Below are 112,645 nucleotides of genomic sequence, written 5' to 3' on the forward strand. Positions count from 1 at the left end.
GTCTCGCACACGGGTCCGACAGTCCGCTGTGACGTTCAGAACGCGACGGTCGGGACGTAGGTGCCCCAGACCTCGCGCAGGGCGTCGCAGACCTCGCCGACCGTGGCCCGCGCCCTGAGCGCCTCCTTCATGGGGTGGAGGACGTTGTCGGTGCCCGCCGCAGCCTCCTTCAGCGCGGCGAGCGCCGCCTCCACCGCCGTCCCGTCCCGTTCGGCGCGCAGCGCGGCGAGCCTGCGGGCCTGCTGGGCCTCGATGGCCGGGTCGACACGCAGCGGCTCGTACGGCTCCTCGACGTCGACCGTGAAGCGGTTGACGCCCACGACGACCCGCTCGCCGCTGTCCGTCTCCCGGGCGACGCGGTAGGCGGAGCGCTCGATCTCGTTCTTCTGGAAGCCGCGCTCGATGGCGCTGACCGCGCCGCCCATCTCCTCCACCCTGGCCATCAGCTCCAGGGCGGCGGCCTCGACGTCGTCCGTCATCCTCTCGACGACGTACGACCCGGCGAACGGGTCGACGGTGGCGGTGACGTCCGTCTCGTACGCGAGGACCTGCTGGGTCCGCAGGGCGAGGCGGGCGGACTTGTCCGTCGGCAGGGCGATGGCCTCGTCGAAGGAGTTGGTGTGCAGCGACTGCGTCCCGCCGAGGACGGCCGCGAGGCCCTGGACGGCGACGCGGACGAGGTTGACCTCGGGCTGCTGGGCGGTGAGCTGCACGCCCGCGGTCTGGGTGTGGAAGCGGAGCATCAGCGACTTGGGGTTGCGGGCGCCGAACTCCTCCCGCATCACCCGGGCCCAGATCCGGCGGGCGGCGCGGAACTTGGCGACCTCCTCCAGGAGCGTCGTACGCGCCACGAAGAAGAAGGAGAGGCGGGGCGCGAAGTCGTCGACGTCCATGCCGGCGGCGACGGCGGTGCGGACGTACTCGATGCCGTCGGCGAGGGTGAACGCGATCTCCTGCGCGGGCGAGGCCCCGGCCTCGGCCATGTGGTAGCCGGAGATCGAGATGGTGTTCCACTTCGGGATCTCGGCGCGGCAGTACTGGAAGATGTCGGCGATCAGCCGCAGGGAGGGCTTCGGCGGGAAGATGTACGTGCCGCGGGCGATGTACTCCTTCAGCACGTCGTTCTGGATCGTGCCGGTCAGCCGGTCGGCGGGGACGCCCTGCTCCTCGCCGACGAGCTGGTAGAGGAGCAGCAGGAGGGCGGCCGGGGCGTTGATGGTCATCGACGTCGAGACCTCGTCCAGCGGGATCCCGTCGAACAGCACCCGCATGTCGTCGAGCGAGTCGATCGCGACGCCGACCTTGCCGACCTCGCCGTGCGCGAGCGGGGCGTCGGAGTCGTGGCCCATCTGTGTCGGCAGGTCGAAGGCGACGGAGAGGCCGGTGGTGCCGTTGGCGATGAGCTGTTTGTAGCGGGCGTTGGACTCGACGGCGGTGCCGAACCCGGCGTACTGGCGCATCGTCCACGGGCGGCCCGTGTACATCGACGGGTACACCCCCCGCGTGAACGGGTACGCGCCGGGCTCGCCCAGCTTCTCCGCGGGGTCCCAGCCGTCGAGGGCGTCCGGTCCGTAGACCGGCTCGATGGGCAGTCCCGACTCCGACTCGCGCGTCATGTGGTGTGCCTTCCGATCGACCTGCGTCCGGCGGAAGCCGCCGCGTTCCAGCATGCCCGTCTCGTTTCGGTCACGTGCGCAACCGCGCGGGCGCGGGCGGCATCCCTTCGTACACACGTCGTTACTCGGGGGGCTCCACATGCAGCACCGTTCGTCCGTCATACGCAGAGTGGCCCTGGCCACGTCGGCCGTGGTCCTCGCCGCGGGCTGTACGGCCCAGGCGGCCGGTTCGGGTGCCGGGGGCGGCACCGGACCGGCGACGCAGGCGCCCACGGCCGCGCCGACGTCCTCGGCACCGTCGACCTCGCCGTCTTCCTCCGCGCCGTCGTCCTCCGCGCCGTCCGACGGCGCGCCCTCGTCCTCCGCCGACCCGACCGGCGCGACGCCCGGGGCGAAGCCCCTCATGGGCGACGGCGACGAGAGCGAGCAGGTGCGCGAACTGCAGGCGCGGCTGCGGCAGCTGGACCACTTCGACCGGGCGCCCACGGGCTTCTACGGCACGATCACGGGGCGCGCGGTCTCGGCCTTCCAGAAGGCGCGCGGGCTGCCCGGGACGGGCTCGGTGGACGAGGCGACCTGGCAGCGGCTGCTCGGTCTGACGAAGGAGCCGACCGCCGACGAGCTGAAGCCGTCGACCACCAACAAGCTGGACACCCCGGACGCGCGCTGCATGACCGGCCGCGTGCTGTGCATCAGCAAGGAGAGCAGGACGCTGGCCTGGATGATCGACGGCCGGGTCGTCTCGTCCATGGACGTCCGCTTCGGTTCGGAGAACACCCCGACCCGCGAGGGCACGTTCAGCGTGGGCTGGAAGGCCCGCACGTGGACCTCGACGATCTACCACACCCCCATGCCGTACGCGATGTTCTTCAGCGGCGGCCAGGCGGTGCACTACTCGGCGGACTTCGCGGCCCGCGGCTACAACGGGGCCTCGCACGGCTGCGTGAACGTCCGGGACCGGGAGAAGCTCGCCGCCCTCTTCGACCAGGTGAAGGTCGGCGACAAGGTCGTCGTCCACTGGTGACGCCGTAGGAACGGGCGCGGAGAGACCGCGGGAGGACCGCGGGAAGAAGAGGGGCGCGGGTGGGACCGGGGGAACGTGTCCCACCCGCGCCGATGCGCGGAGCCGTAGGTACGGGGGGAACCCCGGCTCGCTGCGCCGCCGATGACCAGTCGGCTCATTGAGTACTGCGCCGGGGGCGCCGAAAGTGTTACACCCGCGCCGGAGCGGGTTCAGCGGCGGTTCGCGTCCGTGCCGTTTCCGGCGTCCTCGGAGTCCCTGCCGGTGGTGCCTCCGGAGCCGTCGCGGCCGCCCGGGTGCCTGTCGTCGCCACGGCCGGGGTCGTCCTCCTTGGCGTCGTCGTCCTTGGAGCCGCCGCCCTTGGAGTCGCCGCCCTCGGAGTCGCCGGGGCCGGTGGAACCGCCGGGCGCGCCCGTCTCGGAGGAGAGGATCCGGTCGCAGTAGCGGCGCAGGGTCTCGCCGGCGGGCAGGCTGTCGGTCAGCTGGCGGCGTCCGGCGTCGTCCAGGCGCCCTGCGCGGTAGTCGAGGCAGCGGGCGCGGGCCTTGTCCGGGGTGAGCGTGGTGCCGGGGCCTCCGGTGCCGTCGCTCTTGTCCTTGCCGTCGTCGGTCCCGCCGGTGGAGGCGGGGTCGCCGGCGTCCGTGCCGGGGGTGCCCGAGGGGTCGGTGGCGGTGCCGCCCGACGGGGGTGCCGGGGTGCCGGCGGTGGGGGTGCCGGGGGTCCCGGAGGGGCGGCCGTCCGGGTCGGGGTGCGCCGGGGGGGTGTCGGGGTCCTTGCGTATGCCGGGCGAGTCGGTGATCACCGGCTCGGGGCTCTCCACCGCCGTGACGGAGGCGGCGGGTTCGGGCCCGCCGATCGGCAGGACGCCCGTGCCCGCCGCGACGGCGACCCCGCCGACGGTGACGGCGGCGACCGCCGCGGCCAGCCCGTACCGTACGGAACGGCCCCAGCGGCGGGCGGGCGCGGCGAGCGGGGCGATGCGTATCCGGCCCAGGTCGGCGCGGGCGCCCGCGGGAGCGTCGGGGGTCCCCGCGTCCGCGGCCGCCGCGGTGAGGGCGGCGGTCTCCGCGGCGAGCGCCGCGCGCTCCGCCGTGACCTTGCGGAAGGCGGCGAGGGCCGCCGCCTCTCCGGGCAGCTCGGCCGTCGGGTCGGCCGCGAGGGCCGGGGTGCGGGCCGTGTCGAGGGCCTCGGCGAGGCGCCGCGCCCGGGACCGCGTACGGTCGTCGACGGCGTCGACCGGCTCGCCGCGGAGCAGCCGCTCCGCGGCCTCCTGGTCGAGCCACTGGTACCGCTCGTCGGCCATCACATGTCCTTCTGCGTACGCGGGCGTGATTGCGTCACACCGCCGGGGGCCATGGTCCCCGGTCCTCGTCCGCGTTGCGGAGGGACCCCGTCCAGGGCCACGACGTCCTCGTCGCCCGATCCGCCGCTCCCGCCGCCCGTCGCGCTCTCGGCTCCGTCGAGGCCCTCGCCTTCCACGCCGAGGAGCTCGGCGAGCTTCTTCAGGCCGCGGTGGGCCGCGGTGCGGACGGCGCCGGGGCGCTTGCCCAGGGTCTCCGCGGCGCTCTTGGCGTCGAGACCGACGACGACGCGCAGGACGACGGCCTCGGCCTGGTCCTGCGGCAGCCGGGCGATCAGCTGCATGGTGTCGCCGGTGGCGAGGGCCTCCAGGGCCTCGCCCGCCGTGTCGGAGTCGGCCGGCTTGTCCGCGAGCTCGGTCTCGTCGCCGCCGACGGCGGGGCGCCTGCCGCGCATCCGTACGTGGTCGAGGGCGCGGTTGCGGGCGATCCTGGCGGCCCAGCCCCGGAACCGGTCCGCGTCGCCGCTGAACCGGTCGAGGTCGCGGGCTATCTGGAGCCAGGACTCCGAGGCGATGTCCTCGGCGTCGGCGTCGCCGACCAGTGTGCGTATGTAGCCGAGCAGCCGGGGATGCACGGCGCGATACACAGTACGGAAGGCGTTCTCGTCCCCGGACTGCGCGGCGAGCACCGCGGTCGTCAGCTCCGCGTCGTCCCCCAGCACTCCCCAAACCCTGTTCGTCGGTCGCGTCGGTCGCGTCATCGCGGCTGGTCACCACCGCCACGCTGGCTCGCGCGGCTTCACGCTACGTGGTGCCGTGGTGTCTCGTCCACGCGGTCCGGGGTCTTTGTGCAACTTGCAACCTCAGCGTGTTGACGGGGCGCGGGAGCGGCGGCGCGGAGGGTGCCGCGGCGGGTGCCGCGGACGGTGTGACAGAAAGCGCAGTCCCGGCGCTGTATGGAGTACGGAGCCGTGCTGCGGCTCCGTGGATGACGACCGGGGCCTCTCCTGTGGGGGGTGGCGGCCCCGGTCGTCTCCCATGTCCGCCCTCTCTCGCGTGACGCTTCCGCGGCTTTTCGGCGGCTTTCTCCCGGCCCCTCCCCCGGCCGTTCTCCCGTCTCTCATTCGCCTGGGCGGATGACACCGCATGACGCCCCATGACGCGCCGGGGACATGGCACCCCCGTGGACATGCCCCCCTGGACTGTCAACCCGTCGTTGACACCCTGCCGAGTGTCAACCTAAGGTTGCCTTATGACGAATCCAGTCGGCCCCTCCATCCCCATTCGCCTCGACGAACTCATCGAAGCGATCAAGAAGGTCCACGGGAACGCCCTGGACCAGCTGTCCGGCGCGGTCATGGCCGCGGACCACCTCGGCGACGTCGCCGACCACCTCATCGGCCACTTCGTCGACCAGGCCAGGCGCTCCGGCGCCTCCTGGACCGACATCGGCCGCAGCATGGGCGTCACCCGGCAGGCCGCCCAGAAGCGCTTCGTCCCCAAGGAGCCGGACGCGGAGAAGATGGACCCGAACGCCGGGTTCAGCCGCTTCACCCCCCGGGCGCGGAACGTCGTCATGGCCTCCCAGAACGAGGCCACGGCCGCCCGCAACGCCGAGATCGTCCCCGGTCACCTCGCCCTCGGCCTGCTCGCCGAGCCCGAGGGGATCGCCGTGCACTGGATCACCACGCAGGGCGTGTCACCCGAGCGCATCCGCGAGGCCGTCGCGGCGACCCTGCCGCCGGCCGTCGAGGAGCCGCCGACGCTCGTCCCGTACGACGCGGCGGCGAAGAAGGTCCTGGAGCTGACGTTCCGCGAGGCCCTGCGCCTCGGGCACAACTACGTCGGCACCGAGCACATCCTGCTGGCGCTCCTGGAGCACGAGGACGGGGCGGGCGTGCTGAGCGGGCTCGGCCTGGACAAGGCGACGGCGGAGCGGGACATCGCCGAGCTGATCGCCTCGGTGGTGATCCAGGAGCCGGCCGAGGACCCGTCCGCGGAGAAGTCCGCGGCGGACTCCGCGGAGAAGCCCGCGACGACGGACTGAGGCTCGGGGGCCGGCCCCCGGCCTCAGGCGGTGCGGGCCCTGCGGGAGACGACCGCGCGCAGCACCCGGCCGCCCTCGACGGAGAGCTCACGCGCCCGGCGCAGGCCGGTCGGGCCGTGGGCGACCGCTTCGAGGACGGCCTGCTGGCGGCGGAGTTCCCCGGCGAGCAGCGGGCCCGCGCCGTCGGCGTCCCCGGTCCGGCAGCGGTCCACGAGGCCGTCCGGCACCCCGGCGGCGTCGTGGTGCCCGTGCACGACGAGGGCGGCGACGGAGCACGCGTGGGCCCAGGCGCGCAGGGCCCCGGGGCTCCAGTCGGCGGGGGCGCCCGCGAGCATGGCGCTCACCTCCCGGCCCGTACCGCCGCCCGCGTCCGTACCGTCGAGTTCGACGCGGGCCTTGGAGACGGCCTCGCCCCAGGCGTTCCCGTCGCCGCGGGCGACGGCGGCCCAGACCGGCCGGAGGGCGTCACCGCGGTCGGCGGCGAGCAGCGGCAGACAGCGGTCGAGGCAGGCGAGCCCGGCCGCGGCCATGCCCCGCTCGTCGGCCCCGTCGATCAGTTCCAGCAGGCTCCGGCCGTTTCCCGACGTCATGGACGCCTCCTCGCCACCCGATGCGGACGCAGTTCTTCCACTACTGCGCCGGGCGGCGCGATTTCGTCACTGCGCGGCCGGAATCATGCCAGTGGCCTTCACGTGCTGCATAGAGGTGAGACGGCGCACGAAGAGGATCGCCAGGACGGCGGCGGTGATGTTCAGGGCGTCGCTCAGGAAGAACCAGTTCGCGGCGGAGACGTACTCCTCGGACGTCTCCGCCCGCTCGTACACCCGGCCTGCGGTGCGCGCCACCAGCGTGTCGATCACGAACGTGATCCACCAGGCGTTGAGCAGCAGCAGCTCACCGGGGCGGTCGGCCGCCGAGGGCTCGGCGCGGCTGCCCCGCCAGATGTCGGCGGCGACGCTCCGCGGGATCCAGAGGTTGGCGATCGGGACGAACCAGCCGCCGATGGCCCAGCCGGGCTTCCGGCCCTGCAGGTCCCCGGCCCACACCTCCGCGTTCAGGCGCACGCGGTGGAACCAGATGAGGAAGAGCGTCGCGGTCGCGATCAGCGCGAGCAGCTGGAGCGACCCCGTCACCGTGACGAGCGCGAGCGCGAGGTCGAGCGCGGACACGTCGTCCTCGGGAAAGTCCGTGACCGCCGTCTGCAGTTCGAAGGTGGCGAAGACGCTGAAGAGGTCGACGAGGACGGTGACGCCGAGCAGCGACACGACGGCGAACGACAGGCCGTTGGGATTGCGGAGCACGAGTGCGGTTCCCCCCAGGAACGGACGGCGCCCCTCCCCGGGGCGCCGGGGCGGCCGCGCGGCCGCCGCCGGGGGAACGTACGCGATGCGGACGGCGCGCGTCCACGGGCTTCTCAGCGCACCCGGGCCGCGAGGTCCTTGAAGGCGTTCCAGGTCAGGGACGGGGCGGCCGGGTCCCAGACCTTCTGGGCGAGGGCCGTCAGCGGCAGCCGGATGCCGTCGGCGACCTGGGCCTGCGTCTGGGCGCCCGCGAGGTCGCACCAGACGGCGAAGCGGGCGCCGAGGATCTGGGAGTCGTAGCGCGCGGGCACGGCGGCGGTGCCGCGGACGACGCGCGGGGTCCACTGCTCGTAGATGCGGCGGCCGGTGGGGTACGTGAAGTCGTTGGGCTGGCCGAGGACGTAGTAGAGGTACTCGTCGTTGAGGTTGACCAGCTTGCGGCCGGCCTGGAGGTACGGCAGCGGCGGCCGGGCGCCGATCTCCTTGCCCGTCCAGTACTCGACCTCGATGTCCTTCGCCGCGCTGACGACCCCGCCGGGGAAGAAGCCGTCGTTCCACGCCTTGAGGGTCTTGCCGGTGGGGCGGACGACGGCGGCGCGGTCGTTGAGCCAGCCCGTGGCGAGGTCCTGGACCCGGGCGGAGGGGCCGTACCGCTCCCGCGCGGCGCGGGCGAGGTCCGGGTAGCTCGCCTCGGGGTTCTTGGACATGAGCGCCACGTACTCGTCGGCGCCGAGGTGCCAGTACGCACCGGGGAAGAGGGCGGTGTACTCGCGCAGCAGGTCGTCGACGATCCGTGCGGCGTCCGGGTCGGCGATGTCGACGGCGCCGCGCGGGGCGCGGCCGCTCGCGCTGCGGAGCTGGAGGTCCGGGTGGGCGGCGATGACGGCGCCGAGGTGTCCCGGCGAGTCGATCTCCGGGATGACGGTGATGTGGCGACTGGCGGCCAGGGCGAGGATCCGGCGGACCTCGGCCTTGGTGAGGTGCTGGACGGAGACGACCTCGGGGTGGCTGTCGGACGCGATGCGGAAGCCCTGGTCGTCGGAGAAGTGCAGCCCGAGCTGGTTGAGCTTCAGGTCGCCCATCTCGCGGATGCGGTCCTCGATCCAGGCGGCGGTGAAGTGCTTGCGGGCGATGTCGACCATCAGCCCGCGCTGCGGCTTGGCCGGGCGGTCGGTGACGGTCCCCTCGGGCACGGCGCCGGTGGACCTGACGGACTGCTTGAGGGTGCGGGTGCCGTAGAAGACCCCGGCCTCGTCGGGCCCGCTGATGCGCACGCGGTTGTCGCGGACGACGAGCGTGTACGACTCGGGGGCGCCGCCCGTGCCGCCGAGGGCGAGCTCGACGTCCCCGGGCCCGGCGGCGACGGCGCCCCGGTAGGGGATGCCGAGCTCTTCGGCGAGGAGCCTGCCCTCGTCGGCGAGGCCCGCGCTGTTCGCGGCGACGACGACTCCGGCGGGGGCGGCGGGCTTCCAGCCGGGACCGCGGGCCGGCTCGTGGTCGCGCACGGAGGGGATGGTGCGCGGCTCGGTGGAGAGCGGGTAGGTCCGGGTCGGCGTGGGGCTCGGGGGCGGCGCCGCGCTCGTCGGGGCGGCGGCCGACGAGGTGCCGGGGACGGCGGAGGGGGACCCCGGGGCCGATCCGGTCGGGGAGCCGCCGGAGCAGGCGGTCACGGTGGCCAGCGCCACCGCGGCCGCCAGGAGCGCGGGGCCCCGCCGGGGCCCTCGTATGGAGTACCGCATCACACCGAATCCTTCCGCACGGACCGCGGTCCGGCCAATCGGGGGATCCTGGACGGAACCGCGGGCGGCCGGATCGCGTTCGTCCATCACGGGTTCCGAAACTCTCCCTTCCGGGTGACATTCGCGCATCCGTCGGACACTTCCCTCGTCCCGTCGATAACGTTGCGTCACGCCCACCCCATCCGTCCCGCCGTCCCGGAGCCCACGCTGACCAGCGACACCCACGCCCCCTGCCGGACCCCGGGCCCCACGGACACGCCTGCGATACCCGCCCAGAAGCCGACGGGCCTCCACCTCGGCCTGGCGCACGTCAACACGGCCTCCCCCGCCGAGGTCCGCGAGCTGCTGCTCTCCTGCTGCCACAGCCGCCGCTGGGCCGAACGGGTGGTGGCCCACCGGCCCTACCCGACGGTCGACGCCCTGCTCGCCGCCGCCGACGAGGCCGGGTACGACCTGGCCGGCGCCGACCTCGACGAGGCGCTGGCCGCCGAGTCGTCCGTCCTGCCGCACCCCGACGCCCCGCCGGCGGCCCTGACCGCGCTGCGGGCGGCCCACGCCGCGTACGAGAGCGGCTTCGGGCACGCCTTCGTGATCAGCCTCGACGGGGTGCGGCCCGGGGAGCGGCTCGACCAGGTCCTGGCCGGAATCCGGTCACGTCTCGGCAACGAACCGGAGGAGGAGCGGGCGATCGCCGCCGACGAACTGCGCCGGCTGGCCCGCGCCCGGCTGGCCTTCCGGCTCGCCCAGGGCGCCCCGACGCTCACCCCGCACCCGCCCGGGGCGTGATTTCGCCCGGAAGGCGGCGATTCCACGCCGAGATGTAGCCCGTCCGTGCCTGTTTGATCACACCTATGGACCCCGCGCGAGCGAACCGACGAGTCGTCGCTACGATGACCGGGGCCGGTGGACCGTACCCGGCCGGGCCTGACCGACAGAGAAGCCGGCCGGCCCCGATCCCCGCTCCCGGAGGGTTTTTCCGTGCCGGCTGGAACGCTGTACCGCGGCCGGGAAGGAATGTGGTCCTGGGTGGCTCACCGAGTCACCGGCGTCCTCATCTTCTTCTTCCTGTTCGTACACGTGCTGGACACCGCTCTCGTCCGCGTCTCACCCGAGGCGTACGACGAGGTCGTCGCGACCTACAAGACGCCGATCGTCGCTCTCCTCGAATACGGCCTCGTCGCTGCCATCCTCTTCCACGCGCTGAACGGCCTCAGGGTCATCGCCGTGGACTTCTGGTCCAAGGGCCCGCGCTACCAGAAGCAGATGCTCTGGACCGTCGTGGGCATCTGGGTCGTGCTGATGGCGGGCTCGATCTACCCCGTCCTCGGCCACGCCGCACGTGAACTGTTCGGGAGCTGACGCCAGACATGTCGACTGACACCTCCGCGATCGGTCCCGTCGAGGGCAGCGCCCACTACGACGTGGACAACCCCGCCCCGTACATCGAGGCCCCCCGCAAGCGCACCGGCAGGACCCCGCGGGCGACCCGCGGCAACTTCGAGATGGCCGCGTGGCTCTTCATGCGCCTCTCGGGCGTGGTCCTCGTCGTCCTGGTCCTCGGCCACCTGCTGATCCAGCTCTTCCTGGACGGCGGCGTCTCCAAGATCGGCTTCGCCTTCGTGGCCGGCCGCTGGGCGTCCCCGTTCTGGCAGGTCTGGGACCTGCTGATGCTGTGGCTGGCCATGCTCCACGGCGCCAACGGCCTCCGCACGGTCATCAACGACTACGCGGAGCGCGCCAACACGCGCCTGTGGCTCAAGGGCCTGCTGTACACCGCCACGGTGTTCACCATCCTTCTGGGCACGCTGGTGATCTTCACCTTCGACCCGAACATCCGCTAGGCACGGGGCTGAGGTAACCGCCATGAAGATCCACAAGTACGACACCGTCATCGTCGGCGCCGGTGGCGCCGGCATGCGCGCCGCCATCGAGGCGACGAAGCGCAGCCGCACCGCCGTCCTGACCAAGCTCTACCCCACCCGCTCCCACACGGGCGCCGCGCAGGGCGGCATGGCCGCCGCGCTCGCCAACGTGGAGGAGGACAACTGGGAGTGGCACACCTTCGACACGGTCAAGGGCGGTGACTACCTGGTCGACCAGGACGCCGCCGAGATCCTGGCGAAGGAGGCCATCGACGCCGTCCTCGACCTGGAGAAGATGGGCCTGCCGTTCAACCGGACCCCGGACGGCACCATCGACCAGCGCCGCTTCGGCGGCCACTCCCGCAACCACGGCGAGGCCCCGGTCCGCCGGTCCTGCTACGCCGCGGACCGCACCGGCCACATGATCCTCCAGACGCTGTACCAGAACTGCGTCAAGGAGGGCGTGGAGTTCTTCAACGAGTTCTACGTCCTGGACCAGCTGATCACCGAGGTCGACGGGGTCAAGCACTCCGCCGGTGTGGTCGCGTACGAGCTGGCCACCGGCGAGATCCACATCTTCCAGGCGAAGGCGGTCATCTACGCCTCCGGCGGCACCGGCAAGTTCTTCAAGGTGACGTCGAACGCCCACACCCTGACCGGTGACGGCCAGGCCGCCTGCTACCGCCGCGGCCTGCCCCTGGAGGACATGGAGTTCTTCCAGTTCCACCCGACGGGCATCTGGCGCATGGGCATCCTGCTGACGGAGGGCGCCCGCGGTGAGGGCGGCATCCTCCGCAACAAGGACGGCGAGCGCTTCATGGAGAAGTACGCGCCGGTCATGAAGGACCTCGCGTCCCGTGACGTCGTCTCCCGCTCCATCTACACGGAGATCCGCGAGGGCCGCGGCTGCGGTCCCGAGGGCGACCACGTCTACCTGGACCTGACGCACCTCCCGCCGGAGCAGCTCGACGCCAAGCTCCCGGACATCACCGAGTTCGCCCGTACGTACCTCGGCATCGAGCCGTACACGGACCCGATCCCGATCCAGCCCACCGCGCACTACGCCATGGGCGGCATCCCGACCAACGTCGAGGGTGAGGTCCTCGCGGACAACACCACCGTCGTCCCGGGTCTGTACGCGGCCGGCGAGGTCGCGTGCGTGTCGGTGCACGGCGCCAACCGCCTCGGCACCAACTCGCTCCTCGACATCAACGTCTTCGGGCGCCGGTCCGGCATCGCCGCGGCCGAGTACTCCGCCAAGGCCGACTTCGTCGAGCTGCCGGAGAACCCCGAGTCCCTGGTGGTCGAGCAGATCGAGCGGCTCCGCAACTCCACGGGCAACGAGCGGGTCGCCGACCTGCGCCGTGAGCTCCAGGAGACGATGGACGCCAACGTGATGGTGTTCCGTACGGAGCAGACCATCAAGACGGCCGTCGAGAAGATCGCCGAGCTGCGCGAGCGCTACAAGAACGTGTCCATCCAGGACAAGGGCAAGCGCTTCAACACCGACCTCCTGGAGGCCATCGAGCTGGGCAACCTGCTCGAACTGGCCGAGGTCATGGCCGTGTCGGCCCTGGCGCGCAAGGAGTCCCGCGGCGGTCACTACCGCGAGGACTACCCCAACCGCGACGACGTCAACTTCATGCGCCACACGATGGCGTACCGCGAGGTCGGCGAGGACGGCTCCGAGACCGTGCGTCTCGACTACAAGCCGGTCGTCCAGACCCGCTACCAGCCGATGGAGCGTAAGTACTGATGGCTACCCCCGTTCTGGACAAGGTGGAGAAGGACTCCGCGGCGTCCCCGTACATCACGGTCACCTTCCGGATCCGCCGCTTCAACCCCGAGATCTCGGACGCGGCGGTCTGGGAGGACTTCCCGATCGAGATCGACCCGAAGGAGCGCGTGCTCGACGGTCTCCACAAGATCAAGTGGGACGTCGACGGCACGCTGACCTTCCGCCGGTCGTGCGCGCACGGCATCTGCGGCTCGGACGCGATGCGGATCAACGGCAAGAACAGGCTCGCCTGCAAGACGCTGATCAAGGACATCAACCCCGAGAAGCCGATCACCGTCGAGCCCATCAAGGGCCTCACGGTGCTGAAGGACCTCGTGGTCGACATGGAGCCGTTCTTCCAGGCGTACCGGGACGTCATGCCGTTCCTGGTCACCAAGGGCAACGAGCCGACGCGCGAGCGCCGGCAGTCCGCCGAGGACCGCGAGCGCTTCGACGACACCACCAAGTGCATCCTGTGCGCCGCGTGCACGTCGTCCTGCCCGGTCTTCTGGAACGACGGCCAGTACTTCGGTCCGGCCGCGATCGTCAACGCGCACCGCTTCATCTTCGACTCGCGTGACGAGGCGGGCGAGCAGCGCCTGGAGATCCTGAACGACAAGGACGGCGTGTGGCGCTGCCGCACGACGTTCAACTGCACGGACGCCTGCCCGCGTGGCATCGAGATCACGAAGGCGATCCAGGAAGTGAAGCGCGCGCTGATCACGCGTCGTTTCTGACGCCTTCTCGGCTGCCGAAAGCCCGCTTCTGTACGCTGCGACGTGCAGAGGCGGGCTTTTTCGTGTGTGGAGGACGGGGACTGATGAGCGAGCCGAACCCTTACAAGGCGGGCGACTCCGGGAACTACGAGTGGGGCCCCGGCACTCCCGGCTACGGCTATCCGCAGGACGTCCCGCAGGCCGCCTCCCCGGGCGCCGGGTACCAGCCGACGCTGCCCGGCGGGGTGGTCGTGCCTCCGCAGTACGCGGCGACGGGCGGGGCGCCCGCGTTCGCGATCGGCGACATCAGCGTCGTCGGCGACCAGATCCTCACGCCGGCCGGGCCGATGCCGCTGAAGGGCGCGGTGTGGAACGCGGTCGACCTCTCCCGTACCGAGGAGAAGATCTCGACGGCCGGGATCGTGCTGGCCTGCCTCTTCGTCGCGGCCTGCGGTCTCGGCCTGCTGTTCCTGCTGATGAAGGAGCAGTCGACGACGGGCTTCGTGCAGGTCACGGTGAACAGCGGGGGCAGGCACCACTCGACGATGATCCCGGCGACCCGGCCGGACACCATCCACTGGGTGATGAGCCAGATCGGGTACGCCCGGACGCTCAGCTTCTGAGCGTCGGCGTCCCGGCGACGCCGACGAACAGGTCGACGTCCCGCAGGACTTCGGAGAGCACCAGCTCCGGCACCCGCTCCAGCGGTACCGGCTCGGACCGGGTGGTGTAGCCGCCGCCGCTCGCGTGCGCCTTATTGTGCTCGGCGTCCATCGGGTGGAAGCGGACCTGGTCGGTGGTGACGCGGGTGTAGGCGTACGAGGAGGTCAGGTCGCCGTCCCCGTCGCCGCCCGCGCCCTCGACCCAGAACTCGGCGCGCAGCCCCCACGCGGGCAGCTCGCGGTGGAGCGGCGGGTAGGAGTCGTCGACGCAGAGCCGCAGTTTCGCCGTCCAGCCGCGCCGGGCGGCGAGCGTGTTGAGCTGGTGCTGGCGCAGGACGTGCCCGGCGAAGCGGTGCGAGTGGTCGGCGGTGGCGCGCTCGGCGTCGGTGAGCGGGTACGTCTCGCGGTGGGCCTGCTTGAACGGCTGGGTGACGCCCAGCTCGTCGAGGCGCTCGCGCCAGGCGGCGACCTCCTCCTCGGGGCGGCCGAGGGGGTGCCAGAGGGTGATGCGCGCGTCGGGCCGGACGCACACCGGGTCGCCGTCGAGGGTGCGGCCGTCGAGCATCGGGGTCTCCGACTCGACCAGCCAGATCAGCCGGCGGGCGAGCGTGCCGACGAGCGGGTGGTCGTGGAGCCGGGTGCGCCAGGTGGCGTACGTCCAGGTGCGGCGGCCGAGGAACTGGCGGTCGAGGCGGTCGCTCTGGGCACTGAGCGCCTTCTCGATGTCCTTGGCGGAGGCCTTGATCTCCTTGAGGGCCTCGGCGTGGTCGCGGCGGACCTCCGCGGGAGCGGTGGCGACCTGCCGTCCCTCGGCGTTGGTCCAGACGATCCGGACCTTGGTGCCGTGGACCTCCAGGAGGCCGTGGGCGTCGCCGAGGCGGAGGTCGCGGCGGCCGACCGAGGTGAGGCCGTGGGCGGGGACGGCGAGTTCCTCGATCTCCTCGCGGCCGAGGCCGCGCGCGGCGGCCCGCGCGTCGAGGGCGGCGAGGAGCTGCTTCAGGGTGCCCTTGTGGGTGACCTTGGCGGAGAGCCGGGCGAGTTCGCCGAGGGCGGCCTCGTGGTCGGTGCGGGCGAGGGCGAGGACGGCCGCGTTGGCCACCTTCGGGCTGTGCGGGCCGATCCCGGGGACCTTGCGCAGGGAGGTCTCCACCAGGGCGCCCAGGGCCCGGACGGCGGCGGGGTCGGGCGGGAGGAGGGAGAGCAGCCAGGCGAGCCCCTTGAGGGCGTCGGCGTTGTGGACGTCGTACGTGCGGTTGTGGTCGTGCTCGCCCGCGTGCAGGTGCAGCGGGTGGGTGCGGGGCGCGCCGACGAGTCCGAGCCAGCGGACGGCCGCGTCCCGGACGTCCTCCGGCCTCCCGCCGCAGAGCGCGAGGGCGCCGGCGTCCCAGGCGGTGGTGGGGCGGGCGGAGGTGGCGGTGACGAGGTGGGCGAGGAGGCCTGCGGGCGCCTCCCCCATGGCCCGGTCGGCCCATGCCTCGCCGGGGCTGAGGACGGGGTCGGTGACGCGGTCCAGGAGCCTGACGAGGGCCTTGTCGGTGAGGTAGGCGGTGCGGGCGCTGCGGCGCATCAGGGCGACGAAGGTGCCGGGGAGGGTCCCGCCGCCGTCGAGTTCCTCGCGGGCGAGCCGGACCAGTTCGCGGGTGTCGTAGTACGCGTACTCGGCGCCGAGTTCGGTCATGCGCGCCTGGCGTGCGCAGGCGTCGCGCGCTCCCGGGGCCGTCTCGTCGACGGAGGTGACGTGTCCCATGCCGTGCAGCGTAGGGGCGGGGTACGACAACGGCCGGTGGGAGGGCCCGGGGAGGGGCGGAGGTCCAGGGGGCCTCAGACGTCCCAGTGGCGGGTGGTCCCGACCTCGGCCTCGATCATGACGCGGCGGAGCAGGTCGTTGAGGACGGTGCGCTCCTCGGGGGTGAGGACGCCGAGGAGGCGGGACTCCTCGTCGCCGAGGACGTCCATGGCGCCGAGCCAGGTGCGGTGGCCGGCGTCGGTGAGTTCGACGACGACGCGGCGGCGGTCGGTGGTGGAGGGCGTGCGGCGGACGAGGCCGCGCTTCTCCAGGGCGTCGAGGCGGCCGGTGACCGAGGCGGGGGCGAGGTCGAGGTCCTGGGCCAGTTCGGAGGGTGCTGCGCTGCCGCCGCGGCCGGCGAGTTTGTGGAGGGTGTCGAACTCGTGGCGTTCGAGGTCGAAGTCGACGAGGGACTGCTCGCGGACCCGGCGGAAGTGGACGGAGAGCTTCTTCATGCGGGTGACGGCGCCCTCGACGACGGGGTCGAGGCCGGGCAGGACGGGCTGCCAGCGGGCGACGTGCTCGTCGGTCCAGTCGCGCGGTTCGCGGGGTCCTCGCGGTTCCTCGGGGTGCGCCATGGAGCGATCGTACGTCGGCGGGGGCGCCTTCCCCCGGATCACCGACCCGGCGATCACCGCGCGGACACGCCGGGGGACCTGAGCCCGGAGGCGCGCGCCGGGGCCGCGGAGCCGGCGTCCGCGGAGCCGGCGTCCGCGGCCTCCGCGAGGAAGGCGGTGAGGAGGCGCGCGGTCTCCTCGGGACGCTCCAGGGCGGGGAGGTGACCGGCCCAGTCCAGGCGGAGGTGCCGGGCGCCGGGCAGGAGGCGGGCGAGGTCCTCGGCGAGGGCGCGGAAGTCGGGGACGTCGTGGGCTCCGGAGACGACGAGTGCCGGGGCCGTGATCCGCACGAGGTCCTCGGCCGTGACGCCCGCGTCGAGGGGGCCGTACTCCTCCGGTACGGCGAGCTGGACGTCGAAGGCGCGCCGCTGCATGGTCCGGACGCGGGCGCGCGCCTCGGGTCCGGCGTCGGGGCCGAGCCAGGTGCTGACGTTGAGCTCGACGGCGGCGTCGAGGTCGCCGGCGTCGAGGAGGGCCTCCTCGCGCGCGCCCCAGGCCCGCAGTTCCGGCCCGGGTTGGTGACCGGGGGCGCCGGAGCAGAGCAGCGCGAGCGCGGAGACGCGCTGCGGGTGGCGGGCGGCGAACTCCAGGGCCACCTCGCCGCCGAAGGAGGAACCCACGAGCGCGGCGCGGTCGGCGCCGAGGTGGTCGAGGAGGCCGCGGACGTCGTCGGCGTGGGTGTGCGGGGCGTCGACGGGGGTGTCGCCGAAGCCGCGCAGGTCGCAGCGGACGACGCGGTGCCCGGCGTCGGCCAGGGCGTGGAACTGTCCGTCCCACATCCGGCGGTCGCAGACCCCGGAGTGCAGCAGGACGACGGTCGAAGGGCCCGATCCGGCCAGGTCATGAAGAAGCGTCACCCGCCCGACCCTAGGCATCCACAGGGAGGGCCGCCATCCCTTTCCGGTGGCACGACTCTCGGACTTGAACACGTTCAAGAGGAGGTCTACAGTCATCACCGCCAGCATTTGAACGCGTTCAAGGGAGCGTGGGGCATGGACCTCACTGTCGTCGCGTACATCGTCTACCTGCTGATCGGCGTGGCCCTCACCATCTGGGTCGCGCGCACCCTCAGCCGCAACGGAAGGATCTTCCTCTCCGACGTGCTGCACGGGAACGAGAAGCTCGCGGACGCCGTCAACCACCTCCTCGTGGTCGGCTTCTACCTCGTCAACTTCGGCTTCGTCGCCCTCTACCTGAGCCAGGACGAAGCGGTCGTCGACGCCCGGGCCCTCTTCGAGGCCCTCTCCGTCAAGCTCGGCGTCGTCCTGCTCGTCCTCGGCGTCATGCACCTCGGCAACGTCTACGTCCTCAACAAGATCCGCCGCCGGGGCGTCATGGAGCGCGAACAGGTCCCGCCCGTCGGCCCGCAGGGCTGGACCACCACCCCCAAGGGCGGCCCCTGGGCCCCGCCCGCCCCGCAGGCCTGAGAGCGGGGGCCCGCCATGACGGCCACCCCCGTCGCCCGGACGGGCACCCCGGTGGGACGGCTGACCGTCCTGTACGACGCCGACTGCCCGCTCTGCGTGCACCTGCGGCACTGGCTGCTGCGCCAGCGGCAGCTCGTCCCGCTCGACCTCGTGCCGGCCGGTTCGCAGCAGGCCCGGCGCCTCTTCCCGGACCTCGACCACGCCGCCACCCTGCGGGAGATCACGGTGGTCGGGGACCGGGGCCAGGTCTACCGGGAGACCGCCGCCTGGATCGTCTGCCTCTGGGCCCTGGCCGAGCACCGGCCGAAGGCCCACTGGCTGGCCACCCCCGCCGGACAGCCCTTCGCCCGGATGACGGTCCTGGCCGCCGCACGGTGGCGCGAGGCCCTCAAGGGCCCGGAGTGCGGGGACGGGCGCTGCGAAGCACCCGGACCGCCCGACTAGGCTCGGTCCCGTGAAGGAAGAGAAGGAAGAGAAGAAGGCCCCCAAGAGCGAGCAGACCCGCACGCTCATCCTCGAAACCGCGCTCCGGCTGTTCAAGGAGCGCGGTTACGACAAGACGACGATGCGGGCCATCGCCCAGGAGGCCGGGGTCTCCGTCGGCAACGCCTACTACTACTTCTCCTCCAAGGAGCACCTCGTCCAGGGCTTCTACGACCGGATCGCCGAGGAGCACCAGGCGGCCGTCGAGCCCATCCTGACGGGCGGCGAGAAGGACCTCACGGCACGGATCCGCGGCGTCTACCTCGGCTGGCTGGACATCGCGGAGCCGTACCACGAGTTCGCCGCCCAGTTCTTCAAGAACGCCGCCGACCCCGACAGCCCGCTGAGCCCGTTCTCACCCGAGTCGGAGGGACCGCGCGAGGCGGCGATCGACGTCCACCGACGGGTCATCTCCGGCGCCTCGGTGAAGGTCGACCCGGAACTCGCCGAGGCGCTGCCGCAGTTGCTCTGGCTCCAGCAGATGGGCCTGGTGCTCTTCTGGGTGTACGACCGGTCGGAGGGCGCGGCCAACAGCCGGCGGCTCGTGGAACGGCTCGCGCCGGTGACCGCCCGGGCGATCTCGCTCTCCCGCTTCCGCATCCTGCGGCCGCTGGTGAAGGAGACGCACGAGCTGCTCGCGGACTTCATGCCGACGGCGGCCGGCATGGCCGCCTCGGGCAAGCCGCGCGCCCGGCAAGATCCGAAAGAGACGGCCTAGATCCAGTTGAGTTCCCAGAGGCGCCAGATGCCGGTGCCGTCGGAGAGGAGCTGGGAGCCGCCGACCGCCTCCGTGGAGAGGACGTAGTCCTTCTTCTGCCAGAGCGGGACCAGCGGGACCTCGGCCGCGACGACCCGCTGGATCTCCTTGAAGTCGGCGGTGGCCCGCGAGCGGTCGCCGAACTGCTGCGTCGAGGCGATCAGCGCGTCGATCCGCTTGTTCGAGAAGCCGTTGTGCAGGGTGTTCCCGGTGCCGACGAGCGGCGCGGTGAAGCTGTCGGAGTCGGGGAAGTCGGGCAGCCACCCGACGGTGTACATGTCGTAGGCACCGCGGGCGTACGCCTTCTGGAAGGTCTGCCAGTCGGCCTGGACGAGCTTCACCCTGAACAGGCCCGTCTCCTCCAGCTGCCGCTTGATCTCGGCGGTCTCCGCGGCGTACGTGTCGCCCTCGCGGTAGCCGAAGGTGAAGCTCACCGGCGTGTCGACGCCGGCGTCGCGCAGCAGCCGCCTCGCCTTCGCGGCGTCCGGCGCCGGGTCGGCGTCGAAGAACGCGGTGCTGTGGCCGAGGAAGCCCTGCGGGATGAGCGAGTAGAGCGGCTCGACCGTGCCCTGGTAGGCGTCGGTGGTGATGGCCGGGCGGTCGATGACGGCGGCGACGGCCTGCCGTACGGCCTTCGTGGCCATCGGCCTGCCGGGCCGTACGTTGAAGTTGATGTTGCGGATCTCGGCGCTCTCCGCCTCGGTGAGCCGCGTGCCGTCCTTGGTCTCCAGGGTGGAGAGGAACTCCGGCGGCAGCTGCCGGTGGGTCACCTGGACCTGCCTCGACTTCCACGCGTCGGCGAGCTGCTGGGACTGCTTGTAGTAGTGCACCCGGACCGTGGAGCCGGTCTTCGTGAGGGCGCCGCGGTACGCGGGGTTGGCCTCCAGGAGGGCGGACGACCCCCGCTTGTACTCCTTGAGGAGGTACGGGCCGGAGCCGTCGACCCCGTTGTCCTTGCGCAGCGCGTCGGCCGGGTACCGCTCGCGGTCGACGATCGACCCGGCGCCGGTCGCCAGCTTCAGCGGGAAGGTGGCGTCCCGCCCGCTCAGGTTGAACGTGACCGTACGGCCGTCGGCGACGACGTTCCTCAGGGTCGGGAAGAGCGGCCACGGACCGACGTCCGCCTTGATGCGCAGCATCCGCTCGAAGGAGTACCGGACGTCCTCCGCCGTCACCTTGCGGCCGCTGGAGAAGGTGAGGTCGTCACGGAGCACGCACTGGTACGTGGTGAGCTTCGCGCCGACGAACTTGCAGCTCTCGGCGGCGTCCGGGACGGGCGTCGGCAGGCCGGGCTTGAAGGTGAGCAGCGACTGGAAGACGTTGCTGTACATCGCCCAGGAGCCGGCGTCGTAGGCACCCGCCGGGTCGAGGGACGTGACCTCGTCGGTCGTGCCGACGCCGATCGGATCGGTCCGGGCCTCGTCGGACGGGAGGAGTTGCCAGCCCCCGACTCCGGCGACGACGAGTACTCCACAAGTGATGAGGATCCGCAGACGGACCGTCGACCGCATTGCCGTGCTTCCTTTTTTCGAACCACCCCAGGCACGACGGCCCCCGGAATCGTCGCGATGGCGTCACCCAATCACACGGCCTTCACGAGGGGAAGGGAAAAGCTTCACACGACGGACAGATGTCCGGGAAAAGCGAATTTAAGCCGATGAGCAGCCCGTATCGACGGGGGCGCGGGGAGTGACTGATCCCGTTCCGGCCCGTTTGTTCGACCCGTCGGCCGCCCCTCTGCTCCTGCGCCCCGCGGGTCAGGCCTGCTTCGAGGCGAGTTCGACGACGGTGATGTCGGACGGTGCCCCGACCCGGACCGGCGGTCCCCACGCGCCCGCGCCCCGCGACACGTACAGCTGGGTGTCGCCGTAGCGCTCCAGGCCCGCCACGGTCGGATTGGCCAGCTCGGCCAGGAAGTTGCCGGGCCACAGCTGTCCGCCGTGGGTGTGGCCGGAGAGCTGGAGGTCGACCCCGTGGCGTACGGCGTCGTGGACGACGATCGGCTGGTGCGCGAGGAGGACGGCGGCGCGCGCCCGGTCGCGGTCGCCGAGGGCGCGGCCGAAGTCCGGGCCCCGGCCCTCGCTCTCGCCGGCCACGTCGTCGACCCCGGCGAGGTCGAAGCCCGCGGCGATCTCCAGGCGCTCGTTGCGCAGCGGGCGCAGGCCGAGTTCGCGGACGTGGTCGACCCAGGCGTCGGCGCCGGAGAAGTACTCGTGGTTGCCGGTGACGAAGAAGGAGCCGTGCCGGGCGCGGAGGCGGGCGAGCGGCTCGGCGGCGGGGCCGAGGTTCTCGACCGTCCCGTCGACGAGGTCGCCGACGACCGCGATCAGGTCGGGCTGGGTGGCGTTGATCGCGTCGACGATCCGCTGCGTGTGGGCGCGGCCGAGGATCGGACCCAGGTGGATGTCGGAGACGACGGCGATCCGGTAACCGTGCGCGGCGCGCGGCAGCTTGGCGAGCGGGACGGTGACCCGCTTCACGCGGGGGCCGCGCAGCACGCCGTACGTGCCGTACGCGACGGTGCCCGCGGCGACGGCGGCCGCGGCGCCGCCGACGACGCGCGAGACGAAGAGCCGCCGGGAGACCTCCCGGTCGGGGGCGGAGGGGGTCCCGGGGACCTCGGACGGGGCTTCGGGGGGCGAGGGGGCCGCGGGCGGCTCCGTGGCCGGGGCGGGGGCAGGGGCCGGGGCCGGGGCCGAGGGGACGACGGTGAGGGGCGCCGTCTCGGCGGCGGTGACGGCGGGCTGGGCCGCGGCGCGGTCCCTGCGGGCCGGCCAGGCGCGCAGGACGGGCCGGACCGCCTCGCCGACCACCAGGGCCAGGACGACGTACAGGAGCAGCGCGAGCCAGAGGAAGCCGGGCCAGGCGACCGTCTGCTGGAACCAGAAGGGGGCGCCCGCCCGGGCGGAGACCAGGGCGGCCAGTGAGAGCAGCGGCAGCGCGACGACGGCCGCCGTCCCCAGGCGGCGCGCGACCCCGCCGGGCGCCGTGACGTCGCGCACGAGGCGGCGCCAGACGTACCAGTGGACCCCGCCGAGCAAGGCGAGGACCACGACCAGGACCAGCACGAAGACGACCACGCCCCGAACCCCCTCTTCTTCTCTCCCGCTCCGCCGCTATCGCGCGGAGTTCTCGCCCGCGGCACCGGCCCCGGTGTCGTCGGCGCGGTGCGCGGCACGCAGCCCACGCAACCCGATCACTCCGATCACCGTCCCCAAGACAAAGGACGTGACGGCGAGCAGCAGATGAACCCAGAAGTAGGCCGTCGGGTCGCCCGCGTCGTCGAAGGCGAGCCCGCTCCCGTCGTTCCAGAGGTTCTTGACGAAGGTGACCCAGATGAACCAGGACCACACCCCGAACGCGAGCAGGAACCAGGAGACGCGGCGGCTGAGCTTCATGAACCCAGTATCACCGTCCGCCCCTCGCGCCCCGCGTCCGGGTGGACGGGCGCGGACGAACCGCCCGGCGGTGTTCGGTTCCTTGTTCCCTACCGGTACGTTCTCGACCGTGTCTGCATCGAAGAAGACTGCCTGGGCGATCACTGCTGCCCTGTTGCTGCCGCTGGTCGCCGCCGTTCCCGCCCACGCGGACGGGAAGGACCCCAAGGACAAGCAGCCCAAGCCGCCCGCCCAGATGTCGAAGGTCGGCGGTGACCGGCTCGGCAGGCCCGGCACCCAGGTGACGCTGCTCCCCGGTGCCCCGGTGCTCCCGAAGGAGCTGTCCGCCCGGTCCTGGATCGTCGCGGACGCGGAGAGCGGCGCGGTCCTCGCCGCGCACAACGCGCACTGGCCGCTGGCGCCCGCCTCCACGCTCAAGATGCTCTTCGCGGACGCCCTGCTGCCGAAGTTCGCGAACAAGACGCAGAACCACCTGGTGCGGGCCGAGGACCTGGCCGGGATCGGCTCCGGTTCCAGTCTCGTCGGCCTCAAGGAGAAGCAGACCTACAGCGTCCGCGACCTGTGGCTCGGCGTCTTCCTGCGCTCCGGGAACGACGCCGTGCACGTCCTGTCGCGGATGAACAACGGCATCCCGCAGACCGTGAAGGACATGAACGACCGCGCGCTCGAACTGCAGGCGCTCGACACCCGCGTGGTCACCCCGGACGGTTACGACGCGCCGGGCCAGGTCTCCTCCGCCTACGACCTCACGCTCATCGCCCGCAGCGGCATGCAGAATCCGGACTTCCGGGAGTACGCGGCCACCCCGCGCGCCGCCTTCCCCGGCGAGGCGAAGCCCGGCAAGAAGCGCGGGACCTTCGAGATCCAGAACACCAACCGGCTGCTCACCGGAGACTTCGGCGTCGCCCCGTACCAGGGCATCGCCGGGGTCAAGAACGGCAACACCACGCACGCCGGGGCGACCTTCACGGGTGTCGCCGAGCGCAACGGCAAGGTGCTCCTCGTCACCGTGATGAACCCGTCCTCGAAGGAGCAGCACGCGGTCTACCGTGAGGCGGCCCGGCTGCTCGACTGGGGCTTCGCGGCGGCCGGGAAGGTCACCCCGGTGGGCGAGCTGGTGCCGCCGCGGTCCGTCCGCACGGGCGGCGGGGCCGACGGCGACGCCCCCGCGGCCGGCAACGCCCACGCGACGGTGCCGCCCGCCGGTGACGGTGCGGGCACCGGTGGCGGGGCCGTCGCCGCGGCCGAGGAGCGGTCCGGCGGGGTCGGCATCGCGCTCGCCGTGGCGGGCGCGGTGCTGATGGCGCTCGCCGCCGCGGTCTTCCTCGTCAACCGGCGCTGGCCGCTGGCCGTTCAGGGGCCCGGTCGCCGTCGGCCGTCGGACGACGGTCCGGATCCCGACGTGAACCCGTAGCGGTCCAGGCGGCGCAGAGGAGCAGCAGCTTCGCGGTGAGGTTGATCCACAGGAGCAGGGCGACCGGCACGCCGAACGCCCCGTACATCGACTTCGCCGCGACCCCCTTCATGTAGCCGCCGAGCAGCAGCTTCAGGAGCTCGAAGCCGACGGCGCCGATGAGCGCGGCGACGACGAGGTCGCGGCGGCGCGGCTCGACGCCCGGCAGCAGCGTCAGCACGTACAGCAGGATCAGGAAGTCGGCGACGACGGCGACGCAGACGGCGGCGGTCTGGAGCAGGATCCCGCCCGCGCCGCCGTCCGGGATGCCGAGCCGGTCGGCGCTCCAGCCGACGGCGGAGGAGCCGAGCCAGGAGGCGGCGAGCGAGGCGAGGGCGACCCCGCCGAGACCGACGAGGACGAGCGCGTCCTTGCCCTTGAGCAGGATCGGGTTGCCCTCGATGTCGTCGAGCCCCCAGACGGCGCGCAGGCACTCCCGCATCGAGCCGATCCAGCTGATGCCGGTGGCGAGGAGGAGCGCTCCGGCGACGAGCCCGACGGTGCCGGCGTTGGCGACGAGCGCGCCGATGTCGAGCTGGTCCGAGATGCCGGGCACCTGGTCGCCGATCTGCTCCTCGATCCGGCGGAGCTGTGCGTCGCTGAGCAGGGCGGCGCCGACGGCCGCGGTGACGGTGATCAGCGGGAAGAGGGCGAGGAAGGAGAGGAAGGTGATCGCCGCGGCGAGCCGGGTCCAGTGGACCTCGTCGAGCGTCTCGTACGAGCGCCAGAGGTGCGTCCGCATGAGGCGGACGACCCAGGGGCCGATGACGGGCAGCTTCGTCAGCCAGTCCATGTGGTGCGCGTCCCCTCGTTCCTGACGACCGTCCGACGCCCGACGACGCCCGCCGGTCTCTGCCGGGCCGTGGTCCGGGTCCGTCCCCGCCCCCGGTCTCCACCGTGTGCCCCGGATTCGGTCGCGTGCCCCCGTTCCGGCACGCCCTCGTACGAGAATCTCCCGGCGCGGACCGGGGAGTGGTGACCGACATCCCGTGTCGACGGCACGGAATACCGACATAAGCGACAGACCCGGCGCTACGGTCACCCTCATGGCTGTCGAGACCCTCCTCCTGGACGACGACCGCGTGCCGATCACCGCCCGGGGCCGCACCTCCCCCACCCTCGCGCGCTCCGCGCCCTGCGCGCCGCCCTCGACCCGGGCGCCCTGTTCCGCTCGGACCCCTCCCGTCGTCCCGCCCTTTAGGAGCTTGCCGTGAAGGACGCCTTCGGTGCCCCGCAGTCCCTGCTGATCCTCGGCGGCACCTCGGTGATCGGGCTCGCCACCGCGCGCCGTCTGATCGCCCGCCGCACCCGGACGGTCTGGCTGGCCGGCCGCCCCTCCCCCGGCCTCGCCGCCGCCGCGGACTCGTTGCGGGCGCTCGGCGCGCGCGTGCACACCGTCCCCTTCGACGCGCTCGACCCCGAGTCCCACGAGGAGCGGCTCGGGAAGGTCTTCGCGGAGGGCGACGTCGACATGGTGCTGCTGGCGTTCGGCGTCCCCGGTGACCAGGCCCGGGACGAGGTCGACCCGATGGCGGCGGTCCGCGTGGTGCGCACCAACTACACGGGGGCCGTCTCGGCCGGTCTGGTCTGCGCGGGCGCGCTCCAGGCGCAGGGGCACGGCTCGCTGGTGGTGCTGTCGTCGGTGGCGGGCGAGCGGGCCCGCCGCGCCGACTTCATCTACGGCTCGTCGAAGGCCGGGCTCGACGCCTTCGCGCAGGGGCTCGGGGACGCGCTGCACGGGACCGGGGTGCACGTGATGGTGGTGCGGCCCGGGGCCGTGCGCACGGGCGCGGCGCGGGGGCGGCGGCCGGAGCCGTACGAGACGACGCCGGAGGCGGTGGCGGCCGCCGTGGAGCTCGGGCTGCGGCGCCGCTCGGAGACCGTGTGGGTGCCGGGGACGCTACGGCCGGTGATGGCGGCGCTGCGGCACGTGCCGAGGCCGCTCTTCCGCCGTCTGCCCGTGTGACCGCCCGTGTGAGGTGTTACGACCAGGTGGGGGCGGTGGGCGCGGGCTCGACCGGGCTGCCCTGGGCCGGGACGGCGGGGATCGGGCGGCCGCTGCCGAACTCGTAGTCGTACAGCTTCCGCCAGACGCCGTCCGTGCCCTGCTCGTACAGGGCGAAGGAGCGGCACGTCCAGGCGGCCTCGTACCCGGCGAGCTCCTCGTACGCCCGGTCCATCGCCTCCTCGGAGATGCCGTGGGCGACGGTGACGTGCGGGTGGTACGGGAACTGGAGCTCGCGCACCAGCGGGCCGGCCTCGTCCCGGATCAGGTGCTGGAGACGGGTGCAGGGCGAGACGCCCTCCGTCACCTTCACGAAGACGACCGGGGAGAGCGGGCGGAAGGTGCCCGTGCCCTTCAGCCGGACCGGGAAGGGCTGGTGGGCGGCGGCGACGTCGGCGAGGTGCGCCTGGATCTCCGGCAGCCGCTCCACCTCGACCTCGGTCGGCGGGACGAGGGTGACGTGGGTGGGGATGCCGTGCGCGGCCGGGTCCCCGAAGCCGGCGCGCCGCTCCTGGAGCAGGCTGCCGTACGGCTCCGGGACCGCGATCGAAACGCCGAGCGTTACGGTCCCCACGTCGTTCTCCTCCGTCGTCCGTCGAGTGGTGGTGCGAGGGTGGTGCAGCGCCAGTGTGCGGCCTGCACCACCCTCGTGGCCAGGGTCCTTGGACTCAGTGCTTGGCGGGCAGGAAACCGAGCCGGTCGTAGGCCTGCGCGAGCGTCTCCGCGGCGACCGCGCGCGCCTTCTCCGCGCCCTTGGCCAGGACAGAGTCCAGCGTCTCCGGGTCGTCCAGGTATTCCTGCGTGCGGGCCCGGAACGGCGTGACGAAGTCCACCATGACCTCGGCCAGGTCCGTCTTCAGCGCCCCGTACATCTTGCCCTCGTAGCTCTTCTCCAGGTCCGCGACGGACGTGTCGGTGAGCGTCGACATGATCGTGAGGAGGTTGGAGACGCCGGCCTTGTTCTCCGGGTCGAAGCGGATCACCGTGTCGGTGTCGGTGACGGCGCTCTTGACCTTCTTGGCGGTGACCTTCGGGTCGTCCAGGAGGTTGATCAGGCCCTTCGGCGTGGACGCCGACTTGCTCATCTTGATCGTCGGGTCCTGGAGGTCGTAGATCTTCCCGGTCTCCTTGACGATGTACGGCGCCGGGATCGCGAAGGTGTCGCCGAAGCGGCCGTTGAAGCGCTCCGCGAGGTCGCGGGTGAGCTCGATGTGCTGGCGCTGGTCCTCGCCGACCGGGACGTGGTCCGCCTGGTAGAGCAGGATGTCCGCGACCTGGAGGATCGGGTACGTGAAGAGGCCGACGGTGGCGCGGTCGGCGCCCTGCTTGGCGGACTTGTCCTTGAACTGCGTCATGCGGGAGGCCTCGCCGAAGCCGGTGAGGCAGTTCATGACCCAGCCGAGCTGCGCGTGCTCGGGGACGTGGCTCTGGATGAACAGCGTGCAGCGGTCCGGGTCGAGGCCGGAGGCGAGCAGCTGGGCGGCGGCGAGCCGGGTGTTGGCACGGAGCTCGGCCGGGTCCTGGGGGACCGTGATGGCGTGCAGGTCGACGACCATGTAGAAGGCGTCGTGGGTCTCCTGCAGCGCGACGTACTGCCTGATCGCACCGAGGTAGTTGCCGAGGTGGAACGAGCCCGCGGTGGGCTGGATCCCGGAGAGCGCACGGGGACTGTCAGAGGCCATGCACATCATTCTCTCAGGTGTGGGAACCGATCCCCGACTGCCGGTGTATCAAGTGTGTGGGGACACGGGAGGGGGGCTCGACCGTCGTCGACGAGGGGGCCGTGATCGCTCGGGTGCGCGCCGGAGAGCCGGAGGCGTACGCGGAGCTGGTCCGCGCCCACACGGCGGTGGCGTTGCGGGCGGCGGTGGCGCTGGGCGCGGGGGCGGACGCGGAGGACGTCGTGCAGCAGGCGTTCTTCAAGGCGTACCGCTCGCTCGGCCGGTTCCGGGAGGGCGCGTCGTTCCGGCCGTGGCTGCTGAGCATCGTGGCCAATGAGACGAGGAACACAGTGCGCTCGGCGGGCCGGCAGCGGGCGGTCGCGGGGCGGGAGGCCGAGCTGCTGGCGGGCGAGCCGCTGATACCGGAGGGCGCGGACCCGGCGGTGGCGGCGGTCGAGCGGGAGCGGCGGCGGCTGCTCGCGGCGGCCCTGGAGGGGCTGCCGGAGGACCAACGGCGGGTGGTGGTCCACCGCTATCTCCTCGAGCTCGACGAGGCGGAGACGGCGGAGGCGCTGGGCTGGCCGCGCGGGACGGTGAAGTCCCGGCTGAGCAGGGCCCTGAAGAGGCTCGGACCGGTGCTGGAGGGAGGTGACGGGCGTGGCGGAGGCGGATGACCGGCTTCCGGAGGAGTTGCGGGAGCTGGGCCGGAGCCTGCGGGTGCCGGACGTGGACGGCGAGACGATGGCCGAGCGCGTGCTCGCGCAGCTCCTGGCGGAGCGGGAGGCGGGGGCGGGGCCCGTGGCTGGGCCCGTGCCGGGGGCCGGGGCTGGGACCGGGACCGGGGTGCCGCGTCGGCGTCCGGCGGGGCTCCGGCGGTGCTTCGAGCGGCTGCGGCGGCGCTGGAGGGCGCTGCTCGCCGCGGTCTCCGGGGTCCTGGTGATCGCGGTCCTCACCCCGCCCGTGCGGGCGACGGTCGGCGACTGGCTGGGCTTCGGCGGGGTGTCCGTGCGGCACGACGCGGGGGCGTCGGCCGGGGCGGGTGCGCCCGGTGCGTCGGTGCCGGGGTGTCCGGAGCCGGTGCCGTTGGCGGAGGCGGCGCGCAGGGCGGGCTTCCAGCCGCTGATACCGAGCGCGCTCGGGGCCCCGGACGCGGTGTCGGTCACGGGGTCGGCCGAGCGCGGCCGGGCGGTGATCAGTCTCTGCTGGACGGGCGGGACGGGCGGGGGCGGTCACGCCGGCCCGGTCGGCCGCCCGGACGGCCCGGTGCGCCTGGACGAGTTCCCGGCGCGCCTGGACCTCGGTTTCGTCAAGCAGGTGGCGGTCCAGCCGGAGTGGACGGCGCTTCCGGACGGCGCGCAGGCGCTGTGGTTCGCCGAGGCGCACACGCTGACGTTCCCGCTGGAGGACGGTGCGGGGGCGGTGTGGACGCACTCGGTCCGGCCGGCGGGCCCCACGCTCCTCTGGAGGAGGAACGGGGGCGCCCTGACCCTCCGCCTGGAGGGCATACCGAACCGGGCGGAGGCCCTGCGGGTGGCCGGCTCGACGGAGTGAGGCCCCGGCCCGGGTCCCGCCCCGTCCGAGCCGGGGCCCGGTCGGGGCGGGGTGGGCCCGGCCGGGGGGGGTCGGACGCGGAGGGGTCGGACGCGGAGGGGTCAGACGGGGAGGGGTCAGACGGGGAGGCCCGGGGCGGGGTGGGCGGTGAGGAGGTCGGCGACCTCCGCGCGGATCTTCCGGAGGGCGTCCTCGTCGCCCTGCCCGGCGGCGGTGACCCCGCGGTCGATCCACTCGGCCACCAGGGGCATGTGGGCGACGGTCAGGCCGCGCGAGGTGAGGGAGGGGGTGCCGATGCGGATGCCGGAGGGGTCGAAGGGCTTCCGGGGGTCGTAGGGGACGGTGTTGTAGTTGACGACGATCCCCGCCCGGTCGAGGGCCTTGGCGGCGACCTTGCCGGGGACCTCCTTGGGGGTGAGGTCCATCAGGATCAGGTGGTTGTCGGTGCCGCCGGAGACCAGGTCGAAGCCGCGGGCGAGGAGTGCCTCGGCGAGGGCCTTGGCGTTGGCGACGACCGCGTGGGCGTACGCGCGGAAGGAGGGCTGGGAGGCCTCGCGGAGGGCGACGGCGATGGCGGCGGTGGTCTGGTTGTGCGGGCCGCCCTGGAGGCCGGGGAAGACGGCCTTGTCGAGCGCCTTGGCGTGCTCCTCACGGGACATCAGCATGGCGCCGCGCGGGCCGCGCAGGGTCTTGTGGGTGGTCGTGGAGATCACGTCCACGTGCGGGACCGGTGAGGGGTGGGCGCCGCCCGCGACGAGGCCGGCGATGTGGGCGACGTCGGCGACGAGGACGGCGCCGGCCTCCCGGGCGATCTCGCCGAAGGCGGCGAAGTCGATCGTGCGGGGCAGGGCGGTGCCGCCGCAGAAGATCACCTTCGGGCGCTCGGCGAGGGCGAGTTCGCGGACCTGGTCGTAGTCGATGAGGCCGGTGTCGCGGCGGACGCCGTACTGGACGCCCCGGAACCAGCTGCCGGTGGCGGAGACGCCCCAGCCGTGGGTGAGGTGGCCGCCCATCGGCAGGGCCATGCCCATGACGGTGTCGCCGGGCTGCGCGAAGGCGAGGTAGACGGCGAGGTTGGCCGGGGAGCCGGAGTACGGCTGGACGTTGGCGTGGTCGACGCCGAAGAGGGCCTTGGCGCGCTCGACGGCGAGGGTCTCGACCCGGTCGATGTTCTGCTGGCCCTCGTAGTAGCGGCGGCCCGGGTAGCCCTCGCTGTACTTGTTCTGGAGGACGGTGCCGGAGGCTTCGAGGACGGCGGCGGAGACGTAGTTCTCGCTCGGGATGAGGCGCAGGGTCTCGCCCTGGAGCTGCTCCTCGGCCCCGACGAGGGCGGCGAGCTCGGGGTCGGCGGCGGCGAGTGCGGGGTGACGGGTGGACACGGTGATTCCTCCGGGCGTTCGGCGGATCGTCGACGGCCCGGCCCCGGTGCGAAGGTGCGCACGGAACCGGATGGGTCCCGTGATGCCCAGGCGAGCGGCACCTCGTGTGGTGGAGCGCGCGCGGCTCCCCCGGGGTCGATTCCCCGTGCGCCAGTCGCCGTGCGTGGGATCAGCCTAGCGGGCGCGCCGACGCGCGAGGTTTCTTCGTCCGGCATCCGAGCGACGATAGGAAAGGGGCGCCACACCAGCCCCTGGCCGCAGGACGAACGGAGATCCCGTGTCGAGGACGCAAGACGCGATCGCTTCCGCGGAGGCGCACAGCGCCCACAACTACCACCCCCTTCCGGTCGTCGTCGCCACGGCGGACGGTGCCTGGATGACCGACGTCGAGGGCCGCCGCTACCTCGACCTGCTCGCCGGCTACTCGGCGCTCAACTTCGGGCACGGCAACCGCCGCCTGACCGAGGCGGCGCGGGCGCAGCTGGAGCGGGTGACGCTCACGTCGCGGGCCTTCCAGCACGACCGGTTCGCCGAGTTCTGCGCGCGGCTGGCGGAGCTGTGCGGGAAGGAGGCCGTGCTGCCGATGAACACCGGCGCGGAGGCGGTGGAGACCGCCGTGAAGACGGCCCGGAAGTGGGGGTACGAGGTGAAGGGCGTGCCGGACGGGCACGCCAAGATCGTGGTCACGGCCAACAACTTCCACGGCCGGACGACGACGATCGTCAGCTTCTCGACGGACCACGAGGCCCGGGACCACTTCGGTCCGTACACGCCGGGGTTCGAGATCGTGCCGTACGGGGACCTGACGGCGATGGAGGCCGCGGTCACCGAGAACACGGTGGCGGTGCTGCTCGAACCGATCCAGGGCGAGGCGGGCGTCCTGGTCCCGCCGGCCGGCTATCTGCGCGGGGTGCGGGAGCTGACGGCCCGGCGGAACGTGCTGTTCATGGCCGACGAGATCCAGTCGGGCCTGGGCCGGACGGGCCGGACCTTCGCGTGCGAGCACGAGGACGTGGTGCCCGACGTGTACATCCTGGGGAAGGCGCTGGGCGGCGGTGTCGTGCCGGTGTCGGCGGTGGTCGCCGACCGGGCGGTCCTCGGGGTCTTCCGGCCGGGCGAGCACGGCTCGACCTTCGGCGGGAACCCGCTGGCGTGCGCGGTGGCCCTGGAGGTGATCGCGATGCTGCGCACGGGCGAGTACCAGGAGCGGGCGACGGTGCTGGGCGAGCACCTCCACGCGGAGCTGGGGCTGCTCGTGGGCGGCGGCGCGGTGAAGGCGGTGCGCGGCCGCGGGCTGTGGGCCGGGGTGGACATCGACCCGGCCCGGGGCACGGGCCGGGAGATCTCGGAGCGGCTGATGGAGCGGGGGGTCCTGGTGAAGGACACCCACGGTTCGACGATCCGGATCGCGCCGCCGCTGGTCATCTCGAAGGAGGACCTGGACTGGGGTCTGGAGCAGCTGAGGACGGTGCTGACGGACTGACGGACTGACGTCTCCGCTCGGAGCGAGCGGCGGGGAGCGCCGGGACGAGCGGCGGGACGAGCGGCGGCGGTCAGAGGATGACGTGCGGGAGGAAGCGGGCGTACTCGTCGGTGACGAGGCCCGCCGACTCCCGGATGCCGAGCCCCGCCGCCTCGTCCTCGACGACCCACGCGCCGAGCACCACGCGGTTGCCGTCGAAGTCGGGCAGCGGGGCCAACTCCTGGTAGCAGCAGGGCTCGTCGCGTACGACGGGCTCGCTGCCCGCCTCGTGCAGGGTGACGCCCGCGCCCTCCCGGCCGAGGAGCGGCTTGGCGACCCAGCCGGTGGTCGTCGCCAGCTCGCGCGGCCCGTCGAGGTAGGCGGGCAGCAGGTGGGGGTGGCCCGGATTGAGCTCCCACAGGATCGCGAGCAGCGCCTTGTTGGAGAGCAGCATCTTCCAGGCGGGCTCGATCCAGCAGGTGGTGCCGGTGCCGCCGCCGTTGTCGAGGGTGTCGAGGACGTACCGGCCGAAGCGGTCGGTGGTGAGCCACTCCCACGGGTAGAGCTTGAAGCAGCTGCGGATGAACCGGAGCCGGTCGTCCACGAAGCGGCGGGAGAGCCGGTCCCAGCCGATCCGCTCGACCGACAGCGCCTCCGTGGCGAGCCCGGCCTGCTGGGCGGTCTCGCGCAGGTACGCGACCGTCATCAGGTCCTCGCCGAGCTCGTCGCCGTCGGAGTGGGCGAAGTGCACGGGGCCGGGCGGCAGCAGGTGCGCCTGCCGCTTCCAGGCGTCGACGAGCCGCTCGTGGAGGGAGTTCCACTGGTCGGCGCCGGGGAACCGTTCCTCCATCCAGAACCACTGCGGGCTCGCGGCCTCGACGAGCGAGGTCGGGGTGTCGGCGTTGTACTCCAGCATCTTGGCCGGGCCCGTGCCGTCGTAGCGCAGGTCGAACCGGCCGTACAGGGAGGGGAGTTCGGCGCGGCGCCGCCAGGACTCGGCGACCCGGGCCGCGACGCGGGGGTCGGTGATGCCCAGATCGGCGAAACGGTCCTGCTCGACGATGTGCGCGGCCGCCGCCAGGGACAGCGCGTGCAGTTCCTCGACGACCTCCTCCATCGCCTCGACCTCGGGCAGCGAGAAGGAGTAGTACGCGCTCTCGTCCCAGTACGGACGCAGGGAACCGTCCGGGTACCGGGTCAGGGGGTAGACGACCCCCTGCTCCTCCACGATCCGCTGCCAGTCCGGCCGGGGGTCGATGGTGTGCCGTTCCATGTGCCTGCCCGGCCTTCCTCAGCCGCCGCCGGAGCCCGAGCAGCCGAAGCCGCCCGTGTCGACCGCCGCCTTGTTGAAACTGCCGCCGCTCACGGTGCGGTCCCGCACGGAGCCGCCGTAGTAGTACGAACCGCGGTGGGTGCTGTCGTCGTCGTCACCGCCGCCGCCGTCGCACTCGTACATCGGCAGCTCCTCCCGGGTCAGCGGGTCGACACACCGCCGGTCCGGCTCCGAGCCGCACGCGGTGATCGTCGCCGCGAGCACACCCATTCCGCCGAGCACCACCGTGCTCGACCTCAGCCTCCGCATGTCCGTCGCCCTCCCCTTCGCGTGGTCGCGAGCGTCGCGACCGCACAGTGTAGGCCGGTGAATTCCGGCCCCACGCCCTAGAGTCATTTCGTGCTACTCGGGATGATTTGCGCCCTCGGATCGGCGCTCTGCTTCGGTACGGCCTCGGTGTTCCAGGCGATGGCGGCCCGTGCCGCCACCCCGGGAACGGGCAGCGGTGTCGACGTCGCCCTCCTGTGGCGGGCCCTGCGCCAGTGGCGTTATCTCGCCGGTCTCGCCCTGGACTCGCTGGGGTTCATCCTCCAGATCGTGGCGCTGCGGACCCTGCCCATCTACGCCGTGGGCGCGGCGCTCGCCGCGAGCCTCGCGGTCACGGCCGTCGTCGCCTCCCGGCTCCTGGGCGTCCGGCTGAGCCGGGTGGAGTGGGGCGCGGTCGGCGTGGTGTGCGCGGGGCTCGCGATGCTGGCCCTCGCCTCGGGCAGGGAGGGCCACCGGGAGGTCGCCGACGCGCTGCGGTGGGTGCTGCTCGCGATCTCGTGCGGCGTCCTGCTGCTCGGAGTCGTCGGCGGCCGCCTGCCGGACCGGCCGCGCGCGCTCGTCCTGGGACTCGGGGCGGGCTTCGGCTTCGGGGTGGTGGAGGTGGCGGTCCGGCTGGTCGACGGCGTCGACTTCGCGGACCCCGCCTGGTACGCGCTGCTCGTGGGCGGCGGGGCGGCGTTCCTGCTGCTGACCTCCGCGTTCCAGCGGGGGTCGGTGACGACGGCGACGGCGGGGATGGTGCTGGGCGAGACGATCGGGCCCGCGCTGGTGGGGGTGGTGTGGCTCGGGGACCGGACGCGGGAGGGGCTGGGGTGGCTGGCGTTCGTCGGCTTCGCGGTGGCGGTGGCGGGCTCCCTCACCCTCGCCCGCTTCGGCGAACCCCCGACCACCCCGGCCCCGGTGCCCCCGGCGCCGGTGCCGGGGGCGTCGGGGCCCTGAGCGGGGCGGCGCCGGGGGCGTCGGGGCCGGGGTGGGGCGGCGCCGCACCCGCGCCGGGAACGGTTCAGCGGGGGAAGCGCGTGGCGAGGAAGGCGTCGAAGGGGAGCGTCCCCACGGCACGGTCCGGCGCCAGGTGGCCACCCGCCCGGAACCCCCGGTACGCCTTCCCGGCCAACGGGACCTCCACCACCGGGCGCCGTCGACCACGCGCCCGCAGGTACGCGCGGGCCAGCTCCGGCAGCGTACGGACCTCGGGACCGCCCATGTCCGGCACCCGTCCCGCCGGCGCCGCCCCGGCGAGCCGCGCGAGCCGTTCGGCGACCTCGGCCACGTCGACGGGCTGGTCGCACACGCCCGCCGGGAGGAACACGACGGGCAGGCGCGCCGCTCCTTCCAGGACCCGCAGGACCAGGTCGTGGAACTGGGTGGCGCGCAGCACCGTCCAGCCGAGGCCGGACTCCTCGACGAGACGCTCCACGACGTGCTTGCTGCGGTAGTAGCCGAGCGGCACGCGGTCGACGCCGACGATCGAGATGTGGACGAGGTGCCGCACTCCGGCGCGGCGCGCGGCGGCGATCAGGTGGCGCGCCGCGTCCTCGTCGCCACCGCGCGGGCTGCTCGCGCAGTGCACGACGGTGTCGACCCCCGCCAGGGCCGTGTCGAGCCCCGGCCCTCCTTCGCGCAGGTCGACGGCGTACGGCCGGGAGCGCCGGCTCAGGACCCGCACCTCCTCGTGTCCGTCGGCCCGCAGTCGCTCGGTGACGAGCCGGCCGAGGGTGCCGGTGCCGCCGGTCACCAGGATCGTGGTCATCGCGGTCGCCTTCCTTCGGGTGCGGGCGGTCCCCGCCGGAGCGCCCGTCACCGTCTGGAACCGGCGGGAGCCCGCCGATGTGACAGCCTCAGGCCCCGGGGGTCGCCGGGGCGGCGAACTGGCGGGCCGCGTAGTCGAGCTTGTCGGGGTTGAGGACGATCCAGACCTCCGCGATGACGCCGTCCCGCAGGCCGAAGGTCGCCACGCCGTAGAGACGCCCGCCCACGTGTGCCACGAGCGCCGGTGCGCCGTTGGCCTCGGCGACGCCGAGTTCGGAGCCCGGAGGGAGCCGGTCGCCGATGCCGGCGAGGAAGCGCAGCACCTTGTCCCTGCCGAGGAGCGGGCGGAGGGCGGAGGTGACCTTGCCGCCGCCGTCGCTCCACCACACGACGTCCTCGGCGAGGAGCTGTTCAAGGCCGGCGAGGTCGCCCTCGCGGGCCGCGGTCACGAACGACTCGACGAGCGCCTCCCGTCGCTCCTCGGACGCCTCGAAGCGCGGTTCGGGCGCGGCGACCCGCCGCGCGGCCCTCCCGTACAGCTGGCGGCAGTTGGCCTCGCTGAGGTCGAGCACTCCGGCGATGTCCCGGTGCGCGTAGCCGAACGCCTCGCGCAGGACGTAGACGGCGCGCTCCGCCGGGGTGAGCCGTTCGAGCAGCAGGAGCAGGGCGGTGGAGACGGCGTCGCGCCGCTCGGCGGACTCCAGCGGGCCGAGCGCGCCGTCGTGGGTGAGGACGGGCTCCGGCAGCCAGGGGCCGGTGTACCGCTCGCGGCTGACACGGGCGGAGGTGAGGCGGTTGAGGCAGAGGTTGGTGACGACTTTCGCCAGCCAGGCGGCGGGGTGCTCGATGGCTCGCCGGTCGGCGCCGCTCCAGCGGAGGTACGCGTCCTGGACGGCGTCCTCGGCCTCCTCGGCCGAGCCGAGCAGGCGGTAGGCGAGACCGAACATGCGCGGGCGGTGCGCGGTGAACTCCTCGGCGGAGCCGCGGACCGAGGCGCGGGCAGCGCCGGCGGCGGAGGCGCGGGCAGCGCCGGCGGCGGAGGCGGCCGAGGCGGAGGAGCCGGAGCCGTCGACCGAGCCGGAGGCGGAGGCAGAGGAGGCGGAGCCGTCGACCGCCGGGTCGCCGTCGTGCGGGTCGATCTCCCCGGAGGACCGGGCACCTTGGGGCGTCGTCACGCGTCCAGCGTGCCAGAGTCCGTCTCGTCCGCCGGCGGCAGCACCCGGCACAGGGCGCGGAGCGCGCCCTGCCAGCCGCTGTCGGGCGGGGTGGCGTAGCCGACGACCAGGCCGTTCAGGGCCGGCGGCACCGAGGGGCGGCGGAAGGCGTTCAGGCCCTGGACGGCCAGCCCGTGCCAGGCGGCGGCCCGCAGGACCTCCTGTTCGGTGCCGGGCGGCAGGGAGAGGACGGCGTGGAGGCCGGCCGCGATGCCGTCGACGCGGGTCTGCGGGGAGTGCGCGGCCACGGCCCGCACGAGCTGGTCGCGGCGGCGCCGGTAGCGCAGCCGCATGGCCCGTACGTGCCGGTCGTACGCCCCCGACGCCAGGAACTCCGCGAACGCCAGCTGGTCGGGCGCGGGCGACACCCACTCCACCGCCCCCTTGGCCGCCACCACCTCGTCGACGAGGCCCTCCGGCAGCACCATCCACGCCAGGCGCAGGGCGGGAGCCAGCGACTTGCTGGCGGTGCCGAGGTGAACCACCCGCTCGGGGTCGAGGCCCTGGAGCGCGCCGACCGGCTGCCGGTCGTAGCGGAACTCTCCGTCGTAGTCGTCCTCCAGGACGAGACCGCCGGTGGTGCGCGCCCAGTCGACGACGGCGGCGCGCCGGTCCGGGGGCAGGGCGCCGCCGAGGGGGAACTGGTGGGCTGCCGTCATCAGGACCGCGCCCGTGCCGGCGTACGCCGGGTCGTGCGCCAGCTCCTCGACGCGCGTGCCGCGCGCGTCGAACGGCAGGGCCGGGGTGCCGAGTCCGGCGCGCGCGAGCAGGTCGGCGTGGAGCCCGAGGCCGTACGACTCGACGGCCGCGTCCCGGACCCCGCGGGCCCGCAGCACCTGGCCGATCAGGCTCAGCCCGTGGACGAACCCGGCGCAGACGACGATCCGTTCGGGCCGGGCGTGCACGCCGCGGGCGCGGGCGAGGTACTCGGCGAGCACGGTGCGCAGCTCGACGCGGCCGCGCGGATCTCCGTACCCGAACGCCTCGTTGGGGGCGGCGGTCAGGGCACGGCGGTAGGCCTTGAGCCATGCGGCGCGGGGGAAGGAGGCGAGGTCGGGGGTGCCGGCCTTGAGGTCGTGCACCGGGGCGGCGGGCGGCCGCCCCCGCCGCACCGTGACACCGGGAGGCGCGGCCGGCGGCGAAGGGGAAGGGCGGGGTGCGGCGCGGCGGGCCACGCGCGTGCCCGAGCCCTGGCGGGCGGTCAGCCACCCCTCGGCGACGAGTTCGGCGTACGCGTCGGCGACGGTGTTCCGGGCCATGCCGAGATCGGCGGCGAGGGACCGCGAGGACGGCAGCCGGGTACCCGCCTCCAGCCTGCCGCTGCGCACCGCTTCCCTGAGCGCGTCCATGAGTCCGGCGCGCAGTCGCGGTCCGCGCAGTTCCAGGTGGAGGTCGGCCCCGAAAGTGGCCCACTCGTTCGCCATGGGAATGGACCATACTCCTGAGCCACCCCGCTCGTACGGTGGTCGGCATGACGACGGACACCACGACCACGACCGCGAGCACGGCCACGAACACGAACACGAACACGGCCACGACCGCGACGCCCCGCGCCCACGAGCACGCCCCGCGCCTCCCCCTCGCCGAGCGGGTGCCCGAGTTCTACCGGGCGATGGTCCGCCTGGAGAGCGCGGCGGCGAAGGACGTCGACCCGACCCTGTACCACCTCGTCAAGATCCGGGCCTCGCAGGTCAACCACTGCGCGTTCTGCCTCGACATGCACACGAAGGACGCGCTCGCGGAGGGCGAGGCGGTCGAGCGGATCGTGCAGCTGTCGGCGTGGGAGGAGTCCCGCCACTTCTACACCGAGCGGGAGCTCGCGGCGCTCGCCCTCACCGAGGCCGTCACCGTCCTCACCGACGGTTTCGTCCCGGACGCGGTGTACGCCGAGGCCGCCCGGCACTTCGACGAGACGGAGCTGGCCCGGCTCATCGCCGCGATCGTCACCATCAACGCCTGGAACCGGATCGGTGTCACCACCCGCATGGTCCCCGGCCACTACACCCCCCGCTCCTCGTGAACGACCAGGACCCGGCGAGGCGGCTGCGCGACCTCCACCGGGACCGGCCGGCGGACGATCCGCTGGTCCTGCCGGGGCCCTGGGACGCGGCGAGCGCCCGCGCGTTCGAGGCGGCCGGCTTCCCCGCGCTCGCCACGCCGAGCGCCGGGATCGCCGCCTCCCTCGGGTACGAGGACGGGCGGACCCCGCCGGCGGAGATGTTCGCCGCCGTGGCGCGGATCGCGCGGTCCGTCTCCGTTCCCGTCACGGCGGACCTGGAGGGCGGGTACGGGCTGCCGCCCGCCGAGCTGGTGGAGCGCGTACGGGAGACGGGCGCCGTCGGCGTGAACCTGGAGGACACGGGGGCGGACGGCACCCTCAGGGACGCGCGGGCGCACGCGGAGTGGCTGGCGGAGGTGCGGGCCGAGGCCGGGCCCGCGCTCTTCGTCAACGCGCGCGTGGACGCGTACGTCCGCCGGGCGCCCGACCCGCTGGGCGCGGCGGTCGCCCGGGCCCGGCTCTACGTGGAGGCCGGCGCGGACTGCGTCTACCCGATCGCGGCCCCGGCGGCCGACCTGCCCGCGCTGCGCGCCGCCGTCGGGACGCTGCCGCTCAACGCCCTGGCGGTGCCGGGCGGCCCGGACCTCGCCGCGCTGGGCCGCCTGGGCGCCACCCGGATCACCTTCGGCGACGGCCTGCTGCTCCGGGCGCTGACCGCCGTGACGGCCCTCGCCGCCGGCCTCCGCCCGGGCCGCCCGCCCGCCTCCTGACGCGGGCGGCCCGGACCGGGGCGTTCACGGTGGTCGGCATGCACCTGGGCGGGTCGGGCCGGTCAGTACGCGCCGGGGCGGAAGAACTCCAGGGCGACGCGCAGGTTCTCGCGCTGGCGCGGCCAGTCGCTCTCCGGCCCGGCCGCGAGGACCGCGTAGTGGGTGCCGTCCGGGGCCGTGAAGGCCCGGTCGACGACCTTGCGGCGGTCGCCGGCGCGGTCGTACGCGTAGACCAGTTCGGCGGTGTCGGACGGGGCGCCCGGCTCGTCCGTGATCCGTTCCAGGCTGATCTCCTCGTACCCGGGCTTGTTGGCCCGGCCGTCGGCGGAGGCGCCGCGCAGCGCCTCGTACGGCGTGAGGCCTGCCTCCTGGACGACGAAGACCTGGATCAGGCTGCGGCCGTCCGGCGCGTTGTAGAAGACGCCCTGGTCGGACTCGGTGCGGTCCCAGCCCTCGGGGACCGCGATCGTGAAGCCCTTGAGGTCCTCTACGGCGCGGTAACCGGGCGGCGGCAGGTCGTCCGAGGGCGCGGCCGACGTCCCGGACGGGTCCGTGGAGGACGGACCCGAGGAGGAACCGGACGACGGGCCGCCGGACGGGCCGCCGGACGGGCCGGAGCTCGGGTCGGAGCTCGGGTCGGAGGAGGGGGTCTGCGTCGCCTCCGAGACGGAGGCGGGCGGCCCGGCGGCCGCCGGGCCGCTCCCGTCACCGTCCCCGCCCCAGAGCAGCCACCCGCCCAGGGTCCCCGCCGCCAGCACGGCGACGGCGGCCCCGATCACCACGGCGCTCCGCCCCCGCGGGGCGGCGGCCGACGGCGCCGCCGGGTACTGCCACTGACCCGTCTCCGGTACGTACACGGGCGCCGGACCGGGCGGAACGGCCGGAACAGCCGGTGCAGCCGGAACAGGCGGAACAGCCGGTGCAACCGGAACAGGCGGCGGTACGACGGGGCCCGCCTCCGGGCCCGGGACCACCGGGCCGTCCGGCACCGGCTCGTCCGGCCCAGGGATCACCGGCGGCGGGCCCTCCGTCGTCTCCCAGCGCTGCGTGACGTCGTTCCAGCGAGCGGCCACGTCAGCCCCCGAGCAGGGCCGCGACCAGCTGGCCGACCGTCACGCCCGAGGCGAGGATGCCCGCCACGGCGCCGGAGTCGGCCAGGGCACGGCGGACCCGGGCGAGCCGGCCCGGGGACGCCGCGCCCGTGGCCTCGATCTCGTCCTCGGCCTCCTCCAGTTCGGCGTCGAGCGCGGTCGTCTGCTCGGACTCGACGACGCCGCCGAGGTCCGTGCGGAACCGGCGGATGGCCTGGAGCAGCTCCTCCTGCCGCGGGTCGCGCACGGTCTGCGGGCCGTTCACCGTGTTCGTGACGGTGTTGTCGTTGCCGATGGTGACGTTGCCGCCGGTGTTGGTGACGTGGATGCCGCCGCGGTCACGGGAGTTGTCGGTGTCAGCCACGGTCGCCTCCGGTCGTGTGGGTGGTGAAGGTCTTGCTGGTGACGGTGTTGCGGTCACCGATGGACACGGTGCCCTTGGTGTTCTCGATGAACGTGCCGCCCTCGGCGACGTGCACGATCCGCTGCTCGAACTCGTCGGTCTCGTACCCGGCTTCGCGCAGGGCGGCGGTCACTCCGCTCGCCACCCGGTCCTGGATGCTCTTGAGGTAGCGGCTGACGTCCATCTCCTGGAAGAGGGACGCCTCGTCGTCCGAGCCGAGCTCGCGCACCGAGGTCAGCGGCCCCTCGGGCAGGGCGTGCGCGTGGCCCGCCGTGACCAGGCGCCACAGGTGGCCGAGGGCGCGCCACAGGGTGACGAGCGACTGGCCGGCCGAGCGCGGGGTCCGGGCGAGCGCCCAGACCGCCTTGCCGAAGCGGTGGTTGTAGCGGTAGCGGTGGGCGATCCGGTCGGCGTCGCGGAAGAGCTGCCGCACCGGGCGGAGCACGTGCGGGGCGACCTCCAGCATGAGCATGCCGCCCTGCGTGTGGACGCGGACGAAGACGGTGGTGACGATCTCCTCGCCCCAGCCGCCGACCCGGATGCGGAGGAAGTGCCGCCGGGTCTCGCCGCCCTCCTCGATGGAGCCCGAGCGGTGCGCCTCGAAGCCCTCGGGGGTGTACGGGGCGGCGGCGCGGGACGGCAGCCCGTCGGCGGGCAGGAAGACGACCTCGTCGATCTCCAGCTCCCGCAGCCGGTCCCTCACGGCCTCCCGGATCTGCGGCGAGCCGTGGGCCGAGGGCACGCGCAGCGCCTCCACCAGCGGGACGACGTGCCGCATGATGGCGCTGTTGTCGAGGGGTTCGGGCGCCTTGCCGTCGAGGTTCTTGCGGGGCCGCAGCTCGATGGAGAGCGACCAGGGCTCGTAGGGCTCGCCGGCTCCGCAGAACGGGTTCTCGGCGGCGTACAGGACGAGCCGGGCGTGCTGCTCGGTGCGGATGCGGTCGCGCAGGCGGCGGAAGCGGGCGCCCTCGGCCTGTTCGGCCGGGTCGGAGCGCAGGTCGGGGAAGCGTTCCCGGGACAGCTCCTCGGTGAGGGCGCGGGCGAACTGGCCGTGCTGGGTGGCCACCGCCCAGGCCACGAGCAGCGGCACGGCGATGGTGATCCACACCTCCAGCTTCCCGATGTCCCCCATGTCCTCCGCGGCCATGGCGAAGACGAGGCCCACGTAGCCGCCGTACTCGCCGACCTCGCCGACCTCGCCGACCTCGCCGAAGAAGTCCCACCGCGTCTCCTCGTCGGCGAGGGCCAGGACGAGGAGGACGAGCGCGGACTGGGCGAACATCAGCCGCCCGTACCAGCGCAGGACGAGGGCGGGGGCGGTACGCAGGAGGGGCGGGGCTGCCGCGCGGCCGCGGACCAGGCGGGCGATGCCGAGGACCAGGTAGGGCAGGACCAGGAGCAGGACGAGGCCCTTGGTGAGCGGGAAGGCGACGATCCAGAGGGCGAGGATCGCGGCGGCCCAGGCGAGTTCGACGCGGCGGGCGCGGAGCGCGTGGGCGAGGACGCGGCTCGCGTCGTGGCCGAGGGAGGGCGCGGCGAACCGCTCCTCGTGGACGTACAGCTGATCGACGACCGCGTCCCGGAAGCCGTCGTCGAGGTAGGTGCCGGCGCAGAGCAGCCGGGTCGCCTCGCTGGCGGACGGCAGGCGGCGCGGATCGACGGCGGCGCCGTACGGCCCCGGGGCGGACGCCGGGACGGCTCCCCCGGCGGCGCCCCCTAAGGGTCCCGCGGCCGGTCCCGCACCGGGTGCTCCGGCCGGTCCCCCTCCGGGGCCCGCGGATGGCGGCCCGCCGGGCGGGCCGGGTGGCTGGTTGGGCACGAAAGCCTGTGCCAAGACTCCCCCGTATGTCTCGAACTGTTGCCGTCCCGGACGGTGTTGGCCCGGAACCGGAGGCACAGCATAAGGGAGCCCGGCGTTCCGTGTCGGCGCGAAAAAACACCCCCGGCCGCGCGGGCCGGGGGTGTTCCGAGCAGGTGTCTCGGCTCAGGTGGGGGCTCAGATGAGGCCGAGCTCGCGGACCGCGTCGCGCTCCTCGGAGAGCTCCTTGACCGAGGCGTCGATGCGGCTGCGGGAGAAGTCGTTGATCTCCAGGCCCTGGACGATCTCGTACGTGCCGTCCTTGCAGGTGACGGGGAAGGAGGAGATGAGGCCCTCGGGGACGCCGTAGGAGCCGTCCGAGGGGATGCCCATGGAGGTCCAGTCGCCCTCGCGGGTGCCGTTGACCCAGGTGTGGACGTGGTCGATGGCGGCGTTGGCGGCCGAGGCGGCGGAGGACGCGCCACGGGCGTCGATGATCGCGGCGCCGCGCTTGGCGACGGTCGGGATGAAGGTGTCGGCCAGCCACGCCTCGTCGTTGACGACCTCGGCGGCGTTCTTGCCGGCGATCTCCGCGTGGAAGATGTCCGGGTACTGGGTGGCGGAGTGGTTGCCCCAGATGGTGAGGCGCTTGATGTCCTCGACGGAGGCGCCGGTCTTCTGGGCCAGCTGCGTCAGGGCGCGGTTGTGGTCCAGGCGCGTCATCGCGGTGAAGCGCTCGGCCGGGACGTCCGGGGCGGACTGCTGCGCGATGAGGGCGTTGGTGTTGGCCGGGTTGCCGACGACGAGGACCTTGATGTCGTCCGCCGCGTGGGCGTTGATGGCCTGGCCCTGCGGCTTGAAGATGCCGCCGTTGGCGGCGAGCAGGTCACCGCGCTCCATGCCCGCGGTGCGCGGACGGGCGCCGACGAGCAGCGCGACGTTGGCACCCTCGAAGCCCTTGTTCGGGTCGTCGAAGATGTCGATGCCCTTGAGCAGCGGGAACGCGCAGTCGTCGAGCTCCATGGCGGTGCCCTCGGCGGCCTTGACGCCCTGCGGGATCTCGAGAAGGCGCAGCTTGACCGGCACGTCCGCGCCGAGCAGGTGGCCGGAGGCGATGCGGAAGAGCAGCGCGTAGCCGATCTGGCCGGCCGCGCCGGTGACGGTGACATTCACGGGAGTGCGGGTCATGGCGATCTCCGTAAGACAGCTGGCGGTGGGGGTCCCTGCCCCTGATGCTGGATACCCCTCCTTGATCGATCGATGTCTCGACGTGAAGAGATATCCGGCGGTCAGGCTATCGGACCCGGGCCCCTCCCGACCCCCTGCCCCTTGTGGTTCGGCTCACTGCCACCCGTCCGGGCCGGGGCGGACGGATTCTGTCCGTTCGTCAGTTCGCGGTGCACTCCTCGCCTCCGTCGGTGCGGGTGATGCAGGCGCGGGCGTCGGTCGCCTCCTCGACCGCCACCATCGCCGTGTACGCGTCGGTGTCGGCGCCCGGGTCGGGCGTCGCGGTCCGGGTCGCGCCGGCCGCCTCGACGCTGACGGTGTCGCCGGGCGCGGCGCCGGTGATCCGGGCCCAGGCGGCCCGGCAGGTGGCGCTGTGCCGGACCTCGACCTGGACGGTGCCGAGGTGGGCGCTGGCGACGGTGGCGGCGAGGGGGCCGCCGCACCCCATGGCCTCCGGGTCCTTGCCCGCGCAGCCGGTTCCCGCGCACCGCACGCCGGGCGGCAGGCCGGTGGGCGTCGCGGGGGTCGTCACCGTGGTGGTGGGCGGCGCGGCGCGGCCGTCGTCGGCTCCCCCGCCGCCGAGGTCGACGAGCAGCAGCGCGGCGACGACGACGAGCGCGGCCCCGCCGATTCCGGCGGCGTAGAGCAGCGCCGTCTTCGACCGCGAGGCGGCGGGGGCGCGGGCGCCGGCACCGACGGACGGCCCCGACATCCCGGCAGGCGTCCCGGACCTCCCGACGGACGGCCCGGACATCCCGGCAGGCGTCCCGCCAGGCGTCCCCCCGGGAATTCCGCCGACAGGAGTTCCGCCGGGAGTACGGATCGGGGCGCGCTCCGCGTCCACGCGCCGGAACTGCATGGTCCGCTCGTCGCCCCCGTCACCGGGACCGACAGGCCCCGCCGCCGTGCCGCGCTGCCGCTTCCACGCCCGGTCCGCGTGCTCCCACTCCGCGGCGAGGCCCGCCACGTCGGTACCCGTGACCTCGGCGAGCGCCACGGCCGCGCCGCGCGGGACGGGGCGCTCGCCCCTCAAGTACGCGTCCCAGGTGGCCCGGTCGTGACCCGTGCGTTCGGCGACGGCGACGACGCCGAGTCCGCTGCGGTCGATCAGGCGGCGGAGCCGTTCCGTGAACGCCCGTACATCCGGATCGAGTTCGTCCGGCAGCGCCTTCCAGGCAGCCATGTGCGGTCCCCCTTGTTCCCTGCTTCCCCGAAGGATGGCAGGTCCGGGGCCGGGGCGCGCCCCCGGTGCGGGGAAGTGGCGGCGAGTCGGCGGAAGATAGCGGAATGGTCACTTCCGTGCCACAGCGCCCCGACGGGCCTTGAAGCCGCCTTGGCGAGTACATGACCCTTGATCGCGGCGGTGCCCGCCCTCCCACGGGGGAGAGGGCGGGCACCGTCACCGTGACCGGGTCGTCGTCACGTCACCGTCAGGTGGAGGACGTCCTCCAGGAACGGGATCCGCAGCCAGGGCTCCGGCTGCACCATGAGCGCGAGCAGCACGATCAGGCCGCCCATGACCCCGTACGTGAACATGTCGGTGAAGCGCGACCGCACGGCCAGCATCCCCACCGACGGGAGCACCCGGCGCAGCACGGCGCCGAGGAGCAGCGCGGCGCCGATCAGGACCGCCCCGATCCGGAAGGACTGCGGGAAGGGGTCGGTGCCCACGATCAGCAGGCCGAGGGCGGTGAGGCCGAGGACCGTGAGCAGCGGCCACTGGCGGGCGGGCGCCGGGGCGTCACCCGGCGCCGCCCGGCCGCCGCCCTCGGGCCGCGCGGTCCCGGCGGTGACGACGGTCGGCTTCGGCCGCGTGAACCCGCGCGCCGGAGCGCCGGCGGACCCGCCCGCGTCCCCCGGCCTGCCGGACCCGCCGACCGCGTGCGCGTCCCTCGCCTCGCCCATGGTCCCGTCCGGGTCCCCCGGGGTCCCGGAGGTCACGTCAGAGGGCCTCGGCCGCGCGCTCGGCGGCCTCGACGACGTTGACGAGCAGCTGCGCGCGGGTCATCGGGCCCACGCCGCCGGGGTTCGGGGAGATCCAGCCGGCCACCTCGGCGACGTCCGGGTGCACGTCGCCGAGGATCTTGCCCTCGGCGTTGCGGGAGACGCCGACGTCGAGGACGGCCGCGCCCGGCTTCACGTCCTCGGGCTTGATGAGGTGCGGGACGCCGGCGGCCGCGACGATGATGTCGGCGTTCCGCAGGTGCGCCGACAGGTCCCGGGTGCCGGTGTGGCACTGGGTCACGGTGGCGTTCTCGGAGCGGCGGGTGAGGATCAGCGGCATCGGGCGCCCGATGGTGACGCCGCGGCCGACGACCACGACCTCGGCGCCGTTGATCTCCACGCCGTGCGCGCGCAGCAGCGTGATGACGCCGTTCGGCGTGCAGGGCAGCGGCGCGGGCTCGTTGAGCACGAGCCGGCCGAGGTTGGTCGGGTGCAGGCCGTCCGCGTCCTTGGCCGGGTCCATCAGCTCCAGGATGCGGTTCTCGTCGATGCCCTTGGGCAGCGGGAGCTGGACGATGTAACCCGTGCAGGCCGGGTCCTCGTTGAGTTCGCGTACGACCGACTCGATCTCGTCCTGGGTGGCGGTGGCGGGCAGTTCGCGCTGGATGGAGGCGATGCCGACCTGCGCGCAGTCACGGTGCTTTCCGGCCACGTACTTCTGGCTCGCCGGGTCGTCACCGACCAGGACGGTGCCGAGACCGGGCGTGACGCCCTTCTCCCTGAGGGCCGCCACACGGACGGTCAGATCGGACTTGATCGCGGCTGCGGTGGCCTTGCCATCGAGAATCTGGGCGCTCATGGGGACATCCTCCCGGATGACCCCCGCCATGTTCCAATCCGTGACGCCCCCGGCCGCCCGAGGTGACCGGGGGGCCGGACGGGAGGTTGCGCTTGCGTTGCACTCGCACAACTCCGGTGCGTATCGACTGGACAAAAAGTCGACGGTAAGACGACGATGATCCGCGCAGTACCGCGGAAAGTGCCGGGGGGAGATCCGCTCATTTCACTGTGAAGGTCCTCCGCGCGGGCCGCGTTTCGTCCCCGCAAGAAAGAGTCACGGAGGAATTTCGCGATGAGCTTCGGCGATCCGAACAACCCCTACGGCCAGCAGCAGGGCCAGCAGCCCGGCTACGGCTACCCGCAGCAGGCCCCGCAGGGCGTCCCGCCGCAGCAGGGCTACGGCTACCCGGCCGCCCCGGCGTACGGCGGCGGCTACCCGGGCGCGGCCATGGTCATGCCCGGCGGCGTCAAGGCCGGCCGCGTCATGCTGTGGATCCTCGGCGTCCTCCAGGTCGTCTCCGGCATCGTCCTGGCCGTGGCCGGCGGCTGGGTCGCCGACCAGATCGCCGACTCCTCGACCGAGCTGAGCAACACGGACGGCGCCGCGGCCGCGGTGACCGGCGTGTTCATCTTCTTCGGCGTGGTCGCGCTCGCCTTCGGCATCTGGGCGATCATGATGGGCGCCAAGAGCGCCACCGGCGGCAACGGCATCCGCATCTCCGCCATCGTGTACGGCTCCCTCGTGACCCTGATGAGCCTCATCAGCCTGGCGGGCGCGAACGTCTTCGCGATCCTCAGCCTGGTCCTCGGCATCCTGATCATCGTCTTCTACGCGAAGTCGGACGCCGCTGCCTGGTTCAACCGGAACAAGCAGCAGTACTGATCACGGGTGATCACGAGCCACCGGGTGATCACGAGCAACACGCAGGGGCCGGATTCCGCGCGGAATCCGGCCCCCGGTGTTTTCCCGGCCGTCACCGCCGCTTCAGCACCGCGAACTCCTGCGTGCTGAACGTGACCTCGTACGTCACTCCCGGGTGCGATTGCGAAGCCCGCTGGACCGCGTCCGAGGCCTGTCCCGCCCACCCCCGGAGGTCGTACGCGAGGTAGTCCGGCGTCGCCCCCTGGGAGGTGCCCACCCAGTAGACCCGGTGGTCCGCCGTGAGGTGGGCGAGGAGCGGGACGTCCGCCTCGACGCTGACGCCCTCCGGCACCGCCGCGACGGCCGCGCGCGCCTGTTCGGCCCGGGCGTCGGTGCGGTACGTCTCGGAGCGCAGCAGCTCCCGGAGCGGCAGGTTCGCGGCGAGGACGAGCGCGACCGCCGTCGCGACCGGGACGACGACCTTCCCGTACGAGACGAGCCAGGCGCGCGGCGAGGTGCGGACGGCGCGGACGGCGTCCACCAGGGCCAGGAAGACGATCGGCATGAGGATGGCGCTGTAGTGCCAGTGCATGCCCCAGTGGTTGGCGTCCTGGGAGACGAAGCGCCAGCCGAGCGTCGGCAGGACGAGCAGGACCAGCGGGGAGCGCAGGGCGAGGAACCCGGTCAGGGCGAGCAGGAAGATCACCATCTCCCAGCGCTCGCCGGGCGCGAGGGCGTCGACGAGGACCTGCCCGAAGGAGGTCTGCTGCCCCTCGCTCGTCTTCTCGATCTTGGCCCAGTAGTCGTACTGGCCGACGCGGCTGGCCGCCGGGATGAGCACGAGCACGGTCAGCGCGAAGGCCGCCGTGCCGAAGGCGGCGACGGCGGCGCCCAGCTTCCTGCGGCCCTTCACGAAGAGGACCACGCCGACCATGGCGACGGTGAGCCCCATGTCCTCCTTGACGAGGACGAGGGGCAGGGACCAGGCGACGGCCGCCGTCCAGCGCCCGAGGATCAGGGCGCGGCAGGCCAGGGCGAGCATCGGGACGGCGAAGGCGATCTCGTGGAAGTCGGACTTGACCGCCTCCTGGAGCCCCCAGGAGAGCCCGTAGGCGACGGTCAGGCCGACGCCGGCGGCCCGGCTGCCGAGGACCTGCTGGGTGGTGCGGCCGACGACGACCGCGGAGGCGGCGAAGAGCGCGGCCTGGGCGAAGAGCAGGGAGACGGGCGAGGGCCAGATCCAGTAGAGCGGCGCGAGGAGCGCCGTGACGGGGCTGAAGTGGTCGCCGAGGATCAGGAAGTCGTGGCCCTTGATGTCGACGACGGGCGCGCGGAACTCGGCGTAGGCGCGGACGGACTGCCCGAAGATCCCGAGGTCCCAGGAGGGGGTGCGGAAGTGCGTGTACTGCACCCAGGAGTAGAGGAAGTACAGGCCGCAGAGGACGGCCGCGATGATCAGGTACGGGCGGAGGGGGGCCGGTGACAGGCCCTCGTCGCCGGGTCGCCCGGCGTCCGTGTCCGCCGCCGGCCTGTTCAGTACGTCCAACACCACGTCCCCCAGTACTGGCGGCCGACAAAAGAGCAACCCATTAGACCAGAGTCCACCCGGACGGCCGAGCCGCCCACCGGAGGGCCCGGAGGCGCGCCGCGGGGCTCCCGGGGCGGCGGGCGGGCAGGCCGCGGGGCCTCCCCCGGGAGGGAGGCCCCGCGGTCACCGCACGCTCACCGTCAGTGGAAGAAGTGGCGCGTGCCGGTGAAGTACATCGTCACGCCGGCCGCCTTCGCGGCCTCGACGACCTGCTCGTCGCGGACCGAGCCGCCGGGCTGCACGACCGCCTTCACGCCGGCCGCGGTGAGGATCTCCAGGCCGTCCGGGAAGGGGAAGAAGGCGTCGGAGGCGGCGTACGCGCCGCGCGCCCGCTCCTCGCCGGCCCGCTCGACGGCGAGCTTGGCGGAGTCGACGCGGTTGACCTGGCCCATGCCGACGCCGACGGAGGCGCCGTCCTTGGCGAGCAGGATCGCGTTGGACTTCACCGCGCGGCAGGCCTTCCAGGCGAAGGCGAGCTCGGCCAGTTCCTCGGCGGAGAGGGCCTCGCCGGTCGCGAGGGTCCAGTTCGCGGGGTCGTCGCCGTCCGCCTGGAGGCGGTCGGTGACCTGGAGGAGCGCGCCGCCGTCGATCGGCTTGACCTCGACCGGGTTGCTCGGGGCGCCCTCGGCGCGCAGCACGCGGATGTTCTTCTTCTTGGCGAGGACCTCGACGGCGCCGTCCTCGTACGCCGGGGCGACGATGACCTCGGTGAAGATCTCGGCGACCTGCTCGGCCATCGCGACGGAGACCGGGCGGTTGACGGCGATGACGCCGCCGAACGCGGAGAGCGGGTCGCAGGCGTGGGCCTTGCGGTGGGCCTCGGCGATGTCGGCGCCGATCGCGATGCCGCACGGGTTGGCGTGCTTGATGATCGCGACGCAGGGCTCGGTGTGGTCGTACGCGGCCCGGCGCGCGGCATCGGTGTCCGTGAAGTTGTTGTACGACATCTCCTTGCCGTGCAGCTGCTCGGCCTCGGCGAGGCCGCCCGTGCCGTCGACGTAGAGCGCGGCGCCCTGGTGCGGGTTCTCGCCGTAGCGCAGGACGTTCTTCCGCCCGTACGTGGCGCCCAGGAAGTCGGGGAAGCCGGAGTCGTCGGCGGCCGCGTAGTCGTCGGCGAACCAGGAGGCCACGGCCACGTCGTACGCGGCGGTGTGCTGGAAGGCCTCGGCGGCGAGCCGCTTGCGGGCGGTCAGGTCGAAGCCGCCGGCCTGGACGGCGGCGAGCACGTCGGCGTACCGCTCCGGGCTGGTGACGATCGCGACCGACGGGTGGTTCTTGGCCGCGGCGCGGACCATCGACGGGCCGCCGATGTCGATCTGCTCGACGCACTCGTCCGGGGTGGCGCCGGAGGCGACCGTCTCGCGGAACGGGTAGAGGTTCACGACGACCAGGTCGAAGGGCTCCACGCCCAGCTCGGCGAGCTGCTCGCGGTGCGACTCCAGGCGCAGGTCGGCGAGGATGCCGGCGTGCACGCGCGGGTGCAGGGTCTTGACGCGGCCGTCCAGGCACTCGGGGAAGCCGGTGAGCTCCTCGACCTTGGTGACCGGGACCCCGGCGGCGGCGATCTTCCCGGCGGTGGAGCCGGTGGAGACGAGCTCGACACCGGCCTCGTGCAGACCGCGGGCCAGCTCCTCGAGCCCCGTCTTGTCGTAGACGCTGACGAGCGCGCGGCGGATGGGCTTAACGGTGTCCGTGTTCACCGACATGAACCTTTCGTCCCTCAATGCGATAGCCGTTGCGGGCGAGCCGCCCGACGACGTCGACGAGCAGCGAGCGCTCGACTTCCTTGATGCGCTCGTGCAGAGCGGCTTCATCGTCCGTCTCCCGCACCTCGACCACGCCCTGGGCGATGATCGGGCCGGTGTCGACACCGTCGTCGACGAAGTGGACGGTGCACCCGGTGACCTTCGCGCCGTACGCGAGGGCGTCACGCACCCCGTGGGCACCGGGAAAACTGGGGAGGAGCGCCGGGTGGGTGTTGACGACCCGGCCGCCGAAGCGGGCGAGGAACTCCTTGCCGACGATCTTCATGAAGCCGGCCGAGACGACGAGGTCCGGCTCGTACGCGGCGGTGGCCTCGGTCAGGGCGCGGTCCCACTCCTCGCGGGTGGCGTGGTCCTTCACCCGGCACACGAAGGTGGGCAGCCCGGCCCGCTCGGCCCGCTCCAGACCGACGACGGAGTCGCGGTCCGCGCCGACGGCGACGATCTCCGCGCCGTACCCCTCGGGGTCGGCGGCGATGGCGTCGAGGAGGGCCTGCAGATTGGTACCGGACCCGGAGACCAGGACGACGAGACGGGCGGCAGCCACAGGGGTCACTCTTTCCGTGGTGTTTGTGCGGTCGTACGAACGAATCGTGCCCCTCGATACGGGGAACCCTACGAATGGCTCGACCGTCAGCAACGATACCGGCACACGGGACGGCCCCCACGGGACGGGGGCGGAGCAGGGCGGTAGCGTCAGGGCCGACGCCAGCAGGGGCCGCGGGTGCCGCCGGAGTCACGACGACGGTCACGACGACAGAGGGAAGACGTCCAGCACATGCCGGAACGCCACTCCACGAACGACAACAACCCGTTCGCGCCGCCGCCCGAGGGCCGGCCGGACCAGCCGTGGCAGCCACGGCGGCCGGAGGGCTCGGGCGGCGACGCGTCCGGCCCCTCGGACCCGTCCGATCCCTCGTCGGGCTCCTCGGGCTCGTCGGATTCCTCGGGCACTTCGGGGGCCTCGGGCTCGTCGGGGGCTTCCGACGGGCGCTGGAGCCCCCGGCAGCCGGGCCGTTCGACGGACGGCTTCGGGCGCGACCCCGAGCGCCAGGGCGGCGGCCCGGGTGGCCAGGGCGGTCCCGGCGGCTCCGGTCAGGAGCCCGGCAGGCCCGCGCTGCGCTGGGACCCGAGGGACCCGGCCCAGCGGCGGGCGCGGTACGCGGTGCTCTCCGGCATGTGGGCCTTCTTCTTCGCGATCTTCGAAATCCCGGAGCTGGCGCTGCTGCTCGGCGCGCTCGGCGTGTACTGGGGCGTCAGCGCGCTGCGGACGAAGCCGGGAGCGGAGCCGGCGGTGTCGCCGACATCACAGTCCGCGTCCCAGCCCTCGGAACGGACGCCCGCCGCCGCTCCGGCGGACCGCCCCGCGCCGCCCCTGCGCTCCCTGCGCACCGCCGCGATCAGCGGCCTGGTCGCCTCGGGCGTGGCCCTGATGATCGTCGCCGCCGGCTTCACCCTCCAGCTGGTCTACCGCGACTTCTACGAGTGCCGTGACGACGCCCTGACCCACGCGGGCCAGCTCGCCTGCAACGACCTCCTCCCGAAGCCGCTGCGCGACGGCTTCGGCGTCCGGGAGTAGCGGGACCGCCGGATCACGAGGGCCCGGGGCTACACCCGGGCCTTCTTCATGAGTTCCACGACGCTGGAGAAGCTGTCGGCGGCGTGGCCGGCGTCCATCCCGCGCCGGAACATCTCGACGAGCACGGCCGGGAGCGTCGTGTCGACGCCCGCGTCCGCGTTCGTGTGCAGGACGTGGTCGGCGCTGGCCGCTCCCATGGCGAGGCGGTCCACGTCCCCGTCGTGCCGGCCGGCGTCGATGCGCTCGGCGTAGAAGGCGTAGAACCCCGGCAGCGAGTTCGCGGTCTCCACGGCGTGCGGCAGGATGTCGGCCGCCGTGAGGCCGTGCGCGTGGGCGAGGGCGACGGCCTGCCAGTAGCTGAGCATGGCGGGCCAGAACATGACCATGCCGATCTGGTACATGAGCGCGGCCAGGCCGGGGTCCTCGCCACGGTAGTCGGTCCGTCCGGTGACGACCTCGAGCGCGGGCCGGTGCACCTCGAAGGCCTCGCGGGAACCGCTGTAGAAGGTCGAGGACTCCGCCTGCCCGATCCCGGAGGGCGGGACGGTGACGCCGCCGGTCAGGTGGACGGCGCCCCGCTCGGCCGCCCACCGGGCCGCGGCGCGCGCCTTCTCCGGCGTGTCCGAACTGAGGTTGACGAGGACCCGGCCGGCCAGCGCGGACTCGGCGGGCCCGAGCGTGGCGTACACGGCGTCGTAGTCCGTGAGGCTGAGGATCACCAGCTCGTGGGCGGTGAGGGCCTCCTTGACGCTCGGCGCGAGCACCGCGCCGCGCGCGACCAGGTCGTCGGCGCGCGAGGCGGTGCGGTTCCAGAGGGTGACCTCGTACCCGCGGTCGAGGAACGCGCCCGCCATGGCCCGGCCCATGGGACCGAGGCCGATGACGGTGACCGCCTGCTTGTACGACTGCTTGTACGACTGCTGCTCCGACTGCTTGTCCGACTGCGCGGTGCTCATGGTGAGGTCCTCTCGACGTCACTAAAACGAACGCTCTATTTAGAGCGTGGGGGAAACGTAGCACAGCTCTGGAGCGAGCGCTCTAACCAATGGACGTTACTGTGGCCGCATGCAGACCAGCAGCACACGGGACCGGATCGTCGTCGCCGCCTCACGACTCCTGCAGCGGCAGGGCTACGTCGGTACGGGCATCAAGCAGATCGCCCAGGAGGCGCAGGCCACCCTCGGCTCCGTCTACCACTTCTTCCCGGGCGGCAAGGAAGCCGTCGCCGTCGCCGCGATCCACCACGGCAGCGAGGAGTTCGCGACGCTCCTGCGGGAGGCGCTGGACAGCGAGGCGGACGCGGCGGAGGCCGTCACGGCCTGCTCCCGGCAGCTCGCGGAGGCGCTGCGCGCCTCGGGCTGGACCGACGGCTGCCCGGTGACCGCGGCGGCCCTGGAGACCCTGGGCACCGACTCCGAGATCCAGCGGGCGTGCGCCGACGCGATGCGCGGCTGGGAGCAGCTGGTCTGCGACAAGCTGCTGCGCAGCGGCTTCCCCGTCGAGAGCGCGCGGGAACTGGCGAGCATGGTCATCTCCGCCCTGGAGGGCGCCGAGGTCACCGCCCAGGTCAACCGCAGCGAGGAACCCCTCCACGTGGCCGGCCGCCAACTCGCCCGCCTCGTGCGCGCCCACGCGTCCTGACGGGAGCCCGCCGCTAGGACGGTGGCGGGGGCAGGGGCGGGGGCGGTGGCGGTGCGGGGTTCGAGGGGTTTCCGGCGGGCGGCTCGGGGCGCCCGGCGGGGTTCGGGGCGGGGGGCGCGGGGCTCGCGGCGGGAGGTTCCCAGGCCGCCGGCAGGAAGTCGTACGGTACGTAACCGGAGTCGTCGTCCCCGTCGAGCCGGTCGAGGTCGTCGAGGTCGTCCAGCCCGGCGCGGCCGCGCCGGGGCGCGGGCGCCTGTGCGGGCTCGGACACCCCGGCCGCCACGGGGACCCCGGGCGAGGGAGCCGGTGCGGGCACCGGCGCCGGGGCGTGCGAGCGGCGCGGCCAGCGCGGAGCGTGCGGCCGGCGCAGCCCGCGCGGGGCGTCCGCCCGGCGGAGCCCGCGGCGCCCCAGGGCCCGCACGCCCAGCGCCACCGGCACCCCGACGGCCGACGCCCACAGCACCGCGGCCCCGCCCGCCTGCCACCCCACCGGGCCGAAGTCGGCGAGCCGCCCGGAACCGAGCGGGCCGCCCGCCGCGCCCGCGAGGACGGCGACGGCCACGCCGTACCCCCACGCGGCCGCCACCACGGTCAGGGCCGTCTCCGGGGCCGTGCGCCCCCGGACCGACCGGGCTCCCACGGACCTGCCGATCACGACGGCGGCGAGCAGCGGAACGGCCGCGGCGGCCGCGTGCGCCCAGGTGCCGCGCGGGTCGGTCGGCAGGGCCGCGAGCAGCGGGAACGGCGGCAGGACCGGGTCCCCGACGAGGCCCAGGGGGGTCGCCGCCGCACCCGTACCGAGCGCGAGGCCGGGCCCGAGACCGTACGCCGCTCCCCACACCGCCGCGTTCGGCAGCAGCGCGAGGACGAGCAGCACCACCGTCACCCGTCCGGACCACTCGCTGGTGAGTCCCGCGAAGGCGGCCTGCGCCGCGCCCGCGTGCACGACCAGCGAGGCCGCGGCGAGGACCGCCCCGCCGCCGAGGAGCGTGCCCAGGCCGAGGCCAGCGGCCCGCAGCGCGGGGCGGGCGTCGACCCCGCCGGGCAGGGGCAGGCCGGGGAGCGGGCGGCCGAGCGCCGTCCAGACCCCCGAACCGGCCGCGGCGGCGACCAGGGCGGGCATCCACAACCCGGCCGTGATCAGGTCGGCGGGCAGCGGGCCGCTCGCGCTGTAGACGACGGCCACCGCCCCGACCAGCAGGTATCCGCCGCCGACGGCGACGATCACGCCTCCCGTGGAGGCCGCGCCCGGTCGCCCCGCGCCGCCCCCGTCCCCGTCCCCGTCGGGGTCGGCGCCGTCGGCCTCCGTGTCGACGGTGTCGCGCGCGGCCCGGTGGATCAGCCACAGGGGCAGCGCGGTGAGGAGCAGTGGCGCCAGGCCGAGGGGGGCGGGCAGGCCCGAGAGCGTGTCCGTGCGGACCAGGTCGACGCCGTGGGCGAGGAGCCAGAGGCCGGTGGCGACGTGCAGGGCGCCAACGGGTCCGCTGTCGGGGAACGGTGAGCTGATCCAGGCCGCGATCACCAGGACGGCGAGGGCGCCGAGGCCGAGCCCGGCGGCCATCGCGCCGCGGACGCAGGCGGTGGCGAGCGCGGTGGATCGGCCGCCCTGGACCAGGGGGTGCTCGGTCACGTGGGTCACGGGGCCATGCTCCCAACGACACGCGCTTTCGCGGCGTAACAGGCAAACATCCGTTGTGTCGCTCAATATACGTTTATGTACTTTTCCGCCCGGAGCTGCTCTGCGGGAGGTCGACGCCGATGAGCCGGAGCACCACCGAACCCGCATCCTCCGCGACCTTGCCGACCCCCAAGGAGCGGCGCAGGTTGCGCGAGGCCCTCGCGCTGAGCGAGGACCAGGTCGCCGAGGCCGTGGGCGTCACGAGGGCCACGGTCAAGGCATGGGAGACGGGCCGGTCCTCACCACGGGGCCGCAAGCGGGAGGCGTACGCGAGGCTGCTCGGCACCGCGCGCGAGACGGCCGGGAGCGCGGGCGAGGCCACCGCGTACGGCGACGCCGGAAGCCGGGGCGCCGCGTACGGCGACGCCGGAACCCGGGGCGCCGGGGCCGGGGATGCCGGAACCCGGGGCGCCGGGGCCGGGGATGCCGGGGCCCGGGGCGCCGCCCCTGCACCGGCCCCGCCGACCGCCACCGGCTCAGGCGCCGAGAGCGGCGACCGCGATGCCGGCGATGCCGGCTCCACGGGGGGCGGTGCACCCTCCGTACGTCGGGCCGCCCCGGAACGGTCGGCGGAGAACGCCGACCTGCACTCCGTCACGACGACGACGCGAACCGACGGGCAGAAGGGCGCACCGAGCGCCCCGGCCACGGGAAACGTCCGGCCGAGGGCCGCGGCCAAGCGCGCCGCGAAGCCTCCGAAGGCGCCCTCGCCCTCCTCGTCGGCGCTCGCCCAGGGCCCCGGCCGCAGGCCCCCCGCGCAGCCGCGGGAGCGCCTGAAACCGGAACCGTCGCCCCCGACGCCGGACGCCGAGGCCCCCGTGCCCGCCGAGGCCGCGGAGGCCACGGAGGCCACGGAGGCCACGGAGGCCACGGAGGCCACCGAGCCCGTCACGGCCGACGTCGCCGAGGCCGCCGATGCCGCCGGGTCGGGGCTGACCCCCGAGGAGGCCTTCGACGCCCTCTACGCGTACGCCGCGCCCGGCCTCGTCCACCAGACCTATCTGCTCACCGGCCGCCGCAGCCTCTCCCGCGAGTCGGTGGAGCACGCCTTCCACCACGCCTGGCAGCGCTGGCCCGAGGTGGCCGTCGACGCCGACCCGATCGGGTGGGTGCGGGCGGCGGCGTACGAGTACGCGCTCTCGCCCTGGCACCGGCTGCGCCGCCGTCACCGTCACCCGGACGCCCCGCCGACCGAGGCCAAGCGGCGGGCGCTGCTGACGGCTCTGCTCGAACTCCCCCCGCCGTACCGGCGCACGGTCCTGCTCTACGACGGGCTCGGCCTCGACCTGCCGGAGACGGCCGCCGAGACGGAGGCGAGCACGCCCGCCGCCGCGAACCGACTGCTGCACGCCCGTGCCGTGATCGGGCGGCACGTGCCCGACCTCGCCGAGCCCGAGGACCTGCAACGCCGGCTCGCCGAGCTGGTCGCGGAGGCGCCGACGGCGACCCTTCCGGCTGCCCGCGCCGTCCGGACGGGCAGCGAGCGGCGGGCCAGGCGCTGGACGCGGGCGGTGGTCGGGGTGACCGGGGTCCTGGCCGCGGTGACGGCCTTCACGGCGGCCACCGCGCCGACCCAGTACATCCCGGTCAACGCCCCCGGCCAGTCGGTCGAAGGCGTTCCGGTGCGCGGCGGCCCGCAGAAGCTGGCCCCCGAGGACATCGAGCTCCGCGACCGGCTGCGCGGCCAGCCGAACCCGGGCCCGGAGCGCCTGGTCCCGTCCACGCAGTAGCGGCCGGGGCGCCGGGCCGCGCACCTCAAGGCGCTCCGCCGCCCGCCGGACCCCGGTCGTGCGAGAGGCCCCGCCCCCACCCGGTCTCCCGGGGGGGGCGGGGCCCTCCGCCGTGCCTGTCCGCCTGTGTGCCGTGCTGCGTCAGCCCGCGAGGATCGCGCGCGCCAGCTTGGCCGTCTCGGTCGGGGTCTTGCCGACCTGGACGCCCGCGGCCTCCAGGGCCTCCTTCTTCGCCTGGGCGGTGCCGGAGGAGCCGGAGACGATGGCGCCGGCGTGGCCCATGGTCTTGCCCTCGGGCGCGGTGAAGCCCGCGACGTAGCCGACGACCGGCTTGGTGACGTTGGCCTTGATGAAGTCGGCCGCACGCTCCTCGGCGTCGCCGCCGATCTCACCGATCATGACGATCAGGTCGGTGTCCGGGTCGGCCTCGAAGGCCGCCAGGGCGTCGATGTGCGTGGTGCCGATGACCGGGTCGCCACCGATGCCGACGGCGGACGAGAAGCCGATGTCACGGAGCTCGTACATCATCTGGTACGTCAGCGTGCCGGACTTCGAGACCAGGCCGATGCGGCCCGGCTTCGTGATGTCGCCCGGGATGATGCCGGCGTTGGACTGGCCCGGGGTGATGAGACCGGGGCAGTTCGGGCCGATGAGGCGGGTCTTGTTGCCCTTCTCCACGGCGTACGCGTAGAACGCGGCGGAGTCGTGGACGGCGATGCCCTCGGTGATGACGACCGCGAGCGGGATCTCGGCGTCGATCGCCTCGACGACGGCGGCCTTCGCGAAGGCCGGCGGCACGAAGAGGACCGAGACGTTGGCGCCGGTCTCCTTCATGGCCTCGGCGACGGTGCCGAAGACCGGGATCTCGGTGCCGTCGAAGTCGACCTTGGTGCCGGCCTTGCGCGGGTTCACGCCACCGACGATGTTGGTGCCGTCACCCAGCATGAGCTTGGTGTGCTTCATGCCCGTGGCACCGGTCATGCCCTGGACGATGACCTTGCTGTCCTTGTTGAGGAAGATAGCCATGGCTGTGGTTTCCCCTGTCCCTTACTTCGCAGCCGCGAGCTCGGCGGCCTTGTCGGCCGCGCCGTCCATGGTGTCCACGCGCTGCACGAGCGGGTGGTTGGCGTCCGACAGGATCTTGCGACCCAGCTCCGCGTTGTTGCCGTCGAGGCGCACGACCAGCGGCTTGGTGACCTCGTCGCCACGGGAGGCGAGGAGCTCCAGGGCCTGGACGATGCCGTTGGCGACCTCGTCACAGGCGGTGATGCCACCGAAGACGTTGACGAACACGGACTTGACGTCCGGGTCGCCCAGGATGATCTCCAGGCCGTTCGCCATGACCTCGGCGGAGGCGCCGCCACCGATGTCGAGGAAGTTGGCCGGCTTCACGCCGCCGTGGTTCTCACCGGCGTACGCGACGACGTCCAGGGTCGACATGACCAGGCCGGCGCCGTTGCCGATGATGCCGACCTCGCCGTCGAGCTTGACGTAGTTGAGGCCCTTGGCCTTGGCGGCAGCCTCGAGCGGGTTGGCTGCGGCCTTGTCCTCGAGCGCCTCGTGCTCCGGCTGGCGGAAGTCGGCGTTGGCGTCCAGGGACACCTTGCCGTCGAGGGCGATGATGTCGCCGGAGGCGACCTTGGCCAGCGGGTTGACCTCGACGAGGAGCGCGTCCTCGGCGACGAAGGTCTTCCACAGGGTCACGAGGACCTCGGCGACCTTCTCGGCGACCTCGGCCGGGAACTTGGCCTGGGCGACGATCTCGCGGGCCTTCTCGATGTCGACGCCGTTGTTGGCGTCCACCGGGACCTTGGCGAGCTTCTCGGGGGTCGTCGCGGCGACCTCCTCGATGTCCATGCCACCGGCGACGGAGGCCATGGCCAGGAAGGTGCGGTTGGTGCGGTCGAGGAGGTACGAGACGTAGTACTCCTCGAGGATCTCCGGAGCGGTCTCCGCGATCATCACCTTGTGGACCGTGTGGCCCTTGATGTCCATCCCGAGGATGTCCGTCGCGCGGGCGACGGCCTCGTCCGGGGTGGCGGCCAGCTTGACGCCGCCGGCCTTGCCGCGGCCACCGACCTTCACCTGCGCCTTGACGACCGACTTGCCGCCAAGACGCTCGGTGGCCTCGCGCGCCGCCTCAGGCGTGTCGATGACTTCACCGGCCAGCACCGGTACACCGTGCTTGGCGAAGAGGTCCCTCGCCTGGTACTCGAACAGGTCCACGCGCGTCCGTCCCTTTTCTGATGATCGCGGTTCGTTGTCTGCGTGGGCGTGCCGCGGAGGGCAACGTGACTGCGCTGTCACAAGGGAGGCGTGCACGGAGTCCGTGGACGCGGCATGTCCGTCTCGCAGGTTATCCCCGTGGGCCGTGGGTCCCTAAATCGCAGGTCACAACCGAGCGGTGATACGGGTCACAGATCGTAGGGGGTGGAGGGCTGTCCGTAGGGGTGGCCGCGCCGGGCCCGGAACCCCTCGCGGCAGGCGGGGACTGGGCTCCCGGCCCCTCACGACGCGCCGGTCCCCGGGGTGAGGGGCGGGCGGCGGCGATTGTGATATGGGCCTCAGTCGGTGCGCGGGCGCCCGAGCGGGTGGTCGCGCACCGACGGATTCCGTCGCGGCGGGCCGGCCTGTCAGTCGGCGGATCGGGGCGGCCGGTCGGGGGTCGGGTCGGCCGGTCGGGGGGCCGGGTCGGCCGGTCGGGGCGGGGCCCGGTCCCCGGTACCCGGTCAGTCGGCGGGTATGGGGAGGGGGCGGCGCTCCAGGGCGGCCGCCATGATCTCCGGGAAGTGGTCCGGGGTGCAGGCGAAGGCGGGGACGCCGAGCGCGGCGAGCGCGGCCGCGTGCTCCCTGTCGTAGGCGGGGGCGCCCTCGTCGGAGAGCGCGAGCAGCGCGACGAACTGTGTGCCGGAGGCCTTCATCGCCGCCACCCGCTTCAGCATCTCGTCGCGGATGCCGCCCTCGTAGAGGTCGCTGATGAGGACGACGACGGTGTCGGCGGGGCGGGTGATCCGGGACTGGCAGTAGGCGAGGGCGCGGTTGATGTCGGTGCCGCCGCCGAGCTGGACGCCGAAGAGGACGTCGACCGGGTCGTCGAGCTGTTCGGTGAGGTCGACGACGGCGGAGTCGAAGACGACCAGCCGGGTCGCGAGCGCGCGCATCGAGGCGAGGACCGCGCCGAAGACGGCGGCGTGGACGACCGAGGCCGCCATGGAACCGGACTGGTCGACGCAGAGCACGACCTCCTTCCTGACCGCTCGGGCGGCGCGGCCGTGGCCGACGAGCCGCTCGGGGACGACCGTGCCGTGCTCGGGCAGGAAGTTCTTGAGGTTGGCCCGGATCGTGCGGTCCCAGTCGATGTCCCGGTGGCGGGGGCGGCTGATCCGCGAGGAACGGTCGAGGGCGCCGGTGAGCGTGGTCCGGGTGCGGGTGGCGAGCCGCTTCTCCAGGTCGTCGACGACCGTGCGGACGACCGCGCGGGCGGTCTCCCTGGTCGTCTCGGGCATGGCCTTGTGGAGTGAGAGGAGGGTGCCGACGAGGTGGACGTCCGCCTCGACGGCCGCCAGCATCTCCGGCTCCAGGAGGAGGGTGTCGAGCCCGAGCCGGTCGATCGCGTCGCGCTGCATGACCTGGACGACGGGGCCGGGGAAGTAGGTGCGGATGTCGCCGAGCCAGCGGGCGACGGCGGGTGCCGAGGCGCCGAGGCCACCCGCGCGGTCCCGGCTCGAACGTGGCGCGCCCCCGCCGCCGGGCCGGTCGTAGAGGGCGGTGAGGGCTCCGTCCATGGCGGCGTCCGTGCCGGTGAGGGCGTGTCCGGTCCCCTCGGCGTCCCCGCCGCCGAGGACGAGGCGCCAGCGGCGGAGCCGCTCGTCGTCGTGGGTCGTCATCGGTACGTGGCCTCCGTTGCGAGGACGAGGTGCAGGAGGGGCAGCACGGCGTCCGCCCGCTCGTGGTCGAGGGCGGCGGCGAACCCGGGCACGCCTTCGGCCGAGTGGCCCGGCCGCTCCGCTCCGGGCCCCCGGGCGAGGAGTTCGCCGAGGGTGCGGCGGACACCGGGCTCGTACGCGGAGAAGGTGCGCCGCAGCAGGGGCAGCACGTCGGTGAACGCACCGTCCGGCACTCCGGTCAGCCAGTCGTCGACGAGGCCGAGCAGCCGCTCGTCGTGGACGAGCAGCAGTCCGCCGCCGGACGCGCCGCCGACGAACCCGTCGATCCAGGCGGCCGCGTCGGCGGGCGGAGTGCCGGCCGACAGGGCGCGGCTCATCACCCGCGCCGCCTCCTCCTCTTCGAGCCGCCCCTCGTCGAGGAGCAGCCGCCCGGCCCGTCCCCGCAGCCCGCCGGGGACCCGGTCCCCGCTGACGAGCCGCCGCAGCACCCCCGCCCAGCGGTCGACGAGACGCCCGGCGACGACGCCGGACTCCGGACCGGCGGCGGTGGCCGGCGGGGCGGCGGGGGTCGGCGGGGCGGCGAGGGTCGGCGGGGCGGCGAGGGTCGGCGGGGCGGCGGGGTGGTCCTGGAGGAGCGGGATCACCGCGTGGACGGCGTCGAGGCGGGTCCGCATCCGGGCGGCGGCGTCCGCGTCGAGTCCGGCGCAGGCGGGGGGCAGGCCGACGAAGATCCGCTCGGCGAGCCCGGCGGCGACCTCCGCGAGGGCCCCGGTGTCGGTGGCGCGTACGTCGCCGTACCGCAGGGAGCGGGCCAGCGCGGGCAGGGCGTCGGCGAGATGGGCGACGTCGGTGTCAAGGGCGGCCCGGTCGGCGAGGGCCCGCATGACGACGGGCAGGGCGTCGCCGAGCCCGGCGAGGAGGCACTGCTCGGCGAGGGCCGTGATGTCGCCGAGCGTGGTGGCGGCGAGGGCGCGGGCCTCCGCCCTGGCGGTGGCGGCGGCCTCGACGGTGGTGCCCCAGACGCCCGCTTCGGCGACCCGGACGTGGAGTTCGGGTTCCCAGCGCAGGCGCCAGGACTCCCGGAAGGTACCGGTGCCGGCCCGGCCGGCGGTCGGCTCGCCCCAGTCGACACCGAGCAGCCGCAGCCGGTGCAGCAGGCGGCTGCGGGCGGCGTCGGTCTCTCCGCGCAGGTCCAGGTCGATCTCCCGGTCCTGCGCCTCGGGCCGGAGGCGCAGGCTTCGCTGACGGCGGCTCAGGTCGTGCTGGAGCGGTACGGCGGGGGCGGCGGCCGGGACCTCGCCGAGGACGTCTCCGACGACGAGCCGGTCCCGGACGAGACCGAGCGGCACGTCGGAGCCCCCGCACAGGACGGCGCGGACGGCGTCGGTCGTCTCGTCGAGGCCGGGCAGCGGCCTGCCGCGCAGGGCGGCGAGGGTGTCGGCGAGCCGTACGGCCTCGATGACGTGGGCGGAGGAGACGGGGTGGTCCTCGGCCCTGAGGAGCGCCGCGACCCGGGTCATCCAGCGCTCGATCGGCCGGTCCGGGGCGGTGAAGAGGTGCTCGTACCAGCCGGGCGCCTCGATCCCGGCGCCGTATCCGGAGCGGCGCGCGAGCCTGCGGTGGGTCCAGGGGACCCAGGTCAGCTCGGCCTTCACCTTGGGCAGGCCCCTGAGCAGGGCCCGGTCGGCGGTGACGGTCGTCCGCCGGTTCAGGGCGGGGACGTGCCAGGCGCCGCAGACAACGGCGACCGCGTCCCCGAACTCCTTGCGGGCGGCGCGCAACTGGAGCCGCATGTACGCCTCGCGGACCGGGTCGCGGGGGTGGCCGCCGTCCCCGTACGCCTCGCGGACGGCGGCCATGGCCTCGGCGAGGGCCTCGAAGGGGGCGAGGGGGTCGCCGTCGCCGCGGAGTTCGACGACGTCCTCCCACCAGCGCTCGGCGTCCTCGTGGCCGGCGGCCCTGGCGAGTTCGGCGAGCGGGTCGGTCCGGGGGCCGGCCGCGGCCTCGTCGTCGTCGCGCCAGGTCGGGTCGGTGGCGGCGAGGGTGTGGGCGGCGGGCAGGTCGACGAACCGGACGGCGGCGCCCCGGTCGAGGGCCCAGCGGAGCGCGACCCACTCGGGCGAGAAGGCGGCCAGCGGCCAGAACGCGGCCCGCCCCGGGTCGTCGACGGCGTGGGCGAGGAGCGCGACCGGCGGCCGCATCTCCGGTTCTGCGGCGAGCGCCACGAGCGCGTCGGCCTCCGCGGGTCCCTCGATGAGCACGGCGGCGGGCCGGGCCGCGTCGAGGGCGGCCCGTACGGCCCGGGCCGAGCCGGGCCCGTGGTGCCGTACCCCGAGGAGCAGCGGCCCGGTGCCCGTGCCGCCGGGTACCGCCCGGCCCGGAGCGGCGGTGGTCGTGGCGGCCGCCCGGTCGGCAGTCGTGACGGCCCTCCGGTCGTCCTTCGTGGCGGTCGTCGTGGTGGCCGTCATGGCGTCACCTCACGGCAGGCGCGGTAGAAGTCCTTCCACCCGTCCCGCTCCCTGACCACGGTCTCCAGGTACTCCTGCCACACGACCCGGTCGGTGGCCGGGTCGCGGACGACGGCGCCGAGGATGCCCGCGGCGACGTCGGCGGGGCGCAGTACGCCGTCGCCGAAGTGGGCGGCGAGGGCGAGGCCACCGGTGACGACGGAGATGGCCTCGGCCGTGGAGAGCGTCCCCGAGGGGGACTTGATCCTGGTCCGTCCGTCGGTGGTGACGCCGTCCCGCAGCTCGCGGAAGAGGGTGACGACCCGCCGGATCTCGTCGGCGCCGTCCGGCACGGCGGGCAGCTCCAGGGAGCGCCCGAGCTGTTCGACGCGGCGGGCGACGATGTCGACCTCGGCCTCGGCGGTGGCCGGCAGCGGGAGGACGACCGTGTTGAAGCGGCGGCGCAGCGCGCTGGACAGCTCGTTGACCCCGCGGTCGCGGTCGTTGGCGGTGGCGACGAGGTTGAAGCCCGGGACGGCCTGGACCTCCTCGCCCAGCTCGGGCACGGGCAGGGTCTTCTCGGACAGCAGGGTGATGAGGCTGTCCTGGACGTCCGCGGGGATGCGGGTCAGTTCCTCCACGCGGGCGGTTCTGCCCTCGGCCATGGCGCGCATGACGGGGCTGGGCACGAGCGCGTCGCGGCTGGGGCCCTGGGTGAGCAGGCGGGCGTAGTTCCAGCCGTAGCGGACGGCTTCCTCGGGCGTTCCGGCGGTGCCCTGGACGAGGAGGGTGGAGTCGCCGCTGACGGCGGCGGCGAGGTGCTCGGAGAGCCAGGTCTTGGCGGTGCCGGGGACGCCGAGGAGCAGCAGCGCCCGGTCGGTGGCGAGCGTGGTGACGGCGACCTCGACGATGCGGCGCGGCCCCACGTACTTGGGTGTGATCACGGTGCCGTCGGAGAGCGTGCCGCCGAGGAGGTAGGTGGCGACGGCCCAGGGCGAGAGACACCAGCGGGCGGGGCGCGGCCGGTCGTCGGCGGCGGCGAGCGCGGCGAGTTCGTGGGCGAAGGCGTGCTCGGCGTGGGGCCGCAGGACGTCGGTGGCGGCCTGCGGCGGGAGTCCCGGGCCGGTGTCCGTACGGGCACCGGCTCCGGGCTTCGCGATGGTTTCGGGCACGGTCATGGATCCCCCTCCAGATCGTTCGACCTGTTGTGCGATCCACGGTGCACCACGCCACTGACAATCGGCCGTCGCCGCAGGTCAGTTGCGTTGTGGGGGGGGGGTGGGCGGGTGCTGGTCCCCGGTCAGCCGACGATCGGGGAGACGGCGACGCAGCCGCCGGCCATCGCCTGCTCGCCCTTGGCCTCCGCGATGACCTTGCCGTTGTGGACGACCTTGCAGCTGAGGCTGGCGGGGTCGATCGAGACCGGCATGACGCCGGGCGGCATGATGCCCTTGAGCGTCACCGTCTTCTTCCACGGGGCGGCGGGCTTCTGCTCGGTGACGACCTTCGGCTCCATCGCGGTGCCCTCGCCGGCGTGGTAGCCGATCGATTCGATGCCCTTGCCACTCACCTCGTAGGTGACTTCGTAGGTCTCGCTGACCGACTTGTCGACCTGGTCGACGGCCTCCTTGGCGGCCTCCGAGCAGGCGCCGAGGCCGAGGGCGAGGCCGGTGACGGCGAGGGCCGAGACGGCGGTGCGGACGGTGCGCTTCATGCGGGTTCCCCCTGGCGGGCGGTGCGTGGTGGTGGGTCCCGCGCAGGGAATCGCAAAGGAAGAGTAAAGTCAAATCGCCTCGGGGGCCCGTCGTCGACGAGGAACGCGCAGGCCGGAGGCGTTGTCAGTGGCGCCGTCTACGGTCGGTGTCATGAATGCCATGGGGGTGCGCCGGACGGCGGATCGGGTGTCGGCACCGGCTCCTGACGAAGCGTCGCGCAGCGCGGGAAGCGGGCTCGGTTCGGCGGGGCCGGGGTCGGACGCGGGCCGCGCGGAGGGCGGGGACGTGCGAGCCCCGGGCGGGGCGTCGCCCGGCCCGGCGGACCCCGCGGCGGCGCGGCGCAGGGCCGAGCGGCGGGCCGCCCGGATCACGGCGGGCACGGAGGAGTTGGAGCAGCGGCTCGCGGACCTGCTGCGCGGCGGCCTGGCCACGGCCGAGCAGGCGGGGTACGGCCTGTGGGAGGAGACGGCGGCCCGCATGGTCGACGCCCAGGCGCCGGGGCTCGCGGGCCGGGTCCGCGAGCTGGGCGCGATACCCGGCTCGGGCCCGGGCTGGCCGGTGCGGCTCCTGGAGGAGTGCGCGCTGACGCACCTCCTGGACCGGGCGTGGCTCTCCGCCGACCGGCTGCCCGCCCCGTTCGCCGCGACCGTGCGGACCCGGGTGGGCCTGACAGCCCCCGCCGACGGCGCTCCCGTACGGGACCACTGGCACGTCCTCGCCCAGTACGACTCCTCCGACGCCCGCCTGACCACCCGTCGGATCTGGCTGCACGGCACGACGAGCGGACGCACCGTGCTGCTCCTCTCGTACGGGGCGGCCGGCCGGGCGCCCCGGCTCGCCCTGCCGGTGGGGGCGGTGCTGGACGGGGACGTCACCCCGTACTCGGGCGCGGGCCGGCTGCGCGCGGAGCCGGGCGAGCGCTTCGAGCCGGTCCCCTCCCCCGCCGCCCCACCGCCGGGCGGCCCGGTGGGCGGGGCCCTCGACGCCTACGGGCGCGCCCTGGGCGAGGACCCCTGGCTGGACGCGTGGCCCGTGACGCTGACGCAGGTCGTACCGGCACGTGCGGAGTACGGCTGGCAGCTCGCCGACGCGGACGGCCGCGAGGCGCTGCCGCTGACCCCGTGGGCCCAGTCCCGACCGGGCCTCTGGCGGCTCGTCGCGCTGTCGGGCGGCGCCCCGCTGACCGTCTTCGGCGAGTGCGGCCACCGCGGCTTCACTCCGCTCGCGGCCTGGTCCCCCGACCTGCCCACGGAGACGGTGCCCCTGGTCTGACCCCACCGCCCGCGGCCGCGGGCCGTCGCGCCGTCACGGGCCACCTGTTGTCGGCGCCGACGCCCCGTTGCCGGGCCACCGCCCGCCGCCGCGGGCCGTCGCGCCGTCACGGGCGGACGGGCCGTCGCGGGCCGCGCGCCACCGCCGACCGCCGTACCGAAGGCGGAAGCCCCTGACGGCGCCCGACACACCCGTTCCGTTCCGCCCCCGCGCACCCGGCAGCCCACGCACACCCGACCGCCCGCGCCCCCGAGACCGGAGGACCTCGATGGACACGACCGCACCGACGATGGACGTTCCGGCCCGCCGCGGCGCACGGGACGAGGCCGGCGCGTGGGAGGAGCTCGTGACCGCCGCGCTGCTCGGCACGGACCGGCGCGTACCCGCCGGGCTCGGCGCGGTGACCGGCGGCCGGGCCGCCGCCGCGCTGCTCGACGCCGCCGCGGTCCTCACCGTACGCCGCAGGGCCGGACTGCTCCCCGGGCCCGCAGCGGAGCCGCCGGAGCCCTCACCCCGTGACGAGCGGCCGCCCCTCCCCGCAGCCGCCCGGCGGCGACTCGACCAGCTGCTCGCCGGGCGGGCCGCCCCGGCCCCGGCGGGCGGTCGCCGGGGCACCGCCCCCGACCTGGCCGAACTGCTGCCCCAGTGGCTGGCCCTGGCCAACGAACGGGGCTTCGCCGCCCCACCGGCCGCCCTGCCCGCCCTGCTCGACGCCGCCAGGGCGCGTACCGATCTGCGGCCGCAGGCCCTGCGGCTGGCCGGACCGCGCGGCCTCTGGCTGGCCAGGCTCAACCCGGAGTGGAGGTTCGCCCTGCGCGGCGCGCGGGCGGGCGGCGCGCTGCCCGACCCCGAGGACCGGGAAGCCGTCCTGGCGCTGTGGGAGGAGGGCCTGTTCGCCGAGCGGGTCGCGCTGCTCGCGTCCGTGCGGGCGGCCGACCCCGCGGCCGGGCGGGCGCTCCTCGCCTCCACCTGGGCCACCGAGCGCGCCGAGGACCGGCTGATGTTCCTGGACTCGCTGCGGGCGGGACTGTCCGACGCCGACGAGGAGTTCCTCGAGGACGCCCTCGCCGACCGCAGCCGCAACGTCCGGGCCACCGCCGCCGAGCTGCTGTCGACCCTGCCCGCCTCCGCCCTCGCGGGCCGGATGGCCGCCCGGGCCGTCACCTGCGTCCATCTCGACCGCACGGCCGACGTGCCGACGGTCGTCGTGGAGGCCCCGCACGAATGCGACGCGGCCATGCGCCGGGACGGCGTCGTACCGGTTCCCCCGGCCGGGCGGGGCGAGCGCTCCTGGTGGCTCGGCCAGCTCGTCGAGTGCGCGCCGCTGAGCTGCTGGACCGCCCGGTTCGGCGGCCGGACCGCCGAGGAGATCGTGGCGCTGCCGGTCGCCGACGACTGGCGGGCCGAGCTGCACGCGGCCTGGTGCCGGGCGGCCGTGCGACAGCGGGACGCGGCCTGGTCGCGGGCGCTGCTCGGGCCCCCGGCCGCGCCGCCCGCCACGGGCCCCGGGATCGCCTCGCTCGCCGAGCGGGCCCAGCTCCTGGCGACCCTGCCGGAGCCGGAGCGGGCGCGATGGGTGGCCTCGTTCGTCGCGGCGCACGGCCTGTCGGAGGCGTTCCAGCTGCTCGGCGTCTGCGCCGTGCCCTGGGCGGAGCCGCTCGGCGGCGCGGTGATCGACGCCCTGGACATCGCGCGGGACGCGGGCAGCTATCCGTGGAGCTTCAGCGGGGTGATGGGCCTGGCGGAGCGCTGTCTCTCGCCGGACGCGGCCCGGCACCTGGAGGCCCTGACGGCCCTGCCCGACGAGGCGGAGGACACCGCGCCCGGCGCGGGCGGCTACTGGTCGGAGGCCTTCCAGCGGCTGGTCTCCACCCTCCGGTTGCGCGCGGCGATGCGGGCCGAGCTCACCGTTCCCGAGGAGTCGGAGGCGGAGGCGGAGAGATCCGGGCCGTGACGTGCGGAAGGGGCCCACCGCGGGTGGGCCCCTTCACTCGAACGGGTTACGCCGCCTGGCGGACGTTCGCGTTGACCCAGTCCACGATGGACGTGGTCGTCGCGCCCGGCGTGAAGATCTCGGCGACGCCCTTCTCCTTCAGCGGCGGGATGTCGGCGTCCGGGATGATGCCTCCGCCGAAGACCTTGATGTCCTCCGCGTCGCGCTCCTTGAGCAGCTCCAGGACCTTCACGAACAGCGTGTTGTGCGCGCCCGAGAGGATCGAGAGACCGATCGCGTCGGCGTCCTCCTGGATCGCGGTGTCGACGATCTGCTCGGGCGTCTGGTGGAGGCCGGTGTAGATGACCTCCATACCGGCGTCGCGCAGCGCCCGCGCGATCACCTTGGCCCCGCGATCGTGGCCGTCGAGACCCGGCTTGGCCACCACCACGCGGATCGGACCGGTCACACCCATCACTGCCTCCACATGACACCCCCGCGCCCCATTGCCGGGGAGGTGAACGAACGTTATCTCCAGCATCCCGCACGGTGTCGTTTCGCGGTGGCGAGCGAGGGGGAAATCACACGTGGGACATCGTTCGCTCTGCGCCGTCCCCGCTTTCGGGCCCTCCTCCTGGGCCCACCAGCCGCAAGCGGGGCCGGTCCGCAAGGGAGCCGCACGGGGTCGCCGTACTCCCGCGCCGCCGTCCGCGCGACGTGGGGTGCGGCGCTACCGCCGTACCGTTCGGCCCCACGTGCCGTACGGGAGGTCGGCGATGGAGCTCGCCAAGGTCACCGCCCTGATGAAGGCCACCGCCCTCGAACTCGCGATCCTCACCGGCCACCTCGTCCTCTATCCGTCGGGCATCGTCGCGGAGCGCCTCTCCCCAACGCCCCCCGCCACCCCGGCCGACCCGGAGGCCCACCTCAAGCCGGGGGCCCCTGACACCTCCGGGGCCTCAGCCGCCTTAGAAGCCCCAGACACCCCAGACACCTCAGACGCCTCAGATATCTCTGAGATCTCGGAGACAGAGATCCCAGAGGCCGCTGCCGCCTCCGAGACATCCGACGCCTCGGCTGCGGCCGCCGCGCCCTGCGTGCCACGCGCGCCCGCGTTCCCGAGCCCGCGGCCCGTGGTGCTGCTGCACGGCTTCGTCGACAACCGCTCCGTCTTCGTCCTCCTGCGCCGCTTCCTCACCCGGAACGGCCGCGACTGCGTCGAGTCGCTCAACTACTCCCCGCTCACCTGTGACCTGCGGACGGCCGCCGCGCTCCTCGGCCGCCGGGTGGAGGAGATCCGGGAACGCACGGGACACGAGCAGGTCGATGTCGTCGGGCACAGCCTGGGCGGGCTCATCGCCCGCTATTACGTACAGCGCCTCGGCGGTGACGCTCGGGTGCGCACGCTCGTCATGCTGGGCACGCCCCACGCCGGCACGACGGTGGCGCCGCTCGCCGACGCGCATCCGCTGGTGCGGCAGATGCGGCCGGGTTCGGAGGTGCTGCGCGAGCTGGCGGGCCCCTCACCGGGCTGCCGGACCCGGTTCGTGAGCTTCTGGAGCGATCTCGACCAGGTGATGGTGCCGGTGGAGACGGCCCGGCTGGACCACGCCGACCTCCTCGTGCACAACGTCCGGATCAGCGGAATCGGCCATCTCGCGCTGCCCGTCCACCCCACGGTGGCCGCCGGCGTCAGGGAAGCCCTCGACGCCGTGGGCGAGGCGGTTCCGGGGGCGCGGGGCCGGGAGCCGGGCTCCGCGCCCGCCGCCTGACACCGGCCGCACGGACCCCGCCGCGCCGCCTGCCGCGACACGCCGCGAGCCTGTTCTTCGAACGTTCATCGAACACAAGGCCAAAGCTCTCCCCGTGAGCTGGCGAAACACGGCCGATTGCCCGTTTCCTGCGCCCGCAAACCCTTCCGAAGATTGTCCGCCGCGCATACCGCCGGGTACAGTCGCGCCCACTGCTTCCCCCGGGACACCCCTCGTCGGGCTCGCCCCGGACTGGTCCTGCTGCCGAGGCGAGAGAGAAGTTGGTGAACGACCAGCACCCCTACGCCGGGTACGTCGGCGACGACGCCCACACCACCGGCAGCTTCGCCATCGACCCGCTGTTCGGCGCCTACCCCGGCGGCCAGACCGACCACAGCGGCCAGTGGGACCTCGGGCAGTACGGCACCACCGACCACCAGTACGCCGCCACCGGCACCTACGACGCGTACGCGCCGACGGCCGACCCGTACGCCACGACCGGGCAGTGGGACACCAGCGGCCAGTGGAGCGCGCCGACCACCCCGGGCGCGTACGACACCGGCGGCCCGTACGACACCACCGGCCAGTGGGACGCCTCCGCCTGGACCGAGGCACAGGCGACCGGCGCGTACGACACCGCCCACGCCGGGACCCACGCCGGGGCCTATGCGGCGCAGGGCGCGTACGGCTACGAGTCCTACGACACGACCGGCCAGTGGGCCGCCCCCGCCTTCGCGACCGACACCGGCGCCTACGACGCCACGGCCTGGAACCACCCGGGCGACCACGGCGAGCCGGTCGAGCCCGTCGAACCGCTCGTCCCCCAGCAGTACTCCCCCGAGGCGCTCTACGACGTGGAGCCGGAGCACGCCCCCGAGGCCGACGCCCCCGACACCGCCCCGGAGTACGACTTCGCCTCCGCGTACACGGAGGACGGCGAGGACGCCGGCCACTACGACGAGGGCGACGACGAGTCGGCAGCCCCGCGGCCCGCCGTCGAGCTCCGCACCGACGAGCCCTCCGCCGCCGCCCGCCCCGGGCGCCGCGCCTCCGGCGGCAGCCGCAGCCGACGCCGTACCCCCGCCAAGCGGTCCGCCCTGCTGACCGTCGCCGTCCCCTCGGCCTGCGTCATGGGCGTCGCCGGCATCGCCGCCGCCTCCGTGAGCGGCCTCACCGGAGGCGCGCCGGACGGCACCAAGGACGACACGACCTCGCTCGCCGCGGCCGACCCGGCCGCCGTGCAGCAGATCGCCGCCGCCAACAACAGCTTCGACACCCAGCTCGACGCGCTCGACGCCGACGCCCGCGACTTCGGCGACCGCGCCAGCCGCACCCAGGAGCGCATCGACCTCAAGGTCCGCCAGGCGGCCGAGAAGAAGAAGCGCGAGGAGGAGGCGGCCCGGCGCGAGGCGCTGCGCCCCAAGTTCATGCTGCCGGTCAAGCTCCACCAGCTCAGCGCGCGCTACGGCCAGTCGGGCGTCAACTGGATGTCGCTGCACACCGGCATCGACTTCCCCGTCCAGTACGGCACACCCGTGATGGCGGCGACCGACGGCACCGTCCGCACCCAGTGGAACAGCGCCTACGGCAACATGGCGATCGTGACCGCCAAGGACGGCACGGAGACCTGGTACTGCCACCTGAGCAGCACCAAGATCCGCACCGGCGAGGTCAAGGCCGGCGAGGTCATCGCGTACTCCGGCAACTCCGGCAACTCCACCGGCCCCCACCTCCACTTCGAGGTCCGGCCCGGCGGCGGCGCGGCGATCGACCCGCTGGCCTGGCTGCGCAGCCACGGTCTCGACCCGACCAGCTGACCGCCCCCGCACGCGCCGCGGACCCGCACCCACCGCAGGACGTGTACGAGAGGGCCCCGGCCGAAGCCGGGGCCCTCTCGCGTACGCGTCGCGTACCCGCTACAGCTTCTCGACCGGCGCGTACCGCAGCAGCAGCCGCTTCGGCTTCTCGTCGCCGAAGTCGATCGTCGCCTGGGCGTCCGCGCCCGCGCCCGTCACCGCCATCACCGTGCCCAGACCGAACTGGTCGTGCGTGACCCGGTCACCGACCTGGAGCGCGATCACCGGCTTCTCGCCCGCCCGCCGGGTGGCGAAGCCCGAAGGGCCGGAGCGCGACCGCGAGGAGGAGAGCGAGGCGGTGATCCCGGAGGTCGGCCCGGCGGGCTTTACCATCGGACCGGTCCGCTTCCACTCCAGGTACGTCGGCGGGATCTCCTCCAGGAAGCGCGAGGCCGGGTTGTACGAGGGCTGGCCCCAGGCGCTGCGCATCGACGAGCGCGTGAGGTAGAGCCGCTCGCGGGCGCGCGTGATGCCCACGTACGCCAGGCGCCGCTCCTCCTCCAGCTCCTTCGTCTGGCCGAGGGCGCGCATGTGCGGGAAGACGCCGTCCTCCATGCCGGTGAGGAACACCACCGGGAACTCCAGGCCCTTGGCGGTGTGCAGCGTCATGAGCGTGATGACGCCCGCGCCCTCCTCGTCCTCGTCGGGGATCTGGTCCGAGTCGGCGACGAGCGCGACCTGCTCCAGGAACTCGGCGAGGCTTCCGGTCCCCTCCGTCTCCTCCCGACCCTGCTCGAACTCCAGGGCGACGGCGGCGAGTTCCTGGAGGTTCTCGATCCGGGTCTCGTCCTGCGGGTCCGTGGAGGCCTGGAGCTCGGCGAGGTACCCCGTCCGCTCCAGGACGGCCTCCAGGACGACGGCGGGGCCCGCGCCCGACTCGACGATCGTGCGCAGCTCGTCCATCAGCGCGTTGAAGCGCTTGACGGCGTTCGCGGAGCGCGCGGCCATGCCGTACGCCTCGTCGACCCGCTTGAGCGCCTGCGGGAAAGTGATCCGCTCCCGGAGGGAGAGCGCGTCGATCATGGCCTCGGCGCGCTCGCCGATGCCGCGCTTGGGGACGTTGAGGATGCGGCGCAGCGGGACCGTGTCCTCGGGGTTGGCGAGGACGCGCAGGTAGGCGAGGACGTCCCTGACCTCCTTGCGCTCGTAGAAGCGCACGCCGCCGACGACCTTGTAGGGCAGGCCGACGCGGATGAAGATCTCCTCGAAGACACGGGACTGGGCGTTGGTGCGGTAGAAGACGGCGACGTCGCCGGCCTTCGCCTCGCCCGAGTCCGTCAACCGGTCGATCTCGTCGGCGACGAACTGCGCCTCGTCGTGCTCGGTGTCCGCGACGTAGCCGGTGATCTGCGCGCCCGCGCCCGCGTTGGTCCACAGGTTCTTGGGGCGGCGGGACTCGTTGCGCTCGATGACGGCGTTGGCGGCGGAGAGGATCGTCTGGGTGGAGCGGTAGTTCTGCTCCAGGAGGATCGTCGTCGCGTCCGGGTAGTCCTCCTCGAACTGGAGGATGTTGCGGATGGTGGCGCCCCGGAAGGCGTAGATCGACTGGTCGGCGTCACCGACGACGCACAGCTCCGCCGGGCCGAGGTCCTCGTAGCCGGTGCCGACGAGCTCGCGCACGAGCGTGTACTGGGCGTGGTTGGTGTCCTGGTACTCGTCGACGAGGACGTGGCGGAAGCGGCGGCGGTAGTGCTCGGCGACGTCGGGGAACGCCTGGAGCAGGTGGACCGTCGTCATGATGATGTCGTCGAAGTCCAGGGCGTTGGCCTCGCGCAGGCGCGCCTGGTACATCCGGTAGGCCTCGGCGAGCGTCTTCTCGAAGCCGTCGGCGGCCTGGTCGGCGAAGGCCTCCTCGTCGATCAGCTCGTTCTTCAGGTTCGAGATCTTGGCGCTGAAGGACTTCGGCGGGAACTTCTTCGGGTCGAGGTCCAGGTCGCGGCAGACCAGCGCCATCAGGCGCTTGGAGTCGGCGGCGTCGTAGATCGAGAAGGAGGAGGTGAAGCCGAGCTTCTTCGACTCGCGGCGCAGGATGCGGACGCAGGCGCTGTGGAAGGTCGAGACCCACATCGCGTTCGCCCGGGGGCCGACGAGGTGCTCGACGCGCTCCTTCATCTCGCCGGCGGCCTTGTTGGTGAAGGTGATCGCCAGTATCTGGCCGGGGTGGACGTGCCGTGTGGCCAGGAGGTGCGCGATGCGGTGGGTGAGCACCCGCGTCTTGCCGGAGCCGGCGCCCGCGACGATGAGCAGCGGCGAGCCGGTGTGGACGACGGCGGCGCGCTGCTGCTCGTTCAGCCCCTCCAGGAGCGCGGCGGCGTCCACGACGGGCCGGGGGGCGCCGTCGCGGTAGTACGCGTCCCGGGGCGGGGGCGCGTCGAAGTGCTCCCCGAAGAGGTCGTGCGGGACCTCCTCCGCGGCCGGGGCACCGTGCTCGTGGTCCTCGGGCGGGGGCGGGGCCTCCTCCGAGGAGTTCTGGAGGCCGGCCAGGAAGCTGTCGTCAAAGAGGCTGCTCATCGCCTCACGAGTCTAGGACGCTCCACCGACATCCGGTCCCGCTTCGCGGAGCGCGCTCTGCGAAGCGGGTCACACCCGGGGCGAGGGCCCGGGTCACGAGGGCCCGGGTCACGAGGGCCCGGGTCATACCCAGAGGGTCGCGATGAAGATGTTCACGAGGGTCAGTCCGCCGACCGCGGCGAAGAGGCCCTTGTCGACCGTCTCCTCGTCGCGCTTGACGTAGACGAGGGCGAGGATGACGACGAGGACCGCCATCTTGATGCCGATCTTGACGTTGTTCACGGTCTGGTCGTCGGCCTGGTTGAGCCCGACGAGCGCGATGCCGGTGACCAGCATGGTCAGGGCGCCGTGCAGCATCGCGGGCGTGAAGCGGGCCGTGCCCGTCCCCATCGCCTTCATCTGGGTGAGGAACCCGCCCAGCAGGGAGGCGATGCCGATGATGTGCAGGGCCACGAAGACATTGATGAGGACGTCCATGGGGCGGAGCCTAACCGGGGCCGTAGCACCGCTTTCCGGCCGGGTCCACTCTCTCCGGCCGTTCGGTCGGCGACCAGCAGCAACCGTCCGCGGCCCGGCACCGCGGGCGAAAGAGACCGGTCCGTGAAGGCCAAGTCGCGCCAATAACGGTCATCCCGTCGCCGGGGCGTGACCCCAGGTTTAGCGTCCTCCACCAGGTGACCGGCTCCCCACCACCTCCGGGTTCTCCCCGGAGGCTGTCGGTCACCCCCGCCGAGAAAACCCGGCGGCGGTCCGTCTCCCCTGTGCGGCCCGCCGCCGGCCCCGGCCGGCCCGTCCCCCACAGGGAGAGGATGTGACCCGCCCTCGTGGCAGCGCACCGAAAACCCAGGCAGTCCCCGCTCGGTGGCCAGGCGGTCCGCACCGCCGCCACCCTCGCCCTCGCCTCGGCGGCGACGGCGACCCTGTTCGAGGGGTCGGGGCACGCCGACCCCCGGCTCACCGCCGCCCAGGTCAGGGCCAAGGTGGACCGGCTGTACGAGGAGGCCGAGGTCGCCACGGAGCGGTACAACGGGGCGAAGGAGAAGGCCGACGAGGCCCGCGCCGCCTTCGACAGGCTGCGCGACGAGGCCGCCCGCAGGACGGAGCGGCTCAACACGGCCCGCGCGGGGCTCGGGAAGATCGCCGCCGCGCAGTACCGGTCCGGCGGCCTCGACCCCGCCGTACAGCTCGCCCTCACCTCGGCCCCGGAGGAGTACCTGGAGCGGGCCGCCCTCGCGGAGAAGGCCGGCGACCGGCAGGCGGCCGCCATCGCGTCCGTACGCCGGGAGCTGGCCGCGATCGGGCAGCTGCGGAGCGAGTCGGCGGACCGGCTCGCGACGCTGCGCGGCCACGAGGCGGACCTGCGGCGCCAGAAGACCGCCGTGCTCGGCAAGCTCACCGAGGCGCGGACCCTGCTCGCCCGGCTGACCGCCGAGGAGCGGGCCCGGTACGAGGCCGCCGTCGAGGCCCGCAACGGCTCCGGCGGCCCGTCCGCGTCGACCGCCTCGACGACCTCGGGGCCGGGAACGGCCTCCGGCGGCTCGTCGGGGGCACGGGCCGACCGCTCCTCGGGCGGCGAGCGCGCACCGGTGACCGCCCCCACCTCGCGGGCCGAACAGGCCATCTCCTTCGCCCGCGCCCAGCTCGGCAAGCCGTACGTGTGGGGGGCGACGGGCCCGTCCGGGTACGACTGCTCGGGGCTGACCCAGGCGGCCTGGCGTGCGGCCGGCGTCTCCCTGCCCCGCACGACCTACACCCAGATCAACGCCGGTCAGCGGGTCTCCCGCTCCCAGCTCGCCCCGGGCGACCTGGTCTTCTTCTACTCGGGCATCAGCCATGTCGGGCTCTACATCGGCGGCGGCCGGATGATCCACGCCCCGCGGCCCGGCGCCCCCATCCGGATCGCCCCGATCGACGAGATGCCCTTCGCCGGGGCGACCCGCGTCGGCTGACCTCAGACGAGGCGGCGGGCGGTCGCCCAGCGGGTGAGTTCGTGGCGGTTGGACAGCTGCAGCTTGCGGAGCACCGCGGAGACGTGCGACTCGACCGTCTTCACCGAGATGTAGAGCTGCTTGGCGATCTCCTTGTACGCGTAGCCGCGGGCGATCAGCCGGAGCACCTCGCGCTCGCGCTGGGTGAGCCGGTCGAGGTCCTCGTCGACCGGCGGCGCGTCGGTGGAGGCGAAGGCGTCCAGGACGAAGCCGGCCAGGCGGGGCGAGAAGACGGCGTCGCCCTCCTGGACCCGGAAGATCGAGTCGACCAGGTCCGTGCCGGTGATCGTCTTCGTGACGTAGCCCCGGGCGCCGCCGCGGATGACGCCGATGACGTCCTCGGCGGCGTCCGAGACGGAGAGGGCCAGGAAGCGGACCGGGTCCTCGGGCGCGGCCATCAGTCCGGCGCAGCGGCGCAGCACCTCGACGCCGCCGCCGCCCGGGAGGTGCACGTCGAGCAGGACGACCTCGGGGCGGGTCGTGGTGATCACGGTGACCGCCTGGTCCACGTCGGCGGCCTCGCCGACGACCTCGACGCCGGTGACGTCGGTCCTGCCGATCTCCGCCTGCACGCCCGTGCGGAACATGCGGTGGTCGTCGACGAGGACCACCCGCACCCGGCGGTCCGTGCCGCGGTCCGCCCCCGCCCCGGTCGCTGCCCCGGTCTCGTCGCTCATCCGTCCGCCCTCTCCATCTCAAGCTCCACTTCGGTGCCGCCGCCCGGCACGGAACGCAGCCGGGCGGTCCCGCCGTTGCGCTGCATCCGGCCGATGATCGATTCTCTGACGCCCATCCGGTCCTCGGGCACCGCGTCCGGGTCGAAACCGGGCCCCCGGTCCTTCACGGAGACGAAGACCGTCCGGCCCTCCACCTCCGCGTACACCTGTACGGCCCCGCCCTCGCCACCGTACTTGGCGGCGTTGACCATCGCCTCGCGCGCGGCCTGCATCTGCGCGACCAGTTTCTCGTCGAGCGGGCAGTCGCCCACGACGACGACCTCCAGCGGGACGCCGTGCTTGTCCTCGACCTCGGCCGCGGCCCGCTTGACGGCCTCGGCGAGGGTGTCGGGCTCCTCCTCCTTGCCCGTCCCCTCCGGTTTGTAGAGCCAGTTGCGCAGCTCGCGCTCCTGGGCCCGGGCGAGGCGGCGCACCTCTCCCGGGTCGTCGGCGTTGCGCTGGATGAGGGTGAGGGTGTGGAGCACCGAGTCGTGGACGTGGGCGGCGACCTCGGCCCGCTCCTGGGCGCGGATGCGCATGGTGCGCTCGTCGTTCAGGTCCTGCGACATCCGCACCAGCCAGGGTCCGGCGAGCAGGGCTATGCCGGTGAGGACCGCGACCGCGGCGGTGAGGGCCGTGCCGAGCTGGGCGACGGAGCCGCGGACGACGACGAAGACGGCGAGTCCCGTGCCGACGAGGCCCACGCCGACCAGTCCGCGGACGAGCTGGAGGGCGCGTCTGCGGGGGCCGGGCTCGGTCCAGCTGGCGCGGCGGGCGTTGTCCGCCTGGCGCCAGACGAGGACGACGCCGACGCCGATGAGGAGCGTGGGCCAGACGTAACGCGCGGTCTCGTTGTCTAGGTTGATGTTTCCGACGAAGACCGCGGCGCCGATGGCGAGCGCGACGAGGGCGAAGATCTGGCCGCGGTCGGGCTTGCGCAGCCGGCGTCTGCCGTCGGGGGTGGTCTCGAAGACGGGGCGGGGCGCGGAGCGGCCGCCGACGCCGAGGGGGACGACGATCCAGAAGACGGCGTAGAGCAGGACGCCGAGGCCGTCGGTGAGGAGCAGCACGGCGAAGACCGCGCGGACCCAGACCACCGGCAGCCCGAGGTGTCCGGCGAGCCCTCGCGCGACACCGCCGAGCCACCGCCCGTCGGCGCTTCGGTAGAGCCTGCGCGCGGGAGGTTCGTCGGTCTCGGTGACTCGAGCGGCTGCGGACATGCACCGATCGTCACACGTTCGGCCCGCCCGGGACATCAGGGTCCGCCCTGAGATCGACCCTGGTAAGGCCTCGGGGAGAGGGGGCCGCGGAATATCAGGGTCGGGCCAGGGTCGTCCCCGGTGCCGCGGGAGGTCACGGGCCGTCACCATGGAGGCATGACGAGTTCGACGCCTTCGCAGCACGAGGCCCCGCCGCCGGCGGAGGCCGACTCCGTCGCGCCGCTGCGGCGCTCGCGCGGAAGCAAGGTCGCGGGCGGGGTCTGTGGCGGTCTCGGCCGGCACTTCGACCTCGACCCGGTGATCTTCCGCGTCGTGGTGGGCGTGCTGTCCGTGACGGGCGGCATCGGCTTGATCTTCTACGGCTTCGCGTGGCTGCTGATTCCGCTCGCGGGCGAGGAGGAGAACGAGGGCCGCAGACTGCTGACCGGCCGGGTCTCCGGGGCTTCGCTCGCCGCGGTGCTCATGGCGCTCGTGGGTTGTGGGGTGCTGTTGTCGATGCTGCACAGCGGGTCGACGCTGGGGTTCGCGATGACGCTGACGCTCGCCGTGTGCGGTGCGGCGGTGTGGTCGCAGCGGCGGCGGTCGGGTGGCGTCGAGGCGGAGCCGGGGAAGGAGACGGCCGCGGCGCTCGCGGTCGCCGAGGCGCCGCCGGAGGCCAAGGCGCCGCCGCTGGTCGAGTTCCCCTCGTGGTGGCGGGACCCGATCGTGAAGGACGGTTCGACGGGCCGGGTGGCCATCGGGTACCTGTGGGGGCCGCACGGCATCGTGGACGAGGACGGCAAGGTCAACGGCGAGGTGCCGAAGCCGGGCAGCCAGTGGGGGCCCGACCCGTCGGCCGCCGGCCGGCCGGCTCCGTCCGTGCGCCGCACGCCGTACTCCATCGGCGGTCTCGTGCATCTGCTCGCGATGCTCGCCGCCGTGCTCGGTACGGCGCTGACCTGGGAGAGCGAGCCGCTGGGCCGGAGTCTGCAGACGGGTCTGGTCGCCGCTCTCGCGGTGTTCGGCCTGGGCCTGGTCGTGAGCAGCTTCCTCGGCCGGACCGGGTTCGGGACGATCCTGCAGACCGTGCTCACCGCGGGCCTGCTGGCGGTGGCGGTGGCGCTGCCCGACCGGATCACGACGGAGTGGGTCCGCGAGACGTGGAGACCGACCACGGTCACGGCGGTGCGGTCGGAGTACGGCGTGGGCACGGGGGTCGGCACGCTTGACCTGTCAGGCGTCTCCGTTCCCGCGGGCACGACGGTCGGTACGCGGCTCAGTGTGGGTGCGGGAAAGGTGAAGGTGGTCGTCCCGAACGACGCGGTGGTGAGGCTCCGCGCGGAGGTGGGCCTCGGCGACGTGCGGCTGCCCGGGCAGCCGCCCGGTGACATCGACATCGCGCCCGGGCGGGACGAGACCCGGACGCTCGCCCCGCCGGCCGGGACCGTCCCGGCGGGCACGTTGGACCTCTCTCTGGAGGTCGGACTCGGACAGGTGGAGGTCAGCCGTGCTGCTTCATGAGTTCCGCCCCGGCCGGCTGGTCGTGGGCCTGACCGCCCTCGCCCTGGCCGCGCTGTACGCGGGCGACGCCGCGGGCGAGTGGCGCACGCCGTGGTACGCGGTGGTGCCGCTGCTCTGCGGGGGTCTGGGCGTGGCGTCCCTGGTGACGTGGGTGGCCTACCTCATACGACGGCGGGTGGCGAGGAACCGGTCCACCGACAGCACGGACGCGCCGGCGAGCACCAGCGGCAGCCAGGCCATCAGATAGGCCAGGTCGTTGCCGAGGTAGTAGGGGCTCACCTGCCAGCTCACGGTCAGCCAGAGGCTCAGCGAGATCAGCGCGCCGCCGAGCGCCGCCAGGCGGGCGAAGATCCCGAGGAGGGTTCCGATGCCGACGACGAGCTCGCCGAGGGCGATGGCGTAGCCGAAGCCGACGGGGTTGTGGAGGGCGAGGTCGACGAGGCCGGGGACGGCCGAGCTGTCGCGGACTCCGCGCATGGTCTCGCCGATGGAGCCGGTGCCGGAGTCCGCGAGGAAGGCGGAGTCGGTCAGTTTGTCGAGCGACGCGTAGATGAAGGTGATGCCGAGGAAGAGCCTCAGGGGAAGGAGGGCGTAGCGGGAGGCCGTGGCCTTCCAGCGGGCGAGGGTGCCCTGCGGGGCGGGGGCGTCGTCGGTGCCGAGCGCCGTGGTGTCTCCCCGGTCCCTGTCGGCCTGTCCGGTCATCGTCGGTCACCTCTCCACGCCCCGTACGACTGTTCGCGGATCGATTCTCTCCGTTTCCGGGCCCGAGGGACATGCCGGGAGCGCGGAGGGACCGCCGGAAGGCTCAGTCGACGACGTCGATCGTGACCCGGTTGGTCTCGACGCCGGCGGCGGTCACCACCGACACCTCGACGCGTCCCGGTTCGACGTCGACCGGGAGCGGGACGGTAAGGACCGCGTCCGTGGGGTTGGCGAAGCCTCCGGGGACCGGGACGAGGGGGACGTGCGCGTGGACGGGCCCGACGCGGACGACGAGGCGGGTCAGCGGGTCGGGGGCGGTGGCGCCGGGCGGGACGAAGCCGCAGCCGCGGATCTCGATGTCGTCGCCGGTCCGGATCGGGGCGTCGAGGTCGCCGGCTTCCCGGGACCGGACGACGGAGTGGATGGTGGGGCGGGCGCCCTCGGTGCACTTCGCGGCGAGGTGCCAGGCGGCCGAGACGGCGACGAGGAGTACGAGGGACCAGGGCAGGGCGGGCAGCAGGCCGGGTTCGGCGGCGAGGCGGACGGCCGCGAGGACCAGGACGGCACCGGAGACGAGGAGGTACTGGAGGTCGGCGAGTGCGGCGCGGCCGTTGTCGTCGCAGACGAGGTCGGCGGTGCGCGGGCGGTCGGCGCGCACCTTCTGGAGGCGCCGGGAGGCGATCCGCACGGAGACGACGAGCCGGGCGGTGACGGCGAGGGCCGCCACCACGGCGAAGACGGTGAGGAGACCGGCGCCCCGGGCCAGGCCGAAGGCGGTCGGGCCGAGGGAGCGGGAGGCCAGGAAGAGGAGGGTGTAGACGAGGAAGAGCAGCCAGGCGGCGGCGACGGCGCGGGTGGTGGAGAGCCGGTTGTCCTCGCCGATCAACGGGGCGAGCAGTCCGCCGCGGGCGCGGTGGGCGTGGGCGGCGCCGGTGAGGAGGGCGGCGAGGATCAGGGCGGTGCAGAGGCCGGCCGTGCGGGCGCCGGTCCAGCCCGTGCCGACGGCGGTGAGGGCCTGACCGAGGAGGAGGACGAGGACGGCGCCCCAGACGGCGACGAGGCCCCCGAGCCGTACCCGGGCCAGCCAGGCGCCCCCGGCCTCGCGGCCGTGGGCGGTGACGGCGCGGGCGGACTGGGCCAGTTCGTCGGAGACCCATTGGCGGGCGGCGACCGGTGAGTGGGCGACGGCGGCGGGGACGCCGTGGCCGGCGGCGAGCTCGTCCCGGCGGGCGAGGAAGGCCGCGACGGCGCGTCGGTGGCCGGTCCGTCCGCAGTGGGCGCAGCCGGCGCAGGCCGCCGTGTGCTCGCCGTACTGTCTCGCCTCGTGAACCGCCACGGCACCCACTCCCCGAGCTCCTGTCACGCGCTCGGCGCACGACCTCTCCGGCACGGCGCGTTTCGCCATGCCCGGAAAGTCAACCAGCCCTTGTTTTCTGGGAATTGTGCCGCACCGGAGGCTTCCGCCGCTGCCGTGCGCGCCCCTCCGGAGAGTGATTGCCGCGTCATCCCATTGACGTACGGAAAGGTGAAGCGATGGTGTGACGACAGGAGTTCGGGCTCCGCCCGGCTGATCCCGCGCCGCAGGGGAACACCGGTCGCGGGCTGAGATGCGGCCGGGACGTCCCCCGGAAGCGGCGAAGCCGCCGCCCCTCGCGGTGGTCGCGGGGGGAGCGGCGGCTTCAGCGGCGTACGAAGGGAGGGGTCACTCCCACTCGATGGTGCCCGGCGGCTTGCTCGTGACGTCGAGGACGACACGGTTCACGTCGGCGACCTCGTTGGTGATGCGGGTCGAGATCCGGGCGAGCACCTCGTAGGGCAGGCGCGACCAGTCGGCCGTCATGGCGTCCTCGGAGGAGACGGGGCGCAGCACGATCGGGTGACCGTAGGTGCGGCCGTCGCCCTGGACGCCGACGGAGCGGACGTCGGCGAGCAGCACGACCGGGCACTGCCAGATCTCGCGGTCGAGACCGGCCGCGGTGAGCTCCTCGCGGGCGATGGCGTCGGCCTCGCGCAGCAGGTCCAGGCGCTCCTTGGTGACCTCGCCGACGATGCGGATGCCGAGGCCGGGGCCCGGGAAGGGCTGGCGCTGGACGATCTCCTCCGGCAGGCCGAGCTCCTGGCCGACCATGCGGACCTCGTCCTTGAAGAGCTGGCGCAGCGGCTCGACGAGCTCGAACTCCAGGTCCTCGGGGAGGCCGCCCACGTTGTGGTGGGACTTGATGTTGGCGGTGCCGGTGCCGCCGCCGGACTCGACGATGTCCGGGTAGAGCGTGCCCTGGACGAGGAAGGCGACCTCCTCGCCGTCGGCGTGGCCCTCGGCGACGATCTCGGCCTGGGCCTGCTCGAAGACGCGGATGAACTCGCGGCCGATGATCTTCCGCTTGGTCTCCGGGTCGGAGACGCCGGCGAGCGCGGTGAGGAACCGCTCCTGTGCGTCGACGACCTTCAGGTTGACGCCCGTGGAGGCGACGAAGTCCTTCTCGACCTGCTCGGTCTCGCCCTTGCGCATCAGGCCGTGGTCGACGTACACGCAGGTGAGCTGCGAGCCGATGGCCTTCTGGACGAGGGCGGCGGCCACGGCGGAGTCGACGCCGCCGGAGAGGCCGCAGATCGCGCGCTTGCTGCCGACCTGGGCGCGGATGGCCGCGACCTGCTCCTCGATGACGTTGCCGGTGGTCCAGCTGGGCTCGATGCCGGCGCCGCGGTAGAGGAAGTGCTCCAGGATCTGCTGGCCGTGCGTGGAGTGCAGCACCTCGGGGTGGTACTGGACGCCGTACAGCTTCTTCTCGTCGTTCTCGAAGGCGGCGACCGGCACGACGTCCGTGGAGGCGGTGACGGAGAAGCCCTCGGGGGCGGCGGAGCAGGCGTCGCCGTGCGACATCCACACGGACTGCTCGACCGGGGTGCCCTCGAAGAGGGTGGAGCCGGCCTTGGAGACGTGCAGCGGGGTCCGGCCGTACTCGCGGGCTCCGGTGTTGTCGACGGTGCCGCCGAGGGTCGTCGCCATCAGCTGGAAGCCGTAGCACATGCCGAAGACGGGGACACCCGCCTCGAAGATCGCGCGGTCGAGGCGGGGGGCGCCCTCCGCGTACACGGAGGACGGGCCGCCGGAGAGGATGATCGCCTTCGGGTTCTTGGCCAGCATCTCGGCCACCGGCATGGTGGACGGGACGATCTCGCTGTAGACCCGGGCCTCACGGACTCGGCGGGCGATGAGCTGGGCGTACTGGGCGCCGAAGTCGACAACGAGGACTACGTCCGGGTTGGTGACGTCGGGCGCGGCAGCGGGGGTCGCTGATGACACTACGGCGGCCTTCCGGCGGTAGGAGGGTGTCCCCCGAAGGGGGGGTTATTTGTCGATTCTACCGGCGTGTCGACGGTCGCTTCTCGTCTCACCATCCGAACCCCGTTTGGTCCGGCGTCCGGGGCGGGGTCCATACTGGTGCCATGCGCACGCTCACGACCTTCGTCTTTACCTATGGCAACCGGCCCACCGGCTGCAATGGTCGTGCTGCTTGAGCAACTGACAAGCGACTTCCGAGGCGCCCCGGGCCGACAAGGCCCGGGGCGCCTCGCCGTTTCCGGGCCGTGCCGCCCCGGGGCTCCCGAACCCGACACCCCGAGGAGCCCCACCATGACGACGAACACCGCCACCACCGAGAAGACCGGCGCCCGTACCGACGAGGCGGCCGAGCTGATCGGCGGCGCCCGGGAGCGGATCGACGCCCTCGACGACCGGATCATCGGTCTCATCCAGGAGCGGATGGCCGTCTCGGCCGTCATCCAGGAGGCCCGCATCTCCTCGGGCGGCCGGCGGGTGAACCTGGCCCGCGAGATGGAGGTGCTCGGCCACTACCGGGACGCGCTGGGCAAGCCGGGCACGGCGCTGGCGATGACGATGCTGGAGCTGTGCCGGGGCCGCATCTGAGGGACGCCCGCGGGCGGGAGGGGCGCTTCTGAGTGGGTGCCCGGACCTGAGTTCGGTCCCGCTCTCACCCGTACGGCGCGTGACCGGCCCGCGCCGGGCTTCGTTGGTCCGGGTGTCCGTGCCAGCCAGGGGCGGGCCCGTAGAAACCACGCGTGGCTTCGCTGGGGCGTGTGACGTACCACTGGTACGTCGTGGGACCTCGCCCCAGCGCGCGTGACCGGACGGCAGGGGACAGCAGCCCGGTCACCCAGAAAGGGCGGTCGGTCCCGGGGACGCCCGGGGCCGGCCGCAACCGGCTCCTCCCGGTCGCGACCCGCGGCCGCCAGCACACCGCGAAGACCCTCGTCCCCCCTCCCACTCCCCTCCCCCGCGCGGCGCGACCCCCCGGCGCCGCCCCGCTCGGCACCGCCGCTGCCCTGACACCGGTGCCGACCCCGAGGGCCCCGTGGCCGCGACCGGAATCGCGGCCCGGGGCCCTCGCTCGTACGACCTGGCACCGGCCTGAAGACCTGCCTGAAGACCTGCCTGAGGACGGCCTGCCTACGGCCGGATGCGGCCCGCACCAGAACGTGACGCGCGTCACATGAATATCTCGTGCAACCGCTACAACCAATCGCGGGGACCGCGGGTCATCTATGCAGCAACACCAAAGCTGGAGGGGCGCTGCACTCGGAGGGGGGTGCAGCGCCCTTTCCTGTGTCCGGCATCCGTGACCGGCCCCGCTGCCCCGTCGCCCGCACTCAGTCCGTCTTCGGCGGGACCGCCGGCGGGACTGTCGGCCGGACCGTCGGCATCCCGAGGAACGGCAGCCGCAGCGCGCCGAAGGCCTCGGCCGGAGCGGCGGGTGACTTCGGCTCGACCGGCGCCAGCCGCACGTACGCCTCGCCCTGGCGCGGCCGCGGGTCCTCCTCGCCCTTGTTCGGCCAGAAGGACATGGCCCGCTCGGCCTGCGCGGTGATCGTCAGGGACGGGTTCACCCCGAGGTTGGCCGAGACCGCGGCCCCGTCGACCACGGAGATCCCGGGGTGGCCGTAGAGCCGGTGGTACGGGTCGATGACGCCGGACTCGGCGTCGGCGCCGATCGGGCAGCCGCCCAGGAAGTGCGCGGTGAGCGGGGTCCCCATCAGCTCGCCGACGTTCGAGCCGGGGAAGCCGTTGATCTCCTCGGCGAGGAGGGTGGCGGCCCGGGTCGCCTCGCGGATCTGGGTCGGGTTCGGCGCCCCGTGCCCCTGCCGGGCCGTGAGCAGGCCCTTTCCGATGCCGCCGGGCTTGCGGTAGGTGGTCAGGGAGTTGTCCAGGGACTGCATGACGAGCCCGATGATCGTCCGCTCCGACCAGCGCCAGTTGGAGAGCGAGCGGGCGGCGAGCGCCGGGTGTCTGAGCAGGTTCAGGAACCAGTTGCGCACGCGGTGGGCGCCGTAGGGCACCTGGAGGACGGTGAGGCTGCCCATCGAGTTCGACCCCTTGCCGTACCGCACCGGCTCGATGTGGGTGTTCTCGTCCGGGTGGACGGAGGAGGTGATGGCGACGCCCCGGGTGAAGTCGGCCTTCTCCTTGCCGTGCCGCTTGCGGTAGCGGCGGTCGGTGGTCTGCGCGCCGACGAGGCCCTCGGAGTTGGTACGGGTCAGCTCGCCGAGCCGGTCCGAGATCCGGGGCAGCAGGCCGGTGTCCTTCATCCGGTGCAGCAGCGTCTGCGTCCCGTACGTACCGGCGGCGATCACCACGCGGCGGGCGGTGAACGTGCGCCCCTTGCCCTTCTTCCGGTTGTCGGTGGGCAGGGTCCTGACCGCGTAGCCGCCGCGCGCGTCCTCGGTGACGGCGACGACCGAGGTCATGGGGTGCACGACGGCGCCCGCCTTCTCGGCGAGGTAGAGGTAGTTCTCGTTGAGGGTGTTCTTGGCGCCGTGGCGGCAGCCGGTCATGCACTCGCCGCACTCGGAGCAGGCGCGCCGGGACGGGCCGACGCCGCCGAAGTACGGATCGGCGACCTCGTCGCCGGGCTTCGCCTTCGTCCCGCCCCCGGCGTCGTGGCCGTCGCCGAAGAAGACGCCCACGGGCGCCATGTGGAAGGTGTCGCCGATGCCCATGGCCTGCGCGGCGGCCTTCAGGTGGACGTCCGACGGCGTCATCGTCGGGTTGAGCCGGACCCCGAGCATCCGCTTGGCCTGGTCGTAGTACGGCCGCAGTTCGTCCTGCCAGTCGGTGATGTCCTTCCACTGCGGGTCGTCGAAGAACGGCTGGAGCGGTACGTAGAGGGTGTTGGCGTAGTTGAGGGAGCCGCCGCCCACGCCCGCGCCGGCGAGGACCATGACGTTGCCGAGCAGGTGGATGCGCTGGATTCCGTAGAGGCCGAGGGCCGGCGCCCAGAGGAAGTTCTTCACGTCCCAGGAGTTCTTGGGGAGCGTGGCGCGGGTGAAGCGGCGACCGGCCTCCAGGACGCCGACCCGGTAGCCCTTCTCCGTGAGGCGGAGGGCGGTGACCGAGCCGCCGAAGCCTGAGCCGACGACGATGACGTCGTAGTCGTACGCACTGTCCTCGCCCTGATTCTGGGCAGGGGGTACCGCGGTCATGGCTCTCCTCGTGCGAAAAGGGGTGGAAGGGGAAGGGCGTCAGCGCAGGCGGAGGGCCTTCATCGCCTTCAGGGACACGCTCATGAACGCCGCGTACTTCTCGTCGTCCATGCCGAAGGAGGGCGCGAGCGGGAGCAGTCGCTGCTGGGCGATGGTCTGGGCCTCGGTGTACTTGAGGATGCCCTCCGAGCCGTGGCGGCGGCCGAGCCCGGAGTCCTTCATGCCACCCATCGGGGACTGCACGCTGCCGTACGCGGGGGCGTACCCCTCGTTGATGTTGACCGTGCCGGTGGCGAGGCGGGCGGCGACGGCGTGGCCGCGGCGCGCGTCCGTCGTCCAGACGGAGGAGTTCAGTCCGTACGGGGTGGCGTTGGCGCGCGCGATCACCTCGTCCTCGTCCGTGAAGCGGTAGACGGAGACGACCGGGCCGAAGGTCTCCTCGGCGCAGACGGCCATCGGCGCCTCGACGCCGTCGAGGATCGTCGGCTCGTAGAAGAGGGGGCCGATGTCGGGGCGGGCGACGCCGCCCGCGACGAGCCGGGCGCCCTTGGCGACGGCCTCCTCGACGTGCCGGCTGACGGTCTCCAGCTGCCGCTCGCCGACGAGGGAGCCCATGTCGGCGCCGTAGGAGAGGGAGTTGCCGAGGCGCATGGCCCTGGTGCGGGCGGCGAAGCGGTCGAGGAAGGCGTCGGCGATCGACTCGTGCACGTAGAGCCGCTCGATGGAGATGCAGAGCTGCCCGGCGGAAGAGAAGCAGGCGCGGACGGCTCCGGCGGCGGCCTTCTCGATGTCGGCGTCCTTCAGGACGAGCATGGCGTTCTTGCCGCCGAGTTCGAGGGAGACGCCGACGAGGCGGGCGGCGGCGCCCTGCGCGACCACGCGGCCGGTGCGGGTGGAGCCGGTGAACGAGACGTAGTCGCCGTGGGCGACGACCGCGGGGCCGACGACCGGGCCGTCACCGAGGACGACCTGGAAGACCTCGGCGGGCAGACCGGCCTCCACGAGCAGCTCGCGGGCCCACAGCGCGGTGAGCGCGGTCTCGGTGTCGGGCTTCATCACGACGGCGTTGCCGGAGACGAAGGCGGGCAGCGCGTCGCCGACCGAGAGTTCCAGGGGGTAGTTCCAGGGTGCGATCTGGCCGACGACTCCGCGCGGCTGGCGCAGCTCGGTGACCTTGGTGAGGGTCGGGACGACGCCGGTGTGCCGCTTGGGGCGCAGGTACGAGGGGGCCTTGCGGCCGTAGTGGCGGGCGGCGACCGCCACCGCGAGGACCTCTTCGTGGGCGTGCAGCCGCGCCTTGCCGGTCTCCAGCTGGATGAGGTCGAGGACCTCCGCCTGGCGCTGGAGGACCAGGTCGTGGAAGCGGAGGAGGACGGCGGCGCGGGCCCGGACGGGGGTCGCGGCCCAGGCGGCCTGGGCCGCGCGGGCGCGGGCGAAGGCCTCGGCGACGTCCTCGGGGGTGGACTCGGGAAGGTCCGCCAGCTTCTGCCCGGTGAAGGGGGTGTGGTTGGCGGTGCGGCCGGAGCCGACGACACCCCGGGTGAGCCGGGCGACCAGGTCGGGCGTCACGACGTCGGCGGCCGTCCGCGCGCCGGCGGGCGCGGGCGCGACCGGGTTGGTGGCACCGGCGGGCGCGGCGGGGCGGGGCGCCCCGGCGGCGGCGTCCGGGCGGGCGTCCGTGCCGGAGTCGGTGTCGGCGGCGGTGTCGGCGGGAACCGAGGGGGCGGCGGGGGCCTGCGAGTCCGTCATGAGGGCGAGAGTAGGCCGCGTTCCGACCTTTGGGTACCCGTCGGTAACGCGTTTTCACGGTGCGCTCACATTGCGCCAGCGATCACTGGCGCATAAGCCCTGATCAGCGGCCTTACGGTCGAGAGAGGGAGGCTGCGGAGATTTTTCCGCCCCGACGACCCGCGCTCCGGCGGCTCCGTTCCGGCGACTCTTCCGGTACCGCTCAGTCGCCCGGGGCGCGCCAGTGCTGGACCACGATGTCGAACTGCTCGCGGGTCTTCTCCCAGCTCGACTCGGGCGAGGACATGTAGATCGCGTACTCGGTGCCGTCGTCCTCGAAGTACATCTGGTCGATCGCGTGCCGCGGCCCGGGGAAGTTCTTCTTCTCGGTCCAGGTGAACTCCCACAGACAGGAGCGGACCTGGTCGCGGTAGGTGGTCTGGGTGAGCTTGATCCGCTTGTAGTCCATGCGCTTCTCGAGGAGGCGCTCCAGGTCGAGGGCGTGCATGTACGGGTTCTCGAAGTCGGGGCTCCGGTCGATGCTGATCCGGATCCGGTGGCGGCCGTTGTCCGGCGTGTAGTCGATCTGGTCGCCCTCCTTCTGCCGCTTCCAGCCGTCCGGTACGAGCAGGCTGAAGCCCGCCGGGTCCTCGACGCGGTGCCAGCCGGCCGGGACGGTCTCCTCGGGCTTGCCGGTCCCGGTCGGATCGGGGGCCGCCGCGGTGCCGGTGCCCTTGCCGCGCGGGTCGCCGCCGCGGCCTCCCGCGTACTCCATGGCGAGGAAGACGGCGCCGCCCGCGACGACCCCGGCGAGCAGGGCGGCCAGGACGGCGGTACGCCAGCGGCCCCGGCCGCCGGAGCCCGTACCGCGGGAAGGGAGGGGCGCGGGGGACGCGAGGGAAGCAGGGGCAGCGGGGCCCGTGTGGTGCGGGTGGGCCGAGTGGGCCTGGTGGGCCGGGTGGGGCCAGGGGGTGGTGGTGGCCGGGGAGGACGGCGCGCCGTTCGCCGATCCGGGCGCCGGGCCGGACGCCGCCGGGCGGGAGGGCTGGCCGGACGCCGCCGGGCCCGGGATCGGTTCGGGGGCCGTTTCCGTGGACATCGGCACGCGCTGGGTCGGCACGTACGCCTGCGCGGTCTGCGGGTTCCGCCCCTCCATCGCGTCGAGCATCATCCGCTCCGCCTCGTCCGCCCGCGGCCGCTGGTCCGGGTCCTTGCGCAGCAGCGCCACGATCACCGGCGCGAGCGGGCCCGCCTTCTCCGGGAACGGCGGCTCCTCGGCCACGACGGCCTGCATCGTGCTGATCGGGGAGGTCCTGCGGAAGGGCGAGGTGCCCTGCACGGCCGTGTACAGCGTCGCGCCGAGGGACCAGAGGTCGGAGGCGGGGCCGGGATCGCCTCCCCGTACCCGCTCGGGCGCCAGATAGTCGATGGAGCCGACGAGTTCACCGGTCCGGGTGATCGTCGAGTCGCCCTCGATGGCCGCGATGCCGAAGTCGGTGATCAGGACGCGCCCGTCCCGCGCCAGCAGGACGTTGCCCGGCTTGACGTCCCGGTGCAGCACCCCGGCCGCGTGGGCGGCGCGCAGGGCACCGAGGACGTGCAGCCCGATCCGGGCGGCCTCGCGCGGCTCGATCGTGCCGGCCTCCTTGGCGGCGTCGGCGAGCGAGGGGCCGTCGACGTACTGCATGACGATCCACGGCCGGTCGTCGTGTTCGAGGACGTCGTGGACGGTCACCACACCGGGGTGGGTGATGCGGGCGGCCGCCCGCGCCTCCTTCTGCGTCCGGGCGTGCAGGACGAGCCGGTCGGCCTCCGCCACGAACCGTCCGGCCGTCAGTTCCTTGACGGCCACCACCCGGTGCAGCACCTCGTCGTGCGCGCGCCAGACCTTGCCCATGCCGCCGCGCCCGATGGACTCGCCCAGCCGGTACCGACCGGCGAGCAGCAGCCCCGCCCCTGTGTCCTGAGAATGATCCACGTGCCCCCGCCCCGTTCCTTCTCGTGCCAGGTTACGGAGGGGGGTACGGACGGCGGAACCTCGGGGCGGCCATAGGAACAGCACTGTGACCGGCGGCCTGTTCGCCTCCCTCCGGTCGGCCTCCCCCCACGTGCCCGTCCACGCGCCCCTCACGTGCCGCCGCGCGACTCCTACGTGCCCGCGCGGAACGCCTTCACGGCCTCGTCGTAGATCTCCGAGACCTTCTCCCGCTCGGTGTACGGGCCGATGACCTGCACGACGTAGTAGCGGCCGCCCTCGATGAGCGCGAGGTTGCGGACGAACACCTCGCGGCCGCTGCCGTCCAGCCACCAGTAGTTGCCCGTCGCCGTCGCCGTCCTGCCGATGTCGACCCGGCGCGTGCGCTCCGCGCCGGACCAACTGGACGCCCGCCACGGATCCAGCTCGCGTTCCCTGGTGTTCTGGTACTCCAGCGGGTCCGAGCCGTTCTCGCGCACGGAGTCCCGGCCGGGGACGACGATCAGAGTGAAGTCGCCGCCGACGTAGCGAACTTGGCCGGCGTCGTTGATGGGGCTGCGCCGCCAGTCGCGCGGGACGCCGACCCGGAACCCCTCGGGGTCCTCGCGCAGGACGTACCCGGCGGCCAGCGCGGGGCCGGAGGAGGCGGCGGGCGGCGGGGCCGCCGTGGTCGACGGCGGCGTGGTGGCCGGCGGGGTGGTGGCCGGTCCGCTCGGGGCGGTGGTGCCGGGCCCCGCGGACGTGGGCGCCGACGAAGTGCCCTTGCCCGGGGCGCCGGGAGCCGCGGGCGTCTCGCCCTTGCCGGGCATGGCGAGGACCGCGTACGCGACGGCTCCGGCGAGCAGGGCGAGGATCAGGAGCAGCAGCACGAGGCCGAGCGAGCGCGGCGAACGCGACGAGCGCGGCGAGTGCGGCGAACGCCCGGCGCTGGAGGGGCGCGGGGCGCGCGGCGCGCGCGGGAGGTCGGGGGCGTGGTCGGCGTACTGCGGCAGCTCTTCGTCGAAGTCCTCGCGCGGGACCGGGCGCGGCTCCCTGGCGCGCTTCTGCCGGTGCCGACCCGCTCCGGCTCCCCCACGGCGACGGCGTACGAGATCGCCGCGACGGCGCTTGATCGGCAGCCGGGTCTCGTCGAAGGACGGGACCGGTACGACGCCGAGACCCGCCTCCGGTTCGGGCGCGGAGCGGACGAGGGAGCGCAGCCAGCCGCGCAGCTCCTCGACGTCGGGGCGCTCGGTGGGGTCCTGGCGCAGCAGGGACTCCACGACCGGGCGCAGCGGCCCGCACTCCTCCGCGAAGGCGGGCGGCTCGGCGCAGACGAGCTGGACCAGTTCGGCGGCGTTGTCCTCGGGGTAGGGGGCGTGTCCCTGGACGGACCGGTAGAGGAGCGCGCCGAGCGCCCACAGGTCGGTGGCCGGGCCGATGGGCGGGGCGAGCCGCCAGTTCTCGTGCACGGGGCCGGCCTGCTCGGGCGCCCAGCGTTCGGTGACGGCGCCGACGACCGCGATCCGGGTCTGCCGGGCGCGCTCGGCGGCGCGTCGGGTGGTGGGGCCCCGGTAGGCGGCCTCCTGCCCGTCGGGGGCGTGCGGCTGCGCGGGCACGGGGGCGCGCGGAGCCCCCTGCGGGGACGCCGCGGTGTAGCCGGCGGGCAGCGCGGGGACACCGCGGCCCTGACCGGGCAGGGCCGGGCCGCCGCCCGCGGGGATCGGCCCCGAGGCGTCCCGTGCGGCGTGCGGGCCGTCGCTCCAGTTCCCGGCCAGCTTCGGGCGCGGCGGCGGACCGGCGGCGCCGTACCCGTCGTCGTACGGCGCGTCGTCGTCATCGTCCTCGTCCGCGTCCCCGTCCTCGTCCGGGGTCTTGGACCACCACTGCGGCTCGGGCGGTCCGGCCGGAGGCCCGGGAGCGACGGGCGGCGACGGCGGTACGGTCGCGGCGGACGTCCCGGGTTCCGCGGGCGGTTCCTGCGGTGCGGGCGGTTCCTGCGGTGCGGGGCGCTGTACGGGCAGGGCGCCCGTCTCGCCGATCCGGGCGGCGGCGCGGGCGCCCGCCCGGTACGCGGCGATGGCCCCGGCGCGCGCGGCCCGCACGTCGGCGGTGGGCGCGGGGGTGGCGGGCGGCAACTCGGCCCGGGGCGTGGCGGTGCGGGGCTTCGCCGCGCGCCCGTAAGGGTCGGCCCCGTAGGGCAGGCTGCCGTACGGCTCGGGGTCGGGGTCCGGGTCGGAGTCCGGATCGGCGTCAGGGTCGGCCTCCGGCTCGGCCTCGTCGGCGCCGGCCCCGTACGTGTCCACCCCGTACGTGTCCGACCCGTACGTGTCCGACCCGTACGTGTCCGACCCGTACGTGGTGTCGTCCTCGCCCGTCTCCTCCGCGGCGTCGGCCTCCTCGTAGACCTCCGCCTCGTAGACCTCCTCGCCGTCGAACTCACCCGGCCGCGAGGCCCCGTAGGGCGGCTCGTACGGCGGCTCGTACGCCTCCGAGGCGTACGTATCAGTGGCGGCGTACTCGGCGTCCTCCGCCCACGGCTCCGCCTCCGGCACCGGCGCGTAGCCGCACAGGGCCTCCTCGGCGGCGCCGACGGCAAGGCCCGAGAGGACGACGCGGCCGTCGTCGCAGACGAGGACCGTGCGCGGGGTGATGTTCCGGTGGACCCAGCCGTGGGCGTGCAGCGCGCGCAGGGCGGTGAGGACGTCGGCGCCTATCTCGGCCGCGCGGTAGGGGTTCAGCGGGCGCTCGGCGAGGAAGGACGCCAGCGGCCTGGCGGTCACCAGTTCGCTCACTATCCACAGCGAACCGGCCTCGGCGAACACGTCGAAGACCTGGTCCAGTAAAGGGTGGTCGGGGATCTGCGCGGCGGCCTGGGCCGCCTCGATCGCCCGGCGCACGACGGGCTCGGCCGGGCGGCGGGTCGCCCCGCCGCCCGCGCGACCGTACGGCACGGCGGCGCCGTACCCGTCGTCGACGACCTCGGCGTCCACGAACTCGGGCAGCGGCACCTGACGGACCAGGACCTCCTGCCCGCTGTAGGTGTCGAAGGCACGTGTCTCGGCGTGTTCGGGACCGGCCGCGTCCCCGTCCGTCGGCGTCCGGGGCAGGCGGTAGCGGTCCGCGAGCACCCTTCCCGCGTACTCGTCCACGACGCCTCCCCACGCGTGCGCACTGTCCCCCGTGGACCCGCGGATCCCTCGGACTCTCACGATACGTGCGCCGGTCAGTCCTTGGGGCTGAACGTCGCGAACGCCGTCTCCCTCAGCGTCCGGCACTCCGCACTGTTCCACTTGCCCGATTCGCAGCTGATCATGATGGAGTAGCCGCGGTCGGCGTCGACCTTGAAGCCGCGGTTGAGGATGCGGACCCGCACGCCCTTCTGCGTGCGCTCGAACTCCCAGTCGGCGACGGTCGGGTAGCCGTTGTACGCGACCGGCTTGATGCCGATGTGCTTGTAGCCGTTGCTGGTGGCGGCGACGCCCGTCATGGCCGCCGCCCAGGCGGCCGCCGCGTCGGCCTTCGGACTGTCGTTGAAGTCGACCTGGACGCGCGGGAAGCCGCCGTTCTCGCTGAAAATGCCGCCGGAGTTGTAGCCCGCTATCGACTGGAGCCGGAAACCGGCGGGCATCGCCATGGAGAAGTGGAAGCGGTCGTTGGTGACGAGGGTGTAGCCGGTGGGCAGCTTCGCGCCGGAGCCGCCGGGCTCGCCCGACGGCGTGGTGCCGGTCTGGCCGCCCGTGGGCGTCGTACCCGTCGCACCGGTGGTGCCCGTCGTGCCCGTCGATCCGGTCGACCCGGCGTCGCCGGGCTGCGCGCCGCCCTGCTGGCCGGGGCCGCCGGGCGACTGCCCGTCGCCGCCGTTCGTACCGGAACCGCCGTCACCGCCGGTCGTGGCTCCGGCGGAGGCGGTGGTGCCGCCGCTGCCCTTGCCCTCGTTCTTGGTGCCGTCACCGCCGAGGGAGACCGCCAGGATGGTGCCGAGCACGGCGAGGACGGCCACGGCGGCGATGATCACCAGCGTGCGGCGCGGGACGACGTCGGTCAGCGGCGCGCGGGTCGGCGCCGGCCGGCCGCCGGCCCTCCCGGGCTCGGCTCCCGGCTTCGGGCGGGCCGCCTGCTGCGGCTTCTGCTCGGCCGCCTTCGCCGCCGCGGCCGCGTTCCGTACGGACTTGAGGGCGCCCCGCACGCGGTCGGTCGCCGCCTCGGGGGCCTTCTCCCGCGCGGTGACCGCGTCCGCCGGTCCCTGGGCGGGGCGGGGCGGCAGCGGGATCGCGCGGGTGACGTCGGGGGCCGGTTCGGGCGCGGCGACGGGCGCGTCGAGCACGGCCCGCAGCAGGACCCGGGCGCGGGCGTCATCGAGGCGCTGGGCCGGGTCCTTCGCGAGGAGGCCGTAGATGACCTGCTCCAGCTCGGGGCCGGCGTTCTTCGGCGGGTCGACCGGCTCGGTCATCACCGCGGTGAGGGTCGCGATGGCGGAGCCCTTGTCGTACGGCGGGCTGCCCTCGACCGCCGCGTAGAGGAGGCCGCCGAGCGACCACAGGTCGGCGGCGGGCCCGGGCTTGTGGCCGCGGGCGCGCTCCGGCGAGATGTACGAGGGGGCGCCGACGAGCATGCCGGTGGAGGTGATGGACGGGTCGCCCTCCACCTGGGCGATGCCGAAGTCGGTGAGGACGACCCGGCCGTCCTCGGCGATGAGCACGTTGGACGGCTTCACGTCGCGGTGGAGGATGCCCTCGCGGTGCGCCGACCGCAGGACGTCGAGGATGGCGAGGCCGACCTCGGCGGCGCGCCGGGGCGTGAGGACGCCGTCCTCGCGCACGGCGTCGGCGAGCGACTTGCCCTCGATGAGCTCCATGACGATCCAGGGGCGGTCGTCCTCGTCGACCACGTCGTAGACCGTCACGGCGCCGTTGTTGCGGATCCGGGCGATGGCCTTCGCCTCGCGCAGGGTCCTGGTGATGAGGCGTCGCTTCTCGTCCTCGTCGATGCTGCTGGGGAAGCGGAGCTCCTTCACGGCGACCGTGCGGCCGAGGGTCTCGTCGACGGCGCGCCAGACCGTTCCCATGCCGCCGCGGCCGAGGACCCCGTCGAGGCGGTAGCGGCCCGCGAGCAGACGGCCCTCGTTCGACGCGGGGCCGCCGGGGGCACCCTTGCGGAAGCGGTCGCCGCGGGGCGCGGTGCCGCCGTCGCCGTCGCCCGCGCCGAATCCGGCACTCCCGGTGGAGGGCTCGGTGCCGCGCAGGCGCCCGGTCGCGGTGACGTCACCGGGCCTGGCGTCCTGGGCCCCGGCCTCTGTCTCCCGCTCCGACGTCCGCTCCGGCTCCCGCTCCGGCTGCGTCGGCGGCTCAGCCTTCGCAGCGTCAGTCTTCGCGCCGTCAGCCGCCACACCGTCAGCCGCCATGCCGACAGCCTGGTTTCCGCCCACGGCCCTCACGTCGTCCCTCGCTGCAGCGTCGGCCGTCACCGCTCCGTCGTCGGACCCGCCCGACGCCTTCGACCCGGTCGGCCCGTCGGACCCCGTGTCCCGCTCCGCCTCGCGCGCGGCCGGGACCGCACCTCGGTCGCCGCCGGTCAGGGCACCCGCGGCAGCGTCCCGCCGGGGGTCCTTCGCCGTGTCCCGCGACTGCTCCGCCTCCGACATGCGTCCCCTCTGCGATCCCTGATCTTCGCCGCGTCTGCCGCTTCCCGCACGATGCGTTAACCCGCCCTGGAAGAGAGCCCATTGTCCCTCACCTCGGGACCGGCGGCGTCCCCGGGTCCGTACTCCGGGATGACGACGCCCCGGTACGGCTCCGAGGTTCCCTCAGGACACGCATCTCCGTGCGACCCCCGCACGGAATCTCCACACACCGTCTCTCCCTCCCCCCGCGGCGCCCCCGTCCGGACGTACCGTCAGATCGGCACGATGTCGGGCGCGCCCAGCCGGGCGGCGTCCGCCGTCAGGTCGTCGGGCTGCCGCTGCGACTCCCGCTCGGCCTGGACCCGCTTCTCGTAGTGCTCGACCTCCTTCTCGATCTGCTGCGCGTCCCAGCCGAGGACCGGCGCCATCAACTCGGCGCACTCCCGCGCGCTCCGCGTCCCCCGGTCGAAGGTCTCGATGGAGATGCGGGTCCGTCGGGTGAGGACGTCGTCGAGGTGGCGCGCGCCCTCGTGCGAGGCCGCGTAGACGACTTCGGCGCGGAGGTAGTCGTCGGCCGCGGCGAGCGGCTCACCGAGCCGCGGGTCCTCGGCGATCAGGGCGAGGACCTCCTCCGTCAGGGAGCCGTAGCGGTTCAGGAGATGCTCGACGCGCACCACGTGCAGGCCCGTGCGCGCGGCGATCCTGGCCCGCGCGTTCCACAGGGCCCGGTAGCCCTCGGCGCCGAGGAGCGGGGTGTCCTCGGTGACGCAGGGCGCGACGCGCTGGTCGAGGGCGTGCACCGCCTCGTCTACCGCGTCCTTGGCCATGACGCGGTACGTCGTGTACTTGCCGCCGGCCACGACGACGAGGCCCGGCACCGGGTGGGCGACGGTGTGCTCGCGGGAGAGCTTGCTGGTGGCGTCCGACTCGCCCGCGAGCAGCGGCCGCAGTCCGGCGTAGACGCCCTGCACGTCGTCCCGGGTGAGCGGGGTCGCGAGCACGCTGTTGACGTGTTCCAGGAGGTAGTCGATGTCGGCGCTGGAGGCGGCCGGGTGGGCCTTGTCGAGGTCCCACTCGGTGTCGGTGGTGCCGACGATCCAGTGCCGGCCCCAGGGGATCACGAACAGCACGGACTTCTCGGTGCGCAGGATCAGTCCGGTCGTCGAGTGGATGCGGTCCTTGGGGACGACCAGGTGGATGCCCTTGGAGGCGCGGACGTGGAACTGCCCGCGCTCGCCGATGAGGGCCTGGGTGTCGTCCGTCCACACTCCGGTGGCGTTGACGAGCTGCTTCGCCCGGATCTCGTACTCGCCGCCCGTCTCGACGTCCTGGACCCGGGCGCCGACGACCCGCTCGCCCTCGCGCAGGAAGCCGACGACACGGGCCCGGCTCGCGGCCCGCGCCCCGTAGGACGCGGCGGTGCGCACGAGGGTGGTGACGAAGCGGGCGTCGTCCATCTGGGCGTCGTAGTACTGGAGGGCGCCGACCAGGGCGTCCTTCCGCAGGCACGGGGCGACCCGCAGGGCGTGGCGCCGGGAGAGGTGCCGGTGGACGGGCAGGCCCCGGCCGTGGCCCGAGGAGACGGACATCGCGTCGTACAGCGCGACGCCCGAGCCCGCGTACAGCCGCTCCCAGCCCTTGTGCTGGAGGGGGTAGAGGAACGGCACGGGCTTCACCAGGTGGGGTGCGAGCCGCTCCAGGAGCAGTCCGCGCTCCTTCAGCGCCTCCCGTACGAGCGCGAAGTCGAGCATCTCCAGGTAGCGCAGGCCGCCGTGGATCAGCTTGCTGGACCGGCTCGACGTGCCGGAGGCCCAGTCGCGGGCCTCGACGATGCCGGTGGAGAGTCCTCTCGTGGCGGCGTCGAGGGCCGTGCCCGCGCCGACCACCCCCGCGCCGACCACCAGCACGTCGAGCTCGCGCTCGGCCATGGCCGCCAACGCCTCGACGCGCTCGGCGGGTCCCAGTGTCGCTGTCCTCACGGCTGTCGCCTCCTGTCGCCCCCGTCTGTCCCGCTGCAGAGCCGGACCCTGCCCGGCCGAACGGCAGCCCGGCCGAACCACCGAACCGCCGCACGTCCGTCCAGCCCGCGAGCCGGGCCCGTGTGGTCCGGCTCACAGCTCGATTCTGGCCCGCCTCCGCGACTTCAGCCACCGCCTCTCCCCCAGCCTGTGGATAACACTCGGCGACCTTCGGCCCCGTAATGCCACATATCGGTCATATTTACGCCTAGTCTGACATTGCGTTCGCCCCGTTCTGTCCACCGGGCTTGCGGACCGCGTCCCCTCCGGCTAATGGGAAGGACGGCCCACCCTCCATGCCCGCTGATCTCGCCGTCATCGGCCTCGGCCACCACGGACTCCCCCTCGCCCAAGCCGCCACCGCCGCGGGCATCGCCACCGTCGGCTACGACCCCGACCCCCGCCCCGCCACCGACCTCGCCGCGGGCCGGCCCCCGGTCGACGGCTCCCTCACCGCCTCGGAGATCCGCCGGATGCTCTCCCGGGGCTTCCGCCCCACCACCGACCCCGCCGAACTCGGCCGGGTCCGCACCGCCGTCCTCTGCGCGCCCACCCCCCTCGCCCCCGACGGCACCCTCGACCTCACGGACGTGACCGCCGCCGCCACCGCCCTCGCCGCCCGGCTGCGCCCCCACACCACCGTCCTGCTCGAATCGCCCGTCCCGCCGGGCACCACCGAGGGCCTCCTGCGCGACCTGCTCGAATCGGGCTCCGGGCTGCGCGCCGGACGCGACTTCCACCTCGCGTACTCCCCCGGCCGCCTCGACCCCGGCAGCCGTACGCACGCCTTCGCGGGCACCCCCAAGGTCATCGGCGGCCTCACCCCGGCCTGCACCGAATCCGCCGCGGCGTTCTACGGCCGGCTCACCGACAAGGTGGTACGCGCGCGTGGCCCCCGCGAGGCCGAGACCGTCAAGCTCCTGGAGACCAACTTCCGGCACGTCAACATCGCCCTGGTGAACGAGATGGCGGTCCTCTGCCACGAACTCGGCGTGGACCTCTGGGACGTCATCCGCTGCGCCGAGACCAAGCCCTTCGGCTTCCAGGCCTTCCGGCCCGGCCCCGGTGTCGGCGGCCACGGCGTCCCCGTCGACTTCGTCGGCGCCCACCGCCCGCTCCGTCTCGTCGAACTCGCCGGCCAGGTCAACGAACGCATGCCGCAGTACGTCGTCCAGCGCGCCGCCGCCCTCCTCAACGAGCACGGCAAGTCGGCCCGCGGCGCCCGCGTCCTGCTGCTCGGGATCACCTACAAGCCGGACCTCGCCGACCGGCAGAACTCCCCCGCCGACGAGATCGCCCGCAGGCTGATGGACCTCGGCGCGGCCGTCAGCTACCACGACCCGCACGTCCCCGACTGGCGCGTCCGCGACCTCCCCGTCCCCCGCGCCGACTCCCTCTACGAGGCCGCCGCGCACGCCGACCTGACGGTCCTGCTCCAGCACCACCGCACGTACGACCTCCAGGGCCTCTCCGTGAAGGCCCAGCTCCTCCTCGACACCCGGGGCGTCACCCCCGCAGGCGCCGCCCACCGCCTCTGAGGAACCGCCCCAGAGGAACCGCCGCCGCGCGGCATCCGCCTCCGGGTACGAAAAGGGGCCCCGCACCGTCCGGTGCGGGGCCCCTCCGACGCGTACGGGTGGTCAGCGCTTGTGCTGCGCGTCCGCGACCGTCACCTCGACGCGCTGGAACTCCTTGAGCTCGCTGTAGCCCGTGGTGGCCATCGCGCGGCGCAGGGCGCCGAAGAAGTTCATCGAGCCGTCCGGGGTGTGCGAGGGCCCGGCGAGGATCTCCTCGGTGGTGCCGACGATGCCCAGGTCGACCAGCTTGCCGCGCGGCACGTCCTCGTGGACGGCCTCCATGCCCCAGTGGTGGCCCTTGCCGGGCGCGTCCGTCGCGCGCGCCAGCGGGGAGCCGATCATGACCGCGTCGGCACCGCAGGCGATCGCCTTCGGCAGGTCACCGGACCAGCCGACACCGCCGTCCGCGATGACGTGCACGTACCGGCCGCCGGACTCGTCCATGTAGTCGCGACGGGCCGCGGCCACGTCGGCGACGGCGGTCGCCATCGGGACCTGGATGCCCAGGACGTTGCGGGTGGTGTGCGCGGCGCCGCCGCCGAAGCCGACCAGGACGCCCGCCGCGCCGGTGCGCATCAGGTGCAGGGCCGCGGTGTAGGTGGCGCAGCCGCCGACGATGACCGGCACGTCCAGCTCGTAGATGAACTGCTTGAGGTTGAGCGGCTCGGCCGCGCCGGAGACGTGCTCGGCGGAGACCGTCGTGCCGCGGATGACGAAGATGTCCACGCCGGCGTCGACGACGGCCTTGGAGAACTGCGCGGTGCGCTGCGGGGAGAGCGCGGCGGCGGTGACGACGCCGGAGTCGCGCACCTCCTTGATGCGCTGCCCGATCAGCTCCTCCTTGATCGGAGCCGCGTAGATCTCCTGCAGACGGCGGGTCGCGGTGGCCTCGTCCAGCTCGGCGATCTCGTCGAGCAGCGGCTGCGGGTCCTCGTACCGGGTCCACAGGCCCTCGAGGTTGAGGACGCCGAGGCCGCCGAGCTCGCCGATGCGGATGGCGGTCTGCGGCGAGACGACCGAGTCCATGGGGGCGGCCAGGAAGGGCAGCTCGAAGCGGTAGGCGTCGATCTGCCAGGCGATCGAGACCTCCTTCGGGTCCCGGGTGCGCCGGCTCGGTACGACGGCGATGTCGTCGAACGCGTACGCCCTGCGGCCGCGCTTGCCGCGCCCGATCTCGATCTCAGTCACGATGTGTGGCCTTTCCCTCTATGTCTGCGCCTACCAGTATCCCCGACACACGCGCGGGGGGCGGCTCCGGCCACATGCCGGAACCGCCCCCTCCGTCGCGCGCTGTTACTTCCTGCTGTAGTTCGGCGCCTCGACCGTCATCTGGATGTCGTGCGGGTGGCTCTCCTTGAGGCCCGCGGACGTGATCCGGACGAACCGGCCCTTCGACTCCATCTCCTCGATGGTGGCGGCGCCCACGTAGCCCATCGTCTGGCGCAGGCCGCCGACGAGCTGGTGGACGACGGAGGCGAGCGGGCCGCGGTACGGCACCTGGCCCTCGATGCCCTCGGGCACGAGCTTGTCGTCGGAGGTGACCTCGGCCTGGAAGTAGCGGTCCTTCGAGTACGACTTGCCCTGGCCGCGGGACTGCATGGCGCCGAGCGAGCCCATGCCGCGGTACGACTTGAACTGCTTGCCGTTGATGAAGAGCAGCTCGCCGGGGGACTCCTCGCAGCCCGCGAGGAGGCTGCCGAGCATCACGGTGTCGGCGCCGGCGGCGAGCGCCTTGCCGATGTCGCCGGAGTACTGCAGGCCGCCGTCGCCGATCAGCGGGACGCCCGCGGCACGGGCCGCGAGGCCGGCCTCGTAGATCGCGGTGACCTGCGGGACGCCGATGCCGGCGACCACGCGGGTGGTGCAGATGGAGCCGGGGCCGACGCCGACCTTGATGCCGTCGACACCGGCGTCGATCATCGCCTGCGCGCCGTCGCGGGTGGCGACGTTGCCGCCGATCACGTCGACGTTCACGCTGGACTTGATCTTCGCCATCCAGCTCAGGGCGTTGCTGTTGTGGCCGTGCGAGGTGTCGACGATCAGGAAGTCGACGCCCACGGCGGCGAGCGCCTGGGCCCGCTCCAGCGCCTCGGGGCTGGCGCCGACGGCGGCACCGACGAGCAGACGGCCCTCGGAGTCCTTGGCGGCGTTCGGGTACTTCTCCGCCTTGACGAAGTCCTTGACGGTGATGAGGCCCTTGAGCACGCCCTCGTCGTCGACGAGCGGCAGCTTCTCGATCTTGTGGCGGCGCAGCAGCTCCATGGCGTCGACGCCGGAGATGCCGACCTTGCCGGTGACCAGCGGCATCGGCGTCATGACCTCGCGGACCTGACGGCTGCGGTCGCTCTCGAACGCCATGTCGCGGTTGGTCACGATGCCGAGGAGCTTGCCGTCGGGGGCGGTGACCGGGACGCCGCTGATGCGGAACTTGGCGCAGAGGGCGTCGGCCTCGGCGAGGGTCGCCTCCGGGTGGACCGTGATCGGGTCGGTCACCATGCCGGACTCGGAGCGCTTGACGAGGTCCACCTGGTTGACCTGGTCCTCGACGGAGAGGTTCCGGTGGAGGACGCCGACGCCGCCCAGACGGGCCATGGCGATCGCCATGCGGGACTCGGTCACCTTGTCCATCGCGGCGGAGAGCAGCGGGATGTTGACCCGGACGTTGCGAGAGATGCGGGACGAGGTGTCGACCGCGTTGGGGAGCACCTCGGAGGCTCCCGGCAGCAGCAGCACGTCGTCGTAGGTCAGCCCGAGTGTCGCGAATTTCTCGGGCACTCCGTCGACGTTGGCAGTCATGACACCTTCCCAAATGGCCTTGATCGGTGCGGGATGTCCATGCTAACGGGCCGGAGCGGTGTCTCATTCCACGATCAAGATCCGCGGGAAGCTTTGGACGTTCGCACGTGTACGAAAGGGACGGCGGGGCCCGGTGAGCCTTACTGCTCGGCCAGGGCCCGCAGCCGGCTCAGCGCGCGGTGCTGCGCGACCCGGACGGCCCCGGGGGACATCCCGAGCATCTGGCCGGTCTCCTCGGCCGTCAGCCCGACGGCGACGCGCAGGACGAGGAGTTCGCGCTGGTTCTCCGGGAGGTTGGCGAGCAGCTTCTTGGCCCATTCGGCGTCGTCGCTGAGGAGCGCCCGCTCCTCGGGGCCGAGGGAGTCGTCGGGCCGCTCGGGCATCTCGTCGGAGGGGACGGCCGTGGAGCCGGGGTGCCGCATGGCGGCGCGCTGGAGGTCGGCGACCTTGTGTCCGGCGATGGCGAAGACGAAGGCCTCGAAGGGTCTGCCGGTGTCCTTGTAGCGGGGCAGGGCCATGAGGACGGCGACGCAGACCTCCTGGGCGAGGTCCTCGACGAAGTGGCGGGCGTCGCCCGGCAGCCGGTTCAGTCGCGTGCGGCAGTACCGCAGGGCGAGCGGGTGCACGCGGGCGAGCAGGTCGTGCGTGGCCTGTGCGTCGCCCTCGACCGCGCGGTGGACGAGCGCGCCGATCTCCCCCTGCCCGGCAGGCATGGGGGGACCCGCGGTCTCGTCGTCGCGCATCGCTCCATGGTGCCCCGACGCCTGTTGGTTCGCGGCACCGCGTCCGTTGTTGTGCACCGAAGCGTTATGAGCAGGTGCGCCGGGATTCATCTCTGGCGCCCTCCCCTTCCGCTCGATCGACTCGTCCCCGAGGAACTCCACACCTCAAGGATGCGGCATCGGGCCGGGAAGTGACACAAGCCCGCCCCGTCCGCCCCTCGGCGGACGGGGGTACGGACGGGGAGGCGGCCGGTGGCCTGCGCTTCAGCGGACCAGGCCCCAGCGGAAACCGAGCGCGACGGCGTGGGCGCGGTCGGAGGCGCCGAGCTTCTTGAACAGGCGCCGGGCGTGGGTCTTGACCGTGTCCTCGGAGAGGAACAGCTCGCGCCCGATCTCGGCGTTGGACCGGCCGTGGCTCATGCCTTCGAGGACCTGGATCTCGCGCGCGGTGAGGGTGGGCGCGGCGCCCATCTCGGCCGACCGGAGGCGGCGCGGGGCGAGCCGCCAGGTCGGGTCGGCGAGCGCCTGGGTGACGGTGGCCCGCAGCTCGGCGCGCGAGGCGTCCTTGTGCAGATAGCCACGGGCACCGGCGGCGACCGCGAGGGCGACGCCGTCGAGGTCCTCGGCGACGGTGAGCATGATGATCCGGGCGCCGGGATCGGCGGAGAGCAGTCGGCGTACGGTCTCGACGCCGCCGAGGCCGGGCATGCGGACGTCCATGAGGATGAGGTCCGAGCGGTCCGCGCCCCAGCGGCGGAGGACTTCCTCGCCGTTGGCCGCGGTGGTCACGCGCTCGACGCCGGGCACGGTCGCGACCGCGCGGCGAAGCGCCTCTCGGGCAAGCGGGGAGTCGTCGCAGACGAGGACGGACGTCATGACTGACCTCCGCGGCTCTCGCAGCTGTTGCGCGTCACCTTGAGCCTCCAGGGCTGTACGTATCGTCACCTGTGCGGTTGACGCTCCCGGACACCTGCCCGAGCGCTTCTTCCTTCAACCGCCTCCGCACTCTCAACGACGGTCACCCGAAAGAGTTACGGGTCGGACGCGGGCCTTCGGCACTCTACGTGAGGGCTCGTGCGCGGAGGAGAGCGACGCGGGGGCATCCGCCCTCTGTCCGAAAGCCATGCCCCATTTAGCGGGTTTTCTTCCCTTTTCGCAGTGTCTGTGGCTAGATTCGCAATGAGTCATATTTACATCTACTGCGACAGTAGTTGTACTGCCGTGACCCGTAGGGGCCCGAGGAACCCCTCGATCAGCCATCCACCCGCCCACCTATCCGTTCTTCACGGTTTCAAGGGGACAAGCGCAATGGCAGATTTCTCCCGCCTTCCCGGACCCAACGCCGATCTGTGGGACTGGCAACTGCTCGCGGCCTGCCGCGGGGTCGACAGCTCCCTGTTCTTCCACCCCGAGGGAGAGCGCGGCGCGGCACGGAGTGCGCGTGAGAACTCGGCGAAAGAGGTCTGCATGCGGTGCCCGGTGCGCGCGGAGTGCGCGGCACACGCACTCGCCGTGCGGGAGCCCTACGGCGTCTGGGGCGGCCTCACCGAGGACGAACGCGAAGAGCTCATGGGACGAGCGCGCAACCGCCTGATCACGGCGGCACCCTCGACCACGGCGCCCGGGGCGTCCGGGGCGTCGACCATGGGCCGACCGATTGCGGGGCGCACCTGAAGGAACGTTTCTCCACGTCCCCGACCCCCTGTCGGACCGGAACCACGCGCGCGTGAGCGCGCCCCGGGGCCGGTGAGGCCCGTACGGCCGCCACGCGCGCGTGCGGCTGAGCCGGCGCGCGGTCGGGTACGCCGCAGGGAGGTACGCCGCTAGCCGCGCGTGGCCGCGCGGGTGAGCTCGTCGAGCGTGGCCGCGACCGCGGGAACCTGCGCGAGGTCCGGCAGGGTGAGCGCCACGATCTCGCGCTCCACGGCGGGCTCCACCGCCACGGTCCTGGCCCCCTTGGGCCGTACGGACTCGATGGCGAGCTCCGGCAGGACGGCCACGCCCAGACCCGCGCCCACGAGGCCCACGACCGCGGGGTAGTCGTCGGTGGCGAAGTCGATGCGCGGGGTGAAGCCGGCCTCCTCGCAGACGTCCACGAGCTGGCGGCGGCAGCGCGGGCAGCCCGCGATCCAGGATTCCTCGGCGAGTTCGCCGATGCCCACCGACTGCGCGCCGGCGAGCCGGTGCCCCTCGGGGACCAGGCCGACGAGCCGGTCGGCGAGGAGCGGGCGGACGACGAGGTCGTCCCATTCGGCCTGCCCCGCCCCGTACCGGAAGGCGAGGGCCACGTCGCAGTCGCCCTCGCGCAGCATCTCGATCGAGCGCGGCGGCTCGGCCTCGACGAGCGAGACCCGGGTGCCGGGGTGGGCGGCGCGGAGGGCGGCGAGCGCGGTGGGCACGAGGGTGGAGCTGCCGCTCGGGAACGAGACGAGCCGGACGCGGCCGGCCCGGAGCCCGGCGATGGCGGCGACCTCCTCCTCGGCGGCGGTGAGGCCCGCGAGGATGCCGGACGCGTGGCGGACGAGGACCTCGCCCGCCTGGGTGAGGCGCATCTCGCGGCCGGTGCGGATGAGCAGCGGGGTGCCGGCCGAGGTCTCCAGGGCCTTCATCTGCTGGCTGACGGCCGGCTGGGTGCAGCCGAGTTCGCGCGCGGCGGCGGAGAAGGAGCCGGTGGCGGCGACGGCGCGCAGGACGCGGAGGTGGCGTGCCTCGATCATGGTTCGAGCATAAGCGATTCTTGGACGCTTCGGGAGAAAATCCATGACAACTTTGAGACCGGGTGCTTAGGCTGCCGCCATGAAGCTTCTGTCGCTGAACCTCGGCCGCCCCACGTTCTCCGAGCACACGGATCAGGCCGACGGTCTGACCGGCATCGACAAGCAGCCGGTCGAGGGACCCGTACGGGTGACCGCGCCGGGCCCGAAGGGCGTCGGCGGCAGTGGCCTCGCCGGTGACGCCATATGCGAGCTGCGACACCACGGCGGGAACGACCAGGCCGTCTACGCGTACGCGCGCGAGGACCTGGACGCCTGGGAGCGGGTCCTCGGCCGCACCGTCCGCAACGGCGGCTTCGGCGAGAACCTCACCACCGTCGGCGTCGACGTGAACGGCGCCCGGATCGGCGAGCGCTGGCGGATCGGCGGCGACCTGGTCCTGGAGGTCTCCTCCGCCCGGATCCCGTGCCGCACCTTCCAGGGGCACCTGGGCGAGAAGGGCTGGGTCAGGCGGTTCACGCAGGAGGGCGCGCCGGGCGCCTACCTCCGGGTCGTCGAGCCGGGCGAGATCCGGCCGGGCGACGCGATCGAGGTGCTGCACCGGCCCGACCACGAGGTCACCGTCGCCTTCCTGTTCCGGGCCGTGACGACGCAACGGCCGCTGCTGCCGCGGCTGCTGGCGGCCGGGGACGCGCTGCACCCCGAGGAGGCCCGGCAGGCGCGGGAGTACGTGGCGAAGTACGGCGCGGGGGTCAGCGGCGGCCGGTGACCGGAGGTGGCACTACCGTTCCGGGCATGACGACTGCACTGATCACAGGCGCCACCGCGGGCATCGGGGCCGCCTTCGCACGGAGACTGGCGGCGGACGGGCACGACGTCGTGCTCGTGGCGCGGGACGTGAAGCGGCTGCGGGAGCAGGCGACCGAACTGCACGACCGGCACGGCGTGGAGGCCGAGGTCCTCGCCGCGGACCTGTCCGAGGAGGCGGGGATCGCGGCCGTCGAGGCACGGCTCTCCGACCGGAGGCATCCGGTCGACCTGCTCGTGAACAACGCCGGCTTCGGCAACAAGGGCCGCTTCCTCGAGGTCTCCATGGCCGACGAGCTGAAGATGCTGACCGTGCACTGCGAGGCCGTGCTGCGGCTGACCTCGGCCGCCGTGGCCGGGATGAGGGACCGCGGCCGCGGCGGCGTGGTGAACGTGGCCTCCGTCGCCGCGTTCGTGCCGCGCGGCACCTACGGGGCGTCCAAGGCCTGGGTCGTGCAGTTCACCCAGGGCGTGGCCCGTGACCTCGCGGGCAGCGGGGTGCGGCTGATGGCGCTCTGCCCCGGCTTCGTACGGACCGAGTTCCACGAGCGGGCCGGAATGGGCACGGACAACATCCCGGGCTGGATGTGGCTCGACGCGGACAAGCTGGTGACGGCGGCCCTGACCGACCTGCGGCGCGGGAAGTCGGTGTCGATCCCGGACCCCCGCTACAAGGCCCTCATGGGCGTGGTGAAGCTGGCGCCGCGCAGCCTGCTCGGTGGTGTCTCCTCCAAGGCGGGCCGCACGTACGGGCCGAACTAGGGGCGCGGGCCCCCGTCTCCGGCCGGGCTTCCTCCGGCCGGGACCGGGACGTCGAGGTCCAGCCGGGCGGCCGTGCCGTCGTCCCAGGTGACGGTGAGCGCCCGGGTGCCGGTGACGCGGACGTCCGCGAGGGCGGCCACGGGGGCCGGTCCGGGCTCGTCGGTGAGGGAGGCGAGGGCGACGAAGAGGGTCTCGGGCCCGCTGGTGGCGCCGTGGAGCGCGAGGGTGCGGCTGCCGGGGCCCTGGAGGGTCTCGCCGATGGGGAGTTCCGTGGTGCCGGGGTCGTAGCCGTGGACCGGGTGGAGCTGGGCGACGGGCCCGTCGGGGGTGGTGGCCCAGCCCGTCTGCCGTACGGGGGTCCCCTCCGGGGCGCCCAGGACGAGGTGGGCGCGCAGCTCCGCGCGGCCGTGGACGAGGGTGGCGGAGAGGACCCGGACGCCGGGGAGCGGGTCGTGCAGGGAGAGGGCCCGGTCGGGCCCGCCGCCCGTCCCCGGCGCGAACGGCGCGAACGGCGCGACCGGGACGGCGGGGCCGCGCGGGGTGGCCGCACGCGCGGTGTCTCCTCCGACGAGCAGGGCGAAGTGGTTGTCGGCGGGGGCGGATCCCGTACTGGGTCCCGTACGGGTGGAGTAGGCGTAGCGGGCGTAGCCGGGGTCGTCCTCGCCGCCGGGCGTGCTGTGCACGTGGTTGCTGCCGTGGTTGTGGAGGCGGACGAGCCCGTCGGCGACGGTGGTCTGGACGAGGAGGCCGGTCGGTCCGAGGCGCCGTACGGTGTCGGCGCGTTCGGCGGGGAGGGGTTCCTCGCGGTCGGTCCAGACGGGGTGGTCGGCGGGGAGCAGCAGGCCGAGGAAACCCTTGGACGCCCAGTAGGGGGAGCCGGGGCCTGAGTACTCCTGGACGAGCGGCGGGTACGGGCCGTGCCAGCCGAGGGTGAGCAGTCCGCGCGCGTCGCTCGCGCCGCGCTCGTGGAAGTACCGCAGGGTCCCGGAGGCGAGGCGGCGGGTGGCACCGGGGGTGAGCGGGGTGTGCCCGGTGAGGGCGCCGAGCCAGGGGGCGGCGGCCGCGGCCTGGCGGTAGATCAGGGACCGCCCGTACGGGACGGGGGCGCCGTTCGCGTCGAAGAGGTGGACGTGGTCGTCGAGGTGGGCGCGCAGGCGGGGCCCGTAGCGGTCGAGGAGGTCCCGGTCGTCGGCGAGGTGGGCGTGGAGGACCGGGTAGAAGTGCAGGGCCCAGGCGTTGTAGTGGTCGAAGGCGCGGTTGTCGCCGTCGCTGTACCAGCCCTCGCCGAGGTACCAGTCCTCGACGCGGGCGAGGGAGCGGTCGACGGTGGCGGCGGCGCGGTCGGTCTCGACGCCGGCGTCCTGGAGGAAGCCGGCGACGGTGAGGCCGAAGAGCCACCAGTTGTTGTCGACGGGCGAGGGGCCGAGGGCGGGGAGGAGCCAGTCGACGAGGTGGTGGCGGGTGCGGTCGTCGAGCCGGTCCCAGAGCCAGGGGCGGGTGAGGCGCAGGCCGAGGGCGACGGAGGCGGCCTCGACGATCGCCTGGCGGGTGTCGGTGGTGCGGGGCCAGGCGTCGGGGTCGTCCCCTCCGGGGCGGCCGTCGGCCCCGGGGTGGGCGGTGCCGGAGGCGAGGCCCTCGGCGTACCGGTCGAGGTGGCCGAGGGGGTCCTCGCCCGCCGCCCCCGCGACGCGGAGCGCGGCGAGCAGAAACGTCCGGGCGAAGCCTTCAAGGCCGTCGGAGCGGCGGCCGGACCAGCTGGGGCGGGGGCCGGGCAGGTCGATGCGGCCGTGGCCCGGGGAGGCGTACGGCCGGACGGCGAGGAGCAGCCGGTCGGCCTCGGCCTCCCAGTGGTCCCGGGTCCAGCCGGTGTACGGGCTTCGCTCACGGTTCTCGGGTGGCGTGGGCATGATGCTCCAGGGGCTCCGGGGTGCTGCGTCGCCCGGAATCCTGGACAGGCTCCGATCGAACGTCAAGAGATTCGGAGCGAATGATCGAAACTCCCATCGTTCGATCAATTTGAACTAAGGTCGGAGCACACCGCCTGGTGCTCCTGGCACCACCACCACCGCGAGGGGGAACCGCACGTGCGCGAGAGTGCCGCCGAACGACACGACCGACTGCTGGCCCTGGTCCGCGAGCGCGGCACGGCCCGCGTCTCCGACCTGGCCGGACTCCTCGGGGTCTCCCCCGTCACCGCCCGCCGGGACGTCGAGGCGCTGGCCGGCAAGGGGCTGCTGGACCGGGTGCACGGCCAGGTCTCCTGGCCCCGGCTCCTCCCGGGGCAGGCCTGGGCCGCGGGCGAGGGCCCGCGCGCCGACGGCCTGGTCCTCGGCCTGCTCGCGCCCTCCGCCACGTACTACTTCGCCGAGGTCATCCGCGGGGCCCACGAGGCGGCGGCCCGCGCCGGGGCGCGGCTCGTGCTGCGCGTCTCCGACTACCGGCCGGAGGAGGACCGGGCCCGCACCGAGGGGCTGCTCGCGGCGGGCGCCGAGGGCGTGCTGGTCGCGCCCGGCTGGCGCGGCCCCGAGGACCGGCTCGCCTACGGCGACTGGCTCGCCGAACTCCCGGTACCGGCCGTGCTCCTGGAGCGGCGGGCCGAGCCGGGCAGCCCGCTCGACGGCCTCGACCGGGTCGCGTCGGACCACGCCCACGGCGTGCTCCTCGCCCTGCGCCACCTTCTGGGGCTCGGCCACGCGACCCCGCTGCTGGTGGCGCGCCGGGACTCGCCGACCGCCCTCGCGGTGCGCGCCGGGTACGCGGAGGCGCTGGGGACCCTGGGCCTGAAGGAGCCGCGGCCCGTCATCGACTCCGTACCGGCGGAGGCGGACCCGGCGGGGTTCGAGCGGGCGGTGCGGGCGGTGCACGAGGCGGTGACGGCCGGGCTCGCGAGCGCGGCCCTGGTCCACAACGACGTGGACGCGATCGAGCTCGTGCAGCGGCTCGGCGAGCTGGGCGTGCGGGTGCCGCAGGACCTCGCCGTGATCGCGTACGACGACGAGGTCGCGGCCCTCGCCGACATCCCGCTGACGGCGGTGGCCCCGCCGAAGCGGCAGGTGGGCAGGCACGCCACGGAGCTGCTGGTGGAGCGGCTGGTGGAGGCTCCGGAGGAGGACGCGGCCCGCCGCCATCTGAGCCTGCTGCCGAGGCTGCGGGTGCGGGCGTCCTGCGGCGCCGCGGAGGCCTGAGCGGGAAGCCCCCGCGGGGCGCGGTTCGGACGGAGACCGGTCACGCAGGCGGCGGCCTCCGAGACCTGATCGTTCTGTTCTTATTTCGATCAATCAATCTTTCGCTCTTGACTTCGGTCATGAACGGTCACAGGATCACGGCCATCCCCGTCCACGCCGCCGATCAGGAGCCGTGCCGTGAGCCTCAGTCGGAGCAGAACGTCCCTCGCCATAGTCGGCACCGCCACCGCCCTCGCCGTCCTCACGGCCTGCGGCGGCGGCGGTGACGCCACCGCGGACAAGCCGAACGGCCCCGTGACCCTCACCTTCTGGGGCTGGGCCAAGGGCACCAAGGACGTCGTCGACGCCTTCAACGCCTCCCACACCGACATCAAGGTGACCTTCGAGGAGATCCCCTCCGGCACCGCCGGCGGCTACGCGAAGATCTCCAACGCCGTGAAGGCGGGCAACGCCCCCGACCTCGTCTCCATCGAGTACTCCTCGCTCCCGGAGTTCGTCAGCTCCGGCGCCCTCCAGGACATCGGCGACCAGTTCACAGAGGCCGACCGCGCGGGGCTCCTCCCGCAGTCCGTCGAACTCACCACCCTCGGCGGCAAGAACTGGGCCGTCCCCTTCGACGCCGCACCGCAGGCCTTCTTCTACCGCAAGGACCTCTTCGCGAAGTACGGGGTCGAGGTCCCCGCCACCTGGGACGCCTTCAAGAAGGCCGCCGAGCAGGTCAAGAAGGCCGACGCGAAGGTCCGCATCGCCACCTTCTTCCCCGACGACCCGACCACCTTCGAGGCGATGGCCTGGCAGGCCGGCGCCCAGTGGTTCAAGGCCGAGAACGACACCTGGAAGATCAACACCACCGACCCGGCCACCAGCAAGGTCGCCGCCTACTGGCAGGGCCTCGTCGACGCCGACCTCGTCCACAAGAACGCCTCCTTCAGCCCCGAGTGGACCGGCTCCCTCAAGAACGGCACCACCATCGGCTACCTCGGCGCCTCCTGGGGCGCGGGCGTCCTCAAGGGCACCCTGCCCGAGCAGAGCGGCAAGTGGGCCGTCGCCCCCATGCCCAGCTGGGACGGCAAGCCCGCCAGCGGCATGCTCGGCGGCACCTCCTTCGCCGTCACCAAGGACAGCGGGAAGAAGGAGGCGGCCGTCGCCTTCGCCAAGTGGATGTCCACCACCGAGGCGGGCGTCAAGGCCCGCATCTCCTCCGGCACCTCCAGCGCCTTCCCCGCCGCCACCGCCCTGCGCCCGGTCGCCAAGAAGGCCTTCGACGCC

General features: G+C 73.6%; 95 protein-coding genes and 1 riboswitch (1 of these 96 running past the window's edge). Of the genes, 36 read left to right on the forward strand and 59 right to left on the reverse strand.

Annotated features, from left to right (window positions below):
* Positions 1 to 35: 35 nt before the first annotated feature.
* Positions 36 to 1,616 carry an acyl-CoA mutase large subunit family protein gene (locus ACWDVG_RS06275; protein WP_451696709.1) on the reverse strand — a complete coding sequence of 527 codons (1,581 nt, stop codon included), beginning with the start codon at positions 1,614 to 1,616 and terminating at the stop codon, positions 36 to 38.
* A gap of 175 nt (positions 1,617 to 1,791) precedes the next feature.
* Here ACWDVG_RS06275 and ACWDVG_RS06280 point away from each other — a divergent pair, with 175 nt between their 5' ends.
* Positions 1,792 to 2,640: a L,D-transpeptidase family protein gene (locus ACWDVG_RS06280; RefSeq protein ID WP_451697009.1), complete on the forward strand. Its 849-nt coding sequence runs from the start codon at positions 1,792 to 1,794 to the stop codon at positions 2,638 to 2,640.
* A 209-nt stretch (positions 2,641 to 2,849) separates the two neighbouring features.
* Here the strand turns inward: ACWDVG_RS06280 and ACWDVG_RS06285 are convergent, their stop codons facing one another.
* The gene (locus tag ACWDVG_RS06285) at positions 2,850 to 3,938 is read right to left on the reverse strand and encodes a hypothetical protein (RefSeq protein ID WP_451696711.1); all 1,089 of its coding nucleotides are present in this window, start codon (positions 3,936 to 3,938) and stop codon (positions 2,850 to 2,852) included.
* On the reverse strand, positions 3,938 to 4,657 hold the full coding sequence (locus ACWDVG_RS06290; RefSeq protein ID WP_451696713.1) for an RNA polymerase sigma factor: 720 nt from the start codon (positions 4,655 to 4,657) through the stop codon (positions 3,938 to 3,940). Before ACWDVG_RS06290 ends, ACWDVG_RS06285 begins: the two co-directional genes overlap by 1 nt.
* Positions 4,658 to 5,187: 530 nt before the next feature.
* On the opposite strand from ACWDVG_RS06290, the gene ACWDVG_RS06295 reads away from it, so the two are divergent.
* Positions 5,188 to 5,982: a Clp protease N-terminal domain-containing protein gene (locus ACWDVG_RS06295; RefSeq protein WP_451696715.1), complete on the forward strand. Its 795-nt coding sequence runs from the start codon at positions 5,188 to 5,190 to the stop codon at positions 5,980 to 5,982.
* Positions 5,983 to 6,005: 23 nt separating this feature from the next.
* Here ACWDVG_RS06295 and ACWDVG_RS06300 read toward each other — a convergent pair whose 3' ends face one another.
* From ACWDVG_RS06300 to ACWDVG_RS06310, 3 genes are all read right to left on the reverse strand, one after another.
* Positions 6,006 to 6,572, reverse strand: coding sequence for a hypothetical protein (locus ACWDVG_RS06300; protein WP_451696717.1), 567 nt, complete (start codon positions 6,570 to 6,572; stop codon positions 6,006 to 6,008).
* 66 nt (positions 6,573 to 6,638) lie between these two features.
* Entirely contained in the window at positions 6,639 to 7,283 is a 645-nt protein-coding gene (locus ACWDVG_RS06305; protein WP_451696719.1) for a DUF4328 domain-containing protein, read from the reverse strand.
* 113 nt (positions 7,284 to 7,396) lie between these two features.
* Positions 7,397 to 9,022, reverse strand: coding sequence for a beta-N-acetylhexosaminidase (locus tag ACWDVG_RS06310; RefSeq protein ID WP_451696721.1), 1,626 nt, complete (start codon positions 9,020 to 9,022; stop codon positions 7,397 to 7,399).
* Positions 9,023 to 9,184: 162 nt separating this feature from the next.
* Between ACWDVG_RS06310 and ACWDVG_RS06315 the strand changes: the two genes are divergently transcribed.
* The 6 genes from ACWDVG_RS06315 to ACWDVG_RS06340 all read left to right on the forward strand — a co-directional run bounded on the left by ACWDVG_RS06315 (position 9,185) and on the right by ACWDVG_RS06340 (position 14,000).
* Complete coding sequence (locus tag ACWDVG_RS06315; RefSeq protein WP_451696723.1) at positions 9,185 to 9,808, forward strand: 2-oxo-4-hydroxy-4-carboxy-5-ureidoimidazoline decarboxylase; 624 nt, start codon at positions 9,185 to 9,187, stop codon at positions 9,806 to 9,808.
* 192 nt (positions 9,809 to 10,000) lie between these two features.
* Positions 10,001 to 10,381, forward strand: a complete 381-nt coding sequence (sdhC, locus tag ACWDVG_RS06320) for a succinate dehydrogenase, cytochrome b556 subunit (RefSeq protein ID WP_189948009.1) — start codon at positions 10,001 to 10,003, stop codon at positions 10,379 to 10,381.
* Positions 10,382 to 10,389: 8 nt separating this feature from the next.
* On the forward strand, positions 10,390 to 10,863 hold the full coding sequence (locus ACWDVG_RS06325; protein WP_451696724.1) for a succinate dehydrogenase hydrophobic membrane anchor subunit: 474 nt from the start codon (positions 10,390 to 10,392) through the stop codon (positions 10,861 to 10,863).
* Positions 10,864 to 10,885: 22 nt separating this feature from the next.
* Positions 10,886 to 12,640, forward strand: coding sequence for a succinate dehydrogenase flavoprotein subunit (gene sdhA, locus ACWDVG_RS06330; RefSeq protein WP_451696726.1), 1,755 nt, complete (start codon positions 10,886 to 10,888; stop codon positions 12,638 to 12,640).
* A complete protein-coding gene (locus tag ACWDVG_RS06335; RefSeq protein ID WP_451696727.1) occupies positions 12,640 to 13,398 on the forward strand; it encodes a succinate dehydrogenase iron-sulfur subunit in 759 nt (252 codons plus the stop codon). Before sdhA ends, ACWDVG_RS06335 begins: the two co-directional genes overlap by 1 nt.
* Positions 13,399 to 13,481: 83 nt before the next feature.
* Positions 13,482 to 14,000: a hypothetical protein gene (locus tag ACWDVG_RS06340; protein ID WP_451696729.1), complete on the forward strand. Its 519-nt coding sequence runs from the start codon at positions 13,482 to 13,484 to the stop codon at positions 13,998 to 14,000.
* Here ACWDVG_RS06340 and ACWDVG_RS06345 read toward each other — a convergent pair.
* From ACWDVG_RS06345 to ACWDVG_RS06355, 3 genes are all read right to left on the reverse strand, one after another.
* Entirely contained in the window at positions 13,990 to 15,786 is a 1,797-nt protein-coding gene (locus ACWDVG_RS06345; protein ID WP_451696731.1) for a DUF4132 domain-containing protein, read from the reverse strand. The two genes, ACWDVG_RS06340 and ACWDVG_RS06345, sit on opposite strands and share 11 nt — an antisense overlap.
* Positions 15,787 to 15,860: 74 nt before the next feature.
* Positions 15,861 to 16,403, reverse strand: coding sequence for a MarR family winged helix-turn-helix transcriptional regulator (locus ACWDVG_RS06350; RefSeq protein WP_451696733.1), 543 nt, complete (start codon positions 16,401 to 16,403; stop codon positions 15,861 to 15,863).
* 53 nt (positions 16,404 to 16,456) lie between these two features.
* Entirely contained in the window at positions 16,457 to 17,299 is an 843-nt protein-coding gene (locus ACWDVG_RS06355; protein WP_451696735.1) for an alpha/beta fold hydrolase, read from the reverse strand.
* A 135-nt stretch (positions 17,300 to 17,434) separates the two neighbouring features.
* Between ACWDVG_RS06355 and ACWDVG_RS06360 the strand changes: the two genes are divergently transcribed.
* From ACWDVG_RS06360 to ACWDVG_RS06370, 3 genes are read left to right on the forward strand one after another with little or no spacing between them, the layout of a single operon-like run.
* Positions 17,435 to 17,869: a hypothetical protein gene (locus ACWDVG_RS06360; RefSeq protein WP_451696737.1), complete on the forward strand. Its 435-nt coding sequence runs from the start codon at positions 17,435 to 17,437 to the stop codon at positions 17,867 to 17,869.
* A gap of 15 nt (positions 17,870 to 17,884) precedes the next feature.
* Positions 17,885 to 18,313, forward strand: a complete 429-nt coding sequence (locus ACWDVG_RS06365) for a thiol-disulfide oxidoreductase DCC family protein (RefSeq protein WP_451696739.1) — start codon at positions 17,885 to 17,887, stop codon at positions 18,311 to 18,313.
* 10 nt (positions 18,314 to 18,323) lie between these two features.
* Complete coding sequence (locus ACWDVG_RS06370) at positions 18,324 to 19,070, forward strand: TetR family transcriptional regulator (RefSeq protein ID WP_451696740.1); 747 nt, start codon at positions 18,324 to 18,326, stop codon at positions 19,068 to 19,070.
* Here the strand turns inward: ACWDVG_RS06370 and ACWDVG_RS06375 are convergent.
* From ACWDVG_RS06375 to ACWDVG_RS06385, 3 genes are all read right to left on the reverse strand, one after another.
* Complete coding sequence (locus ACWDVG_RS06375) at positions 19,067 to 20,620, reverse strand: ABC transporter substrate-binding protein (protein ID WP_451696742.1); 1,554 nt, start codon at positions 20,618 to 20,620, stop codon at positions 19,067 to 19,069. The two genes, ACWDVG_RS06370 and ACWDVG_RS06375, sit on opposite strands and share 4 nt — an antisense overlap.
* A 246-nt stretch (positions 20,621 to 20,866) precedes the next feature.
* A complete protein-coding gene (locus ACWDVG_RS06380; protein ID WP_451696743.1) occupies positions 20,867 to 22,189 on the reverse strand; it encodes a metallophosphoesterase in 1,323 nt (440 codons plus the stop codon).
* 36 nt (positions 22,190 to 22,225) lie between these two features.
* A complete protein-coding gene (locus ACWDVG_RS06385; protein ID WP_451696745.1) occupies positions 22,226 to 22,507 on the reverse strand; it encodes an SCO4848 family membrane protein in 282 nt (93 codons plus the stop codon).
* A 109-nt stretch (positions 22,508 to 22,616) separates the two neighbouring features.
* Here ACWDVG_RS06385 and ACWDVG_RS06390 point away from each other — a divergent pair, with 109 nt between their 5' ends.
* On the forward strand, positions 22,617 to 23,921 hold the full coding sequence (locus ACWDVG_RS06390; protein WP_451696746.1) for a D-alanyl-D-alanine carboxypeptidase family protein: 1,305 nt from the start codon (positions 22,617 to 22,619) through the stop codon (positions 23,919 to 23,921).
* On the opposite strand, the gene ACWDVG_RS06395 is transcribed toward ACWDVG_RS06390, so the two are convergent.
* Positions 23,836 to 24,753, reverse strand: coding sequence for a YihY/virulence factor BrkB family protein (locus ACWDVG_RS06395; RefSeq protein WP_451696747.1), 918 nt, complete (start codon positions 24,751 to 24,753; stop codon positions 23,836 to 23,838). The genes ACWDVG_RS06390 and ACWDVG_RS06395 overlap by 86 nt on opposite strands.
* 417 nt (positions 24,754 to 25,170) lie before the next feature.
* Between ACWDVG_RS06395 and ACWDVG_RS06400 the strand changes: the two genes are divergently transcribed.
* Positions 25,171 to 25,926, forward strand: a complete 756-nt coding sequence (locus tag ACWDVG_RS06400; protein WP_451696749.1) for a decaprenylphospho-beta-D-erythro-pentofuranosid-2-ulose 2-reductase — start codon at positions 25,171 to 25,173, stop codon at positions 25,924 to 25,926.
* A 16-nt stretch (positions 25,927 to 25,942) separates the two neighbouring features.
* On the opposite strand, the gene ACWDVG_RS06405 is transcribed toward ACWDVG_RS06400, so the two are convergent.
* Positions 25,943 to 26,539, reverse strand: coding sequence for a 2'-5' RNA ligase family protein (locus ACWDVG_RS06405; RefSeq protein ID WP_451696751.1), 597 nt, complete (start codon positions 26,537 to 26,539; stop codon positions 25,943 to 25,945).
* 94 nt (positions 26,540 to 26,633) lie between these two features.
* Entirely contained in the window at positions 26,634 to 27,647 is a 1,014-nt protein-coding gene (gene trpS, locus ACWDVG_RS06410) for a tryptophan--tRNA ligase (protein ID WP_451696753.1), read from the reverse strand.
* 56 nt (positions 27,648 to 27,703) lie between these two features.
* On the opposite strand from trpS, the gene ACWDVG_RS06415 reads away from it, so the two are divergent.
* Positions 27,704 to 28,300, forward strand: coding sequence for an RNA polymerase sigma factor (locus ACWDVG_RS06415; RefSeq protein WP_451696754.1), 597 nt, complete (start codon positions 27,704 to 27,706; stop codon positions 28,298 to 28,300).
* The gene (locus tag ACWDVG_RS06420) at positions 28,284 to 29,177 is read left to right on the forward strand and encodes a hypothetical protein (protein ID WP_451696755.1); all 894 of its coding nucleotides are present in this window, start codon (positions 28,284 to 28,286) and stop codon (positions 29,175 to 29,177) included. Before ACWDVG_RS06415 ends, ACWDVG_RS06420 begins: the two co-directional genes overlap by 17 nt.
* 116 nt (positions 29,178 to 29,293) lie before the next feature.
* Here the strand turns inward: ACWDVG_RS06420 and ACWDVG_RS06425 are convergent, their stop codons facing one another.
* Positions 29,294 to 30,562, reverse strand: a complete 1,269-nt coding sequence (locus tag ACWDVG_RS06425; protein WP_451697011.1) for a serine hydroxymethyltransferase — start codon at positions 30,560 to 30,562, stop codon at positions 29,294 to 29,296.
* A gap of 71 nt (positions 30,563 to 30,633) precedes the next feature.
* Positions 30,634 to 30,724: riboswitch (ZMP/ZTP riboswitch) on the reverse strand.
* A gap of 109 nt (positions 30,725 to 30,833) precedes the next feature.
* Here ACWDVG_RS06425 and rocD point away from each other — a divergent pair.
* Complete coding sequence (gene rocD, locus ACWDVG_RS06430; protein ID WP_451696756.1) at positions 30,834 to 32,039, forward strand: ornithine--oxo-acid transaminase; 1,206 nt, start codon at positions 30,834 to 30,836, stop codon at positions 32,037 to 32,039.
* Between the two features lie 70 nt (positions 32,040 to 32,109).
* On the opposite strand, the gene ACWDVG_RS06435 is transcribed toward rocD, so the two are convergent.
* Both ACWDVG_RS06435 and ACWDVG_RS06440 read right to left on the reverse strand, forming a co-directional pair.
* Entirely contained in the window at positions 32,110 to 33,291 is a 1,182-nt protein-coding gene (locus ACWDVG_RS06435; RefSeq protein WP_451696758.1) for a glutathionylspermidine synthase family protein, read from the reverse strand.
* A gap of 18 nt (positions 33,292 to 33,309) precedes the next feature.
* Positions 33,310 to 33,600: a hypothetical protein gene (locus ACWDVG_RS06440; protein WP_451696760.1), complete on the reverse strand. Its 291-nt coding sequence runs from the start codon at positions 33,598 to 33,600 to the stop codon at positions 33,310 to 33,312.
* A 102-nt stretch (positions 33,601 to 33,702) separates the two neighbouring features.
* On the opposite strand from ACWDVG_RS06440, the gene ACWDVG_RS06445 reads away from it, so the two are divergent.
* Positions 33,703 to 34,557, forward strand: a complete 855-nt coding sequence (locus ACWDVG_RS06445) for a hypothetical protein (protein WP_451696762.1) — start codon at positions 33,703 to 33,705, stop codon at positions 34,555 to 34,557.
* A 64-nt stretch (positions 34,558 to 34,621) separates the two neighbouring features.
* On the opposite strand, the gene ACWDVG_RS06450 is transcribed toward ACWDVG_RS06445, so the two are convergent.
* From ACWDVG_RS06450 to pdxR, 3 genes are all read right to left on the reverse strand, one after another.
* Entirely contained in the window at positions 34,622 to 35,368 is a 747-nt protein-coding gene (locus ACWDVG_RS06450) for an SDR family oxidoreductase (RefSeq protein WP_451696763.1), read from the reverse strand.
* 88 nt (positions 35,369 to 35,456) lie between these two features.
* A complete protein-coding gene (locus ACWDVG_RS06455) occupies positions 35,457 to 36,542 on the reverse strand; it encodes an RNA polymerase sigma-70 factor (RefSeq protein WP_451696765.1) in 1,086 nt (361 codons plus the stop codon).
* Positions 36,539 to 38,005, reverse strand: coding sequence for a MocR-like pyridoxine biosynthesis transcription factor PdxR (gene pdxR, locus ACWDVG_RS06460; RefSeq protein ID WP_451696767.1), 1,467 nt, complete (start codon positions 38,003 to 38,005; stop codon positions 36,539 to 36,541). Before pdxR ends, ACWDVG_RS06455 begins: the two co-directional genes overlap by 4 nt.
* Before the next feature lie 47 nt (positions 38,006 to 38,052).
* Between pdxR and ACWDVG_RS06465 the strand changes: the two genes are divergently transcribed.
* Both ACWDVG_RS06465 and ACWDVG_RS06470 read left to right on the forward strand, forming a co-directional pair.
* On the forward strand, positions 38,053 to 38,601 hold the full coding sequence (locus ACWDVG_RS06465) for a carboxymuconolactone decarboxylase family protein (RefSeq protein ID WP_451696769.1): 549 nt from the start codon (positions 38,053 to 38,055) through the stop codon (positions 38,599 to 38,601).
* Positions 38,598 to 39,350 carry an isocitrate lyase/PEP mutase family protein gene (locus tag ACWDVG_RS06470; RefSeq protein ID WP_451696770.1) on the forward strand — a complete coding sequence of 251 codons (753 nt, stop codon included), beginning with the start codon at positions 38,598 to 38,600 and terminating at the stop codon, positions 39,348 to 39,350. The genes ACWDVG_RS06465 and ACWDVG_RS06470 overlap by 4 nt, the downstream gene beginning before the upstream one ends.
* Before the next feature lie 62 nt (positions 39,351 to 39,412).
* Here the strand turns inward: ACWDVG_RS06470 and ACWDVG_RS06475 are convergent, their stop codons facing one another.
* The 7 genes from ACWDVG_RS06475 to ACWDVG_RS06505 form a co-directional block, all read right to left on the reverse strand.
* Positions 39,413 to 40,129, reverse strand: coding sequence for a hypothetical protein (locus ACWDVG_RS06475; RefSeq protein ID WP_451696771.1), 717 nt, complete (start codon positions 40,127 to 40,129; stop codon positions 39,413 to 39,415).
* A 295-nt stretch (positions 40,130 to 40,424) separates the two neighbouring features.
* Entirely contained in the window at positions 40,425 to 40,805 is a 381-nt protein-coding gene (locus ACWDVG_RS06480) for a hypothetical protein (protein ID WP_451696772.1), read from the reverse strand.
* Positions 40,798 to 42,678, reverse strand: coding sequence for a hypothetical protein (locus ACWDVG_RS06485; protein WP_451696773.1), 1,881 nt, complete (start codon positions 42,676 to 42,678; stop codon positions 40,798 to 40,800). The genes ACWDVG_RS06480 and ACWDVG_RS06485 overlap by 8 nt, the downstream gene beginning before the upstream one ends.
* 162 nt (positions 42,679 to 42,840) lie before the next feature.
* Positions 42,841 to 43,830 carry a malate dehydrogenase gene (locus ACWDVG_RS06490; protein WP_451696774.1) on the reverse strand — a complete coding sequence of 330 codons (990 nt, stop codon included), beginning with the start codon at positions 43,828 to 43,830 and terminating at the stop codon, positions 42,841 to 42,843.
* A 199-nt stretch (positions 43,831 to 44,029) separates the two neighbouring features.
* Positions 44,030 to 45,052, reverse strand: a complete 1,023-nt coding sequence (locus tag ACWDVG_RS06495) for a DUF2690 domain-containing protein (RefSeq protein ID WP_451696776.1) — start codon at positions 45,050 to 45,052, stop codon at positions 44,030 to 44,032.
* 236 nt (positions 45,053 to 45,288) lie between these two features.
* Complete coding sequence (locus ACWDVG_RS06500; RefSeq protein WP_451696778.1) at positions 45,289 to 45,810, reverse strand: DUF3017 domain-containing protein; 522 nt, start codon at positions 45,808 to 45,810, stop codon at positions 45,289 to 45,291.
* A gap of 1 nt (position 45,811) precedes the next feature.
* On the reverse strand, positions 45,812 to 46,672 hold the full coding sequence (locus ACWDVG_RS06505; RefSeq protein WP_451696779.1) for a bifunctional methylenetetrahydrofolate dehydrogenase/methenyltetrahydrofolate cyclohydrolase: 861 nt from the start codon (positions 46,670 to 46,672) through the stop codon (positions 45,812 to 45,814).
* A 273-nt stretch (positions 46,673 to 46,945) separates the two neighbouring features.
* Between ACWDVG_RS06505 and ACWDVG_RS06510 the strand changes: the two genes are divergently transcribed.
* Positions 46,946 to 47,536: a hypothetical protein gene (locus ACWDVG_RS06510; RefSeq protein WP_451696781.1), complete on the forward strand. Its 591-nt coding sequence runs from the start codon at positions 46,946 to 46,948 to the stop codon at positions 47,534 to 47,536.
* A 91-nt stretch (positions 47,537 to 47,627) separates the two neighbouring features.
* Here ACWDVG_RS06510 and ACWDVG_RS06515 read toward each other — a convergent pair whose 3' ends face one another.
* The 3 genes from ACWDVG_RS06515 to purN form a co-directional block, all read right to left on the reverse strand.
* Positions 47,628 to 49,064 carry a DUF2079 domain-containing protein gene (locus ACWDVG_RS06515; protein WP_451697013.1) on the reverse strand — a complete coding sequence of 479 codons (1,437 nt, stop codon included), beginning with the start codon at positions 49,062 to 49,064 and terminating at the stop codon, positions 47,628 to 47,630.
* Between the two features lie 179 nt (positions 49,065 to 49,243).
* Positions 49,244 to 50,809 carry a bifunctional phosphoribosylaminoimidazolecarboxamide formyltransferase/IMP cyclohydrolase gene (purH, locus tag ACWDVG_RS06520; protein ID WP_451696783.1) on the reverse strand — a complete coding sequence of 522 codons (1,566 nt, stop codon included), beginning with the start codon at positions 50,807 to 50,809 and terminating at the stop codon, positions 49,244 to 49,246.
* Positions 50,784 to 51,413, reverse strand: coding sequence for a phosphoribosylglycinamide formyltransferase (gene purN, locus ACWDVG_RS06525; RefSeq protein ID WP_451696785.1), 630 nt, complete (start codon positions 51,411 to 51,413; stop codon positions 50,784 to 50,786). Before purN ends, purH begins: the two co-directional genes overlap by 26 nt.
* 231 nt (positions 51,414 to 51,644) lie before the next feature.
* On the opposite strand from purN, the gene ACWDVG_RS06530 reads away from it, so the two are divergent.
* On the forward strand, positions 51,645 to 52,445 hold the full coding sequence (locus tag ACWDVG_RS06530; protein WP_451696787.1) for a hypothetical protein: 801 nt from the start codon (positions 51,645 to 51,647) through the stop codon (positions 52,443 to 52,445).
* A gap of 29 nt (positions 52,446 to 52,474) precedes the next feature.
* On the opposite strand, the gene ACWDVG_RS06535 is transcribed toward ACWDVG_RS06530, so the two are convergent.
* Entirely contained in the window at positions 52,475 to 53,401 is a 927-nt protein-coding gene (locus ACWDVG_RS06535; RefSeq protein ID WP_451696789.1) for an NAD(P)-dependent oxidoreductase, read from the reverse strand.
* 109 nt (positions 53,402 to 53,510) lie between these two features.
* Here ACWDVG_RS06535 and ACWDVG_RS06540 point away from each other — a divergent pair, with 109 nt between their 5' ends.
* Positions 53,511 to 54,086, forward strand: coding sequence for a TetR/AcrR family transcriptional regulator (locus ACWDVG_RS06540; RefSeq protein WP_451696790.1), 576 nt, complete (start codon positions 53,511 to 53,513; stop codon positions 54,084 to 54,086).
* 13 nt (positions 54,087 to 54,099) lie between these two features.
* On the opposite strand, the gene ACWDVG_RS06545 is transcribed toward ACWDVG_RS06540, so the two are convergent.
* Positions 54,100 to 55,725, reverse strand: a complete 1,626-nt coding sequence (locus ACWDVG_RS06545) for a cell division protein PerM (protein ID WP_451696792.1) — start codon at positions 55,723 to 55,725, stop codon at positions 54,100 to 54,102.
* Between the two features lie 158 nt (positions 55,726 to 55,883).
* On the opposite strand from ACWDVG_RS06545, the gene ACWDVG_RS06550 reads away from it, so the two are divergent.
* Positions 55,884 to 57,494 carry a sigma factor-like helix-turn-helix DNA-binding protein gene (locus ACWDVG_RS06550; RefSeq protein WP_451696794.1) on the forward strand — a complete coding sequence of 537 codons (1,611 nt, stop codon included), beginning with the start codon at positions 55,884 to 55,886 and terminating at the stop codon, positions 57,492 to 57,494.
* 141 nt (positions 57,495 to 57,635) lie between these two features.
* Here ACWDVG_RS06550 and sucD read toward each other — a convergent pair whose 3' ends face one another.
* The 6 genes from sucD to ACWDVG_RS06580 all read right to left on the reverse strand — a co-directional run bounded on the left by sucD (position 57,636) and on the right by ACWDVG_RS06580 (position 65,542).
* Entirely contained in the window at positions 57,636 to 58,520 is an 885-nt protein-coding gene (gene sucD / locus ACWDVG_RS06555; protein WP_451696795.1) for a succinate--CoA ligase subunit alpha, read from the reverse strand.
* Between the two features lie 21 nt (positions 58,521 to 58,541).
* Positions 58,542 to 59,720: an ADP-forming succinate--CoA ligase subunit beta gene (gene sucC, locus ACWDVG_RS06560; protein ID WP_451696797.1), complete on the reverse strand. Its 1,179-nt coding sequence runs from the start codon at positions 59,718 to 59,720 to the stop codon at positions 58,542 to 58,544.
* A gap of 503 nt (positions 59,721 to 60,223) precedes the next feature.
* Entirely contained in the window at positions 60,224 to 61,381 is a 1,158-nt protein-coding gene (locus ACWDVG_RS06565) for a VWA domain-containing protein (protein ID WP_451696799.1), read from the reverse strand.
* On the reverse strand, positions 61,378 to 63,849 hold the full coding sequence (locus ACWDVG_RS06570) for a DUF5682 family protein (RefSeq protein WP_451696801.1): 2,472 nt from the start codon (positions 63,847 to 63,849) through the stop codon (positions 61,378 to 61,380). Before ACWDVG_RS06570 ends, ACWDVG_RS06565 begins: the two co-directional genes overlap by 4 nt.
* Positions 63,846 to 65,006, reverse strand: a complete 1,161-nt coding sequence (locus ACWDVG_RS06575) for an ATP-binding protein (protein ID WP_451696803.1) — start codon at positions 65,004 to 65,006, stop codon at positions 63,846 to 63,848. Before ACWDVG_RS06575 ends, ACWDVG_RS06570 begins: the two co-directional genes overlap by 4 nt.
* A gap of 122 nt (positions 65,007 to 65,128) precedes the next feature.
* On the reverse strand, positions 65,129 to 65,542 hold the full coding sequence (locus ACWDVG_RS06580; protein ID WP_451696805.1) for a hypothetical protein: 414 nt from the start codon (positions 65,540 to 65,542) through the stop codon (positions 65,129 to 65,131).
* A 166-nt stretch (positions 65,543 to 65,708) separates the two neighbouring features.
* Here ACWDVG_RS06580 and ACWDVG_RS06585 point away from each other — a divergent pair, with 166 nt between their 5' ends.
* Together ACWDVG_RS06585 and ACWDVG_RS06590 are read left to right on the forward strand one after the other, a co-directional pair.
* A complete protein-coding gene (locus ACWDVG_RS06585) occupies positions 65,709 to 66,815 on the forward strand; it encodes an SWIM zinc finger family protein (RefSeq protein WP_451697015.1) in 1,107 nt (368 codons plus the stop codon).
* A 289-nt stretch (positions 66,816 to 67,104) separates the two neighbouring features.
* On the forward strand, positions 67,105 to 68,769 hold the full coding sequence (locus tag ACWDVG_RS06590; RefSeq protein ID WP_451697017.1) for a DUF5691 domain-containing protein: 1,665 nt from the start codon (positions 67,105 to 67,107) through the stop codon (positions 68,767 to 68,769).
* 46 nt (positions 68,770 to 68,815) lie between these two features.
* On the opposite strand, the gene ACWDVG_RS06595 is transcribed toward ACWDVG_RS06590, so the two are convergent.
* Positions 68,816 to 69,223, reverse strand: coding sequence for a cobalamin B12-binding domain-containing protein (locus ACWDVG_RS06595; protein ID WP_451696806.1), 408 nt, complete (start codon positions 69,221 to 69,223; stop codon positions 68,816 to 68,818).
* A 301-nt stretch (positions 69,224 to 69,524) separates the two neighbouring features.
* Here ACWDVG_RS06595 and ACWDVG_RS06600 point away from each other — a divergent pair, with 301 nt between their 5' ends.
* Positions 69,525 to 70,520: an esterase/lipase family protein gene (locus ACWDVG_RS06600; protein WP_451696808.1), complete on the forward strand. Its 996-nt coding sequence runs from the start codon at positions 69,525 to 69,527 to the stop codon at positions 70,518 to 70,520.
* A 263-nt stretch (positions 70,521 to 70,783) separates the two neighbouring features.
* Entirely contained in the window at positions 70,784 to 72,316 is a 1,533-nt protein-coding gene (locus tag ACWDVG_RS06605; RefSeq protein ID WP_451696810.1) for a peptidoglycan DD-metalloendopeptidase family protein, read from the forward strand.
* A gap of 99 nt (positions 72,317 to 72,415) precedes the next feature.
* Here the strand turns inward: ACWDVG_RS06605 and pcrA are convergent, their stop codons facing one another.
* Positions 72,416 to 74,866 (reverse strand): DNA helicase PcrA, encoded by a 2,451-nt coding sequence (pcrA, locus tag ACWDVG_RS06610; RefSeq protein WP_451696811.1) that lies wholly within the window; start codon positions 74,864 to 74,866, stop codon positions 72,416 to 72,418.
* 123 nt (positions 74,867 to 74,989) lie between these two features.
* Positions 74,990 to 75,343 (reverse strand): hypothetical protein, encoded by a 354-nt coding sequence (locus ACWDVG_RS06615; protein ID WP_451696813.1) that lies wholly within the window; start codon positions 75,341 to 75,343, stop codon positions 74,990 to 74,992.
* A gap of 347 nt (positions 75,344 to 75,690) precedes the next feature.
* Between ACWDVG_RS06615 and ACWDVG_RS06620 the strand changes: the two genes are divergently transcribed.
* Positions 75,691 to 76,815 (forward strand): NlpC/P60 family protein, encoded by a 1,125-nt coding sequence (locus ACWDVG_RS06620; protein ID WP_451696815.1) that lies wholly within the window; start codon positions 75,691 to 75,693, stop codon positions 76,813 to 76,815.
* A gap of 2 nt (positions 76,816 to 76,817) precedes the next feature.
* Here ACWDVG_RS06620 and ACWDVG_RS06625 read toward each other — a convergent pair whose 3' ends face one another.
* Positions 76,818 to 77,531, reverse strand: coding sequence for a LuxR C-terminal-related transcriptional regulator (locus ACWDVG_RS06625; protein ID WP_451696817.1), 714 nt, complete (start codon positions 77,529 to 77,531; stop codon positions 76,818 to 76,820).
* Complete coding sequence (locus ACWDVG_RS06630; protein WP_451696819.1) at positions 77,528 to 78,790, reverse strand: PspC domain-containing protein; 1,263 nt, start codon at positions 78,788 to 78,790, stop codon at positions 77,528 to 77,530. Before ACWDVG_RS06630 ends, ACWDVG_RS06625 begins: the two co-directional genes overlap by 4 nt.
* 156 nt (positions 78,791 to 78,946) lie before the next feature.
* On the opposite strand from ACWDVG_RS06630, the gene ACWDVG_RS06635 reads away from it, so the two are divergent.
* The gene (locus ACWDVG_RS06635; RefSeq protein WP_451696821.1) at positions 78,947 to 80,290 is read left to right on the forward strand and encodes a PspC domain-containing protein; all 1,344 of its coding nucleotides are present in this window, start codon (positions 78,947 to 78,949) and stop codon (positions 80,288 to 80,290) included.
* Between the two features lie 156 nt (positions 80,291 to 80,446).
* On the opposite strand, the gene ACWDVG_RS06640 is transcribed toward ACWDVG_RS06635, so the two are convergent.
* The 3 genes from ACWDVG_RS06640 to guaA all read right to left on the reverse strand — a co-directional run bounded on the left by ACWDVG_RS06640 (position 80,447) and on the right by guaA (position 84,296).
* Entirely contained in the window at positions 80,447 to 80,992 is a 546-nt protein-coding gene (locus ACWDVG_RS06640) for a DoxX family protein (RefSeq protein ID WP_451696823.1), read from the reverse strand.
* Positions 80,993 to 81,095: 103 nt separating this feature from the next.
* A complete protein-coding gene (locus ACWDVG_RS06645) occupies positions 81,096 to 82,328 on the reverse strand; it encodes a hypothetical protein (protein ID WP_451696825.1) in 1,233 nt (410 codons plus the stop codon).
* 366 nt (positions 82,329 to 82,694) lie between these two features.
* Positions 82,695 to 84,296 carry a glutamine-hydrolyzing GMP synthase gene (gene guaA, locus ACWDVG_RS06650; RefSeq protein WP_451696827.1) on the reverse strand — a complete coding sequence of 534 codons (1,602 nt, stop codon included), beginning with the start codon at positions 84,294 to 84,296 and terminating at the stop codon, positions 82,695 to 82,697.
* Between the two features lie 330 nt (positions 84,297 to 84,626).
* Here guaA and ACWDVG_RS06655 point away from each other — a divergent pair, with 330 nt between their 5' ends.
* On the forward strand, positions 84,627 to 84,920 hold the full coding sequence (locus tag ACWDVG_RS06655; protein WP_451696829.1) for a chorismate mutase: 294 nt from the start codon (positions 84,627 to 84,629) through the stop codon (positions 84,918 to 84,920).
* A gap of 740 nt (positions 84,921 to 85,660) precedes the next feature.
* On the opposite strand, the gene ACWDVG_RS06660 is transcribed toward ACWDVG_RS06655, so the two are convergent.
* From ACWDVG_RS06660 to ACWDVG_RS06685, 6 genes are all read right to left on the reverse strand, one after another.
* Positions 85,661 to 87,490 carry a GMC oxidoreductase gene (locus tag ACWDVG_RS06660; protein ID WP_451696831.1) on the reverse strand — a complete coding sequence of 610 codons (1,830 nt, stop codon included), beginning with the start codon at positions 87,488 to 87,490 and terminating at the stop codon, positions 85,661 to 85,663.
* A gap of 39 nt (positions 87,491 to 87,529) precedes the next feature.
* Positions 87,530 to 89,239 (reverse strand): succinic semialdehyde dehydrogenase, encoded by a 1,710-nt coding sequence (locus ACWDVG_RS06665; RefSeq protein ID WP_451696833.1) that lies wholly within the window; start codon positions 89,237 to 89,239, stop codon positions 87,530 to 87,532.
* 202 nt (positions 89,240 to 89,441) lie between these two features.
* Complete coding sequence (locus ACWDVG_RS06670; protein WP_451696834.1) at positions 89,442 to 91,196, reverse strand: protein kinase domain-containing protein; 1,755 nt, start codon at positions 91,194 to 91,196, stop codon at positions 89,442 to 89,444.
* 170 nt (positions 91,197 to 91,366) lie between these two features.
* On the reverse strand, positions 91,367 to 94,324 hold the full coding sequence (locus ACWDVG_RS06675; RefSeq protein ID WP_451696835.1) for a protein kinase: 2,958 nt from the start codon (positions 94,322 to 94,324) through the stop codon (positions 91,367 to 91,369).
* A gap of 74 nt (positions 94,325 to 94,398) precedes the next feature.
* Positions 94,399 to 96,816 (reverse strand): serine/threonine-protein kinase, encoded by a 2,418-nt coding sequence (locus ACWDVG_RS06680; protein ID WP_451696837.1) that lies wholly within the window; start codon positions 96,814 to 96,816, stop codon positions 94,399 to 94,401.
* A gap of 251 nt (positions 96,817 to 97,067) precedes the next feature.
* Positions 97,068 to 98,774 (reverse strand): glycerol-3-phosphate dehydrogenase/oxidase, encoded by a 1,707-nt coding sequence (locus tag ACWDVG_RS06685; RefSeq protein ID WP_451696838.1) that lies wholly within the window; start codon positions 98,772 to 98,774, stop codon positions 97,068 to 97,070.
* Positions 98,775 to 99,109: 335 nt separating this feature from the next.
* Between ACWDVG_RS06685 and ACWDVG_RS06690 the strand changes: the two genes are divergently transcribed.
* A complete protein-coding gene (locus ACWDVG_RS06690; protein WP_451696840.1) occupies positions 99,110 to 100,351 on the forward strand; it encodes a nucleotide sugar dehydrogenase in 1,242 nt (413 codons plus the stop codon).
* A gap of 102 nt (positions 100,352 to 100,453) precedes the next feature.
* Here the strand turns inward: ACWDVG_RS06690 and ACWDVG_RS06695 are convergent, their stop codons facing one another.
* The 4 genes from ACWDVG_RS06695 to ACWDVG_RS06710 all read right to left on the reverse strand — a co-directional run bounded on the left by ACWDVG_RS06695 (position 100,454) and on the right by ACWDVG_RS06710 (position 104,784).
* The gene (locus ACWDVG_RS06695; protein WP_309054002.1) at positions 100,454 to 101,578 is read right to left on the reverse strand and encodes a GuaB3 family IMP dehydrogenase-related protein; all 1,125 of its coding nucleotides are present in this window, start codon (positions 101,576 to 101,578) and stop codon (positions 100,454 to 100,456) included.
* Between the two features lie 105 nt (positions 101,579 to 101,683).
* Positions 101,684 to 103,186, reverse strand: coding sequence for an IMP dehydrogenase (gene guaB, locus ACWDVG_RS06700; protein WP_451696842.1), 1,503 nt, complete (start codon positions 103,184 to 103,186; stop codon positions 101,684 to 101,686).
* 140 nt (positions 103,187 to 103,326) lie between these two features.
* On the reverse strand, positions 103,327 to 103,929 hold the full coding sequence (locus ACWDVG_RS06705; RefSeq protein ID WP_386409352.1) for a sigma-70 family RNA polymerase sigma factor: 603 nt from the start codon (positions 103,927 to 103,929) through the stop codon (positions 103,327 to 103,329).
* Between the two features lie 243 nt (positions 103,930 to 104,172).
* Positions 104,173 to 104,784, reverse strand: coding sequence for a response regulator transcription factor (locus ACWDVG_RS06710; protein ID WP_003948568.1), 612 nt, complete (start codon positions 104,782 to 104,784; stop codon positions 104,173 to 104,175).
* A 432-nt stretch (positions 104,785 to 105,216) separates the two neighbouring features.
* Here ACWDVG_RS06710 and ACWDVG_RS06715 point away from each other — a divergent pair, with 432 nt between their 5' ends.
* Positions 105,217 to 105,582 (forward strand): WhiB family transcriptional regulator, encoded by a 366-nt coding sequence (locus ACWDVG_RS06715; protein WP_451696844.1) that lies wholly within the window; start codon positions 105,217 to 105,219, stop codon positions 105,580 to 105,582.
* Positions 105,583 to 105,731: 149 nt separating this feature from the next.
* On the opposite strand, the gene ACWDVG_RS06720 is transcribed toward ACWDVG_RS06715, so the two are convergent.
* Positions 105,732 to 106,625, reverse strand: coding sequence for a LysR family transcriptional regulator (locus ACWDVG_RS06720; RefSeq protein WP_451696846.1), 894 nt, complete (start codon positions 106,623 to 106,625; stop codon positions 105,732 to 105,734).
* Positions 106,626 to 106,704: 79 nt separating this feature from the next.
* On the opposite strand from ACWDVG_RS06720, the gene ACWDVG_RS06725 reads away from it, so the two are divergent.
* Together ACWDVG_RS06725 and ACWDVG_RS06730 are read left to right on the forward strand one after the other, a co-directional pair.
* Positions 106,705 to 107,391: an MOSC domain-containing protein gene (locus tag ACWDVG_RS06725; protein WP_451696848.1), complete on the forward strand. Its 687-nt coding sequence runs from the start codon at positions 106,705 to 106,707 to the stop codon at positions 107,389 to 107,391.
* A 26-nt stretch (positions 107,392 to 107,417) separates the two neighbouring features.
* Positions 107,418 to 108,191: an SDR family NAD(P)-dependent oxidoreductase gene (locus tag ACWDVG_RS06730; protein WP_451696850.1), complete on the forward strand. Its 774-nt coding sequence runs from the start codon at positions 107,418 to 107,420 to the stop codon at positions 108,189 to 108,191.
* Here ACWDVG_RS06730 and ACWDVG_RS06735 read toward each other — a convergent pair.
* Entirely contained in the window at positions 108,188 to 110,098 is a 1,911-nt protein-coding gene (locus ACWDVG_RS06735; protein ID WP_451696852.1) for a DUF2264 domain-containing protein, read from the reverse strand. The genes ACWDVG_RS06730 and ACWDVG_RS06735 overlap by 4 nt on opposite strands.
* A 177-nt stretch (positions 110,099 to 110,275) precedes the next feature.
* Between ACWDVG_RS06735 and ACWDVG_RS06740 the strand changes: the two genes are divergently transcribed.
* A complete protein-coding gene (locus ACWDVG_RS06740; protein WP_451696854.1) occupies positions 110,276 to 111,376 on the forward strand; it encodes a substrate-binding domain-containing protein in 1,101 nt (366 codons plus the stop codon).
* A 177-nt stretch (positions 111,377 to 111,553) separates the two neighbouring features.
* On the forward strand, positions 111,554 to 112,645 hold the 5' portion of the coding sequence (locus tag ACWDVG_RS06745) for an ABC transporter substrate-binding protein (RefSeq protein ID WP_451696856.1). The gene runs 225 nt beyond the window's last position; 1,092 of the gene's 1,317 nt are visible here — the first part of the coding sequence; it begins with the start codon at positions 111,554 to 111,556; its stop codon lies beyond the right edge, outside the window.

The sequence above is a fragment of the Streptomyces sp. NPDC003327 genome (assembly GCF_053589515.1).

What these genes read in the sequence shown, in the direction of transcription:
- ACWDVG_RS06275 (WP_451696709.1), bottom strand. Translation starts at nt 1,616, where the DNA reads ATGACGCGCGAGTCGGAGTCGGGACTGCCCATCGAGCCGGTCTACGGA.
- ACWDVG_RS06285 (WP_451696711.1), bottom strand. Translation starts at nt 3,938, where the DNA reads ATGGCCGACGAGCGGTACCAGTGGCTCGACCAGGAGGCCGCGGAGCGG.
- ACWDVG_RS06295 (WP_451696715.1), top strand. Translation starts at nt 5,188, where the DNA reads ATGACGAATCCAGTCGGCCCCTCCATCCCCATTCGCCTCGACGAACTC.
- ACWDVG_RS06300 (WP_451696717.1), bottom strand. Translation starts at nt 6,572, where the DNA reads ATGACGTCGGGAAACGGCCGGAGCCTGCTGGAACTGATCGACGGGGCC.
- ACWDVG_RS06310 (WP_451696721.1), bottom strand. Translation starts at nt 9,022, where the DNA reads ATGCGGTACTCCATACGAGGGCCCCGGCGGGGCCCCGCGCTCCTGGCG.
- ACWDVG_RS06325 (WP_451696724.1), top strand. Translation starts at nt 10,390, where the DNA reads ATGTCGACTGACACCTCCGCGATCGGTCCCGTCGAGGGCAGCGCCCAC.
- sdhA (WP_451696726.1), top strand. Translation starts at nt 10,886, where the DNA reads ATGAAGATCCACAAGTACGACACCGTCATCGTCGGCGCCGGTGGCGCC.
- ACWDVG_RS06335 (WP_451696727.1), top strand. Translation starts at nt 12,640, where the DNA reads ATGGCTACCCCCGTTCTGGACAAGGTGGAGAAGGACTCCGCGGCGTCC.
- ACWDVG_RS06340 (WP_451696729.1), top strand. Translation starts at nt 13,482, where the DNA reads ATGAGCGAGCCGAACCCTTACAAGGCGGGCGACTCCGGGAACTACGAG.
- ACWDVG_RS06345 (WP_451696731.1), bottom strand. Translation starts at nt 15,786, where the DNA reads ATGGGACACGTCACCTCCGTCGACGAGACGGCCCCGGGAGCGCGCGAC.
- ACWDVG_RS06350 (WP_451696733.1), bottom strand. Translation starts at nt 16,403, where the DNA reads ATGGCGCACCCCGAGGAACCGCGAGGACCCCGCGAACCGCGCGACTGG.
- ACWDVG_RS06360 (WP_451696737.1), top strand. Translation starts at nt 17,435, where the DNA reads ATGGACCTCACTGTCGTCGCGTACATCGTCTACCTGCTGATCGGCGTG.
- ACWDVG_RS06365 (WP_451696739.1), top strand. Translation starts at nt 17,885, where the DNA reads ATGACGGCCACCCCCGTCGCCCGGACGGGCACCCCGGTGGGACGGCTG.
- ACWDVG_RS06375 (WP_451696742.1), bottom strand. Translation starts at nt 20,620, where the DNA reads ATGCGGTCGACGGTCCGTCTGCGGATCCTCATCACTTGTGGAGTACTC.
- ACWDVG_RS06385 (WP_451696745.1), bottom strand. Translation starts at nt 22,507, where the DNA reads ATGAAGCTCAGCCGCCGCGTCTCCTGGTTCCTGCTCGCGTTCGGGGTG.
- ACWDVG_RS06395 (WP_451696747.1), bottom strand. Translation starts at nt 24,753, where the DNA reads ATGGACTGGCTGACGAAGCTGCCCGTCATCGGCCCCTGGGTCGTCCGC.
- trpS (WP_451696753.1), bottom strand. Translation starts at nt 27,647, where the DNA reads ATGGCCTCTGACAGTCCCCGTGCGCTCTCCGGGATCCAGCCCACCGCG.
- ACWDVG_RS06435 (WP_451696758.1), bottom strand. Translation starts at nt 33,291, where the DNA reads ATGGAACGGCACACCATCGACCCCCGGCCGGACTGGCAGCGGATCGTG.
- ACWDVG_RS06440 (WP_451696760.1), bottom strand. Translation starts at nt 33,600, where the DNA reads ATGCGGAGGCTGAGGTCGAGCACGGTGGTGCTCGGCGGAATGGGTGTG.
- ACWDVG_RS06445 (WP_451696762.1), top strand. Translation starts at nt 33,703, where the DNA reads ATGATTTGCGCCCTCGGATCGGCGCTCTGCTTCGGTACGGCCTCGGTG.
- ACWDVG_RS06450 (WP_451696763.1), bottom strand. Translation starts at nt 35,368, where the DNA reads ATGACCACGATCCTGGTGACCGGCGGCACCGGCACCCTCGGCCGGCTC.
- pdxR (WP_451696767.1), bottom strand. Translation starts at nt 38,005, where the DNA reads ATGGCGAACGAGTGGGCCACTTTCGGGGCCGACCTCCACCTGGAACTG.
- ACWDVG_RS06465 (WP_451696769.1), top strand. Translation starts at nt 38,053, where the DNA reads ATGACGACGGACACCACGACCACGACCGCGAGCACGGCCACGAACACG.
- ACWDVG_RS06490 (WP_451696774.1), bottom strand. Translation starts at nt 43,830, where the DNA reads ATGACCCGCACTCCCGTGAATGTCACCGTCACCGGCGCGGCCGGCCAG.
- ACWDVG_RS06495 (WP_451696776.1), bottom strand. Translation starts at nt 45,052, where the DNA reads ATGGCTGCCTGGAAGGCGCTGCCGGACGAACTCGATCCGGATGTACGG.
- ACWDVG_RS06505 (WP_451696779.1), bottom strand. Translation starts at nt 46,672, where the DNA reads ATGAGCGCCCAGATTCTCGATGGCAAGGCCACCGCAGCCGCGATCAAG.
- ACWDVG_RS06510 (WP_451696781.1), top strand. Translation starts at nt 46,946, where the DNA reads ATGAGCTTCGGCGATCCGAACAACCCCTACGGCCAGCAGCAGGGCCAG.
- purH (WP_451696783.1), bottom strand. Translation starts at nt 50,809, where the DNA reads ATGTCGGTGAACACGGACACCGTTAAGCCCATCCGCCGCGCGCTCGTC.
- ACWDVG_RS06530 (WP_451696787.1), top strand. Translation starts at nt 51,645, where the DNA reads ATGCCGGAACGCCACTCCACGAACGACAACAACCCGTTCGCGCCGCCG.
- ACWDVG_RS06535 (WP_451696789.1), bottom strand. Translation starts at nt 53,401, where the DNA reads ATGAGCACCGCGCAGTCGGACAAGCAGTCGGAGCAGCAGTCGTACAAG.
- ACWDVG_RS06540 (WP_451696790.1), top strand. Translation starts at nt 53,511, where the DNA reads ATGCAGACCAGCAGCACACGGGACCGGATCGTCGTCGCCGCCTCACGA.
- sucD (WP_451696795.1), bottom strand. Translation starts at nt 58,520, where the DNA reads ATGGCTATCTTCCTCAACAAGGACAGCAAGGTCATCGTCCAGGGCATG.
- ACWDVG_RS06565 (WP_451696799.1), bottom strand. Translation starts at nt 61,381, where the DNA reads ATGACGACCCACGACGACGAGCGGCTCCGCCGCTGGCGCCTCGTCCTC.
- ACWDVG_RS06570 (WP_451696801.1), bottom strand. Translation starts at nt 63,849, where the DNA reads ATGACGGCCACCACGACGACCGCCACGAAGGACGACCGGAGGGCCGTC.
- ACWDVG_RS06575 (WP_451696803.1), bottom strand. Translation starts at nt 65,006, where the DNA reads ATGACCGTGCCCGAAACCATCGCGAAGCCCGGAGCCGGTGCCCGTACG.
- ACWDVG_RS06580 (WP_451696805.1), bottom strand. Translation starts at nt 65,542, where the DNA reads ATGAAGCGCACCGTCCGCACCGCCGTCTCGGCCCTCGCCGTCACCGGC.
- ACWDVG_RS06590 (WP_451697017.1), top strand. Translation starts at nt 67,105, where the DNA reads ATGGACGTTCCGGCCCGCCGCGGCGCACGGGACGAGGCCGGCGCGTGG.
- ACWDVG_RS06595 (WP_451696806.1), bottom strand. Translation starts at nt 69,223, where the DNA reads ATGGGTGTGACCGGTCCGATCCGCGTGGTGGTGGCCAAGCCGGGTCTC.
- ACWDVG_RS06600 (WP_451696808.1), top strand. Translation starts at nt 69,525, where the DNA reads ATGGAGCTCGCCAAGGTCACCGCCCTGATGAAGGCCACCGCCCTCGAA.
- pcrA (WP_451696811.1), bottom strand. Translation starts at nt 74,866, where the DNA reads ATGAGCAGCCTCTTTGACGACAGCTTCCTGGCCGGCCTCCAGAACTCC.
- ACWDVG_RS06615 (WP_451696813.1), bottom strand. Translation starts at nt 75,343, where the DNA reads ATGGACGTCCTCATCAATGTCTTCGTGGCCCTGCACATCATCGGCATC.
- ACWDVG_RS06625 (WP_451696817.1), bottom strand. Translation starts at nt 77,531, where the DNA reads ATGAGCGACGAGACCGGGGCAGCGACCGGGGCGGGGGCGGACCGCGGC.
- ACWDVG_RS06630 (WP_451696819.1), bottom strand. Translation starts at nt 78,790, where the DNA reads ATGTCCGCAGCCGCTCGAGTCACCGAGACCGACGAACCTCCCGCGCGC.
- ACWDVG_RS06635 (WP_451696821.1), top strand. Translation starts at nt 78,947, where the DNA reads ATGACGAGTTCGACGCCTTCGCAGCACGAGGCCCCGCCGCCGGCGGAG.
- ACWDVG_RS06640 (WP_451696823.1), bottom strand. Translation starts at nt 80,992, where the DNA reads ATGACCGGACAGGCCGACAGGGACCGGGGAGACACCACGGCGCTCGGC.
- ACWDVG_RS06655 (WP_451696829.1), top strand. Translation starts at nt 84,627, where the DNA reads ATGACGACGAACACCGCCACCACCGAGAAGACCGGCGCCCGTACCGAC.
- ACWDVG_RS06660 (WP_451696831.1), bottom strand. Translation starts at nt 87,490, where the DNA reads ATGACCGCGGTACCCCCTGCCCAGAATCAGGGCGAGGACAGTGCGTAC.
- ACWDVG_RS06665 (WP_451696833.1), bottom strand. Translation starts at nt 89,239, where the DNA reads ATGACGGACTCGCAGGCCCCCGCCGCCCCCTCGGTTCCCGCCGACACC.
- ACWDVG_RS06680 (WP_451696837.1), bottom strand. Translation starts at nt 96,816, where the DNA reads ATGTCGGAGGCGGAGCAGTCGCGGGACACGGCGAAGGACCCCCGGCGG.
- ACWDVG_RS06690 (WP_451696840.1), top strand. Translation starts at nt 99,110, where the DNA reads ATGCCCGCTGATCTCGCCGTCATCGGCCTCGGCCACCACGGACTCCCC.
- guaB (WP_451696842.1), bottom strand. Translation starts at nt 103,186, where the DNA reads ATGACTGCCAACGTCGACGGAGTGCCCGAGAAATTCGCGACACTCGGG.
- ACWDVG_RS06705 (WP_386409352.1), bottom strand. Translation starts at nt 103,929, where the DNA reads ATGCGCGACGACGAGACCGCGGGTCCCCCCATGCCTGCCGGGCAGGGG.
- ACWDVG_RS06710 (WP_003948568.1), bottom strand. Translation starts at nt 104,784, where the DNA reads ATGACGTCCGTCCTCGTCTGCGACGACTCCCCGCTTGCCCGAGAGGCG.
- ACWDVG_RS06715 (WP_451696844.1), top strand. Translation starts at nt 105,217, where the DNA reads ATGGCAGATTTCTCCCGCCTTCCCGGACCCAACGCCGATCTGTGGGAC.
- ACWDVG_RS06720 (WP_451696846.1), bottom strand. Translation starts at nt 106,625, where the DNA reads ATGATCGAGGCACGCCACCTCCGCGTCCTGCGCGCCGTCGCCGCCACC.
- ACWDVG_RS06725 (WP_451696848.1), top strand. Translation starts at nt 106,705, where the DNA reads ATGAAGCTTCTGTCGCTGAACCTCGGCCGCCCCACGTTCTCCGAGCAC.
- ACWDVG_RS06730 (WP_451696850.1), top strand. Translation starts at nt 107,418, where the DNA reads ATGACGACTGCACTGATCACAGGCGCCACCGCGGGCATCGGGGCCGCC.
- ACWDVG_RS06735 (WP_451696852.1), bottom strand. Translation starts at nt 110,098, where the DNA reads ATGCCCACGCCACCCGAGAACCGTGAGCGAAGCCCGTACACCGGCTGG.